This window comes from Mesorhizobium hawassense, assembly GCF_003289945.1.
Classification (GTDB): Bacteria; Pseudomonadota; Alphaproteobacteria; order Rhizobiales; family Rhizobiaceae; genus Mesorhizobium; species Mesorhizobium hawassense.
Genome location: NZ_QMBP01000017.1, coordinates 54,454 through 137,189, shown reverse-complemented (window position 1 = coordinate 137,189; position 82,736 = coordinate 54,454). Strand labels below are relative to the sequence as shown.

Below are 82,736 nucleotides of genomic sequence, written 5' to 3'. Positions count from 1 at the left end.
TTGGTAGACTTATTCTCACGAAACGTGATCCGCCAAAGTCTCGTTCGAACCAATTACCCCTGGCGGAGTAAGAGGCTCAGCAGGACTCTGCCGCCCACGTTTCTCTTTCTTCAATATTCAATTGTCAAAGAACAGACATCACTTCACGCAATGTCGCGGCCCTCATCGCTTTTCGGCTTCGGGCCCGTCCGAGTGTCGCTCACGCGGCTCTCTTGAATTTCAACCAAGGGCAGATTTAGAAGCAAACTTCTTCGTCGCCAGCGGCGCACCGCCCTCGTTCGTGGGCCGTATATAGTCGGAGCTCCCTCGACGCGTCAACACCGATTTCGAACTTTTTTGAATTTTTTGCGACGAATTTTTCGGACCGTTTTTTTCGATAGCCGGCTGCCCTGGCGGCAGCCCCTGGGTCATCCACAAGGAGGCCCTATTGCCGCCGCATTGAGGCGTGAAACCGGCCCATATATGGAAGGCGCGCGCGTACATACGAGGCGCGCCGGCGACGAACGACAGGGCGCCCTGCATAAGGGGCGCATGATTGGGGATAAAAGGCCCCGGCCTGCCGCTTCGTTGACTTCAACTGCCGTGACAGGCAATTGTCATGGCCGCAACGACGACGACAAGCCGTTTCGCCTGGGGAAGAAGCAGCCTTTCTGGATGCCAGACACCGAAGAGGTCATAGCCGAACTCGGCAACGAGCCGCCGCTGATCGCGGACGGCCGCAGCGGTCCGCCCGACCGCCGCGAGGTCTCGGCGCGCTGGCTGTCGGGCACTTTCCTCACCGGTGTGACCTCGAGCGTGTTGATGGGCGTGGCGCTGTTTGCGGCGCTCGACGGGCGCCAGCAGCTGGCCACTCCGCCCGAAATCGCCGAGCTTATCAGCCTTGCCGGCGGCGGCGACGATTCCGGCGAGCAGGCAAAGACCACGAGGCTGGTCGCGCCGCGCCAGATCGCCCGGGCAAAGGACCGCCGCCGCATGGAGGTGTCGATGGTCACCAAGGTCGGTGACCGCGACGTTATCCACACCATGCCTTTCGTTCAGATCAAGATGGCCCTGGCGGCCGGCCACACCACCAACCGCCCCTACCCGCCATTCGATCCGATGCAGGTCTTCGGCGACGACGGCGACGACAATCCGCAGCCTGCAACGGCCGCCGCCGTCGCCGGCCAGATCTACGGCGCCAAGGTCGAAAGCGAGATGAGCCTGAAGACGGTCGACTTCCCGGTCGAGACGGCCTCCTTCGACGAAAAGAGCGACCTTTCCGCCGACGAGGTGGAAAAGGTGGTGCGGGACGCCCGCAATGGCCTGAGCGATGGCGCCGTTCAGGTGGCGGCATTGCATTATGTCGATCCGCAGCGGTTCGGCGATGCCTTCGCCGAATCGATGGCCGGCTCCTATGACGTGAAGATCACGCAGGAAAACGTTTCGGTGGCGCCGCGCGCCACGCCGGACGACCAGGCGCCTGCCTTTGCCGAGGAGATCATTCCCTTCACCGAGGATACCGACATCGCCGAGGCTTATGCCGATTCGGGCTATACCGGCGATGACGCGACAGGAATGGCGGAGGCAATCAGCAAGCTCTTGAACGCCCCGGCGCTGAAGGCCGGAACGGTACTGCGCGTCGGCCTCGAAGTGCGCGGCGATGTCGCCAAGGTCGTGCGCACCAGCGTCTACGACAAGACCACCCATATCGTGACCATCGCGCTCGACGACCGCGGCCAGTATGTGCCGGCGCAGGAGCCGGAGGCCAATCCCGAGCTTTTGACGGCGTTCGATGATTCGCAGCCCGTCGTGGTGCGCGGCAACCTGCCCAATGTCTATGACGGCATCTACCGCACCGCCTACTCCTACGGCATGTCGAAAGCGATGACGCAGAAGCTGATCAAGCTGCTGGCTTCAGACGTCGATTTCCAGTCGCGACTCTCACCGGCCGACCGGCTCGAGGTCCTGTTCTCGCAGCCCGACAGCGACGACCAGACCTCCGACAATTCAGACCTTCTCTATGTCTCGGCGACCTTCGGCGGCCAGACGAAGAATTTCTACCGTTTCCAGATGCAGGACGGCAGCGTCGACTATTTCGACGAGAACGGCAGCAGCGCCAAGCAGTTTCTGTTGCGCAACCCGCTTCCCAATGGGCGCTTCACCTCCGGCTTCGGCGCGCGCCGGCATCCGATCCTTGGCTATGTACGTATGCATACCGGCACCGACTGGGCAGCGCCTATCGGCACGCCGATCATCGCCGCCGGCAACGGCGTGGTCGAGAAAGCCGGCTGGGCCGGCGGCTACGGCAAGCAGATCATCATTCGCCATGCCAATGGCTATGAGACCTCCTACAATCACCAGAGCGCTTTCGCCAAAGGCATCGAGCCAGGCGTTCACGTCCGCCAGGGCCAGACGATCGGCTATCTCGGCCAGACCGGCCTCTCCACCGGCCCGCACCTTCACTACGAGCTGATCGTCAACGGCACCAAGGTCGATTCCATGCGCGTCCGCCTGCCGGTCGGCAAGGTGCTGAGGGGCGACGATCTCGTGGCCTTCAAGCGCGAGCGCGAGCGCATCGACGATCTTTTGAAGCAGGAAGACGGCAACTCGCTGAAGGTTGCCAGCGCCAAGACCGATTCGCAGCTTCCGAACTAACCACGCGAATCATTTGACTGCCGCGGCCAGGGCGACGCCTGCCCGGGCACCGTGAGCCAGGCGGTGAGTGAAGAAAGCACGCAGAGCAGTGTCGTGATCGCCGCGACCGCGGCGAAAGCCGAATCGCTTGCCGCAACCCTGGCCGCATCGAGATTGGCGGCAAGACCGGATGCGGGCGGCTCGCCGAAACCGGGTATCCCGGGAGCATTGCTGGCCATGCCCGCGTACACCCAGGCCGCCAGCGAGCCCATCGCCGCCACCGCGATCAGACCGCCGACGCGCGAGACCGCATTGTTGATGCCGGACGCTGCCCCGGTATCCTTGTCCTCGACGGACGTCATCACCGCGGTCGACAGCGGCGACACGACTTGCGCCATGCCAAGCCCCATCAGCGCCATCAGCGGAAAGGTCCCGGTCCAGAATTTGTGGATGCCGAAATGCGTCAGCATGGCGAGGCCGGCGAAAGCGACGGCGACGACCATGCTGCCGCTGGCGATCGGAAAGCGCGGACCGATCCTGTCCGACCAGTGGCCGACCGGCCCGGACAAAAGCGCGATCGACGCCGACAACGGCAGGAAAATGAAGCCGACCTCGGCCTCGCTCAGCCTCCAGCCGGCGATCAGCAGCATCGGCAGGTAAAACAGATTGGCCGACAGCGCGAAGTAAAGGAAGAATGTCGCCAGATTGGCGCCGGCAAAGGCGCGGATGCGGAACAGGCCGAGATTGATCATCGGATCGCGCTGCCTGAACTCATAAAAGATGAAGACAAAAAGCAGGACAACGCCGGCGATGATCGCCGGGCTGGACAGCATCCCGCCGCCTTCGGCATTCATTGCCGTCAGCCCGTAGGCGAGCAAGCCGAAGGCCAGCGTCGCCAGCGCGGCGCCGCCAAGATCGAGGCTGCGTTTTTCGGTCGGCTTGTCGGCCGGCACCTTGGCCAAAAGCAGATAGATCGAGATCAGCCCAAGCGGCAGGTTGATGGCAAAGATCGCGCGCCAGACCCCATTGCCGAAAGTCGACAGGACAAAGCCGCCGAGCACCGGCCCGAGCGCCGTGGTCAGCGCCGAAGCGGCGGCCCAGATGCCGATCGCCCGGCCGCGCTCCTTCTTCGGATAGGCTTTGGCGATGATGGCGAGACTGCCCGGCACCATGATCGCGGCGCCGACGCCCTGGATGGCTCGGAAGGCGATCAATATAGCCGGATCGGGCGCGACCGCACAGGCGAGCGAAGCCGCGATGAACAGTGCGATGCCGGTGACGAAGGCGCGCCGCAGCCCAAACCGGTCGCCGGCCGCACCGCCCGCAAGGATCAGCGCCGACAGCGTCAGCGCATAGGCGTTGGAAATCCACTGCGCTTGCGCCAGGCTGGCGCCGAGATCGACGCGCAGCGCTGGCATTGCGATCGCCAGGATTGAACCGTCGATGAAGCCAAGCGCCGAGGCAAGGATCGCCGCGACCAGCACGAATTTTCGCTGCGTCTGGGGGCAGAACGTACCGTTCGCACGCGCGGGCGAACGCGAATCAGCGGTGGTTTCGTTCGCGGATGACATGGGCCTCTGCTTAGCCTTCCGGCGTGGACGCAACAACAAGCCAGAGCATCGCTGTTCTTGAAACCAGATGACACTGGCTGCATGGCGAGGTGGACCAATCTTGATGCAAACCGTTGGTGGCGTGCTAGGTTCCACCATCATGTAAGGGAGGGGAAAACCATGAAGCGGCCGCTCGAACCCTCGGTAGAAGGGCGCGAACGCATCGTCGGCATAACCGACGGCGTCTTCGCCATCGCGCTCACCTTGATCGTGCTGGAGATCAGGGTGCCGGCGCATGAAGCAGTGCATTCGGAAAGCGAATTGCTCATAGCGATCCTCGCGCTGGCGCCGCGCTTCCTGACCTATGCGCTGAGCTTCCTGACGCTGACCATCTTCTGGTTCGGCCAGCAGGCGCAGCATGGCCTGATCGCGAAGTCGGACCGCAGGCTCGCGACACTCAACCTATGCTTTCTCGCTTTCATCGCGCTGCTGCCCTTCTCGACCGACCTTCTTGCCGATTTCCTTGAGTTCAGGATCGCGGTCGTCGTCTACTGGCTGAACCTGCTGATGCTGGGCGCAACGTTGTTCGCGAGTTGGTGGTATGCCGACAGGAACGGCATGATCGCCGAGGACGTGGATGCTGAAACGCTGCGCACAGTCTACGATCGTATCGTCAAGGCGCAGGCACTGTGGGCGGTCGGCGCAGCGCTGTGCCTGATCACGCCGCTGCTCAGCATAGGCTTCATCCTGCTGATGCAGCTCATCTATGCCGCAGCGCCGCGCACCTCACTGCTGCGTAAACTCATCGGTTGAGGTCCCGCCGACTTCCACGATTGTTGGTCCGCCGACGAATTCCACAGTGACGCCCGGCGACACCAGCTTGGCGAGTTCGCGCGCATCCCAATTGGTCAGTCGCACGCAGCCATGGCTCTCGGTCTTGCCGATCTTGGAGGGTTCGGGCGTGCCGTGGATGCCGTAGGTCGGCTTGTCGAGCGCGATCCACACCGAGCCGACCGGGCCGTTCGGGCCTGGCGGGACGGTCAGGATCTTGTCGTTCTGGCCCTGCTTGAAATTGATATTGGGATTGTAGGTGTAGTTCGGGTCGAGCGCGATGCGCGACACGGCATGAATGCCGGTCGGCGAAGGCGTGTCGGCCGATCCGATCGTGGCCGGATAGGCCGCGACCAGCTTGCCGCCGGCGTCATAGGCGTAGACTTCCTTCTTGGTCTTGTCGGCGACGATGCGCGCCACCGGCGTCGACACCAGCTTGCCGAAATTAGCGACCTTGATCATGGTGCCGGGGCGATTGAAGTCGATCCCCTTGTTGATCGACTTCAGATAGTTCTCATCCATGTGGAAGCGTTCGCCCAGCGCCTCGGTGACCGAGGTGTAGCACATGCAGTCGAGCCTGGCCTTCTGGCTGTAGTCCTCCGGGATCGAGGCGACATAGGGGCCTGCCACATCTTCCGGCGTGATCGTATAGGAGGCAAAGGCGTCGCCGCCGGACTGGGCAAGTGCCGCCTGGATGCCGACGGCATCGGTCGATTTCAGATTGGTGCCGTTTATCTCATTGTAGGCGGCCAGCGCCTTGTCGACATTCGAGCCGAAGCGCCCGTCGATCACGCCCGGCGAAGCGCCGCCGCGGTCGAGCAGCACCTGCAGCGCGGCAACGTCTTGGCGCACGCCGAGCGAAAGCGATGGATCGACGGTCGCCTTGCCGCCTGTGTTCGGCGGTGGCAATGACGCATCCGGATTGGTCTGCAGCACTTCGCCCTGGCCCGGCTGCTCCGGATCGATCGATGCCTCGCTCAGCGGCTGGCGCTTGATTGTGTTCGGCGCCTCCGGATAGGTGGTCGCGGAACCTTCATCATTATTGGACGGCGCTGGCGGATAGGCATCGACGGAATTGTCGTCGCCGTTCGGGTCATATTCGTCGACCGGCGGCGGGATGACCCGGCCATTCTCCTCCAACTGCCGGCGGCGGAAGCGAGCCATGTCCTCCGGATTGTCGAGATAATAGCGGTCATTGTCTTCGGCCGGCGCGCGGCCGAGTTCCTGCATGCGCATCTGCCGGCGCAGCGCGCGGCGGTCGAGCCTGCTCCCCGGGGGCTGGATGGCGATCACCTTGCCGGTGTCGGCATCGACCAGCACCCGGTTGCCCCTGGCGTCGTAATAGATATCGATATTGCCTTCCTGCGCCAGGATCAGCGAGCCGCGCTCCGCGGGCAGTGCCGCCTGCGGCGCACCGTCCACACTCGGCGTTGCGAACGCACTGGAAGACACCGGCCCGGCCGCGAGTGCCGAAAGGGTAAAAATCAAGCGCAGCATGGCGGTCGAGCTCTCCGGTCCACTGGGGTCCCTGCGGGCGAACCCTTCGCCAGCAAACCAGTTGCCAAAACTAAAGTTCCAACATGAACCGGGCATGAAGATGGCGTCTTTCCGGTGCCTTGAGGAATATCAGCCAATGCAGGTCGCGCAAACGTGTGCAGCGGTTTTGCGAGAACGACATGCATAGAATCCTTAGGTCGCGGCAAGCCCCAATTCCTTGCGTGCCTGTCTGGTCAGCTTGAGGACGACCAGGCGATGGCTCTCGCGCAGATAGTCCTCGAGCGCCGCATCATCCACGCTTTGGCTTGTCTGACGCTGGATCCATTTCATGCCGCGCGAGGCGAGATAGGGCGCCGGCCGGCAGCCCGGCTGATCCTTCAGCACGTCATAGGCCATCTCGGAACATTTGAAGGTGACGAACAGCCGACCGCTGTCGTTCCAGCCGCCAATGGCGAATACCTTGCCGCCGACCTTCCAGACATGAGCGCCACCCCACTGCACCACATGCGTCGTCGCGGGCAGCGACGCGCAGAAGCCGTTATAGTCGTCGAGCTTCAACGAAGTCCCCCAGCCATTGCGAATCGACACCCGATTATGCGCGGTCGCCCAAAATAGCAAAGCGCGTCGCACCGGTACGGCGCGACGCGCTTGCGTTCATTCCAATTGCCGAGATCAGGCGGCGGCTTCCGTCGCCACCACGGTCGGTTGCGAGCGGAAGTTCAGCCGATCGGAACCCGCGGTGACCTTGACGGTCGAGCCGTCGAGGATTTCGCCGAGCAGGATCTTCTCCGCCAGCGGATCCTGCAGTTCCTTCTGCATCACCCGCTTCAGTGGCCTGGCGCCATAGGCCGGATCGTAGCCCTTCGAAGCCAGCCACTCGATCGCGTCATGATCCAGCGACAGTGCGATCTTGCGGTCGACAAGCAGGTTCTCCAGCCGCTTGAGCTGGATCTCGACGATGCGGTCCATATCCTGCCGGCGCAGCCGGTGGAACAGGATCACCTCGTCGACGCGGTTGAGAAACTCCGGCCGGAACGAGGCTTTCACCACGGCCATCACCTCGTCGCGCACGGCGTCGACATCCTGGTCGTCGTTGAGACCGACCAGGTATTCGGCGCCGAGGTTCGACGTCATGATGATCAACGTGTTTCGGAAATCGACCGTGCGGCCCTGGCCATCGGTCAGGCGGCCGTCGTCGAGCACCTGTAAGAGCACGTTGAACACATCCGGATGCGCCTTCTCGATCTCGTCGAACAGCACGACCTGGTAGGGCCGGCGCCGCACCGCTTCGGTGAGCGCGCCGCCTTCCTCATAGCCGACATAGCCGGGAGGCGCGCCGATCAGCCGGGCGACCGAGTGCTTCTCCATGAACTCCGACATGTCGATGCGCACCAGCGCCGTCTCGTCGTCGAACAGGAAGTTCGCCAGCGCCTTGGTGAGTTCGGTCTTGCCGACGCCGGTCGGCCCGAGGAACATGAACGAGCCGATCGGCCGGTTCGGATCCTGCAGCCCGGCGCGGGCGCGCCGCACTGCCTTGGACACCGCCTGCACGGCCTCGCCCTGGCCGACGACGCGCTTGCCGATCTCGTCTTCCATGCGCAGCAGCTTCTCGCGCTCACCTTCCAGCATCTTGTCGACCGGAATGCCGGTCCAGCGCGACACGATATGGGCAACGTGGTCAGGTGTGACCACCTCTTCCACCATGCCGGCCTTGCCGTCCTGGGCTTCGGCTTCCTTGAGCTTCTTCTCCAACTCCGGGATCTTGCCATAGGCAAGCTCGCCGGCGCGCTGGAACTCGCCCTTGCGCTGGGCAATCGCCAGTTCGTTACGCGTTTCGTCGAGCTGCTTCTTCAGATCGGCGGCAAGGCCGAGCTTCTGCTTTTCGGCCTGCCACTTCGTGGTCAGCTCGGTCGATTCTTCCTCGAGACCGGCGAGTTCCTTCTCCAGCCGGGCAAGCCGGTCCTTCGAGGCCTCGTCCTTCTCGACCTTCAGCGCCTCGCGCTCGATCTTGAGCTGCATGATCCGGCGGTCGATCTCGTCCAGTGCCTCGGGCTTGGAATCGACCTGCATCCTCAGCCGCGAAGCAGCCTCGTCGACAAGGTCGATCGCCTTGTCCGGCAGGAAGCGGTCGGCGATGTAGCGGTTGGACAGCGTCGCCGCCGACACCAAAGCTGAGTCCGAGATGCGCACCTTGTGGTGCTGCTCGTATTTCTCCTTCAGGCCGCGCAGGATCGAAACCGTGTCTTCCACGGTCGGCTCGTCGACGAAGACAGGCTGGAAGCGGCGGGCAAGCGCCGGATCCTTTTCGACATGCTTGCGGTATTCGTCGAGCGTGGTCGCGCCGACGCAGTGCAGCTCGCCGCGCGCCAGCGCCGGCTTCAACAGGTTCGACGCGTCCATCGCGCCGTCCGCCTTGCCGGCGCCCACCAGCGTGTGCATCTCGTCGATGAACAGGATGATGTTGCCGTTGGCCGACGTGACTTCGTTGAGCACGGCCTTCAGCCGCTCCTCGAACTCACCGCGATATTTGGCGCCGGCGATCAGCGCACCCATGTCGAGCGCCATCAACTGCTTGTCCTTCAGCGATTCCGGCACGTCGCCATTGACGATGCGCAGCGCCAGGCCCTCGGCGATCGCCGTCTTGCCGACGCCGGGCTCGCCGATCAGCACGGGGTTGTTCTTGGTGCGCCGCGACAGCACCTGGATGGTGCGGCGGATCTCGTCGTCGCGGCCGATGACTGGATCGAGCTTGCCGGCGCGGGCGTCCGCCGTGAGGTCGCGCGCGTATTTCTTCAGCGCGTCATAGCCCTGCTCGGCACTGGCCGAATCTGCCGTGCGGCCCTTGCGGACGTCGTTGATGGCCTGGTTGAGCGCCTGCGCGGTGACACCAGCCTTGGACAGGACGTCGGCGGTCTTCGCCGACTTCTCCATGACGAGCGCCTGCAGCAGCCGCTCGACGGTGACGAAACTGTCGCCGGCCTTCTTGGCCAGGTCCTCGGCGGTCGAAAACACCTTGGCGAGCGGCTGGGCAAGATAGAGTTGCCCATTGCCGCCTTCGACCTTGGGCATGGCTTCGAGCGCAGCCTCGACGCCGAGCTTGGCGTCGCGGGCGTTGCCGCCGGCACGCTCGATCAGGGACGCGGCAAGGCCCTCGTCATCGTCGACGAGCACCTTAAGCATATGTTCGGGGGTGAATTGCTGATGGTTGCGCGAGAGCGCCATGGTCTGCGCGGACTGGATGAAGCCGCGCACGCGCTCCGAGTATTTTTCAAGATTCATTCTCTTGTCTCCTTCCATCACCAGCCCGCTTTGCGGCACCGGATCAGATTGCGGTGACGGACCCGCCCATAAGAGCCGAGCCCTGTTTCCTGGCGAGATATGGTGTATGGGCCACGGTCCCTCAAGACGCCTTGATGTCGATCAAAGCAGAATATTCCAGGCGCGCGCGAACGAAAAACGGCGGAGAATGCTCTCCGCCGTCCGCAATGCCTGAAATGGCGTCTGGATCAGTTGTTCGCGTCGGCGGCCACGGGCTCGCTCGGAGCCACGCCTTCGCTGGCGACCGGCGCCGGCTCGCTGGCGGCAGGCCTCGCCTCGTCGACGGGCTTGGCGCCGGCCTCATCGCCATTGCTCATCGCGTTGCGCGCTTCGCCTGAATTTTCGGAACTTGAACCTTCGGGGTTTGCGCCCTCCGACTGCTCGCCATTGCTGGCCTGGTCGGCATAGCCGCCGCGCGGGCGGCGCGGACGCCGCGGCCGGCGAGCGCCATTGTCGATGGCGGCTTCGTTGAGCTCGGCCTGGGCGGCAAGCGCTGCCGGCGAGAAACTGTCGAATTGCGGCGCGGCCTGCTCGGCCTGCGGCCCGGCTTCGCCGGCGGCCTCGGGCTGCGCCTGCGCGTCGTTGCGGCGATTCTGGTCGAACTGCTGGCCGCCTTGCTCGCCGCGCTGGCCGTTTTCGCCACGCTGACCGTTCTGGCCATATTGGCCGTAGCCGCCGTTGCGGCGGTCACGGTGCCGGTCGCGGCCATTGTTGTCGCGGTTGTCGCGCTGGTTGTTGTCGCGACGGTTGTTGTTGTCGCGGCCGTTTTCCTGGTTGTAGGCGAGTTCGGCCGGCGTGCCTTCGATTACCGGCTGCGGCCCGGAGCCATGCGCCGCACCAGGCGCCTCGGCGCCATTGCCGCCGGAGTTGACGGCATTGTCGAACTCGTCGCGATCCTCATCGAGATCGTCGTCGAAATCGTCGCGGTTCTGCTGGGCGTTCTGGATCGGCATCTGCGCCTGCGCGGCGGCAATGATGCGATTGTAGTGTTCGGCGTGCTGGAGGTAGTTCTCCGCCATCACCCTGTCGCCGGAGCTCTGCGCGTCACGGGCGAGTGTGGCATATTTCTCGGCGATCTGTTGAGCCGATCCGCGAATCTTCACGTCCGGGCCGTTGCTCTCGTAAGTGCGGGTCAGGGGATTGGGCCCCTTGCGGTTGTTGTTGCCACCGCCGCCGCCATTGTTGTTGCGACCGCGCATGCGCCTGTTCTGCTGTTGTGGCCTCATTAGACTCTCTTCATAGTGAAATTTTCGAAAAACTCTTCACGAACGGAGGCGCTCATGCAGCCAGCCGTTTCGTTTCTTCACCGGCGTTCGCCCGCATCAATTGCGTTGGCGCCACGTGCCATCCTGTTCCGGTTACATCACTTGCCGGACGATTCCCGCACGAAGCTTGGGCGTCGTTTGCGCAAGAAGGCAGCTATTTCCAAGGAAAACCGAATCGCTGGGAGCACTGCCTGCTTCGTCTCATCCGGTTGAGCCGGACCCTAACTGCATTCCCCGATGTTGCCAAGCGGTTTTTTCGCACTGCATCAGGGCTTTCAACGCTCGAACACCAGAACTCTGTCGTTGCCGCCGAGGTCGCTGTGGACTCCGACAAGCCGGTAGCCGGCTGCGGCGAATATCCCGGTGACCTCGTCTTTCTGCGTGTGGCCGATCTCGACCGCTACCTTGCCTTGTGTTTCCAGAAATCCTGCCGCCTCGGCGACGATGACCCTATAGGGGTCCAAACCATCCACACCGCCATCAAGGGCCCGGTGCGGGTCGAAATCGCGGACCTCGTCCTGCAGATTTCCAATCTCTCGACTGGGTATATAGGGAGGGTTCGAGGCAATTACATGGTAGCGGCCCGAAACTTTTTCGAACCAGTTGGAATGCAAGGCTTTGAACCGCCCGTCGAGCCCCAGGTTCCGGGCGTTTCCGGCTGCCGTCGCCAATGCGTCGGGCGAAATGTCTACGCCTGTCGCGGTGGCCACCGGGACGGCGCTGAGCAGCGGCAGCGCGATGGCGCCGGTGCCGGTGCCGAGATCGAGAATGCGGCATTCGCCCTGCCTTTCGGCGATTGTCCTGACGAAGGGTAGGACCGCGTCGACCAATGTCTCGGTGTCCGGCCGCGGCTCCAGCGTCTCCGGCGAGAGCGACAGGCGCAGGCCGTAGAATTCGCGGTAGCCGAGGATGCGGTGCACCGGCTCGCCTGCGACGCGACGCCTCAGGGCCAATTCGATGGCCGGAAGCGCCGCGTCGCCCACTTGTTGTCCCGGTTCGGCAATGGCCTGGGTGCGGGTCGTGCCGGAGAAATGTTCGACGATCAACCGCGAATCGAGCGCGGGATCGGCAATGCCGGCGGCGGCCAGGCGCTCGCGCGCTGCCTTGAGCAGCGGTCCGAGCGCGGCGGGTAGAGGATCAGCCATCCAGGCTCATATCGGCAAGCAGCTTCGACTGGTGGTCGGCGATCAGCGCGTCGACCACCTCGTCGAGTTCGCCCATCATCACCCGGTCGAGCTTGTAGAGCGTGAGGTTGATGCGGTGGTCGGTGACGCGCCCCTGCGGGAAATTATAGGTGCGGATGCGCTCCGAACGGTCGCCCGAGCCGACCTGCGATTTGCGCGATTCCGAGCGTTCTTCGTCGGCCCGGCTGCGTTCGAGGTCATAGAGCCGGGCGCGCAGGATCTGCATGGCCTTTGCCCGGTTCTGGTGCTGCGACTTCTCCGCCTGCACCACCATGATCCCGGTCGGCAGATGCGTGATGCGGACCGCCGAGTCGGTGGTGTTGACGTGCTGGCCGCCAGAACCCGAGGCGCGCATCGTGTCGATGCGGATGTCTTCGGCGCGGATTTCGATGTCGACCTCTTCGGCTTCCGGCAATACGGCAACCGTGGCGGCTGACGTGTGGATGCGTCCGCTGGCCTCGGTCGCCGGCACGCGCTGCACCCGATGCACGCCGGACTCGAATTTGAGATGGGCAAAGACGCCCCTGCCTGAAACAGTGGCGATGATTTCCTTGAAGCCGCCGGCATCGCCGTCGCTGGCCGACACCGTTTCGAACCGCCAGCCACGTTCGGCGGCATAGCGCTCATACATGCGAAACAGGTCGCCCGCGAACAGCGCCGCCTCGTCGCCGCCGGTGCCGGCGCGGATTTCCAGGATGGCGTTCCTTTCGTCGGCCGCGTCCTTGGGCAGAAGCAGGATCTGGATGTCCTTCCGCAGCGCCTCGATGCGCTCCTCGACCGCCGGCAGGTCGGCCTCGGCCAGCGCCCGCATGTCGGCGTCGGTCGCCTTGTCGGCGAGCATCGCCTCGAGGTCCGCCTGCTCCTGCTCGGCGGCGCGCAAGGCCCGGATCTTGCCTACCATTTCCTGGATGTCGGCATATTCGGAGGCCATCTTCACATAGGCATCGGCTGCAGGTCCGGCCGCCATCTGCGCTTCGAGCATGTCGAAACGCTTGACGACTTGATCCATACGGTCGCGGGGCAGGTTGATCATGGTCTTGGTACTTCGATGGGATTCACGTCAGGGCGAGTCGAAAATGGCGAGTTTCGAGAACCGGAGCGGAATGTACATTTAGGTACATGAGCACCGGAAGCGCAGAAAATCACCATTTGCAGACCGCCCTCACGTGAATCTAGAGCGGAATCGAGCGGTCGTCGGCAAAGGCCTGCAGGAGAGCCCGCATCGGCAATTTCTGGCTTGGCGCCATCAGATTGTCGTTGAAGAAGCCTTCCAGCTCCTGCAGCGGCAGTTCGGTGAGCATCGCCTTCACCGGGCCGATCGATGCCGGCGACATCGAGATCGAGCGGAAGCCGAGGCCGATCAGCGCCATGGCCGATATGGGCTTTCCGGCGAGCTCGCCGCACAGCGTCACCGGCGTATGGTTGCGCGCGCCGGCGTCGGCGATCATCTTCAGCACGCGCAGGAACGGCGTCGACAGATTGTCGAAGCGGTCGGCAAGCTGGGTGTTGCCGCGATCGACGGCCATGACGAACTGGAACAGGTCGTTGGAGCCGACCGAGACGAAATCCACCGCCTTCATCAATTCGTCGAGCTGGAACAGGAGCGACGGCACTTCCAGCATCGCGCCGAGCTTGAGGCTGGTGGGCAGATGATGGGCAAAGCGCGACAAATGCCGGACCTCGCGGTCGATGATCTCGCGCGCCTGCGCGATTTCCGACAGCTCGGTCACCATCGGCAGCATCAGCTTCAGTTCGCGGCCGCCGCTGGCCTTGAGCAGCGCCCGGATCTGCGTCCGCAGCAGCCCGGGACGATCAAGCGTCAGCCGGATCGCCCGCCAGCCGAGCGCCGGGTTCTCTTCCTGGATGGCGCCCTTGAAATAGGGCAGCACCTTGTCGCCGCCGATGTCGATGGTGCGGAAGGTGACCGGCTTGCCGCGCGCGGCGTCGAGCACGTCGCGGTAAAGCCGCTCCTGCGCCTCGGCGCGCGGAAAGGTCGAGGCGACCATGAACTGCAATTCGGTGCGAAACAGGCCGATGCCGGCGGCGCCCGACTCGGTCAGCTGCGGCAGATCGACGGCAAGGCCCGCATTCATCAGGAGATCGACCGCAACCCCGTCCTTGGTCACGGACGGCTTCTTCCGCAGTTCGCGATAGACTTCCTGCCGCCGCGCCCGGAAGCGGACCTTCTCGGCATAGGCGGCCTCCAGGTCCGATTGCGGCCTGAGATGGATGGTGCCTTCCTCGCCGTCGACGATGATGGCGTCGCCGTTTTCCGCCATGGAAACGGCGCCCTTCACCTGTCCGGCGACCGGGATGCCCATGGCGCGCGCGACGATGACGACATGGCTGGTCGCGGCACCATCCTCAAGCACCAGGCCGCGCAGCTTGTCGCGCGGATAGTCGAGCAGCTCGGCCGCGCCCATCGAGCGGGCGATCAGGATGGCGTCCTTGGGCAGCGAGGCCGCGACGTCCTCCGGACCGCGCCCCATCAGCTGGCGTAACAGCCGGTTGGCGAGATCGTCGAAATCGCTCATCCGTTCGCGCAGATACGGGTCGGTCATGTGCAGCATGCGCGCGCGCATGTCGCTCTGCACCTTTTCGACCGCCGCCTCCGCCGTCAGGCCGTTGCGGATCGCCTCTTCCAGCCGCCGCACCCAGCCGCGGTCGTTGGCGAACATGCGGTAGGCCTCGAGCACCTCGCGATGCTCGCCCTCGAAGGCAACGTCGCGGCGCTCCAGCATGTCGTCGATCGACAGCCTCAGCGAGCCCAGCGAACGGTCGAGGCGACGCACCTCCTCCTCGCTGTCTTCGTTGAACAGATTGGTGACGACGATGCGCGGCTCGTGCAGCACGACATGGCCGAGCCCGACGCCGTCATTGAAGGAAAGGCCGGTGAAGCTCACCGGACGGCTGAGGTCGAGCTCCAGCCCCGGCTTGGTCAGGCGGGCGAGATCGCCGGTGGCAATCATCTCGGCGATCACCATCGCCGTCGTTTCCAGCGCCTCGACCTCGTCGTCGCGATAGTGGCGCATGGTCTTGTTCTGCACCACCAGCACGCCCAGCGTGCGCCCTGCCCTCAGCACCGGCACGCCGAGGAAGGAGTTGTAGATCTCTTCGCCCGTTTCCGGCAGGTAGGCGAATGCCGGGTGTTCCTGCGCGTTGGAAAGGTTGAGAGGCCGCGCGCTGGCGGCGATCGTGCCGACCAGGCCCTGTCCGAGCCTGAGCTGCGCCAGGTGAACGGCGTTCGGGTTCAGACCCTCGGTGGCGTAGAGTTCGAGCACCGAGTCGGCGCGCAGCACATAGAGCGAGCAGACTTCGGCAACCATGTTGGAGGCAATGTCGCGCACGATGCGGTCGAGCCGCTCCTGCGGCTCCAGCGGCTCCTGCATGAGCTCGCGAAGCCGTTTGAGCAGAACGCGCGGGCCACTGGCCGTATCACGCATCGCGGCTTGTTCTCCAATGGGTATTTCGCCCGCCGCAGTTTCTCCCGCGGCCGGCGATCACGCAACAACTGACTCAGTTCTTGCTATTGCTTATCCAGACCGTAGACGGAATGCAAAGTACGAACTGCAAGTTCCGTATAGGGACCGTCGATCAGTATCGAGATTTTGATCTCGGAAGTCGTGATGGCGCGGATGTTGATCGCCTTGTCCGCCAGCGCCTTGAAGGCGGTGGCGGCGACGCCCGCATGGCTGCGCATGCCGATGCCGATGACCGAGACCTTCGACATGCCGGCTTCCGACTGCACGACATCATAGCCGACTTCGGGCTTCAGCTTTTCCAGCACCGCAAGCGCCTTGTCGACGTCGCCGGAGGGCACGGTGAAGGTCATGTCGGTGAACTTGCCGTCCTCGGAGATGTTCTGGACGATCATGTCGACATTGATGTTGGCCTCGGCCAGCGGGCCGAATATGCCGGCGGCAACGCCTGGGCGGTCGCCGACGCGGCGCAGCGAAATCTGCGCTTCGTCCTTGGCGTAGGCAATTCCGGTGACGACCTGCTGTTCCACGATCTCTTCCTCGTCGCAAATGAGCGTTCCGGGCGGATTGAGCAAATCCCCCATTCCGGGCGCGTCGGGGTCGTCGAAGGACGACCGCACGAAGGTACGCACCCTGTGTACCATGGCAAGCTCGACCGAGCGCACCTGCAGCACCTTGGCGCCGAGCGAGGCCATTTCGAGCATTTCCTCGAAGGAAATCTTGGCCAGGCGACGGGCTTTCGGCTCGATGCGCGGGTCGGTGGTGTAGACACCGTCGACATCGGTATAGATGTCGCAGCGGTCGGCCTTGACCGCGGCGGCGATCGCCACCGCGCTGGTGTCGGAGCCGCCGCGGCCGAGCGTCGCGATGCGGTTGTCCGGTCCGATGCCCTGGAAGCCGGCGATCACCGCCACCTGGCCTTCGCCGAAGCGCTTGATCAGGAAGGCGCCGTCGATGTCGAGGATGCGCGCCGCGCCATGGGCGTTGTCGGTCTTGATCGGGATCTGCCAACCCTGCCAGGAGCGGGCGTGGATTCCCATGTTCTGCAGCGTGATCGCCAGAAGACCGGCGGTGACCTGCTCGCCCGAGGCAACCACGGCGTCATATTCGCGCGCGTCGTGCATCGGCGAGGCCTCGCGCGTCCAGCCGACCAGCTCGTTGGTCTTGCCGGCCATCGCCGAGACCACGACGGCAACCTCGTGGCCGGCATCGACCTCGCGTTTCACATGCCGCGCCACATTGCGGATGCGGGCGATGTCGGCGACCGATGTTCCGCCGAATTTCATCACGATACGCGCCATGGAAGCGAAATGCCTTTGACTGAAGCCGGCTCAGGGCCGGAACTGGAGAAAACGCTCGGGTGACCGAGCGCCGAAATGCGCGGCCTCCTTAGCCAAAACAGCAAGGCTTCGCAAGCGAGCGCGGCTATAGCGGGCCCGGCGCCGTTTATCCTGACGTATTCCTGTCGCCGGCCATGCCGTAAGACGGCCGAAACGCCCTTTGGAGATTCTCATGGCCGAGACCCTGGAAATCGTCACTTTCCGCCTCAAGCCCGGCACCGAAGCCGGCTTTGTCGCCAATAACGGGGTCATGAGCGGCTGGCTTACCCGGCAACCGGGCTTTCTCAGCCGCCATCTCGGCAGGCGCGAGGACGGTACCTGGGTGGATGTCGTGCGCTGGCAAAGCGTGGAACAGGCCCGGGCGGCGGCGGATCGTATCATGGCCGAGATTGGCGACAGCGAAGCGTTGCAGGCTATCGAGCCGGCCAGTGTCGACATGAACCATGCGACGATCGAGCTTTCTCGCTAGGCTGAGCTATCCTCGACGCCTGGTGAAGATATGGACGGTTGGCAACCGGGTGACAGCAGCCGAAAAAACCTGCCTTGACTTTCTTAGGCTGGGACCCGAGTTCTTGGCGTTCGAGGAGACCCGCCATGCCAGAGCCCCGCCGATCGACCATCGATGCCGGAGAAGTCGAGCGCTTCTCCGCCCTTGCCGCCGAATGGTGGAATCCGAACGGCAAGTTCCGTCCGCTGCACAAGTTCAATCCGGTGCGGCTTGCCTATATCCGCGACCAGGTGGCGGCACGCTTTGGCCGCGATCCGCGCGCGGCACGGCCTTTCGAGGGTCTGCGCTTCCTCGACATCGGTTGCGGCGGCGGTTTGCTGTGCGAGCCGATGGCCCGGCTTGGCGCCGAAGTGGTCGGCGCCGACGCTTCCGCCACCAACATCGAAGTAGCGAAGCTGCATGCGGCGGAAGCCGGCGTCAGCATCGACTATCGCGCCACGACGGCGGAGGCTCTCGCCGATGCCGGCGAAACCTTCGATGTCATCCTGAACATGGAAGTGGTCGAGCATGTCGCAGATGTCGACCTGTTCGTCGCCAAATGCGGCCAGATGGTCCGCCCCGGCGGCGTCATGTTCGTCGCCACCATCAACCGCACGCTGAAGGCGCTCGGGCTTGCCATCATCGGCGCCGAATATGTGCTGCGCTGGCTGCCGCGCGGCACGCATCAGTTCGGCAAGCTGGTGCGGCCGGAGGAGCTTGGCAAGGCGCTGGGCGCCGCCGGCCTCACGGTGATCGACCGCACGGGCGTCATCTATCATCCGCTGGCCGACCGCTGGCAGCGCTCGAAGGACATGGACGTCAACTACATGGTGCTGGCCGAGAAAGCTTCCGTGTGATCCCGACAGACCCTCAAGCCTCCAATGGTCTGTAGCCACCCCGCCAGTAGATCAGCGCCTGGCGCGCGCAGCCTTTCCTTCTCGGCACGTTAGCGGCCAACTGCTCCGGCGGCATGACCGCCACCAAAGTCGCCGCTACGGGGGCGCCGAATGGACGACGCTGATGACCGGCATCTACGAGCAGGCGGCGCGCGCCGCCGCCACCCATCGCCGCCGCCATCCGCGGCCTGAACCCGCCGACAGCAGGACGACTAGGGCAATTCCAGGAAAAGTGTGAGCGGTTAGGCTCGGCGACTTCGCCGGTCCGGAATTGCATCAAAACAACGAGACAAAGCGGTTCGCCGTTTCAGTGAAACGGTGAAACGCCCTAGCTGCGGGACGACACCGGCTCGATCCGAACAGGCGCAGGCACACCGGTCCGGCTTTGCGCCTTGGTCGTGATGAAAACGCCGGCGGTGATGATGGCCGCACCCAGCCAGGTCAGAAGCTGGTAGTGTTCGCCGAGGAAGAGCGTGCCGGCGAACAGGCCGACGGCCGCCGCCACATAGCCGATCTGGCTGAGGTAGACTGGGCCGCCGACCGCCTGCAGGCGGAAGAAGAAGACAAACATCGCCGAGGCCGAGGCCACCTGTCCGACCACCACCAGCGGCACGCCTGCGAGCGGAGCGAAGGCCTGGCAGCCGAAAAGGGCGAGAATGCCGGCAAGAAGCAGCGTCGCCGATGCGAGGTGGCTGCCGACGGCGAGCTCGATCGGCCCGGTGCCCTGCGGCCAGTCGACGGTGCGGTAGATATTGCCGGCGGCAAGGCTGACGGGAATGAAGAGCCCGATCGCCACCCAGAAATAATCGGCCGGCTGGCCGGCCTCGCCGCGGGTAAGCGCGACCATCGCCGCGCCGACGAAGCCGACGGCGATGCCGATGACGCCGAGCAGATTGGGACGCCGGACACCGAGCAGGATCGAGAACACCAGCGTGATCACCGGCGACAGCGTGAACATGATGCCGGTGTAGCCGGCGCCGAGATGCGGCATGGCCGAAAACATCAAGAGGTTGGGAATGGCATAGGAGATCGCGGCGGTGACGAAGAAATAACGCAGCTTGTGCGGCGTCAGCCGGATGCGCTCGCCGCGCAGCAGAAGCGCCAAGAGCAGCACGCCGCCGGCGCCCAGCGAAATGACGAAGGCCCAGACCATGGCCGGCACGCCCCCGGCGGTCGCCAGCTTGCCGAACGGCAGCGTCATGCCGAGCAGCCCGCCCGTCACCACCAGAAGGCCAATTGCCGAATCCCAGAGAACTTTCATCGGGCTGTCCTGTCGCTGCGTGACCGCTTGGCCGCCGGTTCATCTTACGGTAAGATAGCGTAAAGATTCTTGATGTCAAGATACTTTGCGGTGAGCGATATGGATCGAGCAGGCAGGGCCATGGAACAATGGCGGCGGGAACGTCCGGATCTAGACGTGTCGCCGATGGGCGTCATCGGGCGCTTGAACGAGGCTTCGGCGCTGATCGCACGCGACCGCCTGGCGCCTGTCTTCGCCCGCTTCGGGCTGCAATCCGGCGAATTCGATGTTCTGGCGACGTTGCGCCGGTCGGGCTCGCCTTACGCGCTGACGCCGACCGAGCTCTATGAGGCGACGATGGTGACGTCGGGCGCCATGACCGCCCGCCTCGACCGTCTGGAGAAGGCGGGCCTGACCCGGCGCGCGCCGCACCCCAGCGACCGGCGCGGCGTTGTCGTTCAGCTCACCGATAAAGGCCGCGAGCTCATCGACGAGGCGCTCACCGCCCACGTCGCCAACGAGCATGAAATCCTCGCCGGCCTGACGCGCGAGGACAAGGAAACACTGGCGAAACTGCTGGAAAAACTGATCGTCAGCCTTTGACCGGAAGCAATTCCAGGAGAAGTGAGGCGGCGCACACCCTCTTCCCGGAATTGCTCCAACGATGGGCTGCAAGCTCCAGCCGGTCGGCCATCCATGGCCCATCAGCCGGTTGCGCGCCGCGCAACCCGTCGCCTGTGTTGCCATCGCCGATACGATACCATCAGACTGACGAGCCAAACCGGCATGTTGAGGTAGAGAAGCGCATCCCGCAGGCCGTCAAGGTGGCGCTCCCTCATAGCCTTGTCCGAGAAATCCGGCATCGCTTCAAGATTCGCTTCGGCTCGCTGAGCCGCATCCGCTCCTATCGGCAACCTCGCCGCAAAGGCGATCTCCCGACGCAGACAGACCCGCTCGACGCGATCCCTGATCTCTTCTTCGTAACCGATTCCGCATCGCATCAGTCGCGCATGCGTGGCTTCGTGGACGATGGTGGACGCGACGTGCTCAGCCGTCCTTGCGTCATCGATGAGGTAGCGTTCATCCAGTTCACAAGCCTTCGACGCCTCTGCCCACTGAGCCACCGAGGCCGGAAGGACCGTGACCAAAATCTGCCCGACGTCGCGCAGCAAGCGCCTGTATCGCACGGGGTCGAAATCCCGAATGAGCCCAAGCGCCTCGACTATCTTGTCCGTGCCCTTATCGCCGACGATTTTCAGGCCATCGACGGTCAGTTTGCGACTGAGTTTGACGGCTCCTTGCCGCGCCAGGCGATCGACGAACGAACGCATATCACGCTGCGGCTCGGCCGCTTTCTTTTGGCGCAAGGTTTCTGTGGAACTCAGTTCCGGTCCTCCGGAAAGCCGGGGATCGGCATGAACTCGACGCCGTCCTCGACGAGGCTTTGCGCCTCTTCCGGCGTCGCTTCGCCATAGATGCCGCGCGCGTCGGTCTCGCCGAAATGGATCTTGCGTGCTTCCTCGGCGAACTTGTCGCCGACATAGTCGGCATTCTCGCGCACCTTCTCGGCCAGCGCCTTCAGCTGCGCCAGCGCCTGCTTCTGCGCCTCGCCCATGGCCAAAGCGACTTTCTCCTGTTTGCGGGACGTCGAGACCGCCGGCGCCATCAGCGCCTTCTCGACCTTGTGCGAGCCGCAGTTCGGGCAATCGACGAAGCCGCGCTTCTTCTGGGTGTCGAAGTCGTCATTGCCGCGGAACCACGCCTCGAATTCGTGCTCGTGCTCGCAGATCAGGGAAAAACGGATCAAGAGGCCGCACCCCTGAGGCGCGGCGCCTCGCTTGTCCCGGCGTTGACGGTGAAGTCCCGCGCGTTCTTCAGATTGGGGATCTTGCGGCGCGCGGCGAGCGACTGCGCTGGGTCGATCTCGGCAACGATCCCGGCGGGCTCGTTATGCGCGGCCTCGGCGATGATGCGTCCCCACGGATCGACGATCAGCGAATGGCCATAGGTCTCGCGGCCATCCTCATGCAGGCCACCCTGCGCGGCGGCGATGACGTAGGCGCCGTTCTCGATGGCGCGGGCGCGCAGCAGCACATGCCAATGCGCCTCGCCGGTCTGGCGCGTGAACGCGGCGGGCACCGTCAGAACCTCGGCCCCGGCCATCGCCTCGGCGCGAAACAGCTGCGGGAAGCGCAGGTCGTAGCAGACGGCAAAGCCCAGCCTCGTCCCGTTGACATCGGTCACCACCGCTTCCGTTCCCGGCTCGTAGGCAGCGGATTCGCGCCAGCTTTCGCCATTGTCGAGGTCGACATCGAACATATGGATCTTGTCATAGCCGGCGACCACGGCGCCGTCGGGCGCAAACAGGAAGGCGCGGTTGGCGAGCTTGCCGTCGGCGCGGCGGATTGCCGTCGAGCCGACATGCAGGTGGATGCCGAGCTCCTTCGCCAAGCGGCGCGCCGTGGCGACGACGATGTCCTTGTCCTCGGTGGTAAAGGCGGCCGCGCCCGCTTCCTTGTCGCGCACCAGCGCGCCGGTCATTTCCGGCGTCTGGACGTAGGTCGCGCCCTGGCCGGCGGCCTGGCGGACCAAAATCTCCATGTCGGCGGCGTTGCGCTCCGGGCTGGTGCCTGAACGCATCTGCACGGCGGCGGCCTTGAAAATACCCATGATCATCTCCCGTTGACGAGCATCGCGTCCAGCCGGCCCTGCGACTCCAGTTCGTGGAGGTCGTCACAGCCGCCGACATGCGTGCCGCCGATGAAAATCTGCGGAAAGGTGGTTCGCCCATGCGCCTTGGAAATCATTTCCTGGCGCAACTCCGGCGAGAACGAGGCATCGTGCTCGGTATAGGTTACGCCCTTGCGGTCGAGCAGCCGTTTGGCGGCATTGCAGTAACCGCACATCATGCGGGTATAGATCGTCACATCGACCATCGATCAGTCATCCTGCCAATGCATGTCCATCGCGCGGGAGGTGGGGGACAACGGCATGCATTAAATCCAACCCTATATAGTCGCGGACTCATCGGGCCGGAAGTCCCCCGGCAGGACGCGGGCGAAAGTGAGGATGTCGACCGATCCGGCGCCGCCCCGCTTCAGCGCCTTGGCGACCGCCCGCACCGTGGCGCCGGTGGTGTAGACATCGTCGACGACCAGCACCCGGCGGCTCGAGATTTCGATTTCGGCCTCCGGCGGCACGCGGAAAGCGGCGCGCACGTTTTCCTCGCGCTCATGCCGTTCGAGCCCGACCTGCTGGCGCGTCAGCTTCACGCGCCTGATCGCGGATGGCGAGAAAGGCAGCCCGCTGAGCTTTGAAACGGCCCGTCCGAGCTCGGCCGACTGGTTGAACTGGCGCCGGAAGAAGCGGCGCCAATGCAGCGGCACCGGCACGACCAGCTCGGCCTCCGCGATCAGCTCGGCGCCGGCGCGGATCATCCAGTTCGCCATCCAGGGCGCGAGGTCGGTGCGGTCCTGATATTTCAGCCCTTGCACCATCTGTCTCGCCACGCCCGAATAGACGACGGCAGCCCGCGCCCGCTCGAAGGGCGGCGGATCGGCGATCGCTTCCGCGGACAGGAACCCCTCGCCCATGTCGTGCGTGAAGGGCGTGCCCATCACCGGGCACCAAGGTTTCTCCAGCAGCCTCAGCTTCGGCCAGCAGGCGCCGCACAGCACGCCGGGCTGCGACACATGGCGGCGGCAGCCGGCGCAAACCGGCGGAAACAACAGCCGCGCCGGCCAGGTCAGCGCCTGCCGCGTCATATCCTGAACCGCGCTGGTCTTGATCTTGCGCACCGGATCGGCCACGTGATTGGAAACCCCGTGCCACCTTAACACCACTGCGGCACGCAGGGACAACAGGAAGCTTTTGATTGCAGCCCTTGATCGACACAGAGCTCTGGCTTGCGCGCAAGCGCCGCGCTCTTGTCCGTCCCGTCGAAGGCGCCGATTTCCTGATGCGGCGCGCGGCGGAAGATCTTGCCGACCGGCTGGACGCCGTCGAGCGCCGCTTCGGCAAGGCAGCCGCGCTGTTTTGTCAGACACCAGCGGCGGCGGAAGCGATCACCGGCAGCGGCAAGGTCGGCGAGATCGTGCGCGTCGAGATGGACGAGGCGCTTCTTGCGGGCGGCCCTGGCATTGTGGCGCCGCCTGAGACCGTGCCCATCGAGGAAGGCAGCCTCGATCTCGTCGTTTCCCTGCTCTCGCTGCACGCGATGAACGACATTCCCGGCGTGCTCGCGCAAATCCGCCGGGCGCTGAAACCGGACGGCCTGTTCCTCGGCGCCCTCGCCGGCGCCGGCACATTGGCGGAATTGCGCGAAAGCATGCTGGCGGCCGAGACCGAGCTCCACGGCGGCGCGAGCCCGCGCATCCTTCCTTTCACCGACGTCCGGGATGCCGGAGCGCTGTTGCAGCGCGCCGGCCTGGCGTTGCCGGTGGCCGATGTCGAAACGGTCGCGGTGCGCTACGACACGCTGTTCGATCTGGCTAGCGATCTGCGCGCCATGGGTGAAACCAGCGCGCTCGTCGATCGCAGCCGGCGGCCAGTAAGCAGGCGCTTGTTTGCCCGCGCCGCCGAAATCTACGCCGAACGGTTCTCGGACCCGGACGGCCGTATCCGTGCGAGCTTCTCGATCGTTTGGATGTCTGGCTGGGCACCGGATGCCTCGCAGCAAAAGCCGCTCAAGCCAGGATCGGCCAAGGTATCGCTGAAGGCGATCCTGGAGAACCCGCCGAAGAGCTGAGCCCGTCCGGCGAACCCTCTAATGAGCGAAGGCGTTGGCGAGCTTGCTGTTGTTGTCGGTGAACAGCCACACCAGCCCGTCGGCGGCCTGTTGGACCCCGGCGATGATGGCGAGCGACAACACCACGACGATCAGGCCATATTCGATGGCCGTGGCGCCTGTTTCGTCTTCAATGAATTGCTGCAGCAGGTTTTTCATGGTCATCGATCCCTCATGCAGGAATTCTAATGTCCGACCCGTTAAGAAAGGTTAACGGCAAAAGCTTAACAGCGAGTGAAACGCCGCCGTCTCGGAAAATCATTAACCATGTCAACACTCGCCGCTGCGGCTGCCGTCATTGCGGATGACGCAGACTGAACTGGGTAAGGGCTGCAGCACGCTGCGGCGCATCGTATATGTGGTGCGATGGCCGATCGATCCGGTCGCGCTCATGTCGAGCCCGCCGGCGAAGCCGTCGCGGGCGGTCTGCGGCCGGGTCTGGTTGTCGAGGAATGGCGTTGCGATCAGTGCCAGCGCCACCGCGGCCGAGCCGAAGAGCAGCGTGATGCGCAGGATGCCCATGCCGGCGTCCATCGCGCGAAAGCCTCGGTCGGGCCGGATCGAGTCCCAGTCTCTTTGAAGGCTCATGCCCGTGTTTCCCAGTCATGGACGATCTCGCCGCGCGAAACGGCTTCGCGCAATTTTCCACGTCGAGATAAATCTTCCATTAACGCTGGCTAAAGCAGCTTCAGGAAAAGCCAGAAACGCTCACCGTTTCCGGGAAACGGTAAGCAGCCACAAAGGCAGGCCGCCGCGAGATCACAAGAGGTCGATGAGGAACTGGATCAGCGGCGCGTCGGCCGGCGGCATCGGATAGTCGCGCATCTGCCGCGGCCGGACCCATTTCAGCCCTTGCCCTTCCCTGGCCTGCGGAATGCCGCGAAAGCGGCGGCAGACGTAGAGCGGCATCAGCAGATGGAAATCGTCATAGGAGTGGCTGGCGAAGGTGAGCGGCGCCAGGCACGGAATCTCGGTCTCGATGCCGAGTTCCTCATGCAGCTCGCGGACCAGGCATTCCTCCGGCGTCTCGCCGGGCTCGACCTTGCCGCCCGGAAACTCCCAGAGGCCCGCGAGTTGCTTGCCCTCGGGACGCCGAGCCAGTAGCACGCGCCTGTCGGTGTCGACCAGCGCGCAGGCGGCGACCAGCAGCAGGCGCTTTGGCCTGACCTCGCTCATGCGCCCGGCGGCCGTCGATAGTGGTAGCGATAGACTTCCTCGAAGCCGAGCGACCGGTAAAGCGCGAGCGCCGGCGCGTTGCCGGCCTCGACTTGCAGCCAGGCCTCGCGCGCGCCGCGCAGCCGCGCCCATTTGAGCGCGGAGAGAATCAGGTTGCGGCCGTGGCCCTTTTTGCGCGCCGACTTTTCGGTGGCGACCTCGAACAGCCCGGCAAGATCGCCGTCGTGAACGCAGATCAGCGTCGCCAGCGGCTCGTTGCCGTCCTCGAGCGCGAACAGCCCGGCTTCCGGCTGGATGGCGCCGATGACCTCGGACAGGCCGGGCCGCAGCGAGGCGTCCGAGCCGCCCGTCCTGAGCGAAGCGCCGATGAAGCGGCTGATGTCCTTGAGCGGGATCTGGTCCATGGCCGCGCCAAGCTCGACCTCTTTCAGCGGCAGCCGCATCACCAGCGATTCGTCGAACCTGTTCCATCCGGCCTTGTCGAGATGCCTGGACAGCACCTGCCCCGACAGCGGCGACATGCGGAAGGTCAGCGGCCGGCCATAGGCATCGAAGCGCCGTGCGGCGCGGCCGATGCGCTCCTCGATGGCGTGCGTGTCGCCGGGGTCGAGCGGGTTGACCGAGTTCAGGCGCTTGGCGGGGTGCCCGGCGGTAAGCCGCACCACCCAGGTCCCGTCATAGTGGACGGCCGCCGCCGGCCAGGCGCGAAAGCCCGCCGCCTCGTAGCGGCGCACGACCGCCAGAACGCTCGCCGGATGCCTGGACACCGGCGCCATCAGCTCCGGTAGTCGCCATTGATGGCGACATATTCCTTGGTGAGGTCGCAGGTCCACACCGTCGCCTTGCCGCGGCCGATGCCGATGTCGGCGCGGATGCGGATGTCGTCGCGCTTCATATAGGCCGACGTCGCTTCTTCGGAGTAAGCCGGATCGCGCTCGCCCTCATGCGCAAGGCGGTTGTCGCCGAACCAGATCGACAGCCGGTCGCGGTCGGCCGGTTCGCCCGCTTTGCCGACGGCCATGACGACGCGGCCCCAATTGGCGTCCTCGCCCGCGACCGCCGTCTTGACCAGCGGCGAATTGGCGATCGAAAGCGCGATGCGCTTGGCCGAGCGCGCCGATTTGGCGCCGGTCACCGTGACCTCGACCTGCTTGCGCGCGCCCTCGCCGTCGCGCACCACCTGCAGCGCCAGCGACTTCAGCACCTTGCCGAGCGCCCGTCGGAACGCGCCGAGCCGCGCATCCTTGGCGTCGCTGATCGCCGGCGCGCCGCGCAAGGCGGCCTTGCCGGTGGCAAAGAAAAGCAGCGTGTCGCTGGTCGAGGTGTCGCTGTCGACGGTCACCGCGTTGAAGGTCTTGGCTGTGCCGCGCGACAACAGGTCCTGCAGCACGGAAGCGGCGATCGGCGCGTCGGTGGCGATGAAGGAAAGCATGGTCGCCATGTCGGGCGCGATCATGCCGGCGCCCTTGGCGATGCCGTTGATGGTGACGTCGGTCTCGCCGAGCTTGACGGTCGCGGTCGCCACCTTCGGATAGGTATCGGTGGTCATGATGGCCCTGGCCGCCTCGGTCCACAGATCAGGCTTGCCGTCCTTGACCAGGCCGGCAAGCAGGTGGCTGAATTTGGTGGTGTCGAGCGGCTCGCCGATGACGCCGGTCGAGGCCAGGAACACTTCGCTGTCGGAGCAACCCGCGGCCTTGGCCGCCGCCTCGCCGGTCAGCGCCGTCGACGCCTTGCCTTTCTTGCCGGTGAAAGCGTTGGCATTGCCGGAATTGACCACCAGCACGCGCGCCTTGCCGGCGGGCAGGTTCTGACGGCAATAGTCGACCGGCGCCGACGGGCATTTCGACCTGGTGAACACGCCGGCGACGGCAGTGCCCGGATCGAAGACCATGGCGAGCAGGTCGGTGCGATTCCGGTATTTGATGCCGGCTTCGGCGGTCGCGATGCGGACACCCTCGATGACCGGCATCTTCGGATATTTCTTCGGTGCGAGCGGCGAAATCGTAGCGGACATCATGACCCCGGAGCGGCAATAAAGCGGAAGGAAGGCCGGTTTGCCCGATAGCGCGCCCCGGCGCAAGGGCGTTCTGGCCGCGCCGCATCGGCCGGACTAGCGGCCTCGCGACCGAAAACGGATCGTTTCGTTTCAGCCGCGATGCCAATATGATCGGCGACGGATTCACCGGCTAAGGAAGAACGGAATGGGCGAGACCGCCGCTCGCGGGCGCAAGTCGATCGGCGCAAAACGCAATCCCGAGAGCGCCGACGCAATTGTGGAGGCGGCCGAGGCGGTGCTGCGCGAAGCGGGTTACGCCGGCTTCTCGATCGAGGCCGTCGCCCGGCGGGCGCGGGCGGGAAAGCCGACCATCTATCGCTGGTGGCCGAGCAAGGCGGCGCTGCTGATCGAGGTCTACCAGCGGCAGAAGCGCGTCGAGATGCCCGACACCGGAAACATCGAGGATGACCTGGCCGGCTTCCTCGGGAACCTCTTCGCGCATTGGCGCGACACCTCGTCGGGCAACATCTTCCGCTCGCTGGTCGCCGAGGCGCAGTCCGACGAGACGGCGGCGGCAGCACTTGCCGAATATTCAAAAGGCCGCCGTGGCCATACCGGCCTTATGATCGAGCGGGCCAAGGCACGCGGCGAGGTGGCGCCGGATGTCGATGCCGGGATCGTCGCCGACCTGATCGCCTCCTATGCCTGGCGGCATCTGTTGAGCAACCGCCTCGACGAGGATGACGCCGCAATCCACGAAGCCGTGCGCTATGTAGTGCGAGGGATAGCCCGAACCACATGACGAAAGGGCGCCCGAAGGCGCCCCTTGTAAATTGTCGGCCGGCGGCGGGTTACTTGCTGCCTTCCAGCGCGTCGATGGCCTTTTTGAGCTTTTCGTCCGGGATCTCGACCTTGGCGGCGGCGCGCAGGTCCTTGACCATGGCGAAATACTTGTCGCGGATCACCGCCTGCTTGGCCTGGTCCTTGACGTCGTCGAAGGCCGGCGGCTGCTTGGCGCGCTTGTCCTCCACCTTGATGACGTGCCAGCCGAACTGCGACTGCACCGGCTCTTTCGAATATTTGCCGACCTCGAGCGCGAATGCCGCCTTGTCGAATTCCGGCACCATCTGCCCCGGGCCGAACCAGCCGAGGTCGCCGCCATTGGTCTTGCCGCTCGGATCGCTGGTGTGCTCGTTGGCGAGCTTCTGGAAGTCGGCGCCGCCGTCGAGCTGCTTGATGATCGCGTCCGCCTCTTCCTTCGTCTTCACGAGGATGTGACGAGCGTGGATTTCATTGACCGGCGGCGTGTTGGCGATTTCCTGGTCGTAGCGGGCGCGGACTTCGGCGTCCGTCACCTTGTCGACGACTTCCTTCTCGACGACTGCGCCATGCAGGGCGCGCGCCTGCAGGAAAGCCATGCGGCGCTGGAAGTCCGGATCCTTGTCGAGGCCCGCATCGACCGCCTTCTTGGCCATGACGCGGATTTCGATCGCCGCCGAAAGCGCCGCGGCGCGGCGCTGCTCGGGCGGCATCTGCGCGAACTGTTGCGACAGTTCGCCTTCGGCGAGCTGCAGGTCGGCCTCGGTCAGCTTCTCGCCGTTGACGGTGGCAACCACGGCATTGGGATCGACCGGCGCCGCGGGAGCGGCGGCGGGCGCGGCGGCATCCGGCTGGGCCGGCGCGGTCTCCTGCGCCATGAGCGGCGACAGGCAAAGAGCCGAAAGCCCGAAAGCCAGGCCGAGGCTGGCGAGCGAGGCACGGCGAAACGACAAGGACATCAAGATAACTCCAATGGGATTGCCAATAAGGATCGCGTGAGCGAAGGGTTCCAGATCAGTCGGATTGTGGCGGAATTTGGCGCTGCCCGCAGGGCTAACGCGGCGTTGACATCGATTGAGCCCCCTCTTATCTGTCCAACGACTTGGCGTCCAGAACCGTTTTCCGGGCGCTTTTTGCGTTTGTCCGCATTCACGCGGATTTGATGGGCCCGCCCGGCGTCTGTCGCAAACGGCTAAAATTGCTATCGAAAGGGCCATTGGATGGTCAGTCTCGGCGGTCTCGCCCGTAAGGTTTTCGGTTCCTCCAACGACCGCCGCGTCAAGTCGACCCGGCCCCGCGTCGAGGCCATCAACGCCATGGAAAACGAGATGCGGGCGCTTTCCGACGCCGATCTCAGGGGCCGCACGGAAAAATTCCGCCAGGATCTCGCCAGCGGCGCTTCGCTCGACGATCTCCTGGTCCCGGCCTTCGCCACGGTGCGCGAAGCGGCCCGCCGCGTGCTCGGCATGCGGCCTTTTGACGTACAGTTGATCGGCGGCATGGTGCTGCACAATGGCGGCATCGCCGAGATGCGCACCGGCGAGGGCAAGACGCTGGTCGCCACCTTGCCGGTCTATCTCAACGCTCTGGCCAGCAAGGGCGTGCATGTCGTCACCGTCAACGACTACCTCGCCAAGCGCGACGCCGAATGGATGGGCCGCGTCTATAAATTCCTCGGCCTGACCGTCGGCATCATCGTCCACGGCCTTTCCGACGACGAGCGCCGCGACGCCTACGCCTGCGACGTCACTTATGCCACCAACAACGAGCTCGGCTTCGACTACCTGCGCGACAACATGAAGTACGAGCGCGCGCAGATGGTGCAGCGCGGCCATTCCTACGCCATCGTCGACGAGGTCGATTCCATCCTGGTCGACGAGGCGCGCACGCCGCTGATCATTTCCGGTCCGCTCGAGGACCGTTCGGAAATGTACAACACCATAGACGCCTTCATGCTGAAGCTCGGCCCGGCCGACTATGAGGTCGACGAGAAGCAGAAGACGACGATCTTCACCGAGGACGGCACCGAGAAGCTCGAAAACATGCTGCGCGACGCCGGCCTCTTGAAGGGCGAGTCGCTTTACGACGTCGAGAACGTCGCCATCGTCCACCACGTCAACAATGCGCTGAAGGCGCACCTGCTGTTCCAGAAGGACCGCGACTACATCGTGCGCAACGGCGAGATCGTCATCATCGACGAGTTCACCGGCCGCATGATGCCTGGACGCCGCTATTCGGAAGGCCTGCACCAGGCGCTCGAGGCCAAGGAGCATGTGCAGATCCAGCCGGAGAACCAGACGCTCGCCTCCGTGACCTTCCAGAACTACTTCCGCCTCTACAAGAAACTCTCCGGCATGACCGGCACGGCGCTGACCGAGGCCGAGGAATTCGGCAACATCTACGGCCTTGAGGTCACCGAAATCCCGACCAACCTGCCGGTCGTCCGCAAGGACGAGGACGACGAGGTCTATCGGACGGTCGAGGAGAAGTACAAGGCGATCATCAAGGAAATCCGCGAAGCCAGCGCCAAGGGCCAGCCGACGCTGGTCGGCACCACCTCGATCGAGAAGTCCGAGCAGTTGGCCGAGCGCCTGCGCAAGGACGGCTTCAAGAACTTCGAGGTGCTGAACGCCCGCCATCACGAGCGCGAGGCGGCGATCGTCGCCCAGGCCGGCAAGCCCGGCGCCATCACCATCGCCACCAACATGGCCGGCCGCGGCACCGACATCAAGCTTGGCGGCAACGCCGAGATGCGCATCGCCGAGGAATTGGGCGACATGCCCGAGGGCCCCGAGCGCGAGGCCAGGGAGAAGGAAATCAACGCCGACGTCGAGCGTCTGAAGGAAAAGGCGCTGGCCGCCGGCGGCCTCTACGTCTTGGCCACCGAGCGCCACGAATCGCGCCGCATCGACAACCAGCTTAGGGGTCGTTCAGGAAGACAAGGCGACCCCGGCCGCTCGAAATTTTTCCTGTCGCTGCAGGACGATTTGATGCGCATCTTCGGCTCCGAGCGCATGGACGGCATGCTGCAGAAGCTCGGCCTCAAGGAAGACGAGGCGATCATCCATCCCTGGATCAACAAGGCGCTGGAAAAGGCGCAGAAGAAGGTCGAGGCGCGCAACTTCGACATCCGCAAGAACCTGTTGAAATATGACGACGTCTCCAACGACCAGCGCAAGGCGGTGTTCCAGCGCCGCATCGAGCTGATGGACGGCGAAGGCCTGTCGGAGACGATTGCCGAGATGCGCGAGGGCGTCATCGAGGAGATCGTCGCCAAGAATATCCCCGAAAACGCTTATGCCGAGCAGTGGAACGTCGCTGGCCTCAAGGAGGAAGTGGCGCAGTATCTCAACCTCGACCTGCCGGTCGAGCAGTGGGTCAAGGAAGAGGGCATCGCCGAGGACGATATCCGCGAGCGCATCACGACTGCCGCCGACGCCGCCGCCAAGGAGCGCGCCGATCGTTTTGGTCCCGACGTGATGAACTATGTCGAGCGTTCGGTGGTGCTGCAGACGCTCGACCATCTGTGGCGCGAGCACATCGTCAACCTCGACCATCTGCGCTCGGTCGTCGGCTTCCGCGGCTACGCCCAGCGCGACCCGCTGCAGGAATACAAGGGCGAAGCCTTCGAGCTGTTCCAGAGCCTGCTCGGCAATCTCGGCCAGGCCGTGACGGCGCAGCTGATGCGCGTCGAGCTGGTGCGCCAGGCGGCGGACGCGCCGCCGCCCGAAGCCCCGGAGATGTTCGGCAGCCATATCGACGGCTCCACCGGCGAGGACGATTTCCAGGGCGGCGAGACGGCGCTTCTGATGCGCCAGGACACCAACGCCGTCGTCGCGCCGGAAAACCGCGACCCGAAGAACCCGGCGACCTGGGGCAAGATCGGCCGCAACGAAGCCTGCCCCTGCGGCTCCGGCAAGAAGTACAAGCACTGCCACGGCACCTTCGCCTGAAGCACCCCTTTCCTTCTCCCCGTTCAACGGGGAGAAGGTGCCCGAAGGGCGGATGAGGGGCAGCGCCGGCGTTCTGCGAACCAGCAGAAACGCCCGACCAGGCCTTCCTATCGACTGACGGTTACACCAGCCCCGACGCACGCGCAGCGGCCGCCGCCTCGCCGCGCGAAACGGCCTCCAGCTTCTCCAGCACCGCCGAAACGTGGTGATCGACCGTCTTCGGCGAGATCGCCATATGCGCGGCGATCTTCTTGTTGGAGAAGCCGCGCTCGATCAACTGCAGGACTTCCATCTGGCGCTGCGTGAGGCCGGCCTGGTTGGCGCGCGTCGCTTGCCTCGGTCCCCTGGCGATGTTGATCAACCCGCTCTGCCGCATCAGGCCGCGCACATGCTGCGTCACCGGCCTTGCGCCGAGCGCCTCGAAGATGTCGAGCGCCTCGCGCCGCGCTGCCTCGTCGCCTTGCAGCAAGGCTAGCGCCCGTTCGTAAGGAGCATCCATTTCCGCCCAGAGCGCGGCGGCGCCGCGCCAGTCGCCGGCCAGTTGCAGGCGATGCGGCTTAGCCATGCCGTCGGTGTCACCAGGATCGCTTTCAGGCGACAAAAGCTGGCGCCATATCGCCAGTTCGCCGAACACCGCGCGCGTCGGCGCAAGGCTTTCGGCATGAGCGATCAGGCGCAGCGCTTCTTCCCTGTCGCCCTCGCCCAGCCATGCCAGTTCGGCCATCACCGCGGCGAAGGGCACAAGTCGTTGCAACTCCAAGCCCTTGTCCAGGAACAGCTTCATCTCGTCGAGAACCGGTTCGGCCGATGGATCTCCCCGCCGGATGCGCAAGCGTGCCAGCGCGACGAGCGACGGATAACGCACCAACGGCGTCGTTGTCTCATCGTCGACGACCTCATGCGCCATGGCCGCGGCATCGTCCCACTGGCCGAGCCTCAGCAGAAGCTGCGCCTGCACGCCGCGCATGTAATCGCGCCAGGTCGCAAGGTCGTTCTCGACGCAATAGGCGATGCCGCGATCCAGGAACGCCGCCGCCTCGTTGAGATGGAACCTGTTCATCTCGACGCAGGCGCAGTTGGTGAAGGCGCGCGCCGCATGTTCCTGAAAGTTGCCCGTAAGGGCAAGTCCAAGGCTGCGGGCGAGATCGCGCCGCCCCTTGGCGAAATCCAGCCATTGCCCGGCTGCCCCGACATTGTTGAGGGCATGGCAAAGGATATCGGGCCGGTCGAGCCGCTCCGCCAGCTCGACCGCCTTGCCGCCGAACCTAAGCGTCTCCTCGAGCCGCTCGGCCAGCATCGCCAGCTGAGAGAGATTGGAATAGGCCATGGCGAGCTCGGGGCTGTCGGGCGCCGTTTCCAGAAGCTCCACCGCCTGCGCCCCGAACCGGTCCGCGCCTTCGCGATCGCCGAGCAGGTAGGCAAAGCGCGACAGGCATCTGAGACTGTCGCCCTCCTTGATCCGGTCGCCCAGCGCCTGGCGCAACTGGCGCGCCTGTCCTTGCGCCTCGATGGCCGCGTCGATGCGGCCGATCAGGTGGCACTCGAACGCGTGACCTTCATAGAGCTCCGCCCGTTCCTCGATCTGAAGGATATCCGCGTGCCGCAAGGCGACTTCATAATAACCGGCGGCGTCGCGATGCGCCCCGACGCGGGAGGCTTCGCGCGCAGCGACCGGCGCGAGTTCGCGCACCGCCTCGATGTTCTGCGCTTCAACCGCATGATGCACCAGCCTCGCCTTGGCCACATCCGGATCTTCCCGCAACGCCGCGAGCGCGCGCTCGTTGTACGCGCGGCGCTGGCTCGGCGTCAGCGCCATCTCGATTGCCGTGCGGGCGATCTCGTGCCGGAACGCATAGGCATCGCCCATGTCCTCGAGCAGCCCATGGGCGACGCATTCGGCGAGTTGACCGGCCGCCGCAATTCCGCAAAGCCCGCTGAGCGCCCAGGCGTCCGCGCGGCGCGGAAAAACGGACACCGCGTCGAGCATCGAGCGGGCGCCCGGCGACAATCTTTCGGCCCGCGCCAGCACGGCATCGCGCACGCTGGCGGGCAGGGCGCCGTCGCCTTTGGCGGCGAGCAACTCGGTGACGAAAAAGGCGTTACCGGCGCTCGCCCGGTAGATCGCGTCGCCGTCCCGCACGGCCGCCGCCGCAAGCGAGAGCACAGCGCTTTCGCTGAGCAGCGGCACGTCGATGCGCTGGACATTGCCGGCCGGAATCTCGCCCAGCGCCCGGCGCACGCGCATCTGTCCTTCGCTGCGGTCGGTGCGCGCCGTGATCAGAAGCAGGATGTGCGCGTTGGCAATGCGCCGGCCTAGGAAGCGGACGAAATCGAGTGTCGCGTCATCCGCCCAATGCAGGTCTTCGATGACGAGCAGGCAAGGGCCTTTCGCCTGGAAGACCTCGAGCGCCTCGGAAAACAGTGGCAGCCGATGAACCTGACGGTCTTCGATCGCCCGCGGCGGCTCCCACTGCGCTTCGCGAGCCAGGTCGTAGAGCGGCCCCAGCGGATCGGGAATGGAGAGGTCCTCGCAGGCGCTGCGAAGCACGGTCAGACCGTCGTCCAGCCGGCTTGCGAAGGCCTCGGCCAGCGCCGTCTTGCCGGCGCCTGCCTCACCCGACAGCACCACAACGCGGCCGCGGCCCGCTGTTGCATCCGCCAGCAAGGCGCTCATCTGCTGCAACTGCGTCTCTCGTTCCAGAAGCATCGTCACTCTCTCGCGAAATCGGAATTTCCATCGTGGGGCCCGCCGCCGCGATAGCCTGGCAGACGCCACTGTAATGTGACCTTCCACACATTAAAGTGCCATCTTCCACATCAAACGCCACAAAGATAGGGAATCGTCCCGGCCAATATGGGGAATGGCTCCGATGCGCGGCCTTTCCGGAAGTGGTGGTATCCGCCTCGCTCGAAACGAGCCCGGAGCAATTCCAGGAAAAGTGCGTAGCGGTCGGGCTCGGCGACTTCGCCGTAGCCTTCCGTCCGGAATTGCGAAGAACTAGAATCCACGAAAGGAACGACAATCGTGCCACGTTATCTCGTCGAACGAACTTTCCCGGAAGGCCTGAATGTACCGATGAACGATGCCGGCGCCACCGCGATGGGCGGCGTCATCGCCCGCAATGCCGAGAAGGGCGTCACCTGGGTGCAATCCTTCGTCTCGCCCGACAAGAGCAAGAGCTTCTGCGTCTACGATGCGCCGTCGCCGGAAGCGATCCGCAGCACGGCGCAGAAAAACGCGCTTCCCGTCGACAAGATCACGGAGGTACGGGTCCTCGACCCCTACTTTTATCGCTGACCGGACAGACCATGTCGGGCAGACCATACCCGTCGCCGGCGGACCTGACGCCGTGCCAGGGGGCGAGAATGTTTCCGCCGCGGCGGATACCGTCCCGCCACGGCGCGGCTTCATGCGACGAGCCGTGTCGGCGCTGCTTTCGCCCTTGCGAAATCCGCGCCGCCTTCTGCCACCGCAGGACGATTACCTGAAGCGCGACATCGGCCTGCATGAGCGGGAAAACCCGCGCGAATATTGGGAATACTGGTGGCATCACCGCTGATCCTGCGCAGAGCAATTCCAGGAAAAGTGTGAAGCGGTTTTCCGTCAGGAATTGCGTCAAATCAAAGAGATGGAGCAGTTCGCCGTTTCCCTGGAACGGTGAAATGCTCCAGTCGGGATCAGCGACCTTCCCTTTTCTAAACGACAGGCGCCGCCGGCGTGCGGAGTTGGCCTTGGCCGGCCGGCTGTCGCCGCTCGGACGCCCTCAATTGGAGAGACGAATGAACATTCAGACCTCGACCAAATGCTTCATCGGTGCCTCGATCATCATGCTGATGGCGGGCGTCGCCAACGCGGAAAGCGTCAATCCGCTCGCCGAGAAGGTGCGGGCGCAAGACAGCCGCTTCGAGGACGTCGCGGTGGCCAGGGCCGAAGGCTATGCGCCGATCCCCTGCGCCAGCGGCCTCACCGGCGGTGCCATGGGCATCCATTACGTCAACGCCGCCTATCTGAAGGACGACGCCGTCGACGTCGCCAAGCCGGAAGCCGTGATGTACGAGCCGATGGCCGACGGCACGCTGAAGCTGATCGCCGTCGAATACATCACCTCGAAGGGCCCGGCCTCGCTCGACGGCCACCTGTTCAACTTCAACACCGCGCCCAACCGCTACGGCCTCGGCCCGTTCTACGAGCTGCATGTCTGGGCCTGGAAGCCGAACCCCACCGGCGCCTTCGCAGATATGAACCCTAACGTATCGTGTGACGCGATGAAGGGGATGTGAGGGCACCCTCTTCCTTCTCCCCGTTTCACGGGGAGAAGGTGGCCCGAAGGGCCGGATGAGGGGCGGCGCCAGCGTTTGCAATTTACCGCCGTTCGTATCCGACAGTGGATGGATCCTCTGTTCAGGAACCGCCCTGCAAGAAACCTATTCGAGGCGCGGCTCACCCAAACCTCCGAAAGCCGGCGCCGCCCCTCATCCGCCCTTCGGGCACCTTCTCCCCGTATAGTGACGGGGAGAAGGAAGCGCCCCGCCCACGCTTTCTTAAGGTGTTTCGGATAGACCCAAACGCTGGAAAATGGCGGAAAACGGAGAGTTGTGGGTGCGCTTTTCCGCGGCAACGACTGCCGGGCGGTTCCTGCCGCAGCGCTGGGCGCTGCGCATGCGGCCGCTGCTTGGCCGCATCGATGCCGTGCTCTTCACCGCCGACGAGCGCGGCGAAGCCGGGCGCATGTCGCTGATCGCCTTCTCCATCCGCATCGTCAGCGCCTTCATCGCCTTCGTCAGCCAGGTGTTGATGGCGCGCTGGATGGGCTCGTTCGAATACGGCATCTCGGTGCTGGTTTGGGTGACGATGGTCATCGTCGGCAACCTCGCCTGCCTCGGCTTCCACACCTCGGTCATCCGTTTCATTCCGGAATATCGCGAGCGCGGCATGCTGGCCGAATTGCGCGGCATCGTGCTCGCCAGCCGCCTGTTCGTGCTCGTCGCCTCGACGCTGATCGCGGGCCTCGGAGCGCTTGGCGTCTGGCTGGCCTCGGACTGGATCGAGAACTATTACGTCATCCCCTTCATCCTCGGCGTCATCTGCCTGCCGATGATCGCGCTCGGCGATCTCCTCCAAGGACTTGCGCGCGCCAATTCCTGGGCCCTGCTGGCGCTGTCGCCCACTTATCTGGTGCGGCCGGTGCTGATCCTGGCGTTCCTGGCGCTGATGCTGGCCCTCCATTACGTGCCCGACGCCAAGACCGCGATCTTCGCATCGATCGCCGCCACCTATGTCACCACGCTCGGCCAGCTGATGGCGGTCACCTCGCGCATGGAGAAGAAGGTCCCGGCCGGACCGATGAAAGTACATTTCGGCCAGTGGATCCTCGTCTCGCTGCCGATCTTCCTGGTCGAGAGCTTCTTCTTCCTGCTCACCAATGCCGACGTGCTGATGGTCGGCGCCTATCTCGATCCCAATGACGTCGCCGTCTATTTCGCCACGGTGAAGACCTTGGCGCTGGTGCATTTCGTCTATTTCGCGGTCAAGGCCGGCGTTGCCCAGCGCTACGCGCAATTCACCCATGGCGAGCCGGACAAGCTCGCCGCCTTCGCCCGAGAGACCGTCTCCTGGACCTTCTGGCCCTCGCTTTTGATGGCGCTGCTGGTGCTGGTGCTCGGCGAGCCGATGCTGGTGCTGTTCGGCCCAGAATTCACCGCCGGCTATCCGCTGCTCTTCCTGCTGGTGCTTGGCGTCGTGGCGCGCGCCGCCGTCGGCCCCTGCGAAAGCCTGCTCACCATGAGCGGCAACCAGAACATCTGCGCCGCCGTCTATGCCATGACGCTTGCCCTCAACATCGGCCTCAACGTGCTGTTGATACCGCTTTTCGGCCTGTGGGGCGCGGCAATCGCCACCAGCGTTGCCATGGTGTTCGAGGCCAGCGCGCTCTCCTTCACCGTCTGGCGCAAGCTCGGCATCGTGATGGCGATCTTCGTGCCTGCAAAAAAGGAAGTCGCCTGATGGCCGCCGTCCCGTTGCTCGAAGAGACAAGCGGCGGCCCCGCCGGCGCCATGGTCTCCAACCTGGCCGGCCTGGCGCGCGAGGTCGATCCCGCGCATATCGAGCTCTTCGCCAGCAACCGGCCGGAGCGCAAGCTTGCCATCTACCCGGCCTCGGCCGGTTTCGACCTCGTCGAGGAACTCGACTATCTCTGCGCCCGCACGGTCGAGCCCAACGTCTTCTTCAACCCGCGCTTCCTGGCGCCGGCGATGCCCCGGCTGGAAGACCGCGAGGTGCGGCTGGCCGTGATCCGCGACGGCGACGAATACCGCAACCGGCTCAGGCTCCTGGTGCCGTTCTCGGTCGAGCGGCCGGCGATCCCTCTCGGCGTCCCGGTGATGCGCACTTGGTCGAGCCCGTTCGGCCCGCTCGGCACGCCGCTGGTCGATCGCGACGATCCGGTCGGCGTCATCGAAGATTTCTTCTCGATGCTGTCGCGGCCGCACCTCAAGCTGCCCAAGGTCTTCGTGCTGCCCGACATGCGCCTCGACGGTCCGGTGGCGACACTGCTCACCTCCTTTGCCGACAGCCGCGGCCTGACCATGGTCACCACCGGCAAGGTCGAGCGTCCGGTGCTCGAGAGCGATGCCGACGGCGAGGATTACCTCAAGGCCTCGCTGCGCTCGCACCACTATCGCGAGTTCCGCCGCCTGAAGCGGCGCCTCGCCGATCATGGCAAGGTCGAGCATGTCGTGGCGCGCGGGCCGGACGAGATCCGCCACGCCATCGAAAGCTTCCTGACGCTGGAAGCCGCCGGCTGGAAAGGCCGCGAACGCACCGCCATGGCGATCGACCGTTACCGCGCCGCCTTCGCACGCGAAGCCGTGCATCGGCTGGCCGAGCATGACATGTGCCGCATCCACATGCTGACGCTCGATGGCCGCACCATCGCCTGCCTCGTCGTCTTCGTCGAAGCCGGCGTCGCCTACACCTGGAAAACGGCCTATGACGAGGCACTCTCCGCCTATTCGCCGGGCACGCTTCTGATGATCGAGGTGACCAGGCAGCACCTCGACGATCCCAACATCGTCATGACCGATTCCTGCGCGGTGCCCGACCACCCGGTGATGAGCCGGCTGTGGGCGGAGCGCAAGCCGATGGGCACGCTGGTGATCGGACTGACGCCGGACGCCGACCGGCCGGCCCGCCAGGCGGCCTCGCAACTGCACCTCTACCGCGAGACCCGCAACATGGCGCGCATCCTGCGCAACCGCATGCGCAGCCTGCTGAAGCGTCGATAGGGCAATTCCAGAAAAGTGTATCGGGGCATGCATGTCGTGATCGGAAGAAGCGCGCTGCGGCGCATCTTGGCTGGCGCCGCCTTGCTGCTGTTCCTGCCGGCGGCATATCCGGCAAACGCTTCGGTCTTCCTGGAAGACCAGACCTGGACTGAGTTGCGTGACCTCGTCGCTGCGGGAACCACCACGATCATCATCCCGATCGGCGGCACCGAGCAGAGCGGTCCGGCAATGGCGCTGGGCAAGCACGATGTGCGGGTGAAATTCCTTGCCGAAAAAATCGCGACGAGACTGGGCGACGCGCTGGTCGCGCCGGTTGTCGCCTATGTGCCGGAAGGCAACATCGATCCCCCAACCGAGCATATGCGCTTTCCGGGGACCATCACGATCAGCGACAAGACCTTCGAGCAGCTTCTGGAGTCTTCGGCCCGCAGCTTCAGGCACGCCGGGTTCAAGACCATCGTGCTGATCGGCGACCATGGCGGCTATCAGGCCGACGAACGGCACGTGGCCGACCGGCTCAACGCCGAATGGAAAAAGAGCCCCATTCGGGTCTTTGCCGCGGTCGATTACTATCGGTTGGCGCAAGGTCCCTATACCGACAAGCTCCTGGCTGCCGGCGCCACCCGGGCCGAGATCGGAACGCATGCCGGACTGGCCGACACCTCGCTGATGCTCGCTATCGATCCGTCGCTGGTGCGCAAGGATCGCCTTGCAGGCCAGCCAAAACTCGGCGCCGGGGATGGCGTTTATGGCGGCGATCCGGCAAGGTCTTCCGCGGAATTCGGGCAGCTCGGGGTGGATCTCATCGTCGACGGGACGACGGATGCGATCCGCGCTTTCATCGCAAGTCAGCCAAAATGATCGAGACTATTCTGCGCTTCATCCGCCTTTGCGTGCCGCTTGCGCTGCTCATGTCACTGCTGTCCGGGACATCCTATGCCGGCTCCTGTCCGGAAGACTGTTCCGAGCCGCTGCCCGCCGTCAACATCTACAAACACACCGCCGCCGGCCATCTCAGCCCGGTGACGACCGGCGCGCTGCCGCGCGTCTATGTGCCGAACCGCTCCTCCAACAGCGTCTCGGTGATCGACACCGTCACCCTCAAAGAGGTCGACCGCTTCAATGTCGGCAGCAAGCCGCAACACGTCGTGCCGTCCTGGGACCTGAAGACGCTGTGGGTCGCCAACAACGGCACCGGCAGGAATGGCAGCCTGACGCCGATCGATCCGATGACGGCCAAACCCGGCCCGCAGATCCCGGTCGACGATCCCTACAATCTCTATTTCATGCCGGACGGCAGCGCCGCCATCGTCGTCGACGAAGCAATGCAGCAGCTCGATTTCCGCGACCCGCACACCATGGCGCTGAAATCGAGCCTGCCGACGCCGACTTGCCCCGGCATCAACCATGCCGATTTCTCGATCGACGGCTCCTACGCGATCTTCACCTGCGAATATGGCGACGGCGGGCTGGCCAAGATCGACCTCAAGAACCAGAAAGTGCTCGGCCACCTCGATCTCTCGAAGATGGGCATGCCGCAGGACGTCCGCCTGTCGCCCGACGGCAAGGTCTTTTACGTCGCCGACATGATGAATGACGGCGTCTTCCTGATCGACGGCGACAGTTTTCGGGAGATCGGCTTCATCCCGACCGGCATCGGCACGCATGGCTTCGTCGTCAGCCGCGACGGCAAGCGCCTCTATGTCTCGAACCGCGGCTCGCACAAGATGGAGCAGGGCAAGGCGAAGGGCCCGGGCAGCGTGACGGTGATCGACTTCGCCACGCGCGCGGTCGTCGCGCAATGGCCGATCCCCGGCGGCGGCAGCCCCGACATGGGCAATGTCAGCGCCGACGGCAAGCAGCTATGGCTCTCCGGCCGCTTCGACAGCGAGGCCTACATGATCGACACGGCGAGCGGCGCCGTGACCAGGATCCGCGTCGGCGTCGAGCCGCACGGCCTGACGGTGTGGCCGCAGCCGGGGCGGTACTCGCAGGGGCATACGGGGAACATGCGGTAGGGTGCTCTTGGGCGGCTTGCCACCCGAAGCGCGCAGCGCGAAGAATGGTGCCCCTAGCCGGGATCGAACCAGCACTCCTTGCGGAACTCGATTTTGAGTCGAGCGCGTCTACCAATTCCGCCATAGGGGCTCAGGCCGGGCGGCCTGGATGGGCGCGGACTATACGGTCGGACGGGCTTTCGTCAACTGGCCTGTTGCGGATTTGACGGCGCCGCTTCGGCCAAACAGCGTCTTACGGTTTTCGCAAGGGCACTAGCCATTGTGCGGCGCCGGAAATCTTTCTAGACACGCGATGCATTGAAGCGCCGCCCCCATCCAGAAAGGTGGATGCGGCGCTTTGGGTCCTTGTCTTCCTGCCTGTCGTTGCCCAAAACCGCTAAGCGCCTCGGGTGGCATGCATTAGGAGAGCCGATGCTTCGCGGACTTTACGACTGGACGCTGTCGCTGGCGGCGCGCAAATCCGCCGAATGGTGGCTGGCCTTCATCGCCTTCGTCGAAAGCTCGGTGTTCTTCATCCCGGCCGACGTGCTGTTCCTGCCGATGGCGCTGGCGCGGCCCGAACGCGCCTATCGCTACGCGCTGACCGCCACTGCGGCGTCCGTGCTGGGCGGCATTGCCGGCTGGCTGATCGGCTACTACGCGTACGACACGATCGCGCGGCCGATCCTGGAGCATTTCGGCGGCCTCGACACGTTCGAGAGGTGGCAGTCGTCGGGCGCCGGGCTGATGCTGGTGCTGCTCGTCACGTCCGGCGCCGCGCACCTGCCGCCGATCAAGGTGGTCACCATTCTGGCCGGCGCGCTTCACGTCAATCTTTTGGTCTTCATCGTTTCGGCCGCCGTGGCGCGCGGCGCTCGTTTCCTGCTGCTGGCCTGGCTGTTGCGCCGCTATGGCGAAGAGATCAGGGAGTTCATCGAAAAGCGCTTGGGATTGATTGTCGGCGCCGGCGCGGCTGCCCTGATTTTGCTCTATATCCTCGTCAGATACGCCCACGGATAGCGACGCAACAAACGGACCCGATCGATGACAGCGACCATGAATGCCGACACCGGACGCCAGCGCACGCGCGCGGCGCTGTTTCTCGCCGTCGCCATGGCCGCGACCGTCGGCTCGGCGCTGGCCTTCCAGTATATCGGCGGCTACATCCCCTGCCATCTCTGCCTCGAGCAGCGCACCCCCTACTATATCGGCGCGCCGCTGATGCTGTTGGCGGTGATCGCCTCGATGCTCGGCGCACCGGCCTGGGTGACGCGCGGGCTGCTCACGATCGGCGGCCTTCTGATGCTCTACGGCCTCTATCTCGGCGTCTACCATTCCGGAGTGGAATGGGCGTGGTGGAAAGGCCCGGCCGATTGCACCGCCGGCGCCGGCCCGGTCGACACCGGCGGCAAGGGCGTGCTCGACGCGCTCGACAAGTTCGTGCCGCCCTCCTGCGACAAGGCAGCCCTTCGCATCCTCGGCCTCTCGCTCGCCGGCTGGAACGCCATCGCCAGCCTCGTGCTCGCCGCCGTCGCCTTCCGCAGCGCGTTGTCCCGCGACTGAGCCAATTTTCCATTGGACGGCACGGCGGAGAGTTCGTCCGGAAATTCGCCAGCCCGGATTGGCTGGCGCGGCTTTCGAGAACCGGAGCGGAGCGTACTTAAGTACGTGAGCACCGGAAGCGCAGAAAGCTGCGGCAGACGGCCGGGCTCGCGGATTTCTGCCGAACTCTAAGGTTCCAGTTCGACGTCCCAGTAAAGATAATCCATCCAGCTTTCATGCAGATGGTTGGGCGGAAACAGGCGGCCGTTGTTGTGCAGGTCGTGCACCGTTGGCTGATAAGGCTTCTGCAGCGGCCACATCTTGGCCTGCGCCGGCATCATGCCGCCCTTGCGAAGATTGCAGGGCGAGCAGGCTGCGACGACATTCTCCCAGGTCGTCGCCCCGCCGCGATGGCGCGGGATGACATGGTCGAAGGTCAAATCCTCCGGCGTGCCGCAATATTGGCACTGGAAACGGTCGCGCAGGAACACGTTGAAGCGCGTGAAGGCGGGATGCCTGGACGGCTTCACATAGGCCTTGAGGCTGACCACGCTCGGCAGCTTCATCGAGAAAGTCGGCGAGGAGACGGCGTGCTCGTATTCGGCGACGATGTTGACCCGGTCGAGGAAGACAGCCTTGATGGCATCCTGCCACGACCAGAGCGACAGGGGGTAATAGCTGAGCGGGCGGTAGTCCGCATTCAGCACCAGCGCGGGAAGCCCATCCGGAGATACGGCAACCGTCACGTCCTTGCCTCCTTGGTTCCAGAACCGAACGGCGCGGATACTGTAAGCCCGACATGACAGGGATGTGAAGCGGATTGTCGTGCGACCAAATCCCCAAAACCGCATGATTTTCAGGGTTTTTCGGCCATTTCGGCGGGAGGCGCCGCGTCCCTGCCCTTCAGTTCCCGGTAGTAGGCCCAGAAAAGCCGCGACGCGACCCCTCGCCACGGGCTCCATGATTCGGCCAGCCGGATAAGCATTTTCTCCGGCGGACGCGGGTCGATGCCCAGCGCACGGCCGACCGCCGTTTGCAGGGCGACGTCGCGCGCGGGAAACACATCGGGATGGCCGGCGGCAAACAAAAGGTAGCATTCGGCCGTCCAGGGACCGATGCCGGGCACGGCCGTCATCGCGGCGATCGCCTCGCCGGCATCGAGCGTGCACAGGTGAGCGAGATCGAGCCCGCCGGCCACGGCTTCGGCGACGGCGAGCAGCCCGCGCTGCTTCGGCCGCGACAGCCCGGCCTCGCGAAATATGTCCTCGCCGGCGGCAAGGATCCCCTGCGGCGTCAGTGGATCGACCAGCTTGACCAGCCGCCCGAAGATGGCGTCGGCGCTGGCGCGGGAAACTTGCTGTGAAACGATAATGGAAGCAAGGCTCCTGAACCCCGGTTCCGACAGCCGCAGCGGCACCTCGCCTGCCTTGCAGCGCACGGTCTCCAGCCGCGGATCGATAAGGCAGAGCGCGTCGAGCCCTGTCGCAATGTCGTCGAGCGAAGCGATGCGTTGCACGTTGCTTGTTCCCAGGGCGCCCGCGAAGTGGCAATTGATGGCTAAGAGACTGTTTCGAAATTCGCCCTGGCGAGCCATATGGTGGTGGTTTCGAGAACCGGAGCGCAGCGGACATTCAGGTCCGTGAGCACCGGCCTACGCCGGCAGTAGCCTTAATTTAACTGCCATGCCACTCATGAGTGCTTCGGCCGGCGAAGGCCGGAAGCGCAGAAAACGCCGCCAGATGGCCGCCGGGGTAGAATTTCCAAACAGGCTCTAATTACCAATTGGCAAAAGCACCTATCAACCCGAACGCCGCCTCAGAGATGACGCTCCTGACATTCCGCTTCGCGCCCAGCCCCAATGGCGAGCTGCATCTCGGCCACGCCTATTCCGCCCTGCTCAACCAGCGGATGGCGGCGCGGGCCGGCGGGCGGATGCTGCTGCGCATCGAGGATATCGATGTGACCCGCTGCACGCCGGAATTCGAAGGCGGCGTTTTGCGCGACCTCGAATGGCTGGGATTGCAGTGGGAAAAGCCGGTGCGCCGCCAGTCCGAGCATTTTGCCGAATACCGGGCGGTGCTCGACCGGCTGATCGCCGAGGAACTCGTCTATCCGGCCTTCATGAGCCGGGGCGAGATCCGCGCCTTCATTGCCGAGACCGAAAAACGCGGCCGCGACTGGCCGCGCGACCCCGACGGCGTGCCGCTCTACCCGCCGCTCGACAAGGCCCTCCCGGCCAGGGAGCGCAAGCGGCGGATTGCCGAGGACATGCCTTTCGCCTGGCGTCTGGATGTCGAGGCGGCAATGGCGCGCGTCCCGGCCGGCCTGTCATGGACCGAGTTCACTGACGAGACGATGTCGGCGACGCGCGCTATCGAAGCGCAACCGCAGGCATGGGGTGACGTCATCCTCGCTCGTCGCGACATTCCGACCAGTTACCATCTCGCCGTCGTCCTGGACGACGAGTTGCAGGGCGTCAGCCATGTGGTGCGCGGCCAGGACCTCTATTCGGCGACAAGCGTGCAGCGACTGCTGCAGGAATTGCTCGGCCTGCCGGCGCCGCGCTATTTCCACCACCGACTGATTCTCGGCCCGGACGGCAGGAAGCTGTCCAAGAGCTTCAAGGACACCGGTCTTGCGGCACTCCGAGAGGCCGGTATGTCGCCGCGGGACATTACGCGATTGGTTGGACTATGATCCCAGCCGCGCCAGCCCGGCCTTGATCAGCGCCAGCACGCTGATGAAGGCAAAGGCGCCGCCGAGCCCCCAGGCAATTGCCATCTTTGGATCGCTCAGGTTGACGCCATGCCTGTTGGCGACCGTCACGGCGGCAAAGAAGCCGAAGATGAACAGCAGCGTGTTGCCGGTCGGACCGAAGCCGCCTTCCTTCATGATCGCGTCGAGCGCGGTGCCGAAGAAGAAGCCGAAAGCGGCAATGATCGCGAAACCGAACAAAAGCGATGTCGAATCGAGATGCAAAAACATGCCCTCGCCATGGCGCGGCACAGCGCCATGCCCCCTGTTGGCACGGTTTGTTGAATTCAACTTAGCTTATGGATCAACCGTTTCGTTTTGCTTGCCGGATTGAACGGCATTAGAGCAATTGCCGTCATCAACCTTTCACCTCGGCAGCCTCCCTCCATGCAGAGCATCAAGCGGTTCATCCCCGCCTCCTTCGTCGTTTTATGGGCGACAGGCTTCATCGGCGCGCGCTATGCCATGCCGTGGGCGGAGCCGTTCACCTTCCTTGCCATTCGTTTCGTGATCGCTGCGATCCTGTTTGCCGGCCTCACCTTGCTCCTTGGCTCGCGCCGGGCGACGCGCGAGGAGGCGCTGCACGCGACGGTGGCCGGCGTGCTGATGCATGGCGTCTATCTCGGCGCCGTGTTCTGGGCGATCCACCGGGGCATGCCGGCCGGGTTCTCGGCATTGATCGTCGGCCTGCAGCCGCTGATCACCGCCGTGCTTGCGGGCAGATTCCTCGGCGAGGCGATCCTCCCCCGCCATTGGGCCGGGCTCGCCGTCGGGCTTTTGGGCGTCGTCATCGTGCTATGGCCGAAGCTCGGAGCGGTCGGCGGCGGCGTGACCGCGGCAACATTGACCGCTTCGCTGGTCTCGGTGCTCGGCATGAGCGCCGGCACCATCTGGCAGAAGCGCTACGCCTCCGGCGGCGATCTCGTTTCGGCGACGATGTGGCAATATGTCGGCGGTTCCGTCGTGATGATCCTGGGCTCGCTCGCCTTCGATACGCGCGCCGTCACCATCAATGGCGAGTTGATCTTCGCCATGGCCTGGCTGGTTCTGGTGCTGTCGGTCGGCGCCATATTTCTGCTGATGGTGATGATCCGCGACGGCGAGATGTCGAAGGTCGCCTCGCTGTTCTACCTCGTGCCGGCCGTCACCGCGATCATCGCCTGGGTGCTTTTCAACGAGCAGCTCAACCTCGCGCAGATCGCCGGCATGGCGATCGCCACGCTTGGCGTTGCCCTGGCAACGGCGCGGCAGGCGAAGGGAAGGGGAACTGAGGAACTGAGGAACTGAGGAACTGAGGAACTGAGGAACTGAGGAACTGAGGAACTGAGGAACTGAGGAAGTACGCCGCCTTTTCTCCAATTCCTCAATTCTCAGTTCGTCTCCCCTGGGCCAACTCACCCGACGCGCGCGCGCGCTTCCAGATAGCGGCTGATCGCGGCGTTGAGCTCGCCGCCGAGGATGAAGATGGCCGAGATGATGTAGAGGAAGACGACCGCGATCATGATCGAGGCGAGCCCGGCGTAAGTCGTCACATAGGACGAGAAATGGTCGAGGTAGGTGGCGAAGATCGTCGAGCCGACCAGCCAGGCGACCAGCGTGAAGACGATGCCGGGGATGATCGAGACGAAGCGGCGCTTGCCGGCCGGCAGCCAGATATGCACCGAGAACAGCCCGATGACGATGACCGTCGAGGCGATGACGTAACGCCAGATGGTGATCGTGCCCATATAGGGCTTGATCCATTCCAGATGCGCTTCCGCCAGCCGCGCGAGCAGCGGCGCGAACACCAGGAGCACGCTGATGGCCAGGAAGCAGGCGGTGGCGATCAAGACGAAGATGATGCTCTGCACCCTGCGGTGGATGATGCCGCGCGTCTCGGTCACCCGATAGGCGCGGTTCAGCGAGGTGCGCAGCGCCTCGATGCCGTTCGAGGCGAAATAGGCCGCAAGCAGCACGCCATAGGTCAGAAGGTCGGTGCGCCTGACGGTGAGCACGTTCTGCACCTCATGCGCGATCGGCTTGGCGATCTGCTCCGGCCATGTGTCGAAGACCAGATGCACGGCCGTGTCGGCGAAGGCGCGCGCGCCGAGGAAGCTGGCAAGCGTCGTGGCGAAGATCAGGAAGGGAAACAGCGCCATCAGCGAAGTGATCGCCAGATGGCTGGCCATCGCCCAGCCGTCATCGGTGTTGAAATGGCCGACCGCATCGTAGAGCACGCGCTTGAGGGCGACGATGTTCCGCAGCAAGGGCTCGCGCTCCGCTCGATTGTGTCAACGCCGCGAATATGGGAAGTGATTGCGGCAAATGGCAACCCCAGGTCTCACAACGCGCCCCGCCATCGAAGAGTTGCGCACCATCATCGTCACCGGAGCATCCTCCGGCATCGGCGCCTATTGCGCGCGGGCGTTGAAGGCGGAAGGTTGGCGGGTCTTCGCCACGGCACGCAAGCCGGCAGACATTTCGGCTCTTGAGGCCGACGGCATAGACGCCTTCTATCTCGACTATCGCGAGCCGGACTCGATCGCGGCTCTGATCGATGCCGTGCTGGAGCGCACCGGCGGCCGGCTCGATGCGTTGTTCAACAACGGCGCCTACGCGCAGCCCGGCGCCGTCGAGGATCTGCCCGTGGAGGCGCTTCGCGAGCAATTCGAGGCCAACTTCTTCGGCTGGCACGATCTGACCAGGCGCGTCATGCCGGTCATGCGCCGCCAGGGGCACGGCCGCCTCGTCCACTGCTCCTCGATCCTCGGCCTCGCCCCGGTCCGCTTCCGCGGCGCCTACTCGGCGTCCAAGCACGCCGTCGAAGGCCTGATGCTGTGCATGCGCCAGGAACTCGAAGGCAGCGGCGTCCACCTCTCGCTCATCGAACCGGGCCCGGTGACCTCGAAGATCGCCAGCAACGGCTTGCCCTGGTTCCTGAAAAACATCGACGTCGAGAATTCCGTCCACCGTGCCGACTATCAGGCGCAGCTCGCCAGGCTTCGGGCCGGCGGCAGCGTGTCGAAGCTGAAGCCCGGACCGGAGATCGTGCACAAGGCGCTCCGCCACGCGCTTCTGTCACAGCGCCCGCGCCCGCACTATGTGGTAACGGTGCCGGCTAAGATCGGCGCGGTGTTGAAACGCATCTTGCCGGCGTCCCTGCTCTATCGCGTGCTCGCCAGACGCGCCTGACCGAACCTGAACCGGAGCCAGCCAGATGGTCATCGTCTTGAAGATCCTCGCCGTCATCGCGATGGCCGCCGTGCTGATCGTGCTGGTCCGCGGCCTGATCAACATGATGCGCGGCGGCGACGGCGTTACCTCGAACAAGCTGATGCAGGCGCGCGTCATGCTGCAGGCCGTCGCCTTGGCGCTGCTGTTGCTGGTGGTCTATTTCACGCGCAAGTAGCGGGTCTTTTTCGGGGACGTCATGGTCAAGCTCAACAAGATCTACACCCGCACCGGCGATGACGGCACGACAGGGCTGGGCACCGGCGAACGGCGGCTGAAATCCGACCTACGCGTCGATGCCTACGGCACCGTCGACGAGGCCAATGCCTGCATCGGCATGGCCCGCATCCACACCGCCGGTGCGCATCCTGCGATCGATGCCATGCTGTCGCGCATCCAGAACGACCTTTTCGACCTCGGAGCCGACCTCGCCGTACCGGACGGCGGCAAGCCATTGGACTATGAGCCGCTGCGCATCGTCGCCGCGCAGACCGACCGCGTCGAGCACGACATCGACGTCCTCAACAAGGACCTGCAGCCGCTGAAATCCTTTGTGCTCAACGGCGGCACACCGGCCGCCGCGGCGCTCCATCTGGCCCGCACCGTGGCGCGCCGCGCCGAGCGCCTGATGGTGGCGCTGGCACAAGATCCGGCCGAGCATGTCAACCGCGAGGCGCTGAAATACATCAACCGTGTCTCGGATTTCCTGTTCGTCGCCGCCCGTGCCGTCAATGACAATGGAAACACCGACGTGCTATGGGTTCCCGGCAAGAACCGCTGACTGCAGAAGCGGAAGGATCCAATGTTCATCCCGCTTTACGACACCAACAGGCTGCGTCACATCCGCCTGCAATATGTGACGATCGGCCTTATCGTGGCCAACGCGCTTGTCTTCCTGGCGACCACGATCGGTGGCGAGAATTTCACCAATGCGGCGGTGCTCGGCCTCGGCTTCATCCCCTCGGTGGTTCATGACAAGGCCGAACTGTCGCCCGAATTCGTCGTCATTCCCGAGAGCCTCAGCTACCTCACCTATTCCTTCCTGCACGCCGACATCTTCCATCTCGGCGGCAACATGCTGTTCCTGTGGGTGTTCGGCGACAATGTCGAGGACGCGCTCGGCCACATCCGCTATCTGATCTTCTATCTAGCCTGCGCCGTCGCCGGCGCCTTCTTCCAGGGGCTGGTGGCCTGGGATTCGGAAACGCCGCTGATCGGCGCGTCCGGCGCCATCGCCGGCGTCGTCGCCGCCTATCTGATCCTCTATCCGCGCGTGAAAGTCTGGGTGCTGGCCTTTGCCCGCATTCCGCTGCGCATCCCGGCCTTCATCCCGCTGATCCTGTGGATCCTGTTCCAGGTCGTGATGTTTGCCTCCGGTGGCGAGAACCAGATCTCCTGGGCCTGCCATATCGGCGGCATCATCGCCGGATTGATCCTGGTGCTGGTGCTGCGCAGCCGCGGCGTGCCGCTGCTGGCCGGCGCCGACGGCGAGCCGGACCCGACGCCGAACGTCCAGCAGCCGCCGGTTCCCGTCGAGCCGGCCGCGAATGACCGCGCCTCGGCGCAGCCGGCGTCGCAATGGGGCCGTGGAGCGGCAACGCCCAGGGACTGAACCGATTTGGGTGCGTCGTGGGATATTGACGCGCCGATTTGCCGCCACTACGGAAACGGCACCGTTGGGCGGATATTCCGCCCGTAATGTCGGCTTTCGACAACTCTGACAGGGCGCACGCTGCTATAGCGCCCCGACTATCTCAGGAGAGGTGACAGGAAATGAAGATCCTTGTGCCCGTGAAGCGGGTTGTGGATGCTAACGTCAAGGTCCGGGTGAAAGCCGACGGGCTGGGCGTCGAGCTTGCCAACGTCAAGATGGCGATGAACCCGTTCGACGAGATCGCGGTCGAGGAAGCGATCCGCATCAAGGAAGCCGGCAAGGCGGAAGAGATCATCGTCGTTTCGATCGGTCCGCAGCAGGCGCAGGAGACGCTGCGCACCGCGCTCGCCATGGGCGCCGACCGCGCCATCCTGGTCAAGACCGACGAGCAGACCGAGCCGCTGGGCGTCGCCAAGGTGCTGAAGGGCGTGGTCGACGCCGAAAAGCCCGGCCTGGTGATCCTCGGCAAGCAGGCGATCGACGACGATTCGAACCAGACCGGCCAGATGCTGGCGGCGCTGCTGGGCTGGGCCCAGGGCACTTTCGCTTCGAAGATCGAACTCGCCGGCGACAAGGCCAAGGTGACGCGCGAGGTCGACGGCGGCCTGCAGACGGTCGAGCTGAAGATGCCGGTGATCGTCACCGCCGACCTTCGCCTCAACCAGCCGCGCTATGCCTCGCTGCCCAACATCATGAAGGCCAAGAAGAAGCCGCTCGACGAGAAGAGCCCGGCCGACTACGGCGCCGACGTCAAGCCGCGTCTCAAGGTGGTCAAGACCGAGGAGCCGAGCGGCCGCAAGGCGGGCGTCAAGGTCAAGAGCGTCGCCGAGTTGGTCGAGAAGCTCAAGAACGAAGCCGGCGTACTCTAAGGCGATCGGGAAAGGATCAAGAAAATGGCAATTCTCCTCATCGCTGAACACGACAATGCGAGCCTTTCCGATCAGACCGCCAAGGCGCTGTCGGCGGCTCTTCAGATCGGCTCGGATGTCGACGTGCTTGTCGCCGGCAAGGGCGCCAAGGGCGCGGCCGACGCCGCCGCCAAGCTGAAGGGCGTGCGCAAGGTGCTTCTGGCCGAAGCGGACGAGCTTTCGGAACGTCTCGCCGAGCCGACGGCGGCTCTCGTGGTGTCGCTTGCGGGTAGCTACGACACGATCGTCGCGCCGGCGACCTCCGCCGGCAAGAACATCGCGCCGCGCGTGGCCGCCCTGCTCGACGTCGCCCAGGTCTCGGAGATCATCGAAGTGGTCTCGCCCGACACCTTCAAGCGGCCGATCTATGCCGGCAACGCCATCCAGACCGTGCAGTCGACCGACGCCAAGAAGGTCATCACGGTGCGCACCGCTTCCTTCTCGGCAGCGCCGGAAGGCGGTTCGGCCTCGGTGGAAACGGCCAACGCCGCCGCCAATCCTGGCCTCTCGTCCTTCGTCGAGAACAAGCTTTCCGAGAACGATCGTCCGGAACTGACCTCGGCCAAGATCATCATCTCGGGTGGCCGCGCGCTGGGTTCCTCGGAGAAATTCCAGGAAGTCATCCTGCCGGTTGCCGACAAGCTCGGCGCAGCGGTCGGCGCCTCGCGCGCCGCGGTCGATGCCGGCTATGCGCCGAACGACTGGCAGGTCGGCCAGACCGGCAAGGTGGTCGCTCCCGACCTCTACATCGCCGTCGGCATCTCCGGCGCCATCCAGCACCTGGCCGGCATGAAGGATTCGAAGGTCATCGTCGCCATCAACAAGGACGAGGAAGCCCCGATCTTCCAGGTTGCCGACTATGGTCTCGTCGGCGATCTCTTCGTCATCCTGCCGGAGCTGCAAAAGGCGCTTTGACGCCGTCCGTTCTGGCATATTAAAATCCGAAGGGTGGGGTAGACGAAGTCGCCCCGCCCTTTTAGTTTGCACTGCACAAAAAGCGGGCCATCAAGGCCTGAAAGCTATTCCGGCGGTTTTGCATCCGGATTGCGGAAAATAAACAGACAGGAGCATCTTTCCCGCTTCACGGAAGCGGAAACGCTCCAGACGGGATCGGGGTAATGAGCAAGATCGAGACGATCGGCATTGTCGGCGCGGGTCAAATGGGCGGCGGTATTGCCCATGTCTCGGCGCTGGGTGGCTACAAGGTCCTGATTCACGACGTGTCGCCCGACCGGATCGAGAAGGGCATCGCCACCATCAGCGGCAACATGGCCCGCCAGGTCGGCTCCGGCAAGCTCGAGGAAAAGGCGCGCAACGACGCGATGGCGCGCATCTCGGCCGCCCCGGCCATGGCCGACCTCGCTGCCGCCGACCTGGTGATCGAGGCGGCGACCGAAGACGAGACGGTCAAGCGCAAGATCTATGCGCAGCTCTGCCCGCAGCTCAATCCGGAAGCGATCCTGGCCACCAACACCTCGTCGATCTCGATCACCCGGCTCGCCGCGCAGACCGACCGCCCAGAGCGCTTCATCGGCATTCACTTCATGAACCCGGTGCCGGTGATGAAGCTGGTCGAGCTGGTGCGCGGCATCGCCACCGAGGACCAGACCTTCGAGGCGGCCAAGAATTACGTGAAGCACCTCGACAAGACGATCACCGTCTCGGAGGATTTCCCGGCCTTCATCGTCAACCGCATCCTTTTGCCGATGATCAACGAGGCGATCTACACGCTTTATGAGGGCGTCGGCACGGTCGATGCCATCGACACCGCCATGCGGCTCGGCGCCAACCATCCGATGGGCCCGCTGCAACTCGCCGACTTCATCGGCCTCGACACCTGCCTGTCGATCATGCAGGTGCTGCACGAGGGCCTGTCGGACTCGAAATACCGCCCCTGCCCCCTGCTGGTGAAATATGTCGAGGCCGGCTGGCTCGGCCGCAAGACCGGCCGCGGCTTCTACGACTATCGCGGCGAACATCCGGTGCCGACGCGCTGAGTCAGCATTGAAGGCTTTCTATCTCGGCTGACGGCTCACGAGGCCGCCGCAAGCGGCGTCTGTGCCATCTCGTCCCTGACATCCTCGTCCGGTGCGGCGGAAACGCAACCGCGGCCTGCGGCCTTGGCGGCGTAGCAGGCGGCGTCGGCCCGGGCGATGATCTCGTCCACTTCGCCGCAACCGGCGCGGATCGGCGCAAGCCCGATGCTGGCGCCGATCGAATGCGGGCGCCCGTCCCAGTTGAAGTTGAGATTGCGGATGGCATCGATGATCGAGCGCGCCGCGACCGGCCCGCGCGCCGCGGCGCCCGCTTTGAGGATGACCGCGAACTCGTCGCCGCCGAGCCGGGCGACGACGTCTTCTTGACCCAACACATTGCGCAAGGTGTCGGCCACGCGTTTGAGCAGCGCGTCGCCTGCGGCATGGCCACCGGTGTCGTTGACGGCCTTGAAGTGGTCGAGGTCGACGAACATGAACTGATGCTCGCCGCCATTGAGGCGGCATTGGTCAACCAGCTCCTCCATGGTGCGGATGAAACTCGAGCGGTTGGCGAGCCCGGTCAGCGCGTCATGCGCGGCGGCGTAGGCCAGCTGGCGCTGCAGGGCGCGCGCGTCGGTGAAATCCTGGAAGACGATGACAAGGCCGCAGAACTCGTCACGGTCGTTCATGATCGGCGACACCACCTGGCGGATGCTGCAGCGTGTGTCGTCGCGCCGCACGAGCACCGCGCGCGTGTTCTGGTCGCAGGAAGGCCGCTCGCTCGCCGAAGGGCGCGTCAGGCCGATCCGCTGCCCGCTTTCCTCGTCGACCGCCCAGTAGACATGGCCGAGCACCTTGCCGAGCGCCTCGCCGACGGCAATGCCGGTCAGCCTTTCGGCAACCGGATTCATGAAAGTGATGCGGTTGGCGGCATCGGTGCAGATCACCGCGTCGCCGATCGACTGCAGCGTCACCCTCAGACGTTCCTTCTCGTCGGCCAGCATCGCCGCCGAAACCATCAGCCGCGCTTCGGCCTCCTTGCGCTCGGTGATGTCGGTCAGGCTGCCGATGGCCCGGATCAGCCGGCCCTCCGCGTCGCGCTCGATCGTCTTGCCGCGGTCGAGGATCCAGACCCAGTGGCCGTCCTTGTGCCGCATCCGGAACTCGGCTTCGAAAAAGGGCGTCTCGCCGGCGAGATGCGCGCGATCCGCCTCGGCGACGCGTCCCCGATCGTCGGGATGGATCATGGTCAGCCAGCGCTCGGGGTCGCCGTCGAGCTCGCCGTCGGCATAGCCCAGCATTTTCACCCAGGTTTCGGAATAGGTGGTGCCGCCCTTGCGCATATCGAGGCTCCAGACGCCCTGGCCGGTGCTGGTGAGCGCGAAATTCCACCGGGTCTCGGCCTCGGCTATGCGCGCCTCCGCTTGCTTGCGCGCGTCGATGTCCTCGATCTGCGACACCAGATAAAGCGGCTTGCCGGTGTCTTCGTCGAGGATGACCGACCCGGCAAGCTGCGCCCAGACCGGGGTCCCGTCCTTCCTGAGGTAGCGCTTTTCGAAATGGTAGGAGCTGATCTTGCCTTCCCTCACGTTCAGCATCGTCTCGCGGCCGATCAGAAGGTCGTCCGGATGCGTGATCTGCGGGAAGGTCAACGCCTCGATTTCCGCGCGGGTGTAACCCAGCATGGCGGCGAAGGCGGGGTTGGCCTGCTGGATGCGCCCGTCGAGCCCGACGATGGCGACGCCGATCGCCGAATCCTCCATGGCGCGGCGGAAGCGCTGCTCGCTCTCGGCGATCTGCCGCCGGTCATCGACGATGCGGTGAATGAAGAATGCCGACAAGAACAGCGTCGCGGCCGTGATGGCGACGGAAATTTGCAGGCAGAGCTTCAGCGCGTCGGCGCCAAACTCGAGGCGCGGCAACAGGATCGAAGCGACGGTGGCAACCCCCCCGACCGCCAGCAGAGCCTGCGCGGCGTGCCCGTCGGCACGAAGCCCTTTCCAGTTCAACCACGACACAATGCGATCCCACCCAATGCGCAACTGCACGTTGCCACAACCCTGGCGGATCGATTTTAAGGAATGGTTGCGTGAAAGGCTGCGATCCATCCGCTAACCGGCAAACAATTACCGCCATGATTAAGGGACTGTTTCGAAAATCGCCGCGGCGGCTACCAGCGCACGAAAAGCCGCCCGCCGATGGCCCCGAGCAAGGTGAGGAAAGCGATCGCGATCGTATACCAGGTGGCGACGAAGAGCGGCGAATCGTCGAAGCAATGCGCGGCATAGAAGGTGGCCGCAAGCCCGCCCGCGAGCAGGCCGGCAACCGCGCCCGCGAGCACCGGCCGCGTCGGCGCGCCGTAGCGCAGCATGCCGAGGAAGACCGCAAGCGGGCCGATGCCGATCAACGGGATGAAACTCATGCAGATCATCATGTTCGAGCCGACGAGTCGCTTGCCCCAATCGGCCTGGGTCACGACGAAAAGCTCCAGAACCACCGCCAGCACGACCAGCACTGGCGCTGCGATCATCCAGGCCATCGCCCGCCTGGTCGAAGCGCCCGGCATCGACAGCACACGAATCAGCGCGAAGGCGCTGGCCACAAGCGCCAGCGTGAACACGAACTTCGACATGAAGCGCATCGTATGCATGGCCGGCATGATGTCGGGACGCGGCCCGATGGTCGCCAAGAAGACCGTAGCCGCGATCGCCACGGCCACGCCGACCGCCAGCCACCAGGCCTTGCCGAGCGGCATCGCCTTGTCGCGGGCATCGGCGTCGAGCGCCTTGATGAGATCCTCTGTCCTCATGTCACTGTCGCCCAAATCGTTTGGCGATCGCGGCCAGGCCGCGATGCAACGACACGCGGACCGCCGTCTCGCTGACACCGAGCTTGGCGGCAGTCTCGCCGATCGAATGGCCGTCGACCGAGATCGAGGAGACGACTGAACGCTGCGTCGGCGGCAGTCCGTCGAGCGCGCGGTTTATGTCGCGCTCGCTGATCGTTTCGGTCTCCGGCTCGGCGAAGGTTTCGGCGATCTCGTCGATCTCGACCTCGATGCGGCGACCGCGACGGCGAAACGCGTCGATCAGCTTGAAGCGGGCAATCGCATAGACCCATGGCAGCACCGGCGCATCCGGGCGCCAGGTGTGACGTTTGACGTGAATCGCCAGCAAGGTTTCCTGCACGACATCCTCGGGGTCGACCCCGCCCTGAACGATCTTGCGCCGGGCAAAACCGCGAACGAGAGCGGCTATGCGGTGCAGAAAGTCGGCATAAGCCCTTTCGTCTCCCGCGATCGCGGCCTTGAGCAGCCGGGACAGCTCTGCCTCGTCCTTGCCGGTCACAAGAGTTTACCCCCGAAGTTCGCGTCTCGGCGCTGGTTTGTTACGTGGCCGACGAAATAATGTCCAAGCCAAACTGCCGCCAAATCACGAAAGTTTGTCGGTGCTCACGTCACTCTTTGGAACCCAGCGCGGCGTCCCGGATGAATTTCAGGCCCTTGCGGAAAAAGAGCTTCCTGCGCCTTTTCCGGTAATGGTGCCGCAAGCGTTGAAGTATCTGCGAATGCAAAGCCTCGACCGCATCGTTGGACGCAGAATCTCTCGCACATGGCAACGCGAGCAACGCGTCCGCATGCATATTGGCATAAGGCATCGGATCGTAAGTGTCGAATGGCGTCGGCGGATAGCTCAGCACGGTCGGGTTGGTGTTGATCTCGAAAACCTGAATCCGGCCATCGATCAGGGTATAATCGATCCGGCCGTAGGTGATTGCCGCCTTGTCGAAGAGCGGCATGAGCGCAGGGCCATGCGGGTTGTCGCGGATATAGATCAGGTGTTCCTGCCGCACGGCCTGCGGCAGGCCGCGCCCCGGATCCTTGATGAACCAGTCTTTCTTGGCAAAGCAATGCTGGGCGTAAGTGCGTTCGCCAACGCGGTAAGCGGCATATTTTCGGAACAGCCCGTCTGGTCCGGGCTTCGATCCGAATTCGACGACCATCGGGCGGACGAAACCCATCGATGGCAAGCGGGAAAGCGCCTCATCCAGCTCGCTCCGGTCTCGCAGCAGCATCGGTTCCCGATAGGCGGCGCCGGTCTCATCGCGCACAAAGGCAGGGAACCGGATGTCGTCTGGCAGCGAGTCGGGCCGGTAAGCGCGAAAATCGTTGATCCCTTCCGCGGAGAATTTACGCAGCAACTCAAAGCGCTGCAGGCTCGTTCTTGGATCATTGAGCTGCAGGACACCCGGCTGCTCGACGCGGATCCTGCGGCTGATCTCCGATGCCGTCTCGATTTCGGCGTCGTTCAGCCGATCCATGTCGGTCCAGATCACCGTCCCGCATGAAATCGAACACAGACGCGCCGCGTCGTCGTACGGAACAAGCCGAAGGAAGCGCTGCAAATCCTTGCGGTAGTAAAGCATCAGGCTTGCCTGCGTGTACGCATGCAGCCCATGGCAGATATAGAAGATCATAACGAAACCCACCCGGCCCACACTTGCCCGACCGGCTGGCAAAAGAAAACCTCATATTTTATCGGTAAGTGAGAGGCGGCACCTTTAGGATGAAGGAAATCAGATTTTTTAGGCTTGGAACCGACGATGTGGCACCCATTGCGGCGATGGAAACGGCCGCCTGGGGACCGCTCGGCGCCAGCGAGAGGACAATCCGCCGCCGTTTTTCGCTCGGGCACACAATGATCGGAGCGGGCGTCGATGATGTCGTTGCAGGAGCGATATGCTTCGCGGAGACGACCGATGATCCGCATGACACGGCAAAGTTCCCGAAGTCGTTCGCGGACTATTCCTCCATGCCGACAAGCGCGCCCGCGCTGTCGCTTTACGTCTACAATCTCGGCATTCGGCCGGAATTCCGCGGCACCAACATGGCGCGCGGCCTGCTTCGCGAGATGATCGAGTACGGGCGACGTGTAGGAGCCCGGTGGGTGGTTGGCGACGGCAGATGCCCATCCTATGCCGGAGTTCAGGATGGAACGCCCGACAAAGTCCTGCGTGACGAAGAGTTCCGACAAACGATAGACAGTTGGCACCGTACCGGCAAAATACCGTCGACCCGCGCGATCACTCGCGATCCGCTGCTCAAGTTCTACCGTCGGCTGCTTGATTGCGAGTTCTTGCATCTCGCGCCCGATTTTTTGCCCGAAGATGTTGCCTCAGGCGGATATCGGGTCATCTTCGCCAAAGATATTTCGCAAGGCGGCGCTCAGCTTATCTGATGGCAGGACTTTTTGATCCTTTCGATCTCGGCGACGATCCGTTTCCTGAGTTCGCTCGCCGGCGCGATGCCGGGGGCGGCAGCTGGGGCAAACCTCCTTATCCAGAGGTCGGCGAGGCGTTCTACGTGTTCAGCCATGCGCTTGTGTCGCAGGCCTTGAAACACCCCTTGCTGTTGCAGGCGCCGCCCGGCGCCTATCAGGAAGTCAGGCGGAAGATCAGCGCCAATCCGGCGTTGGATCTTTTGACCCGCTCCATTCTTTTGTCCGATCCGCCGCGACACATGAACTTGCGCCGCCCGCTTGCTGGTTCGCTGACGTTTGCCGCCGGCAGGGGGCTGTTCGACCAGCTTGCGTCCAGGGCATCCGCGTTGACGCAAGCCGCTGTTGAAAAACCGGAATTCGACGCGATCGTCGACATAGGCCTGCCACTCGCTTTTTCGGGCCTGGAGCGTATCCTGGGCATCGACATCGATGATCCATGGCGCATCGGCTACGATGCGAAGCTCATGGCCGATGCCCTGGACATGAGGATCGGCGGCATAAATGAGGATGCCAACGAGGCTTGCCGCCGACTGGAGGCGTGGGTTTCGCGCGCGATAGAAAGCGGTGCCGTGCGCCCAAACGGCATTTCGGCCCAGATGCTTGCCGAGGTCGACGCCGGTCGGTGGCGCAGAGACGATGCCGTTGCAAACATCGTGTTCCTGCTCTTTGCCGGGCAGGCGACGGTCGTGGATACGTTCGGCAATGCGCTGGTTGCGTTGGCAAATGCTCCGGGGCAGCTGTCGTTGCTTGAACAAGGGGAGGTCAGTTGGTCGACGGCAGCCGAGGAACTGCTTCGGTTCTGCTCGCCGGTCCAATATGCCGGAGCGCGTATCGCGGCGGAAGATTTGCCGTTTGGTGGCGTAACCATAAAGGCTGGTCAGGCTGTCGTGCCCGTTCTTGCGAGCGCCAATCGAGACATTTCCGTATTTCCAGCCGGCGATCGGCTGGATCTGCAAGCCGGCATTTCATCGGCCCTTGCATTCGGCACCGGACTTCACGCCTGCCTTGGTCAGCACGTTGCCCGGGTGGAACTGGCGGCACTGCTGGAGGCTCTGTTCACCTCGGCCAAAGGCTGGCACCTGGATACTTCCAGGATTTTGCGGCGGCATTCCGTGCTTTTCCACGGCCTTCAAACCGCCCCAATGATCCGACGGATCGATCAGCCATTCGCTTGAATTCGGCGGTCTTTTCATTTCTACCGGCAGATCCGTGGAATTATCCGCCCGCTCACGACGTCGTGCGTTCACAGAAACAATGTTGACTATCATAGTCATGTATCGATAAGTGGGCTCGCACCCACCCAGATCGAGGACGACGCCCCATGAAAATTGCCCTTTCCACGCTTGCCGGCGCCGCGCTGGCGCTCGGCCTGATCTCCGGCCCGGCCATGGCCGAGGATCAAGGGATCGTCGTCTACAATGCCCAGCATGAGAGCCTCGCCAAGGAATGGGCGAACGGCTTCACCAAGGAAACCGGCATCAAGGTCACGCTGCGCAACGGCGGCGACAGCGACTTCTCCAACCAGATCGTCGCCGAGGGCACGGCCTCGCCGGCCGACGTTTTCCTGACCGAGAACTCGCCCGCCATGGCGCTCGTCGAGGCAGCCGGCCTGTTCGCGCCGGTCGATGCCGATACGCTCGCCCAGGTGCCACAGGAATACCAGCCGTCGAGCGGCAAGTGGGTCGGTGTCGCCGCCCGCAGCACCGTCTTTGCCTACAACAAGGACAAGCTCAAGGAAGACCAGTTGCCGAAGTCGCTGCTCGACCTCGCCGATCCGAGCTGGAAGGGCCGCTGGGCCGCCTCGCCGTCCGGCGCGGACTTCCAGGCTATCGTCAGCGCCCTGCTGCAGATCAAGGGCGAAGCCGCCACCGCCGACTGGCTGAAGGCGATGAAGGCGAATTTCACCGCTTACAAGGGCAACAGCACCGTGATGAAGGCGGTCAATGCCGGCGAGATCGAAGGCGGCGTGATCTACCACTATTACTGGTTCGGCGATCAGGCCAAGACCGGCGAAAACAGCAAGAATGTCGGCCTGCACTATTTCAAGAACCAAGACCCGGGCGCCTTCGTTTCGGTCTCCGGCGGCGGCGTGCTGGCCTCCAGCAAGCATCCGAAGGAAGCCCAGGCTTTCCTGAAGTGGGTGACCGGCAAGGGCGGCCAGAACGTGCTGAAGACCGGCACCTCCTATGAATACGCGGTCGGCAAGGGCGCCGAATCCAACCCGAAGCTGGTGCCGCTGGCCGACCTGCAGGCGCCGAAAGTCGACCCGGCGACGCTGAACTCCAAGAAGGTCATCGACCTGATGACGCAAGCCGGCTTGCTTTAGTTCGCGTTCGTCCTAAAAGGGCGAACGACCGTGCTCCCGCGCGAATTCGCTTTCCGCGGGAGCGGTTTTGTTTTGGAGATCGCCTCGTCGATGACGATCGACTGCGCCTCGAGCCGCCTGCGCGGCATATCGGATCGCCACTGCCATACGGCGTTGGCGACGCGACGGCGCGCCTGATGCAGTCGGCGATCGACATGGCGCCTGCAAGACTGCCGGCGGCCGGGATGAAGAAGCGCCGGTCGACGTCGTGGATCACGCTCGCCGCCGCCCTGATCTCGCTGACCGCGCTGCTGCCGCTTGCCTTCATCGTCTGGGTCGCGATCCAGACCGGCTGGGACACCGTAGTGGCGCTGATCTTCCGCGCGCGCGTCGGCGAACTGCTGGTCAACACCGTGCTCCTCGTCATCGTCGCCGTACCGATCGCCACCCTGTTGTCGGTGGCGCTGGCATGGCTGACCGAGCGCAGCGACCTGCCAGGCAATCGGCTGTGGTCGTGGCTGTCAGTCGCGCCGCTCGCCATTCCGGCTTTCGTGCACTCCTATGCCTGGATCAGCTTCGTGCCGGGCCTGCACGGGCTGTGGGCGGGCGTGCTGGTCTCCGTCATCGCCTATTTCCCGTTCCTCTATCTGCCGATCGCCGCCGCGCTGCGCCGGCTCGATCCGGCGCTGGAGGATGCCGCGGCGGCGCTTGGCCTCGGCCCGTGGCGGGTTTTCGCGCGCGTCGTGCTGCCGCAGCTGAGGCTCGCCATCTGCGGCGGCTCGCTGCTGGTCGGCCTGCATCTGCTCGCCGAATACGGCCTCTTTGTCTTCATCCGCTTCGACACTTTCACCACCGCGATCGTCGATCAGTTCCAGTCGACCTTCAACGGACCGGCCGCCAACATGCTGGCCGCGGTGCTCGTGGCCTGCTGCCTCTTCCTGCTCGTGCTCGAGGTGATGATCCGCGGCGAGGAACGCTATGCCCGCGTCGGCTCCGGCGCCGCGCGCAAGCAGCAACGCGCTCGCCTCGGCCGCTCCACTGTGCCCTGCCTGCTGTTGCCGGCGGGCGTCGCGCTGCTGTCGCTCGGCATCCCCTTCGTCACCATCAGCCGCTGGCTGTTCGCCGGCGGTGCCGATGTCTGGCGTTGGGACGAGATCAGCCTGGCGCTCGGCCAGACGCTCTTCCTCGCCATCGCCGGAGCGGTCCTTGCAACCATTGCCGCCATGCCGATGGCCTGGATCTCGATTCGCGCGCCGGGCCGGCTGCAGCGCCTGCTCGAAAGCTGCAACTATATCGTCGGCGCGCTGCCGGGCGTCGTCATCGCGCTGGCGCTGGTGACGATCACCGTGCGTGTCGCGCTGCCGCTCTACCAGACGCTGTTCACCATCCTGTTCGGCTATGCGCTGATGTTTTTGCCGCGCGCGCTGGTCAGCCTGCGCGCTTCGATCGCCCAGGCCCCAGTCGAGCTGGAACGCGCCGCTTCCAGCCTCGGCCGGCCGCCGGTCAAGGCGCTGTGGTCGACGACCATCCGCCTGTCGGCGCCGGGTGCGGCGGCCGGCATGGCGATGGTGGCGCTCGGCATCACCAACGAGCTCACCGCCACCCAGATGCTGGCGCCCAACGGCACCCGCACGCTTGCCATGGCCTTCTGGTCCTATAGCGGCGAGATCGACTACGCCTCCGCCGCGCCTTACGCGCTGATCATGGTGGCGATGTCATTGCCGATGACCTGGTGGCTCTACGTCCAGTCGAAACGGATGGCCGGACGATGAGCTTCCTCGAACTCAGCGGCGTGACGAAGAACTACGGCCCGGTGGCGGCGCTCGCCGGCGTCGACCTCCAGGTCGAAAGCGGCAGCCGCACCGCGATCGTCGGGCCATCCGGCTGCGGCAAGACCACCTTGTTGAGATTGATTGCCGGCTTCGAGGCGCCGGACCGCGGCCGCATTGCGCTCGACGGCAAGGTGCTCGCCAATGGCGGCGCCGCAGTGCCGGCGCATCGCCGCGGCATCGGCGTGGTGGCCCAGGACGGCGCCCTGTTCCCGCATCTCAGCATCGCCGACAATATCGGCTTCGGTATCGCCCGCAACGCCGACAGACGAGCCGAGCAAATCATCGAGCTCGCCTATATCGTCGGCTTGGACAAGGCGATCCTGAAACGCCGGCCGCACGAGCTCTCCGGCGGCCAGCAGCAACGCGTGGCGCTTGCCCGCGCCATGGCCATGAAGCCGCGGCTGATGCTGCTCGACGAGCCCTTCTCGGCGCTCGACACCGGGCTTCGCGCCTCGATGCGCAAGGCGGTGGCCGAGCTTCTGGAAGAGGCGGGCATCACCACCATCCTGGTCACCCACGACCAGGCCGAGGCCTTATCCTTCGCCAGTCAGGTGGCGGTGATGCGCGACGGGCTATTCTCGCAGGTCGGCACGCCGCGCGAGCTCTATTTCCAGCCCAGGGACAGGATGGTCGCCGAATTCCTCGGCGACGCCATCATCGTGCCGGCCAGGATCGCCGACGGCTTTGCCGAATCGCGGCTCGGCCGCATCGCCGTCGACACCAAGGAACGGCGCGATGTCGCGCGCATCATGCTCCGGCCCGAGCAGGTTATCCTCAAACTGACCTCGCGCGAAGGCATGTCGGGCACGCCGGACATGCTGTTCGGCGAAGTAACGGACTGCGAATTCGCCGGCTCGATCTGCACCGTCGCGGTGCGGCTGCTGAACAGCCCCGATCCGCCCGATGCGGCCGCGATCGGCAACACGCCGCTCATCCTGCGCAGGACCGGGATGGACGCGCCGGCGGTCGGCGAGATCGTGCGCCTCACCGTCACCGGCAAGGCGCATGTCTTTGCCTGAATGCGATAGCAGTTCTCAACGAACGCGTTCGCCCGTCGCTGGCGACCAGAGCGGCCATTGCTCAAGGAAATCGCAGCTGTGGATGACGACGCGAGCGCCGTCGATCAGGATAATCGAATAGGCGGGCGGCGCCTGCTCGACCACCTCGTCGCCGACCAGGTCGAGCATGAAGCGGGCATGCAGGCCGCGCTGCACCGAGAACGGAATGCCGGCGACGCTGCCGGCTATGTCGCGATGGACATGGCCGAAGAAGATGTAGCGGACATTGCCGTGGCGGGTCAGCACATCGATGAACCGCTGCGGCTGTTCGAGGCCGAGCGGATCGAGCAGCGTGAGCCCGAGCTCGACCGGCGGATGGTGCAGGAAGACATAGGCCGCCTTGCCTGCCGCCTCGGCGAGCCTGGCATCGAGCCAGCCAAGCCGGTCTTCGCACAACTCACCGGTGACGCGGCCTTCCGCCAGACTGTCGAGGAAAACCAGGCGCCCTTCCGGCGTGTCGAAAACCGACTGCACAAAGCCGTTGCCGTCGGTGCCGTTTTCCGGGAAGGCGGCGATGAGATTGGCGCGCCGGTCATGGTTTCCGGGCAGCAGTCGGAAAGGCACGCCGAGCCGGCTCAGCGCCGCCTTTAGGTCGGCATAGCTCTCGGCCTGTCCGTCATCGGTCAGGTCGCCGGTGAAGATGCACAGCGTCGCGTCGCCGTGACGTTGATTGATATGATCGATACAGCGATCGAGCCGCTCATTCAGGTTCGCGCCATAACATATCTCGCGCCGACGTCCGAGATGGACGTCGGTGACCTGGATGATCTTCATGGCATGAACCTCAAATTCAAATTCACAAAATCGCCGGCGCCGGTTCCGGCACAGAAGCCTTGAACACGTCGAGCCTCGCGCCGGATTCCGAGGAAAAGAAATGCAGGTCCGATTCGGCGAATTGCAGGCCGACCGTGCTGCCCGGCTCGGGATGGACAATCTCGGATGTGACCACCGAGAACGGCGCGCCATCGAGATCGACATAGATGACACGACCGGCGCCCAGCTCCTCGATGAGGTCGACCGTCGCCGCGAGCGCGCCCGGCGTGCCCGGCGCCACCATGCGCACCGCCTCCGGCCGGATGCCGACGGCGATCTTCGAGCCCACGGGAAGGCCCGTGCGCGACACGTTGAGCTTGCGGCTGTCGCCGAGCAATGACAACCCGTCGAGCGTGACGGTGCCTTCGAGCATGTTCATCGCCGGCGCGCCGACGAAGGTCGCGACGAAACGGCTTGCCGGCCGGCTGTAGACTTCCGCCGGCGTGCCGACCTGCTCGACGCGGCCGCCATTCATCACCACCAGCCGGTCGGCCAGCGTCATCGCTTCGACCTGATCATGGGTGACGAAGACGGAGGTGGCGCTCAGGCGCCGATGCAGCTTGCGGATTTCGGAGCGCATCTGCACGCGCAGCTTGGCGTCGAGGTTGGAGAGCGGCTCGTCGAAGAGGAACACTTTGGGCTCGCGGATCATGGCGCGGCCCATCGCGACGCGCTGGCGCTGGCCGCCGGAGAGCGCCATCGGCTTGCGGTCGAGCAGGTGCTCCAGTTCCAGGACGCGCGCCACCGCCTGGATGCGCTGGGTGCGCTCGGCCGCCGCAACGCCAGCCACTTTCAGCGAATAGCCGATGTTTTGCGCCACGCTCATATGCGGGTAGAGCGCGTAGTTCTGGAACACCATGGCGCAGCCGCGTTCGCGCGGTTCGAGCTTGTTGACCACCGTGTTGTCGATCGCGATCGTGCCTTCGGATATCTCTTCCAGCCCCGCGATCATCCTGAGCAGCGTGGACTTGCCGCAGCCGGACGGCCCGAGGATGACCACGAACTCGCCCGACGCGAAGTCGAGGTCGACACCGTGCACGACCTGGGTCTTGGCGTAGTTCTTCTTGACGCCGCGGATGGTGATGGAGGCCATTTTTGTCTCCTTATTTTTCGGTGGCGATCAGGCCGCGAACGAACCAGCGCTGCATCAGCACCACGACGATCAGCGGCGGCAGCATGACGATCAGCGTGCCGGCCATGGCGATATGCCATTCCGGCGCCCCGCCGACATTGGGGATGAGCTGCTTCAGCTCGGTCACCGCCATCGCATGCGACTGGTCGGTGGTGATGAGCAGAGGCCACAGATATTGGTTCCAGGCCCACAGGAACATGATGGTGCCGAGAGCCGCCATGTTGTTGCGCGACAGCGGCAACAGGATATCGACGAAAAAGCGCAGCGCGCCAGCGCCGTCCATGCGCGCGGCCTCGGTCAGTTCGTCAGGCACGGTCAGGAAGAACTGGCGGTAGAGGAACGTTCCGGTCGCGGTCGCGACCAGCGGCAGGATCAGGCCGCTATAGGAATTGAGCAGCCCCAGGCTGAGCGAAACCTGCACGCCCGATATCTTCTCGATCAGCCAGGAGAGACCGGTCAGGTCCATGATCGTCTGATAGGGCTCGAGCACGTTGGCGACCACCGCATAGGTCGGCACGATGCGCACTTCGAGCGGCAGCATCAGCGTGATGAAGATCAGCCAGAAGATCAGCATGCGGCCGGGATAGCGGAAATAGACGATCGAGAAGGCGGTGAGCGCCGAGACGATCACCTTGCCGGCTGCGACGCCAAACGCCATGATGAAGGAGTTGAGCAGTTTTGGGCCGAGATCGGCCGTCGTCCACGCCGTCTTGATGTTGATCCAGAAGTCGCTGCCCGGCAGCATCGACATCGGCACGTCGTTGACGTCCTTCAGATTGTGCGAGGCGGCGATCGCCACGATGACGAATGGCGCCACGCAGAATACGAAGCCGACGAACAGGATCAGATGCGTGAAGAAATTGAGGATCGGGGTGCGCTCGACCATGGCTCGCCTCAGCGATAATGCACGCGCCGCTCGATGAAGCGGAACTGGACGATGGTAAGGGCGATGATCAGCAGCATCAGGATGATGCTCTGCGCGGCGGCGCCGGAGTAATCCAAACCTTTGAAGCCGTCGGAATAGATCTTGTAGACCATCAGATTGGTGGCATTGGCGGGTCCGCCAGCGGTCATGATGTCGACGATGCCGAAGGAGTCCTGGAAACTCTCGGTGATGTTGATGACCAGCAGGAAGAAGATGGTCGGCGTGATCAGAGGGAACTGGATGTCCCAGAAGCGCCTGATGACGCCGGAGCCGTCCATTGCCGCGGCTTCGATCAGCGAGCGCGGGATCGCCTGGAAGGCAGCCAGGAAGAAGATGAAATTATAGCCGACATATTTCCACGAGAAGGCGATGATGATCGAGGCCATCGCGTCGGCACTGTCGAGGCCGGGATCCCAGACGCCCGGCCAGAAATGGTTGGCGAAGGCCATGAAGCCGGCTTCGGGGGCCAGGATGAAGCGGAAGGCCATCGCCAGCGCCGGCGCGGCAATGCCGTAAGGCCAGATCAGCACCACCCGATACAGCCAAGAGCCGGCAAGCTGACGGTCGGTCAGGGCGGCGAGCACCAGCGCTATGACCATTGCCAGGCCGGTGCTGATCCCGGCGAAGATCAGGCTTGCGGTGATCGAATTCCAGTAGTCGGCGTTGGCCAGGATCGAGCGGAAATTGTCGAGCCCGACCCAGATGTTGCCGCCGCCCCACGGCTGCTGCAGCGTCAGCGACCAGTAGACCGCCTGTCCTGCGGGCCAGTAGAAGAAGGTGAAGATGAGAAGCAACTGCGGCACCGCAAACAGGATGCCGATGGTCCATCTGCCGAAAGTGACGCGTTTTTCCATCGATCCGCCGACGATGCCTGGTCCGGATATGAAACGGCCGCCCGTCGAGTTTCGGCGGGCGGCCTTGCAAAGTCCACTGCTTACGGCAGCGTCTTGTTCGGATAGGTCTGCTGGAAGCGGTCGAGGATGGCGTTGCCGTTCTTGACCAGCGTGTCGATGCCGTCCTGGACGCTTTCCTTGTTGGCGAAGATCGCCTGCATCTGCGTGCCGAATTCGGCGCGGATCTGGGTGAAGTTGCCGAGGCGGATGCCGCGGGTGATCTCCGTCGGCTCCGAAGCGGTCAGGCTGGCGATCGCCACTTCACGCCCCTTGTAGGGCGCTTTGTCGTAGAAGCCACTGGATTTCATGTATTCGAAGCCGGACTTCGTCACCGGAATGTAGCCGGTGTTGGTCGACCAGAACAAAGCCGTCCTGGGATCGTGGATGAAGTTGAGGAAGGCGGCCGCACCCTTGTATTCGGCATCCGACTTGCCGGACAGAACCCACAGCGAAGCGCCACCGACCAGCGAGTTCTTGCGCTCGGTGCCGGCATAGACCGGCAGCTCGGCGACATCCCAGTTCATGCCTTCCTTCTGCGTCTTGCCGACCGTGCCGTGGTCGCCGACCGAGGTCATGATGACCTGGCAGGTGCCGGTGGCGAAGGCCTGTACCATATCCTGGCCGAGGTCCTTCGACTTGATCTTGATCAGGCCGGCGTCATACCACTTCTTCAGGTCGCCGACGTACTGGACGAACTTGGTCTTGTTCATTTCCAGGCGGGCGTCGAGACCGTCATAGCCATTGTTCTTGCTGGCGATCGGCTGGTCGTGAATGGCCGAGAACTGCTCCATGATCTGCCAGCTTTCGTTGGCCGAGATGTTGATCGCCATCGGGCAGTCATAGCCGGCGTCCTTGAGCGCCTTCAGGTCCGCGCCGACGTCTTCCCATGTCTTCGGCGCCTCGGTCTTGCCGATCTTGGCGAACGCGTCCTTGTTCCAGTACATCAGCGCCGTCGAGGAGTTGAACGGGAAGGACAGCATCTCGCCCTTCGACGTCGCGTAGTAGCGCGCAATGCCGGGGAAATAGTCGCTGTAGTCGATCTTGTAGCCGTTCTCTTCCATCAGCTTGTCGGCGGGCTTGTAGGCGCCCGACAGCATCATGGTGGCGGTGCCGACGTCATAGACCTGGACGACGGTGGGCTGCTTGCCGGCGCGGAAAGCGGCGATCGTGTTCTGCAGCGTGGCGTCGTAATTGCCCTGGCTGGTGCAGACCACCTCATAGTCGGACTGCGAGGCGTTGAAATTCTTGCACAGCGTGTCGACGACGCGGGCGAGATCGCCCGACAGACCGAACCAGAAGTCGAACTTGACCGGCTCCGCAAAAGCAGGAACCGCAAGCGCGGTGCTGAGCGCGCCGGCGGCAAGGGCAGCAAAGCCCCGCTTGATGATCGTCATGGGTTCTTCCCTCTTGAGTGGCAGTATGACAAGGGTTGTGCGCAAGTCCTTGCCCGCTCTCATAGAGAAGGTATGTGACAGTTCTGTTGTGGCCCTGAGGCTCCTGTGGACAGCCAGTCTCTCCTCCCCCGGCAGCGGTCGCGCCGGCATGAAGACGTCACATCGGCGCTCTAGGAAGCTAGGGCGCCCTGAAGCGTCGAAAAGGCCTTCTGTGATTAACCGGCTAAATGGATGGGAAGACATGCTGGTCCCGCAACTCACGCACGTGCCTCTCGCCGAACGCAATGCGATGCGCGACGGCCCGCGCGACAGCGCTACCCACCTGCGCCACGCGGCAACGGTTCCCGCTCTGGGCGAGATCGAGATCGGCGGCAAGGCGTCGCGCGAGAGCGCCTGCGAGAGCCTGACCGTCATGGCCTGGAACGTCGAGCGGCTCCGCTACGTCGATGCCATCGCCGAAACGATCGCCGGCCAGTCGCCGGACGTCGTGCTGCTGTGCGAGGTCGACAAGGGCATGGCGCGCTCCGGCAACGGCCATTTGTTGAGCCGGCTTGCCGATCGCCTAAGCCACTTCTTCGCCTACGGCGTCGAGTTCCTGGAGCTCGGGACCGGCAACGAGGCGGAGCAGGCCGCGAATGGCGGCGCCGAGAACATCGAGGGCTTCCACGGCAATGCCATAACCAGCGCCGTTCCGCTGCTGCGGCCTTTTCTCATTCGCTTCGATGCCGCCGGCGCATGGTTCCTACCGGAACACGGCCAGCCGCGCATCGGCGGTCGCATGGCGCTGGGCGGCCAGGTGATGGTCGGCGACCGCCGGGTCACCGTAGTCTCGGTGCATCTCGAAAACCGCACCGCTCCCACCGGCCGTGCCGACCAGACACGCCATCTGCTCGACGCGATCGACAGATATGACGCCGAAGCGCCGGTGCTGATCGGCGGCGACTTCAACACGCTGACCGCCACCTACCCGGAACGCAATGACGACCCGGCCGCTTGGCGAGCACGCATTGCCGCCGAGCCGGACCGCCTGATGCATCCGGAGCATCATGGGCCCTTGTTCGCGGTGTTGGCCGAGCGTGGTTACGACTGGAAGACAGCCAACGCATTCGACAAGCCCACCCAGCGGCGCGCGGCCGGCGACTTGACGCCCGCCGGCCATATCGACTGGTTCTTCACCCGTGGCCTTGCGGCAAGCGCGCCGGCGACGCTGCCGGCGGTCTTGCCGGATGGCGGCCCGAGCGCCGATCACGAGGCGCTGGTGGTGACGGTGCGGATGAAGTGACGGCGGTCCGGCTCTGCCCAGATTCTGGTCGATCCGGCGCCTAGCCCAGGAAATACAACCCGGAAGGCACGCAAGGGTTGCGGGCTGGATAATCGATTCTTCAGTCGTCCGGCCTAATCAATCACGTTGGCTTGATTGATGCGGGTAGATCAGGTGAAGCAAGATGCTGACCGTCTATAATTGTATCGTGAACGAGCACGATCTGAGACTGGTCGCACTGGCCGCGCTCATTTGCGGAATTTCCTGTTTCTCGGCGGTCAACCTGCTTCGCCATGTCGTGCAATCGACCAGTCGAAACCGGCATGCGTGGCTGCTGATTGCTGCCGCGTCGACAGGATTCGGCATCTGGGCGACGCATTTCATAGCGATGATCGCCTTCACGCCGGGAATACCCAATGCCTACAACGCCGAGCTTTCGGTCGCTTCGCTGGCGATGTCGGTCATTCTGACCACGGCCGGCATGTGGATCGCGACGATGCGCGGCGGCATCGACCACTATCTCGTCGGCGGCGCCGTGCTGGGCATCGGCATTGCGGCGATGCACTATACCGGCATGGCGGCTTTCGAGGTCGAAGGCCGGATCGCCTGGAACCAGCTTTTGGTCGCCGCCTCGTTGGCCTCGGGCATCATTCTTGCGGCACTTTCGCTGCTTGTCGTGCTGCGCCGGCCGTCGACCCGGGCGACGGTCGCCGGCGCGGTCCTGCTGACGCTGGCGATCTGCACGCTGCATTTCATCGCCATGGCCGCAGTCTCGATCTACCCGGATTCCTCGATAGAGATATCGAAATTCACCATCGCGCCGATGTCGCAGGCCTTCGCCGCCGCTGCTGCAAGCCTGATCATCCTGGTGCTGGCCGCCACGGCGCTGTGGATCGATCTGCGTTTCCGCCGCCACAGGATCGAGGCGGAGCGCATGCACGGCCTCGCCAATGCCGCCGTCGAAGGCCTCATCGTCTGCGACGGCAACCGCGTCGTCAGCGCCAATGACAGCATCGCGGCGCTGAGCGGCATCGCCGCCAGCACCCTGAACACGATGACGCTCGGCGAGCTGTTCGGCGAGCGCGTCGCCTCGGCCGTCGCCGCCGGCAACGGACAGGCACAGGAAGCCGATCTGCGCGGCCAGGGCGACAGCCAGATCCCGGTGGAGCTGATCGCCAGAAGCATCGACTATTGCGGCAAGCCGCACCTGGTCGTTGCCGTCCGCGATATTCGCGAGCGCAGGAAGGCCGAGCAGGAGATCATGCGCCTCGCGCATTACGACCCGCTCACCGGGCTTGCCAACCGCCGCAGCTTCGCCAGCCGGCTGGAAGCCGAGATCGCCGCGTCCGCCCCGGATGCCAAAGGCGCCGGCAAGGGCGGCCAGCTGGCGCTCATGCTTCTCGATCTCGACCGCTTCAAGGAAGTGAACGACCTCTTCGGCCACGCCGCCGGCGACGCCGTCTTGCAGAAGGTGGCTCACTGCGCCTCCGGCGTGCTGCGCCAAGGCCAGATGCTGGCCCGGCTCGGCGGTGACGAATTCGCCATCATCGCTCCCAACCTTCCCGACCCGCAGGCCGCCGGCCGCATCGCCGAGGCGGTGCTGGCCGCCCTGCGTCAGGAAAACCGGCTGTCACCCGGCGGCATGGTGTCGGCCAGCATCGGCATCGCACTTTACCCGCTCGATGCCGACGAGCAGGCGGCATTGATCAGCCATGCCGACACCGCGCTCTATCGCGCCAAGGCCGAAGGCAAGGATACTTTTCGCTATTTCGAAGCCTCGATGGGTGCCGAGGCGCGCGACCGGCGCATCATGGAGCAGGATCTGCGCCAGGCGGTGGCGCGTGGCGAGTTCCGGCTCGTCTACCAGCCGCAGAAGGAGATCAGCAGCGGCAGCATGATCGGCTTCGAGGCCTTGCTCCGCTGGCATCATCCCCAACGCGGCGACATTGCGCCTTCGGTGTTCATCCCGGTGGCCGAGGATTGCGGCGCCATCGCCCAGATTGGCGAATGGGTGCTGGTGACGGCCTGCCAGGTGGCCGCCAGCTGGAAAAACCCGCTGACGGTCGCCGTCAACGTCTCGGCGGTGCAGCTCCACAATCCCGATTTCAGCCGCAAGGTGCATGAGGTGCTGTTGCGCACGGGCCTGGCGGCAGGCAGGCTCGAGCTCGAGATCACCGAGACGGCGCTGATCAAGGACATGCCGCGGGCGCTGGCTACCTTGCGCCAGATCAAGGCGCTCGGCGTGCGCGTGGCGATGGACGATTTCGGCACCGGCTATTCGTCGCTGTCCAACCTGCGCGCCTTCCCCTTCGACAAGATCAAGATCGATGGGTCCTTCATCAAATCGGTCGACAGGAACGATCAGGTCGCGACCATCGTGCGCGCCGTGCTTGGCCTGGGGCGCGGCCTCGGCCTGCCGGTGCTGGCCGAAGGCGTCGAGACGCTGGACGAACTGCGCTTCCTCGATGCCGAGGATTGCGACATCGGCCAGGGATATTATCTCGGCAGGCCCGGCCCGATCGAGGCGTTCAGCGAACTGACGGGTGTTCCGGCGGCCGATGCCGGCGTCAAGGCTGCCGAGGTCCGGGGCGGCGGCAGCATTCTGATGCTGCAGCCAGCCGCCGCCGCGCGCTCGGTCTGACAAAATCAGGGTTCTGACAAGATCAAGGCTCGAGCGCCACTTCGACCAGCCGCTTGGCGTCGGGGCTCGACCATTCGGCCGGGCCGTTCATATGCGCGATCAGGCAGCCTTCTGCGTCGATCAGCATCGTCACGGGAAGTCCGAGCGCCAGCCCGCGGGTCTTCGCTTCATTGAACAGCGCGATCGTAGGATCCCGGTAAAAGCCGAGCGTCTCGACGCCGATCTCCTTGAGGAACTTCTTCGGCTTGGTATCGTCGCCGGTGTCGACATTGACCGCGACGACCTCGAAGGCATTGCTGCCCTTTTCCTTCTGCAGCGCATCGAGCGCCGGCATCTCGGCCCGGCACGGCGCGCACCAAGTCGCCCAGAGATTGAGCAGCACCGTCTTGCCGGCGTGGTCGGCAATCGTCATCGGCTTACCATCGGGCCCGTTGAAGGCCAGGCTTTTCAGCGATTGCGGCGGATCGGCCGGTTGCAGCGCCGCGACCTGGCCGACGGCTTTCGCCGCGACGGCCTTGGCCCGTGGGGCCTTCGCCGCGCAGGCGGCATCGTCCTTGCCGGCGACGGCGGCGACCTTCTCCGCGGCATTGTTGCCAGAACCGCTCTCGCTGACATATACCGCGACCGCGCCGGCCAGCACGCCCGCCACCAAAGCGGCGAGGATGAGGCGCGTAGCCGGGAACAAAAATCTACTGCCGTCTGCCATTTTCAAAACTGCTCCGGAGCACGGGTTATAGCGATGAGCGACAAGAAGGCCAGCAACCAGATGTGGGGCGGACGTTTTGCCTCGGGTCCGGCCGCGATCATGGAAGCGATCAACGCGTCGATCGGCTTCGACCGCAAACTCTATGCGCAGGACATAAACGGATCGATCGCCCATAGCGAGATGTTGGCTGAAACAGGCATTATTTCGGCGGGCGATCAAGAAAAGATCGCACACGGGCTGAACACGATCCTGAAAGAGATCGAGGCCGGCAAGTTCGAATTCTCGACCAGGCTGGAAGACATCCACATGAATGTCGAGGCCCGCCTTGCCGACCTGATCGGTCCGGCAGCTGGACGCCTGCACACCGCCCGCTCGCGCAACGACCAGGTGGCGGTTGATCTGAGGCTCTGGGTCAAGCAGGAGTGCCAGCGCGTGGCCGGGGCGCTGAAGGACCTGATTGCCGCGTTCCTCGAACGCGCCGAGGAGCATGCGGCCACCGTCATGCCCGGCTTCACCCATCTGCAGGCGGCGCAGCCGGTGACCTTCGGCCATCACTTGATGGCCTATGTCGAGATGTTCGGCCGCGACCTGTCGCGTGTCCGCGACGCCATCGAGCGCATGGACGAGAGCCCGCTTGGCGCCGCCGCCCTTGCCGGCACCAGCTTCGGCATCGACCGCCACATGACGGCGAAAGCGCTCGGCTTCCGCGAGCCGACGCGCAATTCGCTCGACAGCGTTTCGGACCGCGACTTCGCGCTCGAATTCCTGAGCCTTGCCGCGATCTGCGGCACGCATCTGTCCAGGCTGGCCGAGGAGATCGTCATCTGGTCGACGCCGCAATTCGGCTTCATCCGGCTCTCGGATTCGTTTTCCACCGGTTCCTCGATCATGCCGCAGAAGAAGAACCCGGACGCCGCAGAGCTGGTGCGTGGCAAGGCCGGTCGCGTCAACGGCCACCTGGTTGGCTTGCTGACGGTGATGAAGGGCATGCCGCTGAGCTACGGCAAGGACATGCAGGAGGACAAGGAAGCGGTCTTCGACGCCGCCGAGACGCTGGACCTGATGCTGGCCGCGACCGCCGGGATGGTGCGCGACATGACCGTCAACGCCGCCGCCATGAAGAAGGCCGCCGGCGCCGGGCACGCCACCGCGACCGACCTTGCCGACTGGCTGGTGCGCAATCTCGGCCTGCCCTTCCGCGAGGCCCATCATGTCACCGGCCGCGCCGTGGCGCTGGCCGAGGAGAAGAAGGTCGGGCTGGAGAAGCTCTCGCTGGAGGACCTGCGCTCGATCCATTCCGGCATCACCGACGACATCTTCTCGGTGCTTGCCGTGCAGAATTCGGTGAAGAGCCGCACCAGCTTCGGCGGCACCGCGCCGTCGGAAGTGCGAAAGCAGATCCGCTACTGGAAAAAGCGGCTCGCCAAGGCTTAATGCATGTCGCCCAGAAGTGTGCATCGGTTCTGGGACAACGACACGCATCAAAACAATTGCCGGGATGCAAAGCGCCGAAAACTCGGCTAAAAGCGGCGGCACGACAAACAGTTTCGAACGGATGGATCGATGACCCGTAGCAGGATTTTGGTGACGCTCGCTCTACTTGCGGCGGTTGTCACCGTCACGGCCTGCGGCAGGAAGACCGGACTCGACACGCCGTATGAGGCGGCGGAGCAGGCGCGCAAGGATGCCGAACGCGCCAAGCAGCCGGTGCCGCCAGAGCCGGAGAAACCGGTCAAGGACAAGAAGTTCATTCTCGACCCGTTGCTTTAGAGCTTATGAGCACCCGATCTCATCGGGCTCCAACTTTCCGGAACCAAACCTCGTGAACCATTTCGATTACCGCGACGGCGTGCTCCATGCCGAAGACGTCGCGATCCCCGATATCGCGGCCGAGGTCGGCACGCCCTTCTACTGTTATTCGACGGCGACGCTGACCCGGCATTTCCGCGTTTTCAGGCAAGCTTTCGCCGGCCTCGACGCGCTGGTCTGCTACGCCATGAAGGCGAACTCCAACCAGGCCGTGCTGAAGACGCTGGCCAGGCAAGGCGCGGGCGCCGACGTGGTCTCGGAAGGCGAGTTGCGCCGCGCCTTGGCCGCCGGCATCCCGGCCAACAAGATCCTGTTTTCCGGCGTCGGCAAGACCGCGCGCGAGATGGATTTCGCGCTAGCCGCCGGCATCCTCTGCTTCAACGTCGAATCCGAGCCTGAGCTCGAACTTTTGTCGGCACGTGCCGTGGCCCTCGGCAAGGTGGCGCCCGTCTCGCTGCGCATCAATCCGGATGTCGACGCCAGGACGCACAAGAAGATCTCGACCGGCAGGGCCGAGAACAAGTTCGGTATCCCGTGGCAGCGCGCGCGGCAGGTCTATGCCCGCGCGGCGCAACTGCCGGGCATCAAGGTGACCGGCATCGACACCCATATCGGCAGCCAGATCACCGAGCTGCAGCCGTTCGACGACGCCTTCGCGCTGCTGGTCGAACTGGTCGGGGCGCTGCGCGCCGACGGCCATTCGATCGAGCATGTCGATCTCGGCGGCGGCCTCGGCATTCCTTACCGCGTCGACAACAGCCCGCCGCCTCTGCCCGACGCCTATGCCGAGATCGTCAGGAAGCACGTCACCAAGCTCGGCCTCAAGGTGATGTTCGAGCCGGGCCGCCTGATCGTCGGCAATGCCGGCATCCTGGTGTCGCAGGTCATCTATGTGAAGGAAGGCGACGCCAAGAACTTCCTCGTCGTCGACGCCGCCATGAACGACCTGATCCGGCCGACGCTCTATGACGCCTTCCACGACATCAGGCCGGTAGTGCAGCAGCCCGCCTCGACGCCGCGCATGAAGGTCGACGTCGTCGGCCCGGTCTGCGAGACCGGCGACTTCATCGGCCTCGACCGCGACCTGCCGAAGCTCAAGGCGGGCGACCTGATCGCCGTGTCCACCGCCGGTGCCTATGGCGCGGTGCAGGCCGGCACCTACAACACCAGGCTTCTGGTGCCGGAAGTTCTGGTCGACGGCGACCGCTTCCATGTCGTGCGGCCGCGCCAGACCTATGAAGATCTGATCGGATTGGATTCGATCCCTGACTGGCTGAAGTAGCAGAGCGGCGACGCTTTAAGGAGCAGGCCATGATTGAGAAAAAAACGATCACGCGCGAACGCATCGCCGCCGTCGAACCGCGCATCCGCCAATATGTGCGCCACACGCCGGTCATGCAGGTCGACATGGCGGATTTCGGCCGGCCCGCCTTCGCGCTCGATCTCAAGCTCGAATGCCTGCAGCATTCCGGCTCCTTCAAGGCGCGCGGCGCCTTCACCAACCTGCTCGAGCGCCAGGTGCCCGAGGCCGGCGTGGTCGCCGCATCCGGCGGCAACCATGGGGCCGCCGTCGCTTACGCCGCCATGAAGCTCGGCCTCAAGGCCACCATCTTCGTGCCCGAGGTCAGTCCGCCGGCGAAGCTCGCGCGCATTCGCGGCTACGGCGCCGAACTGGTGGTCGGCGGCGCCCGTTATGCCGAGGCGCTGGCTGCCAGCGAAGACTTCGCGGCCAGCACCGGCGCCCTGCAGATCCATGCCTTCAACCAGGAGGAAACGCTGCTCGGCCAGGGCACGCTCGGCCTGGAGATCGAGGCCGATCTACCCGAAATCGAAACGCTGCTGGTCGCCGTCGGCGGCGGCGGCCTGATCGGCGGCATCGCCGCCTGGTTCGCGGGGCGCATCCGCATCATCGCCGTCGAGCCGGAAGGCGCGCCGACGCTCTACCGCGCCCTGGAGGCCGGCCAGCCGGTCGATGCGCCCGCCGAAGGCATCGCCGCCGATTCACTGGCGCCGAAGCGGGTCGGCGAAATGATGTTCCCGATCGCCGAGGCTTTCGTCGAGCGCTCGATCCTGGTCAGCGACGACGACATCATCGCGGCGCAGAAAGCGCTGTGGGACCGCGTGCGAATCATCGCCGAGCCGGGTGGCGCCGCGGCCTTCGCCGCGGTGCTTTCCGGGCGTTATGTGCCGTCTGAGGGCGAGCGCGTGGCGGTCCTGGTCTGCGGTTCCAACACGAATCCCGCCAATTTCTGATCATAACCCGGCCAAACCGCTTCACGTTTTTGGAACCCGCCTCGCCTTTGCCGTGTTTGCTGGTATCCTCCTGGTGATGACGTCCGGGCTATTCTGCCCGGGCAGGAAGGGCCGATGACGGAACGACCCACTTCCAGCGGCGAGCGCAGCCTGGCCGGGCGCCTGGCGCTCAGCCGGTTGGTGACGCGGGCCTCGATGGTCTCCGAGCGCGGCTGGCCGCTCGTGCTGCCGCTGCTGGTCTTGGTCAGCCTGTTCCTCAGCCTTTCATGGTTCGGCCTGTTTCCGCGCCTGCCCGACGCGGCGCGCATCGGCCTCCTGATCCTGTTCGCGCTGGCGGCGATAACGGCCCTCTTTCCGCTCCGCTTCTTCCGCATGCCGACGGCCGTCGAGGTCGACCGGCGCATCGAAGCGGCGAATGAATTGCTGCACAGCCCGGTGCAGGTGCAGACCGACCGTCCGAGCGGCGCCGAGAGCATCTTCTCGCAGGCGCTGTGGCGCGAGCACCAGAAACGCATGGCCGAGCGGCTTTCGAGCCTCGGTGCCGACCGGCCGCGCAGCAGCGTGCCGGACTATGACCGCTGGGGCCTGCGCGCCGTCGCCGCGCTGCTGTTCGTCACCGCCCTTGCCTTCTCCTTCGGCCCCTTTGGCGGCAGGATCAGCGACGGTTTCGTCGCCCGCGCCGCGCGCGATACCGTGCCGCCACGCATCGACGCGTGGGTGACGCCGCCTGCCTACACCGGCAAGGCGCCGCTGTTTCTCACAGCCGACGCCAACCAGGCCGTCCAGACCTTTTCAGTGCCGCAAGGCAGCGACGTCTCGCTGCGAGTCACCGGCGGCTCGGGCGAGGAAACGCTGAGCTTTGCCGATACCGGCGGCAACGCCCGCGCCATCGAGCCCGCGGCGCCCAAGGCGCCCGCGCCCGCCACCGGCCAGGTGGCGCCCAAGGTGCGCCAGTTCTCCGGCAAGCTGAACACCGACGGCACGCTGACGCTGAAATCCGGCGACGGCGATATCGGCCACTGGGCCTTCGCCGTGATCCCCGACAAGCCGCCGACGATCCGCTTCGTCGGCGAGCCGAAACGCGCCGTCAACGGCTCCATCGAGCTCAACTACGAGATCGCCGACGACTATGGCGCCGCCTCCGCCAAGGCCGTTTTTGAGCTGTCGAACCCGCCGGCCGCCAATGCGCATCCGCTCTACGGCGCGCCCGACATGCCGCTGACCCTGCCGCGCCGCGGCGGCAAGACGAACGTGGCTAAGACGACCAAGGACCTGACGGAGCATGTATGGGCCGGCTCCAGCATCAAGCTGACGCTCAGCGTCACCGACGATGCCGGCCACACCGCGACCAGCGACACCAAGACGCTTGCGATGCCGGAGCGGCCCTTCGCCAACCCGCTGGCCCGCGCGGTGGTCGAACAACGCCGGCTGCTGGCGCTCGACACCAATGCCAAGCCGCGCGTTCTCGACCTGGTCGACGCGATCACGCTGCGCCCCGAGGACACGTTCGACAACATGTCGAACTATCTCGCCATCATGAGCGCCAGGAGCCGGCTGAAACTCTCCGAGAGCGACGACCAGTTGCGCAACGTCGTGTCCTATCTGTGGGAGATCGCGCTCGGCATCGAGGAAGGCAATCTGTCGGCCGCCGAGCGGCGGCTGCGCCAGGCGCAGCAGGCGTTGCAGGACGCGATCAAGAACGGCGCCAGCGATCAGGAGATCGAAAAGGCGATGAAGGAACTGCGCGAGGCGATGAACCAGTTCCTGCAGGAATTCGCCCAGCGCGCGCAGCAGAATCCGAACGCGCCGCAGATGCAGCAGAACGGCCGCGAGCTGCGCCAGAGCGACATCGACCGCATGATGGACGAGATCGAGAACCTGGCCAAATCGGGTGATCGCGACAAGGCCCAGCAGCTCCTCTCCGAGCTGCAGGACATGATGAACAACCTGCAGGCCGGCCGCCAGCAGCAGGGCGGCGAGCAGGACAGCGAGATGCGCCAGCAGATGGACAAGCTCGGCGACATCATGCGGCGCCAGCAGGAGATGATGAACGACACCTTCCGCCTGGACCAGATGCAGCGCGGCCAGCGTGGCGAAGGCGGCGAGCAGCAGCTCGGCGAGGATGGCGAACAGGGCCAGTCCGACGACCAGAAGCGCCCCGGCCCCGGCCAGGACCGCGATCCGCTCGGACGGCCGAAAATGTCGCCGAAGGACTTCGCCGATGCGCTGAAGCAGCTGCAGGAAGGCCAGGGCCAACTGCAGAGCGAGCTCGACAAGCTGAAGAAAGGCCTCGAAGGCATGGGCATGGAGCCCAATGAGGGCTTCGGCGAGGCCGGCAAATCGATGGGCAATGCCGAGCAATCGCTCGGCCAGGGCGACGGCGACCAGGCCGTCGGCCACCAGGGCCGCGCGCTGGAAGCGCTGCGCCGCGGCGCCAAGGAAATGATGAAGCAGATGCAGGCCATGCAGGGCGACCAGGGCGGCAGTGAGCAGGGCGGCCGCCAGCAGGACGCCGACCGCGATCCGCTCGGACGGCCCCGCGCCACCAACGGCCCGGATGACGGCACCTCGGTCAAGGTTCCCGACGAGATCGACGTGCAGCGCGCCCGGCAAATCCTCGACGCGATCCGCAAGCGGCTCGGCAACGCGCTGAGCCCCGACATCGAGCGCAGCTATCTCGAAAGGCTGCTGGAGCTGAAGTAAGCTCGCCTGCTTCATTACGGATTGCCGCCTATGCCGAAGCTTGGAACCGTAACCCCGATCCTGCGCATGTTCGACATCGCCAAGGCGCGGGAATTCTATCTCGACTTCCTCGGCTTCGAGGTCCGCTTCGAACATCGCTTCGACGACGTTGGGCCGCTCTACATGGGCATCGCCCGCGACGGATGCGAATTGCATTTGAGCGAGCACCACGGCGACGGCTCGCCCGGCGCCAATGTCCGGGTCGAGGTGGTCGGCATCGTCGACCTGCACCGCGAGTTCATGGCCAAGAAATACCGCTTCAACCGGCCGGGCCTGGAGACGACGCCGTGGGAAACGAAGGAGGTCACGGTGATCGATCCTTTCGGCAACCGCCTGACTTTCTTCGAAAAGGATTGAACTCGGCCCGGGCCGCCGGCAGCCCGTCAAAGATCGGCCGTCGCGCCCGCCTGCCTGGTCAGCATGAAAGCCTCGCGGATCGCGTTCTCCATGCCGTCGATCGCTTCGCCGGTCGCCAGCGGATTGCGATGCAGCACGACATTGGAGGAATCGATGTCGCCGAACCCGTCGGTACTTGTCAGTTCCCGGCAATCGGGCGGGATGTTGCTGCGCGAGATCGGCGCGATCGCCAAACCGGAAGTGACCGCGAGCGCTAGGCCGCCATTGGTGTCGCTGGTGTAGGCGACGCGGTAGTCGAGACCGCGCTGTTGCAGCGACTTGATGGCGAAGTCGCGGCACCAGCCGTTGCGGCTGTAAAGCGCGATCGGCACCGGCCGTTCCTCATGCATGTGATGCAGCGTCGACGTCACCCACACCGTCGGGTCGTGCATCAGCACCTCGCCGCCTGAAGAACCTTCCCATTCGAACACCACGGCGAGATCGAGTTCGCCCGCCGCAAGCGCCCTCACCTGCGAATCCGAATGCGCGTAGCGCACCGTGACCTCGACGCGCGGATGCCGCTTGGCAAATTCGCCGAGCGCCCGCGACAGGATCGAACGGCCATATTCGGCCGGGATGCCGATGCGCACCAGCCCGCCGAGCGGCGGCGCCACCAGTGAGGCCGCGGTCTCGTCCAGCAGCGAGACGATCCGGCGGGCGTTGGCGATGAGCTCGCCGCCGCGACGTGTCAGCGCCACGCCGCGCGAACCGCGCTCGAACAGATTGTCGCCGACCATGTCCTCCAGCTTCTTCATCTGCATGGACACGGCCGACTGGGTGCGCCCGGCTTTCTCCGCCGCGCGCGTGAAATTGCCGGTTTCTGCCACCGCCACGAAGGTGCGCAGGAGATCGCTGTCGAGGACTGGTTTCATCGAAACGCCATAAGGAAATCTGATTGCTGGCATCATTCCAATTCGTTTGCAACATGTCAAACGCCGCAGGATAGTCGCGTTACCCATTGGATATGCGGTCGCGATTCGGCCGCGGACCAGTCGAAGAGTCCTCACTCGTACCCGCTGCCTGAAAATGGTAGCGGGTTCTTTTTAGGAGTAGTTCCAGGAAAAGCGCTTGCGGCTTTCCGCCCGGAATTACTCGGAATTATTGAATAAAGCGGCTCGCGGGGGGCCGAAACTGATGCAGAACCGGATGGTGCTTGGCATTCTGAGCCTCTGCATCGGCGTGCTGGTTTTTTCGCTGCAGGATCCGCTGGTGAAGGCGGTGTCGGGCGGCTATCCGGTGACCGAGGTGATGGCGATCCGCGCCATCGTCGCGCTGCCGATCCTGATCGTCATCGTCCAGGCCGATGTCGGCCTGAAGGCGGTGCTGTCGAAGCGCTTCGGCATGCTGACGCTGCGGGCCTTCATCCAGTTCTCGTCCTATACGGTCTACTATCTGGCGATCGCCGCCTTGCCGCTGGCCGACGCGGTGGCGCTGTATTTCATGGCGCCGCTGTTCATCATGGCGATGGCCGGCCCCTATCTCGGCGAGCGCGTCTCGTGGAAGACGCTGGCGACGGTGCTGATCGGCCTGGTCGGCGTG

At 64.6% G+C, this 82,736-nt stretch carries 77 protein-coding genes and 1 tRNA gene (1 of these 78 running past the window's edge); 40 read left to right on the top strand and 38 right to left on the bottom strand.

The genetic code is table 11. The annotated features are described in order from the left end of the window. Positions 1 to 654 precede the first annotated feature (654 nt). Complete coding sequence (locus DPM33_RS28090; protein ID WP_167449251.1) at positions 655 to 2,634, top strand: M23 family metallopeptidase; 1,980 nt, start codon at positions 655 to 657, stop codon at positions 2,632 to 2,634. On the opposite strand, the gene DPM33_RS28085 is transcribed toward DPM33_RS28090, so the two are convergent. Further along, complete coding sequence (locus DPM33_RS28085) at positions 2,631 to 4,184, bottom strand: MFS transporter (RefSeq protein WP_112100656.1); 1,554 nt, start codon at positions 4,182 to 4,184, stop codon at positions 2,631 to 2,633. The two genes, DPM33_RS28090 and DPM33_RS28085, sit on opposite strands and share 4 nt — an antisense overlap. Positions 4,185 to 4,343: 159 nt before the next feature. Here DPM33_RS28085 and DPM33_RS28080 point away from each other — a divergent pair, with 159 nt between their 5' ends. Beyond that, a complete protein-coding gene (locus tag DPM33_RS28080) occupies positions 4,344 to 4,976 on the top strand; it encodes a TMEM175 family protein (RefSeq protein ID WP_112100655.1) in 633 nt (210 codons plus the stop codon). Here DPM33_RS28080 and DPM33_RS28075 read toward each other — a convergent pair. The 8 genes from DPM33_RS28075 to DPM33_RS28040 form a co-directional block, all read right to left on the bottom strand. Beyond that, a complete protein-coding gene (locus DPM33_RS28075) occupies positions 4,950 to 6,491 on the bottom strand; it encodes a L,D-transpeptidase family protein (RefSeq protein ID WP_112100654.1) in 1,542 nt (513 codons plus the stop codon). The two genes, DPM33_RS28080 and DPM33_RS28075, sit on opposite strands and share 27 nt — an antisense overlap. Before the next feature lie 192 nt (positions 6,492 to 6,683). After that, positions 6,684 to 7,049, bottom strand: coding sequence for an MmcQ/YjbR family DNA-binding protein (locus tag DPM33_RS28070; protein WP_112100653.1), 366 nt, complete (start codon positions 7,047 to 7,049; stop codon positions 6,684 to 6,686). Between the two features lie 114 nt (positions 7,050 to 7,163). Beyond that, complete coding sequence (gene clpB, locus DPM33_RS28065) at positions 7,164 to 9,770, bottom strand: ATP-dependent chaperone ClpB (RefSeq protein ID WP_112100652.1); 2,607 nt, start codon at positions 9,768 to 9,770, stop codon at positions 7,164 to 7,166. 227 nt (positions 9,771 to 9,997) lie between these two features. Next, positions 9,998 to 11,035, bottom strand: coding sequence for a DUF4167 domain-containing protein (locus DPM33_RS28060; RefSeq protein WP_112100651.1), 1,038 nt, complete (start codon positions 11,033 to 11,035; stop codon positions 9,998 to 10,000). Positions 11,036 to 11,349: 314 nt separating this feature from the next. After that, positions 11,350 to 12,219 (bottom strand): peptide chain release factor N(5)-glutamine methyltransferase, encoded by an 870-nt coding sequence (gene prmC / locus DPM33_RS28055; protein WP_112100650.1) that lies wholly within the window; start codon positions 12,217 to 12,219, stop codon positions 11,350 to 11,352. Then, complete coding sequence (gene prfA, locus DPM33_RS28050; RefSeq protein ID WP_112100649.1) at positions 12,212 to 13,291, bottom strand: peptide chain release factor 1; 1,080 nt, start codon at positions 13,289 to 13,291, stop codon at positions 12,212 to 12,214. Before prfA ends, prmC begins: the two co-directional genes overlap by 8 nt. A 139-nt stretch (positions 13,292 to 13,430) precedes the next feature. Next, positions 13,431 to 15,701: a phosphoenolpyruvate--protein phosphotransferase gene (gene ptsP, locus DPM33_RS28045; RefSeq protein ID WP_112100648.1), complete on the bottom strand. Its 2,271-nt coding sequence runs from the start codon at positions 15,699 to 15,701 to the stop codon at positions 13,431 to 13,433. An 83-nt stretch (positions 15,702 to 15,784) separates the two neighbouring features. After that, the gene (locus tag DPM33_RS28040; RefSeq protein WP_112100647.1) at positions 15,785 to 17,038 is read right to left on the bottom strand and encodes an aspartate kinase; all 1,254 of its coding nucleotides are present in this window, start codon (positions 17,036 to 17,038) and stop codon (positions 15,785 to 15,787) included. Between the two features lie 211 nt (positions 17,039 to 17,249). On the opposite strand from DPM33_RS28040, the gene DPM33_RS28035 reads away from it, so the two are divergent. Next, on the top strand, positions 17,250 to 17,546 hold the full coding sequence (locus tag DPM33_RS28035; RefSeq protein ID WP_112100646.1) for an antibiotic biosynthesis monooxygenase family protein: 297 nt from the start codon (positions 17,250 to 17,252) through the stop codon (positions 17,544 to 17,546). A gap of 125 nt (positions 17,547 to 17,671) precedes the next feature. Next, positions 17,672 to 18,421: a bifunctional 2-polyprenyl-6-hydroxyphenol methylase/3-demethylubiquinol 3-O-methyltransferase UbiG gene (gene ubiG, locus DPM33_RS28030; protein WP_112100645.1), complete on the top strand. Its 750-nt coding sequence runs from the start codon at positions 17,672 to 17,674 to the stop codon at positions 18,419 to 18,421. A 367-nt stretch (positions 18,422 to 18,788) separates the two neighbouring features. Here the strand turns inward: ubiG and DPM33_RS28025 are convergent, their stop codons facing one another. Continuing rightward, a complete protein-coding gene (locus DPM33_RS28025) occupies positions 18,789 to 19,721 on the bottom strand; it encodes a DMT family transporter (RefSeq protein ID WP_112100644.1) in 933 nt (310 codons plus the stop codon). A 99-nt stretch (positions 19,722 to 19,820) separates the two neighbouring features. Between DPM33_RS28025 and DPM33_RS28020 the strand changes: the two genes are divergently transcribed. Then, positions 19,821 to 20,303: a MarR family winged helix-turn-helix transcriptional regulator gene (locus tag DPM33_RS28020; RefSeq protein ID WP_112100643.1), complete on the top strand. Its 483-nt coding sequence runs from the start codon at positions 19,821 to 19,823 to the stop codon at positions 20,301 to 20,303. A 101-nt stretch (positions 20,304 to 20,404) separates the two neighbouring features. Here DPM33_RS28020 and DPM33_RS28015 read toward each other — a convergent pair whose 3' ends face one another. The 5 genes from DPM33_RS28015 to DPM33_RS27995 form a co-directional block, all read right to left on the bottom strand. Beyond that, positions 20,405 to 21,067, bottom strand: coding sequence for a hypothetical protein (locus DPM33_RS28015; RefSeq protein ID WP_112100642.1), 663 nt, complete (start codon positions 21,065 to 21,067; stop codon positions 20,405 to 20,407). Between the two features lie 14 nt (positions 21,068 to 21,081). After that, positions 21,082 to 21,507: a DUF1178 family protein gene (locus DPM33_RS28010; protein WP_112100641.1), complete on the bottom strand. Its 426-nt coding sequence runs from the start codon at positions 21,505 to 21,507 to the stop codon at positions 21,082 to 21,084. Then, on the bottom strand, positions 21,504 to 22,370 hold the full coding sequence (locus tag DPM33_RS28005) for a carbon-nitrogen hydrolase family protein (protein ID WP_112100640.1): 867 nt from the start codon (positions 22,368 to 22,370) through the stop codon (positions 21,504 to 21,506). Before DPM33_RS28005 ends, DPM33_RS28010 begins: the two co-directional genes overlap by 4 nt. Positions 22,371 to 22,372: 2 nt before the next feature. Continuing rightward, the gene (gene grxC, locus DPM33_RS28000; RefSeq protein ID WP_112100639.1) at positions 22,373 to 22,636 is read right to left on the bottom strand and encodes a glutaredoxin 3; all 264 of its coding nucleotides are present in this window, start codon (positions 22,634 to 22,636) and stop codon (positions 22,373 to 22,375) included. A 72-nt stretch (positions 22,637 to 22,708) separates the two neighbouring features. Next, the gene (locus DPM33_RS27995) at positions 22,709 to 23,509 is read right to left on the bottom strand and encodes a ComF family protein (RefSeq protein WP_112100638.1); all 801 of its coding nucleotides are present in this window, start codon (positions 23,507 to 23,509) and stop codon (positions 22,709 to 22,711) included. A 65-nt stretch (positions 23,510 to 23,574) separates the two neighbouring features. On the opposite strand from DPM33_RS27995, the gene DPM33_RS27990 reads away from it, so the two are divergent. After that, a complete protein-coding gene (locus tag DPM33_RS27990; RefSeq protein WP_112100637.1) occupies positions 23,575 to 24,447 on the top strand; it encodes a methyltransferase domain-containing protein in 873 nt (290 codons plus the stop codon). An 18-nt stretch (positions 24,448 to 24,465) separates the two neighbouring features. On the opposite strand, the gene DPM33_RS27985 is transcribed toward DPM33_RS27990, so the two are convergent. From DPM33_RS27985 to argJ, 5 genes are all read right to left on the bottom strand, one after another. After that, positions 24,466 to 24,651 carry a Flp family type IVb pilin gene (locus tag DPM33_RS27985; RefSeq protein WP_112100636.1) on the bottom strand — a complete coding sequence of 62 codons (186 nt, stop codon included), beginning with the start codon at positions 24,649 to 24,651 and terminating at the stop codon, positions 24,466 to 24,468. Positions 24,652 to 24,756: 105 nt separating this feature from the next. After that, entirely contained in the window at positions 24,757 to 25,074 is a 318-nt protein-coding gene (locus DPM33_RS27980) for a hypothetical protein (protein WP_112100635.1), read from the bottom strand. 171 nt (positions 25,075 to 25,245) lie between these two features. Next, positions 25,246 to 25,662, bottom strand: a complete 417-nt coding sequence (gene mutT, locus DPM33_RS27975; RefSeq protein ID WP_112100634.1) for an 8-oxo-dGTP diphosphatase MutT — start codon at positions 25,660 to 25,662, stop codon at positions 25,246 to 25,248. Then, entirely contained in the window at positions 25,659 to 26,438 is a 780-nt protein-coding gene (locus DPM33_RS27970) for a GNAT family N-acetyltransferase (protein WP_112100633.1), read from the bottom strand. The genes mutT and DPM33_RS27970 overlap by 4 nt, the downstream gene beginning before the upstream one ends. Beyond that, a complete protein-coding gene (gene argJ, locus DPM33_RS27965; protein WP_112100664.1) occupies positions 26,438 to 27,679 on the bottom strand; it encodes a bifunctional glutamate N-acetyltransferase/amino-acid acetyltransferase ArgJ in 1,242 nt (413 codons plus the stop codon). The genes DPM33_RS27970 and argJ overlap by 1 nt, the downstream gene beginning before the upstream one ends. Before the next feature lie 187 nt (positions 27,680 to 27,866). Between argJ and DPM33_RS27960 the strand changes: the two genes are divergently transcribed. Further along, a complete protein-coding gene (locus DPM33_RS27960; protein ID WP_112100632.1) occupies positions 27,867 to 28,463 on the top strand; it encodes a TetR/AcrR family transcriptional regulator in 597 nt (198 codons plus the stop codon). 49 nt (positions 28,464 to 28,512) lie between these two features. On the opposite strand, the gene DPM33_RS27955 is transcribed toward DPM33_RS27960, so the two are convergent. Next, positions 28,513 to 29,439, bottom strand: coding sequence for a peptidylprolyl isomerase (locus DPM33_RS27955; RefSeq protein WP_112100631.1), 927 nt, complete (start codon positions 29,437 to 29,439; stop codon positions 28,513 to 28,515). 261 nt (positions 29,440 to 29,700) lie between these two features. Here DPM33_RS27955 and secA point away from each other — a divergent pair, with 261 nt between their 5' ends. Continuing rightward, a complete protein-coding gene (gene secA / locus DPM33_RS27950) occupies positions 29,701 to 32,433 on the top strand; it encodes a preprotein translocase subunit SecA (RefSeq protein WP_112100630.1) in 2,733 nt (910 codons plus the stop codon). Positions 32,434 to 32,554: 121 nt separating this feature from the next. Here the strand turns inward: secA and DPM33_RS27945 are convergent, their stop codons facing one another. After that, positions 32,555 to 35,140, bottom strand: a complete 2,586-nt coding sequence (locus DPM33_RS27945; protein ID WP_112100629.1) for a helix-turn-helix transcriptional regulator — start codon at positions 35,138 to 35,140, stop codon at positions 32,555 to 32,557. Between the two features lie 318 nt (positions 35,141 to 35,458). Between DPM33_RS27945 and DPM33_RS27940 the strand changes: the two genes are divergently transcribed. The 7 genes from DPM33_RS27940 (at position 35,459) to DPM33_RS27910 (ending at position 41,735) form a co-directional block, all read left to right on the top strand. Continuing rightward, entirely contained in the window at positions 35,459 to 35,731 is a 273-nt protein-coding gene (locus DPM33_RS27940) for a DUF4242 domain-containing protein (protein WP_112100628.1), read from the top strand. Between the two features lie 112 nt (positions 35,732 to 35,843). Further along, the gene (locus tag DPM33_RS36410) at positions 35,844 to 35,993 is read left to right on the top strand and encodes a hypothetical protein (protein WP_167449248.1); all 150 of its coding nucleotides are present in this window, start codon (positions 35,844 to 35,846) and stop codon (positions 35,991 to 35,993) included. A 268-nt stretch (positions 35,994 to 36,261) separates the two neighbouring features. Beyond that, entirely contained in the window at positions 36,262 to 36,714 is a 453-nt protein-coding gene (locus DPM33_RS27930; protein ID WP_245442427.1) for a hypothetical protein, read from the top strand. Between the two features lie 319 nt (positions 36,715 to 37,033). Continuing rightward, on the top strand, positions 37,034 to 38,437 hold the full coding sequence (locus DPM33_RS27925; RefSeq protein WP_112100663.1) for a lipopolysaccharide biosynthesis protein: 1,404 nt from the start codon (positions 37,034 to 37,036) through the stop codon (positions 38,435 to 38,437). Further along, complete coding sequence (locus tag DPM33_RS27920) at positions 38,437 to 39,717, top strand: GNAT family N-acetyltransferase (RefSeq protein WP_112100625.1); 1,281 nt, start codon at positions 38,437 to 38,439, stop codon at positions 39,715 to 39,717. The genes DPM33_RS27925 and DPM33_RS27920 overlap by 1 nt, the downstream gene beginning before the upstream one ends. A gap of 36 nt (positions 39,718 to 39,753) precedes the next feature. After that, positions 39,754 to 40,578 (top strand): creatininase family protein, encoded by an 825-nt coding sequence (locus tag DPM33_RS27915; protein WP_245442424.1) that lies wholly within the window; start codon positions 39,754 to 39,756, stop codon positions 40,576 to 40,578. Next, a complete protein-coding gene (locus DPM33_RS27910; protein WP_112100623.1) occupies positions 40,575 to 41,735 on the top strand; it encodes a YncE family protein in 1,161 nt (386 codons plus the stop codon). Before DPM33_RS27915 ends, DPM33_RS27910 begins: the two co-directional genes overlap by 4 nt. A 45-nt stretch (positions 41,736 to 41,780) precedes the next feature. On the opposite strand, the gene DPM33_RS27905 is transcribed toward DPM33_RS27910, so the two are convergent. After that, positions 41,781 to 41,865: transfer RNA gene (locus DPM33_RS27905), tRNA-Leu, on the bottom strand. Between the two features lie 281 nt (positions 41,866 to 42,146). Here DPM33_RS27905 and DPM33_RS27900 point away from each other — a divergent pair. Beyond that, complete coding sequence (locus DPM33_RS27900; protein WP_112100622.1) at positions 42,147 to 42,734, top strand: YqaA family protein; 588 nt, start codon at positions 42,147 to 42,149, stop codon at positions 42,732 to 42,734. Positions 42,735 to 42,758: 24 nt separating this feature from the next. Further along, positions 42,759 to 43,277, top strand: a complete 519-nt coding sequence (locus DPM33_RS27895; RefSeq protein ID WP_112100621.1) for a disulfide bond formation protein B — start codon at positions 42,759 to 42,761, stop codon at positions 43,275 to 43,277. Between the two features lie 167 nt (positions 43,278 to 43,444). Here the strand turns inward: DPM33_RS27895 and DPM33_RS27890 are convergent, their stop codons facing one another. Both DPM33_RS27890 and DPM33_RS27885 read right to left on the bottom strand, forming a co-directional pair. Next, positions 43,445 to 44,002, bottom strand: coding sequence for an HNH endonuclease (locus DPM33_RS27890; RefSeq protein WP_027167440.1), 558 nt, complete (start codon positions 44,000 to 44,002; stop codon positions 43,445 to 43,447). 110 nt (positions 44,003 to 44,112) lie between these two features. Continuing rightward, the gene (locus DPM33_RS27885; protein WP_112100620.1) at positions 44,113 to 44,772 is read right to left on the bottom strand and encodes a DNA-3-methyladenine glycosylase family protein; all 660 of its coding nucleotides are present in this window, start codon (positions 44,770 to 44,772) and stop codon (positions 44,113 to 44,115) included. A 305-nt stretch (positions 44,773 to 45,077) separates the two neighbouring features. Between DPM33_RS27885 and gluQRS the strand changes: the two genes are divergently transcribed. Continuing rightward, on the top strand, positions 45,078 to 45,953 hold the full coding sequence (gene gluQRS, locus DPM33_RS27880; RefSeq protein ID WP_112100619.1) for a tRNA glutamyl-Q(34) synthetase GluQRS: 876 nt from the start codon (positions 45,078 to 45,080) through the stop codon (positions 45,951 to 45,953). On the opposite strand, the gene DPM33_RS27875 is transcribed toward gluQRS, so the two are convergent. Next, a complete protein-coding gene (locus tag DPM33_RS27875; protein WP_112100618.1) occupies positions 45,948 to 46,241 on the bottom strand; it encodes a hypothetical protein in 294 nt (97 codons plus the stop codon). The genes gluQRS and DPM33_RS27875 overlap by 6 nt on opposite strands. 156 nt (positions 46,242 to 46,397) lie before the next feature. Here DPM33_RS27875 and DPM33_RS27870 point away from each other — a divergent pair, with 156 nt between their 5' ends. Further along, positions 46,398 to 47,297, top strand: coding sequence for a DMT family transporter (locus DPM33_RS27870; RefSeq protein WP_112100617.1), 900 nt, complete (start codon positions 46,398 to 46,400; stop codon positions 47,295 to 47,297). Between the two features lie 107 nt (positions 47,298 to 47,404). Here DPM33_RS27870 and DPM33_RS27865 read toward each other — a convergent pair whose 3' ends face one another. Further along, positions 47,405 to 48,256, bottom strand: a complete 852-nt coding sequence (locus DPM33_RS27865) for a YihY/virulence factor BrkB family protein (RefSeq protein ID WP_112100616.1) — start codon at positions 48,254 to 48,256, stop codon at positions 47,405 to 47,407. Positions 48,257 to 48,314: 58 nt separating this feature from the next. Between DPM33_RS27865 and DPM33_RS27860 the strand changes: the two genes are divergently transcribed. The 7 genes from DPM33_RS27860 (at position 48,315) to DPM33_RS27830 (ending at position 53,779) form a co-directional block, all read left to right on the top strand. Continuing rightward, positions 48,315 to 49,181 (top strand): SDR family oxidoreductase, encoded by an 867-nt coding sequence (locus DPM33_RS27860; RefSeq protein ID WP_112100615.1) that lies wholly within the window; start codon positions 48,315 to 48,317, stop codon positions 49,179 to 49,181. Between the two features lie 25 nt (positions 49,182 to 49,206). Beyond that, positions 49,207 to 49,398 carry a twin transmembrane helix small protein gene (locus DPM33_RS27855; RefSeq protein ID WP_112100614.1) on the top strand — a complete coding sequence of 64 codons (192 nt, stop codon included), beginning with the start codon at positions 49,207 to 49,209 and terminating at the stop codon, positions 49,396 to 49,398. A 21-nt stretch (positions 49,399 to 49,419) separates the two neighbouring features. Continuing rightward, positions 49,420 to 50,001 (top strand): cob(I)yrinic acid a,c-diamide adenosyltransferase, encoded by a 582-nt coding sequence (locus tag DPM33_RS27850; RefSeq protein WP_112100613.1) that lies wholly within the window; start codon positions 49,420 to 49,422, stop codon positions 49,999 to 50,001. A 21-nt stretch (positions 50,002 to 50,022) separates the two neighbouring features. Continuing rightward, a complete protein-coding gene (locus tag DPM33_RS27845; RefSeq protein ID WP_112100612.1) occupies positions 50,023 to 50,832 on the top strand; it encodes a rhomboid family intramembrane serine protease in 810 nt (269 codons plus the stop codon). A gap of 161 nt (positions 50,833 to 50,993) precedes the next feature. Then, positions 50,994 to 51,743: an electron transfer flavoprotein subunit beta/FixA family protein gene (locus DPM33_RS27840; protein WP_112100611.1), complete on the top strand. Its 750-nt coding sequence runs from the start codon at positions 50,994 to 50,996 to the stop codon at positions 51,741 to 51,743. Between the two features lie 24 nt (positions 51,744 to 51,767). Continuing rightward, positions 51,768 to 52,697 carry an electron transfer flavoprotein subunit alpha/FixB family protein gene (locus DPM33_RS27835; protein WP_112100610.1) on the top strand — a complete coding sequence of 310 codons (930 nt, stop codon included), beginning with the start codon at positions 51,768 to 51,770 and terminating at the stop codon, positions 52,695 to 52,697. 203 nt (positions 52,698 to 52,900) lie between these two features. Beyond that, positions 52,901 to 53,779 carry a 3-hydroxybutyryl-CoA dehydrogenase gene (locus DPM33_RS27830; protein ID WP_112100609.1) on the top strand — a complete coding sequence of 293 codons (879 nt, stop codon included), beginning with the start codon at positions 52,901 to 52,903 and terminating at the stop codon, positions 53,777 to 53,779. 35 nt (positions 53,780 to 53,814) lie between these two features. Here DPM33_RS27830 and DPM33_RS27825 read toward each other — a convergent pair whose 3' ends face one another. The 4 genes from DPM33_RS27825 to DPM33_RS27810 form a co-directional block, all read right to left on the bottom strand. Further along, positions 53,815 to 55,776, bottom strand: a complete 1,962-nt coding sequence (locus tag DPM33_RS27825) for a PAS domain S-box protein (protein ID WP_425373589.1) — start codon at positions 55,774 to 55,776, stop codon at positions 53,815 to 53,817. Between the two features lie 152 nt (positions 55,777 to 55,928). Then, positions 55,929 to 56,567: an NrsF family protein gene (locus DPM33_RS27820; protein ID WP_112100607.1), complete on the bottom strand. Its 639-nt coding sequence runs from the start codon at positions 56,565 to 56,567 to the stop codon at positions 55,929 to 55,931. Between the two features lies 1 nt (position 56,568). After that, entirely contained in the window at positions 56,569 to 57,105 is a 537-nt protein-coding gene (locus DPM33_RS27815; protein ID WP_112100606.1) for a sigma-70 family RNA polymerase sigma factor, read from the bottom strand. Between the two features lie 109 nt (positions 57,106 to 57,214). Further along, on the bottom strand, positions 57,215 to 58,234 hold the full coding sequence (locus tag DPM33_RS27810; protein WP_112100605.1) for a hypothetical protein: 1,020 nt from the start codon (positions 58,232 to 58,234) through the stop codon (positions 57,215 to 57,217). 89 nt (positions 58,235 to 58,323) lie between these two features. Here DPM33_RS27810 and DPM33_RS27805 point away from each other — a divergent pair, with 89 nt between their 5' ends. The 5 genes from DPM33_RS27805 to DPM33_RS27785 all read left to right on the top strand — a co-directional run bounded on the left by DPM33_RS27805 (position 58,324) and on the right by DPM33_RS27785 (position 64,193). Beyond that, positions 58,324 to 58,995, top strand: coding sequence for an N-acetyltransferase (locus DPM33_RS27805; RefSeq protein WP_112100604.1), 672 nt, complete (start codon positions 58,324 to 58,326; stop codon positions 58,993 to 58,995). Then, positions 58,995 to 60,212, top strand: coding sequence for a cytochrome P450 (locus DPM33_RS27800; protein WP_112100603.1), 1,218 nt, complete (start codon positions 58,995 to 58,997; stop codon positions 60,210 to 60,212). Before DPM33_RS27805 ends, DPM33_RS27800 begins: the two co-directional genes overlap by 1 nt. Positions 60,213 to 60,358: 146 nt before the next feature. Further along, entirely contained in the window at positions 60,359 to 61,363 is a 1,005-nt protein-coding gene (locus DPM33_RS27795) for an iron ABC transporter substrate-binding protein (RefSeq protein WP_112100602.1), read from the top strand. Positions 61,364 to 61,539: 176 nt separating this feature from the next. Then, on the top strand, positions 61,540 to 63,114 hold the full coding sequence (locus DPM33_RS27790; RefSeq protein ID WP_112100601.1) for an ABC transporter permease: 1,575 nt from the start codon (positions 61,540 to 61,542) through the stop codon (positions 63,112 to 63,114). Next, positions 63,111 to 64,193, top strand: coding sequence for an ABC transporter ATP-binding protein (locus tag DPM33_RS27785; protein ID WP_112100600.1), 1,083 nt, complete (start codon positions 63,111 to 63,113; stop codon positions 64,191 to 64,193). Before DPM33_RS27790 ends, DPM33_RS27785 begins: the two co-directional genes overlap by 4 nt. Before the next feature lie 15 nt (positions 64,194 to 64,208). Here DPM33_RS27785 and DPM33_RS27780 read toward each other — a convergent pair whose 3' ends face one another. From DPM33_RS27780 to DPM33_RS27760, 5 genes are all read right to left on the bottom strand, one after another. Further along, complete coding sequence (locus DPM33_RS27780; RefSeq protein WP_112100599.1) at positions 64,209 to 65,006, bottom strand: phosphodiesterase; 798 nt, start codon at positions 65,004 to 65,006, stop codon at positions 64,209 to 64,211. Between the two features lie 22 nt (positions 65,007 to 65,028). Then, a complete protein-coding gene (ugpC, locus tag DPM33_RS27775; RefSeq protein WP_112100598.1) occupies positions 65,029 to 66,138 on the bottom strand; it encodes a sn-glycerol-3-phosphate ABC transporter ATP-binding protein UgpC in 1,110 nt (369 codons plus the stop codon). Positions 66,139 to 66,148: 10 nt separating this feature from the next. Beyond that, positions 66,149 to 67,063 carry an ABC transporter permease subunit gene (locus tag DPM33_RS27770; RefSeq protein ID WP_112100597.1) on the bottom strand — a complete coding sequence of 305 codons (915 nt, stop codon included), beginning with the start codon at positions 67,061 to 67,063 and terminating at the stop codon, positions 66,149 to 66,151. 8 nt (positions 67,064 to 67,071) lie between these two features. Beyond that, positions 67,072 to 67,956, bottom strand: coding sequence for an ABC transporter permease subunit (locus tag DPM33_RS27765; protein ID WP_112100596.1), 885 nt, complete (start codon positions 67,954 to 67,956; stop codon positions 67,072 to 67,074). 80 nt (positions 67,957 to 68,036) lie between these two features. Continuing rightward, positions 68,037 to 69,389, bottom strand: a complete 1,353-nt coding sequence (locus DPM33_RS27760; protein WP_112100595.1) for an extracellular solute-binding protein — start codon at positions 69,387 to 69,389, stop codon at positions 68,037 to 68,039. Between the two features lie 241 nt (positions 69,390 to 69,630). On the opposite strand from DPM33_RS27760, the gene DPM33_RS27755 reads away from it, so the two are divergent. Together DPM33_RS27755 and DPM33_RS27750 are read left to right on the top strand one after the other, a co-directional pair. Beyond that, positions 69,631 to 70,671 carry an endonuclease/exonuclease/phosphatase family protein gene (locus DPM33_RS27755; protein ID WP_112100594.1) on the top strand — a complete coding sequence of 347 codons (1,041 nt, stop codon included), beginning with the start codon at positions 69,631 to 69,633 and terminating at the stop codon, positions 70,669 to 70,671. A 163-nt stretch (positions 70,672 to 70,834) separates the two neighbouring features. Next, on the top strand, positions 70,835 to 73,291 hold the full coding sequence (locus DPM33_RS27750) for a sensor domain-containing diguanylate cyclase (protein WP_112100593.1): 2,457 nt from the start codon (positions 70,835 to 70,837) through the stop codon (positions 73,289 to 73,291). A 22-nt stretch (positions 73,292 to 73,313) separates the two neighbouring features. Here DPM33_RS27750 and tlpA read toward each other — a convergent pair whose 3' ends face one another. Further along, entirely contained in the window at positions 73,314 to 73,997 is a 684-nt protein-coding gene (tlpA, locus tag DPM33_RS27745; RefSeq protein ID WP_112100592.1) for a thiol:disulfide interchange protein TlpA, read from the bottom strand. Positions 73,998 to 74,030: 33 nt separating this feature from the next. Between tlpA and argH the strand changes: the two genes are divergently transcribed. From argH to DPM33_RS27715, 6 genes are all read left to right on the top strand, one after another. Next, positions 74,031 to 75,431 carry an argininosuccinate lyase gene (gene argH / locus DPM33_RS27740; protein WP_112100591.1) on the top strand — a complete coding sequence of 467 codons (1,401 nt, stop codon included), beginning with the start codon at positions 74,031 to 74,033 and terminating at the stop codon, positions 75,429 to 75,431. Positions 75,432 to 75,560: 129 nt separating this feature from the next. Beyond that, positions 75,561 to 75,767 (top strand): lipoprotein, encoded by a 207-nt coding sequence (locus DPM33_RS27735; RefSeq protein ID WP_112100590.1) that lies wholly within the window; start codon positions 75,561 to 75,563, stop codon positions 75,765 to 75,767. Positions 75,768 to 75,819: 52 nt separating this feature from the next. Beyond that, positions 75,820 to 77,088: a diaminopimelate decarboxylase gene (lysA, locus tag DPM33_RS27730; RefSeq protein ID WP_112100589.1), complete on the top strand. Its 1,269-nt coding sequence runs from the start codon at positions 75,820 to 75,822 to the stop codon at positions 77,086 to 77,088. A gap of 29 nt (positions 77,089 to 77,117) precedes the next feature. After that, complete coding sequence (locus DPM33_RS27725; RefSeq protein WP_112100588.1) at positions 77,118 to 78,059, top strand: threonine/serine dehydratase; 942 nt, start codon at positions 77,118 to 77,120, stop codon at positions 78,057 to 78,059. 114 nt (positions 78,060 to 78,173) lie between these two features. Continuing rightward, complete coding sequence (locus DPM33_RS27720; RefSeq protein ID WP_112100587.1) at positions 78,174 to 80,762, top strand: TIGR02302 family protein; 2,589 nt, start codon at positions 78,174 to 78,176, stop codon at positions 80,760 to 80,762. Between the two features lie 30 nt (positions 80,763 to 80,792). Further along, positions 80,793 to 81,158: a glyoxalase superfamily protein gene (locus DPM33_RS27715; RefSeq protein ID WP_112100586.1), complete on the top strand. Its 366-nt coding sequence runs from the start codon at positions 80,793 to 80,795 to the stop codon at positions 81,156 to 81,158. 26 nt (positions 81,159 to 81,184) lie between these two features. Here the strand turns inward: DPM33_RS27715 and DPM33_RS27710 are convergent, their stop codons facing one another. After that, positions 81,185 to 82,069 carry a LysR family transcriptional regulator gene (locus DPM33_RS27710; protein ID WP_112100662.1) on the bottom strand — a complete coding sequence of 295 codons (885 nt, stop codon included), beginning with the start codon at positions 82,067 to 82,069 and terminating at the stop codon, positions 81,185 to 81,187. A 262-nt stretch (positions 82,070 to 82,331) separates the two neighbouring features. On the opposite strand from DPM33_RS27710, the gene DPM33_RS27705 reads away from it, so the two are divergent. Then, positions 82,332 to 82,736, top strand: partial view of a DMT family transporter gene (locus DPM33_RS27705; RefSeq protein ID WP_112100585.1) — the start only. Its footprint extends 561 nt past the window's final position; only the first 405 of its 966 coding nucleotides appear in the window; its start codon is at positions 82,332 to 82,334; its stop codon lies off the right edge, out of view.

What these genes read in the sequence shown, in the direction of transcription:
- grxC (WP_112100639.1), bottom strand. Translation starts at nt 22,636, where the DNA reads ATGGTCGATGTGACGATCTATACCCGCATGATGTGCGGTTACTGCAAT.
- DPM33_RS27980 (WP_112100635.1), bottom strand. Translation starts at nt 25,074, where the DNA reads ATGAGCCTTCAAAGAGACTGGGACTCGATCCGGCCCGACCGAGGCTTT.
- DPM33_RS28005 (WP_112100640.1), bottom strand. Translation starts at nt 22,370, where the DNA reads ATGGGTATTTTCAAGGCCGCCGCCGTGCAGATGCGTTCAGGCACCAGC.
- DPM33_RS28075 (WP_112100654.1), bottom strand. Translation starts at nt 6,491, where the DNA reads ATGCTGCGCTTGATTTTTACCCTTTCGGCACTCGCGGCCGGGCCGGTG.
- DPM33_RS27835 (WP_112100610.1), top strand. Translation starts at nt 51,768, where the DNA reads ATGGCAATTCTCCTCATCGCTGAACACGACAATGCGAGCCTTTCCGAT.
- secA (WP_112100630.1), top strand. Translation starts at nt 29,701, where the DNA reads ATGGTCAGTCTCGGCGGTCTCGCCCGTAAGGTTTTCGGTTCCTCCAAC.
- DPM33_RS28060 (WP_112100651.1), bottom strand. Translation starts at nt 11,035, where the DNA reads ATGAGGCCACAACAGCAGAACAGGCGCATGCGCGGTCGCAACAACAAT.
- DPM33_RS27735 (WP_112100590.1), top strand. Translation starts at nt 75,561, where the DNA reads ATGACCCGTAGCAGGATTTTGGTGACGCTCGCTCTACTTGCGGCGGTT.
- DPM33_RS27810 (WP_112100605.1), bottom strand. Translation starts at nt 58,234, where the DNA reads ATGATCTTCTATATCTGCCATGGGCTGCATGCGTACACGCAGGCAAGC.
- argJ (WP_112100664.1), bottom strand. Translation starts at nt 27,679, where the DNA reads ATGTCCGCTACGATTTCGCCGCTCGCACCGAAGAAATATCCGAAGATG.
- DPM33_RS27855 (WP_112100614.1), top strand. Translation starts at nt 49,207, where the DNA reads ATGGTCATCGTCTTGAAGATCCTCGCCGTCATCGCGATGGCCGCCGTG.
- DPM33_RS27800 (WP_112100603.1), top strand. Translation starts at nt 58,995, where the DNA reads ATGGCAGGACTTTTTGATCCTTTCGATCTCGGCGACGATCCGTTTCCT.
- DPM33_RS28085 (WP_112100656.1), bottom strand. Translation starts at nt 4,184, where the DNA reads ATGTCATCCGCGAACGAAACCACCGCTGATTCGCGTTCGCCCGCGCGT.
- mutT (WP_112100634.1), bottom strand. Translation starts at nt 25,662, where the DNA reads ATGAGCGAGGTCAGGCCAAAGCGCCTGCTGCTGGTCGCCGCCTGCGCG.
- DPM33_RS36410 (WP_167449248.1), top strand. Translation starts at nt 35,844, where the DNA reads ATGCGACGAGCCGTGTCGGCGCTGCTTTCGCCCTTGCGAAATCCGCGC.
- DPM33_RS27755 (WP_112100594.1), top strand. Translation starts at nt 69,631, where the DNA reads ATGCTGGTCCCGCAACTCACGCACGTGCCTCTCGCCGAACGCAATGCG.
- DPM33_RS27870 (WP_112100617.1), top strand. Translation starts at nt 46,398, where the DNA reads ATGCAGAGCATCAAGCGGTTCATCCCCGCCTCCTTCGTCGTTTTATGG.
- clpB (WP_112100652.1), bottom strand. Translation starts at nt 9,770, where the DNA reads ATGAATCTTGAAAAATACTCGGAGCGCGTGCGCGGCTTCATCCAGTCC.
- DPM33_RS27805 (WP_112100604.1), top strand. Translation starts at nt 58,324, where the DNA reads ATGAAGGAAATCAGATTTTTTAGGCTTGGAACCGACGATGTGGCACCC.
- DPM33_RS27985 (WP_112100636.1), bottom strand. Translation starts at nt 24,651, where the DNA reads ATGACCATGAAAAACCTGCTGCAGCAATTCATTGAAGACGAAACAGGC.
- DPM33_RS27830 (WP_112100609.1), top strand. Translation starts at nt 52,901, where the DNA reads ATGAGCAAGATCGAGACGATCGGCATTGTCGGCGCGGGTCAAATGGGC.
- tlpA (WP_112100592.1), bottom strand. Translation starts at nt 73,997, where the DNA reads ATGGCAGACGGCAGTAGATTTTTGTTCCCGGCTACGCGCCTCATCCTC.
- ptsP (WP_112100648.1), bottom strand. Translation starts at nt 15,701, where the DNA reads ATGCGTGATACGGCCAGTGGCCCGCGCGTTCTGCTCAAACGGCTTCGC.
- DPM33_RS27820 (WP_112100607.1), bottom strand. Translation starts at nt 56,567, where the DNA reads ATGAGGACAGAGGATCTCATCAAGGCGCTCGACGCCGATGCCCGCGAC.
- prmC (WP_112100650.1), bottom strand. Translation starts at nt 12,219, where the DNA reads ATGGCTGATCCTCTACCCGCCGCGCTCGGACCGCTGCTCAAGGCAGCG.
- DPM33_RS27840 (WP_112100611.1), top strand. Translation starts at nt 50,994, where the DNA reads ATGAAGATCCTTGTGCCCGTGAAGCGGGTTGTGGATGCTAACGTCAAG.
- DPM33_RS27895 (WP_112100621.1), top strand. Translation starts at nt 42,759, where the DNA reads ATGACAGCGACCATGAATGCCGACACCGGACGCCAGCGCACGCGCGCG.
- DPM33_RS27955 (WP_112100631.1), bottom strand. Translation starts at nt 29,439, where the DNA reads ATGTCCTTGTCGTTTCGCCGTGCCTCGCTCGCCAGCCTCGGCCTGGCT.
- DPM33_RS27765 (WP_112100596.1), bottom strand. Translation starts at nt 67,956, where the DNA reads ATGGAAAAACGCGTCACTTTCGGCAGATGGACCATCGGCATCCTGTTT.
- DPM33_RS27970 (WP_112100633.1), bottom strand. Translation starts at nt 26,438, where the DNA reads ATGGCGCCGGTGTCCAGGCATCCGGCGAGCGTTCTGGCGGTCGTGCGC.
- DPM33_RS27910 (WP_112100623.1), top strand. Translation starts at nt 40,575, where the DNA reads ATGATCGAGACTATTCTGCGCTTCATCCGCCTTTGCGTGCCGCTTGCG.
- DPM33_RS27900 (WP_112100622.1), top strand. Translation starts at nt 42,147, where the DNA reads ATGCTTCGCGGACTTTACGACTGGACGCTGTCGCTGGCGGCGCGCAAA.
- DPM33_RS27790 (WP_112100601.1), top strand. Translation starts at nt 61,540, where the DNA reads ATGCAGTCGGCGATCGACATGGCGCCTGCAAGACTGCCGGCGGCCGGG.
- DPM33_RS27715 (WP_112100586.1), top strand. Translation starts at nt 80,793, where the DNA reads ATGCCGAAGCTTGGAACCGTAACCCCGATCCTGCGCATGTTCGACATC.
- DPM33_RS27750 (WP_112100593.1), top strand. Translation starts at nt 70,835, where the DNA reads ATGCTGACCGTCTATAATTGTATCGTGAACGAGCACGATCTGAGACTG.
- DPM33_RS27720 (WP_112100587.1), top strand. Translation starts at nt 78,174, where the DNA reads ATGACGGAACGACCCACTTCCAGCGGCGAGCGCAGCCTGGCCGGGCGC.
- DPM33_RS27920 (WP_112100625.1), top strand. Translation starts at nt 38,437, where the DNA reads ATGGCCGCCGTCCCGTTGCTCGAAGAGACAAGCGGCGGCCCCGCCGGC.
- DPM33_RS28080 (WP_112100655.1), top strand. Translation starts at nt 4,344, where the DNA reads ATGAAGCGGCCGCTCGAACCCTCGGTAGAAGGGCGCGAACGCATCGTC.
- DPM33_RS28025 (WP_112100644.1), bottom strand. Translation starts at nt 19,721, where the DNA reads ATGAAAGTTCTCTGGGATTCGGCAATTGGCCTTCTGGTGGTGACGGGC.
- DPM33_RS27850 (WP_112100613.1), top strand. Translation starts at nt 49,420, where the DNA reads ATGGTCAAGCTCAACAAGATCTACACCCGCACCGGCGATGACGGCACG.
- DPM33_RS27780 (WP_112100599.1), bottom strand. Translation starts at nt 65,006, where the DNA reads ATGAAGATCATCCAGGTCACCGACGTCCATCTCGGACGTCGGCGCGAG.
- ugpC (WP_112100598.1), bottom strand. Translation starts at nt 66,138, where the DNA reads ATGGCCTCCATCACCATCCGCGGCGTCAAGAAGAACTACGCCAAGACC.
- ubiG (WP_112100645.1), top strand. Translation starts at nt 17,672, where the DNA reads ATGCCAGAGCCCCGCCGATCGACCATCGATGCCGGAGAAGTCGAGCGC.
- gluQRS (WP_112100619.1), top strand. Translation starts at nt 45,078, where the DNA reads ATGACGCTCCTGACATTCCGCTTCGCGCCCAGCCCCAATGGCGAGCTG.
- DPM33_RS27795 (WP_112100602.1), top strand. Translation starts at nt 60,359, where the DNA reads ATGAAAATTGCCCTTTCCACGCTTGCCGGCGCCGCGCTGGCGCTCGGC.
- DPM33_RS27760 (WP_112100595.1), bottom strand. Translation starts at nt 69,389, where the DNA reads ATGACGATCATCAAGCGGGGCTTTGCTGCCCTTGCCGCCGGCGCGCTC.
- DPM33_RS27960 (WP_112100632.1), top strand. Translation starts at nt 27,867, where the DNA reads ATGGGCGAGACCGCCGCTCGCGGGCGCAAGTCGATCGGCGCAAAACGC.
- DPM33_RS28020 (WP_112100643.1), top strand. Translation starts at nt 19,821, where the DNA reads ATGGATCGAGCAGGCAGGGCCATGGAACAATGGCGGCGGGAACGTCCG.
- DPM33_RS27875 (WP_112100618.1), bottom strand. Translation starts at nt 46,241, where the DNA reads ATGTTTTTGCATCTCGATTCGACATCGCTTTTGTTCGGTTTCGCGATC.
- DPM33_RS27860 (WP_112100615.1), top strand. Translation starts at nt 48,315, where the DNA reads ATGGCAACCCCAGGTCTCACAACGCGCCCCGCCATCGAAGAGTTGCGC.
- argH (WP_112100591.1), top strand. Translation starts at nt 74,031, where the DNA reads ATGAGCGACAAGAAGGCCAGCAACCAGATGTGGGGCGGACGTTTTGCC.
- prfA (WP_112100649.1), bottom strand. Translation starts at nt 13,291, where the DNA reads ATGATCAACCTGCCCCGCGACCGTATGGATCAAGTCGTCAAGCGTTTC.
- DPM33_RS27710 (WP_112100662.1), bottom strand. Translation starts at nt 82,069, where the DNA reads ATGAAACCAGTCCTCGACAGCGATCTCCTGCGCACCTTCGTGGCGGTG.
- DPM33_RS27930 (WP_245442427.1), top strand. Translation starts at nt 36,262, where the DNA reads ATGCTGATGGCGGGCGTCGCCAACGCGGAAAGCGTCAATCCGCTCGCC.
- DPM33_RS27785 (WP_112100600.1), top strand. Translation starts at nt 63,111, where the DNA reads ATGAGCTTCCTCGAACTCAGCGGCGTGACGAAGAACTACGGCCCGGTG.
- DPM33_RS27725 (WP_112100588.1), top strand. Translation starts at nt 77,118, where the DNA reads ATGATTGAGAAAAAAACGATCACGCGCGAACGCATCGCCGCCGTCGAA.
- DPM33_RS28040 (WP_112100647.1), bottom strand. Translation starts at nt 17,038, where the DNA reads ATGGCGCGTATCGTGATGAAATTCGGCGGAACATCGGTCGCCGACATC.
- DPM33_RS27770 (WP_112100597.1), bottom strand. Translation starts at nt 67,063, where the DNA reads ATGGTCGAGCGCACCCCGATCCTCAATTTCTTCACGCATCTGATCCTG.
- DPM33_RS28090 (WP_167449251.1), top strand. Translation starts at nt 655, where the DNA reads ATGCCAGACACCGAAGAGGTCATAGCCGAACTCGGCAACGAGCCGCCG.
- DPM33_RS27845 (WP_112100612.1), top strand. Translation starts at nt 50,023, where the DNA reads ATGTTCATCCCGCTTTACGACACCAACAGGCTGCGTCACATCCGCCTG.
- DPM33_RS28035 (WP_112100646.1), top strand. Translation starts at nt 17,250, where the DNA reads ATGGCCGAGACCCTGGAAATCGTCACTTTCCGCCTCAAGCCCGGCACC.
- DPM33_RS27945 (WP_112100629.1), bottom strand. Translation starts at nt 35,140, where the DNA reads ATGCTTCTGGAACGAGAGACGCAGTTGCAGCAGATGAGCGCCTTGCTG.